This window comes from Ensifer sp. Root423 (assembly GCF_001426275.1).
In the GTDB taxonomy this organism is placed as follows: domain Bacteria; phylum Pseudomonadota; class Alphaproteobacteria; order Rhizobiales; family Rhizobiaceae; genus Ensifer; species Ensifer adhaerens.
Genome location: NZ_LMEG01000004.1, coordinates 2,994 through 118,336 on the forward strand (window position 1 = coordinate 2,994; position 115,343 = coordinate 118,336).

Annotated in this window: 104 protein-coding genes and 4 pseudogenes (1 of these 108 only partly in view); 57 read left to right on the plus strand and 51 right to left on the minus strand. The window is 58.6% G+C overall.

Annotated features, from left to right (window positions below; translation table 11 throughout):
- Positions 1-441: NTP transferase domain-containing protein (locus tag ASD01_RS36535; protein WP_244495203.1), on the minus strand; the 441-nt coding region annotated here is incomplete at its 3' end.
- A 717-nt stretch (positions 442-1,158) separates the two neighbouring features.
- On the opposite strand from ASD01_RS36535, the gene ASD01_RS06775 reads away from it, so the two are divergent.
- The 11 genes from ASD01_RS06775 to ASD01_RS35395 all read left to right on the plus strand — a co-directional run bounded on the left by ASD01_RS06775 (position 1,159) and on the right by ASD01_RS35395 (position 14,335).
- The gene (locus tag ASD01_RS06775; protein ID WP_060643698.1) at positions 1,159-2,880 is read left to right on the plus strand and encodes a glycosyltransferase family 2 protein; all 1,722 of its coding nucleotides are present in this window, start codon (positions 1,159-1,161) and stop codon (positions 2,878-2,880) included.
- Positions 2,881-2,991: 111 nt separating this feature from the next.
- On the plus strand, positions 2,992-3,855 hold the full coding sequence (locus ASD01_RS06780) for a CgeB family protein (protein WP_156623622.1): 864 nt from the start codon (positions 2,992-2,994) through the stop codon (positions 3,853-3,855).
- Between the two features lie 197 nt (positions 3,856-4,052).
- Positions 4,053-4,913, plus strand: a complete 861-nt coding sequence (locus ASD01_RS06785; RefSeq protein ID WP_244495204.1) for a hypothetical protein — start codon at positions 4,053-4,055, stop codon at positions 4,911-4,913.
- Between the two features lie 294 nt (positions 4,914-5,207).
- Positions 5,208-7,535, plus strand: a complete 2,328-nt coding sequence (locus tag ASD01_RS06790) for a glycosyltransferase (RefSeq protein WP_162250944.1) — start codon at positions 5,208-5,210, stop codon at positions 7,533-7,535.
- Positions 7,536-7,563: 28 nt separating this feature from the next.
- Entirely contained in the window at positions 7,564-8,154 is a 591-nt protein-coding gene (locus tag ASD01_RS34460) for an acyltransferase (RefSeq protein ID WP_082584578.1), read from the plus strand.
- 71 nt (positions 8,155-8,225) lie between these two features.
- Positions 8,226-9,002: an ABC transporter permease gene (locus ASD01_RS06795; protein ID WP_082584579.1), complete on the plus strand. Its 777-nt coding sequence runs from the start codon at positions 8,226-8,228 to the stop codon at positions 9,000-9,002.
- Positions 8,999-9,652, plus strand: coding sequence for an ABC transporter ATP-binding protein (locus tag ASD01_RS06800; RefSeq protein ID WP_060643702.1), 654 nt, complete (start codon positions 8,999-9,001; stop codon positions 9,650-9,652). The genes ASD01_RS06795 and ASD01_RS06800 overlap by 4 nt, the downstream gene beginning before the upstream one ends.
- A 5-nt stretch (positions 9,653-9,657) precedes the next feature.
- The gene (locus tag ASD01_RS06805) at positions 9,658-10,917 is read left to right on the plus strand and encodes a hypothetical protein (RefSeq protein ID WP_162250946.1); all 1,260 of its coding nucleotides are present in this window, start codon (positions 9,658-9,660) and stop codon (positions 10,915-10,917) included.
- A gap of 14 nt (positions 10,918-10,931) precedes the next feature.
- Entirely contained in the window at positions 10,932-11,999 is a 1,068-nt protein-coding gene (locus tag ASD01_RS06810; RefSeq protein ID WP_156623623.1) for a hypothetical protein, read from the plus strand.
- On the plus strand, positions 11,968-13,287 hold the full coding sequence (locus ASD01_RS06815; RefSeq protein WP_156623624.1) for a hypothetical protein: 1,320 nt from the start codon (positions 11,968-11,970) through the stop codon (positions 13,285-13,287). Before ASD01_RS06810 ends, ASD01_RS06815 begins: the two co-directional genes overlap by 32 nt.
- A gap of 229 nt (positions 13,288-13,516) precedes the next feature.
- Entirely contained in the window at positions 13,517-14,335 is an 819-nt protein-coding gene (locus tag ASD01_RS35395) for a class I SAM-dependent methyltransferase (protein WP_156623625.1), read from the plus strand.
- Positions 14,336-14,669: 334 nt separating this feature from the next.
- Here the strand turns inward: ASD01_RS35395 and ASD01_RS06825 are convergent, their stop codons facing one another.
- Complete coding sequence (locus ASD01_RS06825) at positions 14,670-15,380, minus strand: methyltransferase domain-containing protein (protein ID WP_060643707.1); 711 nt, start codon at positions 15,378-15,380, stop codon at positions 14,670-14,672.
- A 652-nt stretch (positions 15,381-16,032) separates the two neighbouring features.
- Here ASD01_RS06825 and ASD01_RS06830 point away from each other — a divergent pair.
- A complete protein-coding gene (locus tag ASD01_RS06830) occupies positions 16,033-16,893 on the plus strand; it encodes an SGNH/GDSL hydrolase family protein (RefSeq protein WP_162250948.1) in 861 nt (286 codons plus the stop codon).
- A 605-nt stretch (positions 16,894-17,498) separates the two neighbouring features.
- Here ASD01_RS06830 and ASD01_RS06835 read toward each other — a convergent pair.
- The 12 genes from ASD01_RS06835 to ASD01_RS06885 form a co-directional block, all read right to left on the minus strand.
- Complete coding sequence (locus tag ASD01_RS06835; RefSeq protein WP_244495208.1) at positions 17,499-18,401, minus strand: NAD-dependent epimerase/dehydratase family protein; 903 nt, start codon at positions 18,399-18,401, stop codon at positions 17,499-17,501.
- 144 nt (positions 18,402-18,545) lie between these two features.
- Positions 18,546-19,412 (minus strand): glucose-1-phosphate thymidylyltransferase RfbA, encoded by an 867-nt coding sequence (rfbA, locus tag ASD01_RS06840; RefSeq protein ID WP_060643709.1) that lies wholly within the window; start codon positions 19,410-19,412, stop codon positions 18,546-18,548.
- A gap of 113 nt (positions 19,413-19,525) precedes the next feature.
- The gene (rfbD, locus tag ASD01_RS34465) at positions 19,526-20,404 is read right to left on the minus strand and encodes a dTDP-4-dehydrorhamnose reductase (RefSeq protein ID WP_082584580.1); all 879 of its coding nucleotides are present in this window, start codon (positions 20,402-20,404) and stop codon (positions 19,526-19,528) included.
- Positions 20,401-21,456, minus strand: coding sequence for a dTDP-glucose 4,6-dehydratase (rfbB, locus tag ASD01_RS06845; protein WP_060643710.1), 1,056 nt, complete (start codon positions 21,454-21,456; stop codon positions 20,401-20,403). Before rfbB ends, rfbD begins: the two co-directional genes overlap by 4 nt.
- Positions 21,457-21,473: 17 nt before the next feature.
- Complete coding sequence (rfbC, locus tag ASD01_RS06850; protein WP_060643711.1) at positions 21,474-22,046, minus strand: dTDP-4-dehydrorhamnose 3,5-epimerase; 573 nt, start codon at positions 22,044-22,046, stop codon at positions 21,474-21,476.
- Between the two features lie 61 nt (positions 22,047-22,107).
- Positions 22,108-23,115 carry a glycosyltransferase family protein gene (locus ASD01_RS06855; protein ID WP_060643712.1) on the minus strand — a complete coding sequence of 336 codons (1,008 nt, stop codon included), beginning with the start codon at positions 23,113-23,115 and terminating at the stop codon, positions 22,108-22,110.
- A 92-nt stretch (positions 23,116-23,207) separates the two neighbouring features.
- Complete coding sequence (locus ASD01_RS06860) at positions 23,208-25,142, minus strand: glycosyltransferase family 2 protein (RefSeq protein WP_060643713.1); 1,935 nt, start codon at positions 25,140-25,142, stop codon at positions 23,208-23,210.
- A gap of 147 nt (positions 25,143-25,289) precedes the next feature.
- Positions 25,290-26,102 carry a sterol desaturase family protein gene (locus ASD01_RS06865; protein ID WP_060643714.1) on the minus strand — a complete coding sequence of 271 codons (813 nt, stop codon included), beginning with the start codon at positions 26,100-26,102 and terminating at the stop codon, positions 25,290-25,292.
- A gap of 81 nt (positions 26,103-26,183) precedes the next feature.
- Positions 26,184-26,981 (minus strand): 3-methyl-2-oxobutanoate hydroxymethyltransferase, encoded by a 798-nt coding sequence (locus ASD01_RS06870; protein ID WP_060643715.1) that lies wholly within the window; start codon positions 26,979-26,981, stop codon positions 26,184-26,186.
- A gap of 48 nt (positions 26,982-27,029) precedes the next feature.
- Positions 27,030-28,256, minus strand: a complete 1,227-nt coding sequence (locus ASD01_RS06875; protein ID WP_060643716.1) for an NAD(P)/FAD-dependent oxidoreductase — start codon at positions 28,254-28,256, stop codon at positions 27,030-27,032.
- 48 nt (positions 28,257-28,304) lie between these two features.
- Positions 28,305-28,622 carry a MocE family 2Fe-2S type ferredoxin gene (locus ASD01_RS06880; protein WP_060583797.1) on the minus strand — a complete coding sequence of 106 codons (318 nt, stop codon included), beginning with the start codon at positions 28,620-28,622 and terminating at the stop codon, positions 28,305-28,307.
- A 30-nt stretch (positions 28,623-28,652) separates the two neighbouring features.
- The gene (locus ASD01_RS06885) at positions 28,653-29,744 is read right to left on the minus strand and encodes a fatty acid desaturase family protein (RefSeq protein WP_060643717.1); all 1,092 of its coding nucleotides are present in this window, start codon (positions 29,742-29,744) and stop codon (positions 28,653-28,655) included.
- A 164-nt stretch (positions 29,745-29,908) separates the two neighbouring features.
- Between ASD01_RS06885 and ASD01_RS06890 the strand changes: the two genes are divergently transcribed.
- The 6 genes from ASD01_RS06890 to ASD01_RS37210 all read left to right on the plus strand — a co-directional run bounded on the left by ASD01_RS06890 (position 29,909) and on the right by ASD01_RS37210 (position 36,188).
- Positions 29,909-30,940: a LacI family DNA-binding transcriptional regulator gene (locus ASD01_RS06890; protein WP_060643718.1), complete on the plus strand. Its 1,032-nt coding sequence runs from the start codon at positions 29,909-29,911 to the stop codon at positions 30,938-30,940.
- 175 nt (positions 30,941-31,115) lie between these two features.
- Positions 31,116-31,928, plus strand: a complete 813-nt coding sequence (locus ASD01_RS06895; protein WP_060643719.1) for a TIM barrel protein — start codon at positions 31,116-31,118, stop codon at positions 31,926-31,928.
- A 230-nt stretch (positions 31,929-32,158) separates the two neighbouring features.
- Positions 32,159-33,088 carry a sugar ABC transporter substrate-binding protein gene (locus tag ASD01_RS06900; RefSeq protein ID WP_060521028.1) on the plus strand — a complete coding sequence of 310 codons (930 nt, stop codon included), beginning with the start codon at positions 32,159-32,161 and terminating at the stop codon, positions 33,086-33,088.
- A 165-nt stretch (positions 33,089-33,253) separates the two neighbouring features.
- The gene (locus ASD01_RS06905; protein ID WP_060643720.1) at positions 33,254-34,795 is read left to right on the plus strand and encodes a sugar ABC transporter ATP-binding protein; all 1,542 of its coding nucleotides are present in this window, start codon (positions 33,254-33,256) and stop codon (positions 34,793-34,795) included.
- 31 nt (positions 34,796-34,826) lie between these two features.
- Positions 34,827-35,852, plus strand: coding sequence for an ABC transporter permease (locus ASD01_RS06910; protein WP_034800589.1), 1,026 nt, complete (start codon positions 34,827-34,829; stop codon positions 35,850-35,852).
- A 213-nt stretch (positions 35,853-36,065) separates the two neighbouring features.
- A complete protein-coding gene (locus ASD01_RS37210) occupies positions 36,066-36,188 on the plus strand; it encodes a hypothetical protein (protein ID WP_255381084.1) in 123 nt (40 codons plus the stop codon).
- Between the two features lie 116 nt (positions 36,189-36,304).
- Here ASD01_RS37210 and ASD01_RS06920 read toward each other — a convergent pair whose 3' ends face one another.
- Positions 36,305-37,684, minus strand: a complete 1,380-nt coding sequence (locus ASD01_RS06920; protein WP_060643721.1) for a sensor histidine kinase — start codon at positions 37,682-37,684, stop codon at positions 36,305-36,307.
- A complete protein-coding gene (locus tag ASD01_RS06925; RefSeq protein WP_034800583.1) occupies positions 37,681-38,358 on the minus strand; it encodes a response regulator transcription factor in 678 nt (225 codons plus the stop codon). The genes ASD01_RS06920 and ASD01_RS06925 overlap by 4 nt, the downstream gene beginning before the upstream one ends.
- Positions 38,359-38,435: 77 nt before the next feature.
- Between ASD01_RS06925 and ASD01_RS06930 the strand changes: the two genes are divergently transcribed.
- Positions 38,436-39,503: an ABC transporter substrate-binding protein gene (locus tag ASD01_RS06930; RefSeq protein WP_060643722.1), complete on the plus strand. Its 1,068-nt coding sequence runs from the start codon at positions 38,436-38,438 to the stop codon at positions 39,501-39,503.
- A gap of 60 nt (positions 39,504-39,563) precedes the next feature.
- On the opposite strand, the gene ASD01_RS06935 is transcribed toward ASD01_RS06930, so the two are convergent.
- On the minus strand, positions 39,564-40,013 hold the full coding sequence (locus ASD01_RS06935) for a DUF1801 domain-containing protein (RefSeq protein ID WP_060643723.1): 450 nt from the start codon (positions 40,011-40,013) through the stop codon (positions 39,564-39,566).
- A gap of 476 nt (positions 40,014-40,489) precedes the next feature.
- Between ASD01_RS06935 and ASD01_RS06940 the strand changes: the two genes are divergently transcribed.
- From ASD01_RS06940 to ASD01_RS36125, 5 genes are all read left to right on the plus strand, one after another.
- On the plus strand, positions 40,490-41,434 hold the full coding sequence (locus tag ASD01_RS06940) for a Bug family tripartite tricarboxylate transporter substrate binding protein (RefSeq protein WP_060521022.1): 945 nt from the start codon (positions 40,490-40,492) through the stop codon (positions 41,432-41,434).
- On the plus strand, positions 41,431-41,922 hold the full coding sequence (locus tag ASD01_RS06945) for a tripartite tricarboxylate transporter TctB family protein (protein ID WP_060521021.1): 492 nt from the start codon (positions 41,431-41,433) through the stop codon (positions 41,920-41,922). The genes ASD01_RS06940 and ASD01_RS06945 overlap by 4 nt, the downstream gene beginning before the upstream one ends.
- A 14-nt stretch (positions 41,923-41,936) precedes the next feature.
- Positions 41,937-43,454, plus strand: coding sequence for a tripartite tricarboxylate transporter permease (locus tag ASD01_RS06950; protein ID WP_060643724.1), 1,518 nt, complete (start codon positions 41,937-41,939; stop codon positions 43,452-43,454).
- Between the two features lie 206 nt (positions 43,455-43,660).
- Complete coding sequence (locus tag ASD01_RS36120; protein WP_089045897.1) at positions 43,661-43,828, plus strand: hypothetical protein; 168 nt, start codon at positions 43,661-43,663, stop codon at positions 43,826-43,828.
- 277 nt (positions 43,829-44,105) lie between these two features.
- Positions 44,106-44,273 carry a hypothetical protein gene (locus tag ASD01_RS36125; protein WP_089045876.1) on the plus strand — a complete coding sequence of 56 codons (168 nt, stop codon included), beginning with the start codon at positions 44,106-44,108 and terminating at the stop codon, positions 44,271-44,273.
- A gap of 185 nt (positions 44,274-44,458) precedes the next feature.
- On the opposite strand, the gene ASD01_RS06965 is transcribed toward ASD01_RS36125, so the two are convergent.
- The 15 genes from ASD01_RS06965 to ASD01_RS36540 all read right to left on the minus strand — a co-directional run bounded on the left by ASD01_RS06965 (position 44,459) and on the right by ASD01_RS36540 (position 55,469).
- Entirely contained in the window at positions 44,459-44,905 is a 447-nt protein-coding gene (locus ASD01_RS06965; RefSeq protein ID WP_060643726.1) for a universal stress protein, read from the minus strand.
- Between the two features lie 101 nt (positions 44,906-45,006).
- The gene (locus ASD01_RS06970; RefSeq protein WP_060643727.1) at positions 45,007-45,282 is read right to left on the minus strand and encodes a hypothetical protein; all 276 of its coding nucleotides are present in this window, start codon (positions 45,280-45,282) and stop codon (positions 45,007-45,009) included.
- A 99-nt stretch (positions 45,283-45,381) separates the two neighbouring features.
- Positions 45,382-46,374, minus strand: coding sequence for a P-type DNA transfer ATPase VirB11 (gene virB11 / locus ASD01_RS06975; RefSeq protein WP_060643801.1), 993 nt, complete (start codon positions 46,372-46,374; stop codon positions 45,382-45,384).
- Between the two features lie 10 nt (positions 46,375-46,384).
- Positions 46,385-47,557, minus strand: coding sequence for a type IV secretion system protein VirB10 (gene virB10, locus ASD01_RS06980; RefSeq protein WP_060643728.1), 1,173 nt, complete (start codon positions 47,555-47,557; stop codon positions 46,385-46,387).
- Positions 47,558-47,566: 9 nt separating this feature from the next.
- Positions 47,567-48,421 carry a P-type conjugative transfer protein VirB9 gene (gene virB9, locus ASD01_RS06985; protein ID WP_060643729.1) on the minus strand — a complete coding sequence of 285 codons (855 nt, stop codon included), beginning with the start codon at positions 48,419-48,421 and terminating at the stop codon, positions 47,567-47,569.
- Positions 48,421-49,092, minus strand: coding sequence for a VirB8 family type IV secretion system protein (locus ASD01_RS06990; RefSeq protein ID WP_060643730.1), 672 nt, complete (start codon positions 49,090-49,092; stop codon positions 48,421-48,423). The genes virB9 and ASD01_RS06990 overlap by 1 nt, the downstream gene beginning before the upstream one ends.
- A gap of 4 nt (positions 49,093-49,096) precedes the next feature.
- Positions 49,097-49,372 carry a hypothetical protein gene (locus tag ASD01_RS06995; protein ID WP_060643731.1) on the minus strand — a complete coding sequence of 92 codons (276 nt, stop codon included), beginning with the start codon at positions 49,370-49,372 and terminating at the stop codon, positions 49,097-49,099.
- 36 nt (positions 49,373-49,408) lie between these two features.
- Positions 49,409-50,344, minus strand: a complete 936-nt coding sequence (locus ASD01_RS07000; RefSeq protein ID WP_060643732.1) for a TrbL/VirB6 family protein — start codon at positions 50,342-50,344, stop codon at positions 49,409-49,411.
- A gap of 3 nt (positions 50,345-50,347) precedes the next feature.
- On the minus strand, positions 50,348-50,578 hold the full coding sequence (locus ASD01_RS07005; RefSeq protein ID WP_060643733.1) for an EexN family lipoprotein: 231 nt from the start codon (positions 50,576-50,578) through the stop codon (positions 50,348-50,350).
- Positions 50,575-51,273: a P-type DNA transfer protein VirB5 gene (gene virB5, locus ASD01_RS07010; protein WP_060643734.1), complete on the minus strand. Its 699-nt coding sequence runs from the start codon at positions 51,271-51,273 to the stop codon at positions 50,575-50,577. The genes ASD01_RS07005 and virB5 overlap by 4 nt, the downstream gene beginning before the upstream one ends.
- Entirely contained in the window at positions 51,273-53,639 is a 2,367-nt protein-coding gene (locus ASD01_RS07015; protein ID WP_060643735.1) for a VirB4 family type IV secretion/conjugal transfer ATPase, read from the minus strand. Before ASD01_RS07015 ends, virB5 begins: the two co-directional genes overlap by 1 nt.
- Positions 53,632-53,973, minus strand: a complete 342-nt coding sequence (locus ASD01_RS07020) for a VirB3 family type IV secretion system protein (protein ID WP_060529680.1) — start codon at positions 53,971-53,973, stop codon at positions 53,632-53,634. Before ASD01_RS07020 ends, ASD01_RS07015 begins: the two co-directional genes overlap by 8 nt.
- Before the next feature lie 4 nt (positions 53,974-53,977).
- Positions 53,978-54,277, minus strand: a complete 300-nt coding sequence (locus ASD01_RS07025) for a TrbC/VirB2 family protein (protein WP_060643736.1) — start codon at positions 54,275-54,277, stop codon at positions 53,978-53,980.
- Positions 54,274-54,945 carry a lytic transglycosylase domain-containing protein gene (locus tag ASD01_RS07030; RefSeq protein ID WP_060529682.1) on the minus strand — a complete coding sequence of 224 codons (672 nt, stop codon included), beginning with the start codon at positions 54,943-54,945 and terminating at the stop codon, positions 54,274-54,276. The genes ASD01_RS07025 and ASD01_RS07030 overlap by 4 nt, the downstream gene beginning before the upstream one ends.
- Before the next feature lie 2 nt (positions 54,946-54,947).
- Positions 54,948-55,469, minus strand: coding sequence for a hypothetical protein (locus ASD01_RS36540; protein WP_082584581.1), 522 nt, complete (start codon positions 55,467-55,469; stop codon positions 54,948-54,950).
- 93 nt (positions 55,470-55,562) lie between these two features.
- On the opposite strand from ASD01_RS36540, the gene ASD01_RS07035 reads away from it, so the two are divergent.
- Entirely contained in the window at positions 55,563-55,925 is a 363-nt protein-coding gene (locus ASD01_RS07035; RefSeq protein WP_060582382.1) for a helix-turn-helix domain-containing protein, read from the plus strand.
- A gap of 186 nt (positions 55,926-56,111) precedes the next feature.
- On the opposite strand, the gene ASD01_RS07040 is transcribed toward ASD01_RS07035, so the two are convergent.
- From ASD01_RS07040 to ASD01_RS07050, 3 genes are all read right to left on the minus strand, one after another.
- The gene (locus ASD01_RS07040; RefSeq protein ID WP_060643737.1) at positions 56,112-57,644 is read right to left on the minus strand and encodes a hypothetical protein; all 1,533 of its coding nucleotides are present in this window, start codon (positions 57,642-57,644) and stop codon (positions 56,112-56,114) included.
- Between the two features lie 51 nt (positions 57,645-57,695).
- Positions 57,696-58,400, minus strand: a complete 705-nt coding sequence (locus ASD01_RS07045) for an autoinducer binding domain-containing protein (protein ID WP_063979496.1) — start codon at positions 58,398-58,400, stop codon at positions 57,696-57,698.
- A 148-nt stretch (positions 58,401-58,548) separates the two neighbouring features.
- Entirely contained in the window at positions 58,549-59,508 is a 960-nt protein-coding gene (locus ASD01_RS07050; protein WP_082584582.1) for a LysR family transcriptional regulator, read from the minus strand.
- A gap of 151 nt (positions 59,509-59,659) precedes the next feature.
- Between ASD01_RS07050 and ASD01_RS07055 the strand changes: the two genes are divergently transcribed.
- Positions 59,660-60,553, plus strand: coding sequence for a nucleotidyltransferase and HEPN domain-containing protein (locus ASD01_RS07055; RefSeq protein ID WP_060643738.1), 894 nt, complete (start codon positions 59,660-59,662; stop codon positions 60,551-60,553).
- A 217-nt stretch (positions 60,554-60,770) separates the two neighbouring features.
- Here ASD01_RS07055 and ASD01_RS07060 read toward each other — a convergent pair whose 3' ends face one another.
- Both ASD01_RS07060 and ASD01_RS07065 read right to left on the minus strand, forming a co-directional pair.
- Positions 60,771-61,052, minus strand: coding sequence for a hypothetical protein (locus ASD01_RS07060; RefSeq protein WP_063979503.1), 282 nt, complete (start codon positions 61,050-61,052; stop codon positions 60,771-60,773).
- A gap of 116 nt (positions 61,053-61,168) precedes the next feature.
- Positions 61,169-62,323 (minus strand): amidohydrolase, encoded by a 1,155-nt coding sequence (locus tag ASD01_RS07065; RefSeq protein ID WP_060643740.1) that lies wholly within the window; start codon positions 62,321-62,323, stop codon positions 61,169-61,171.
- 521 nt (positions 62,324-62,844) lie between these two features.
- Between ASD01_RS07065 and ASD01_RS07070 the strand changes: the two genes are divergently transcribed.
- The 17 genes and pseudogenes from ASD01_RS07070 to ASD01_RS36545 form a co-directional block, all read left to right on the plus strand.
- Entirely contained in the window at positions 62,845-63,870 is a 1,026-nt protein-coding gene (locus tag ASD01_RS07070) for a BMP family protein (protein WP_060643741.1), read from the plus strand.
- 18 nt (positions 63,871-63,888) lie between these two features.
- On the plus strand, positions 63,889-65,529 hold the full coding sequence (locus tag ASD01_RS07075) for an ABC transporter ATP-binding protein (protein ID WP_244495205.1): 1,641 nt from the start codon (positions 63,889-63,891) through the stop codon (positions 65,527-65,529).
- Positions 65,519-66,568, plus strand: a complete 1,050-nt coding sequence (locus ASD01_RS07080) for an ABC transporter permease (protein ID WP_060529687.1) — start codon at positions 65,519-65,521, stop codon at positions 66,566-66,568. Before ASD01_RS07075 ends, ASD01_RS07080 begins: the two co-directional genes overlap by 11 nt.
- A gap of 1 nt (position 66,569) precedes the next feature.
- A complete protein-coding gene (locus ASD01_RS07085) occupies positions 66,570-67,511 on the plus strand; it encodes an ABC transporter permease (RefSeq protein ID WP_060643743.1) in 942 nt (313 codons plus the stop codon).
- Positions 67,508-68,800, plus strand: a complete 1,293-nt coding sequence (locus ASD01_RS07090) for an amidohydrolase family protein (RefSeq protein WP_060643744.1) — start codon at positions 67,508-67,510, stop codon at positions 68,798-68,800. The genes ASD01_RS07085 and ASD01_RS07090 overlap by 4 nt, the downstream gene beginning before the upstream one ends.
- Before the next feature lie 380 nt (positions 68,801-69,180).
- A complete protein-coding gene (locus tag ASD01_RS07095; protein WP_034800189.1) occupies positions 69,181-69,447 on the plus strand; it encodes an AbrB/MazE/SpoVT family DNA-binding domain-containing protein in 267 nt (88 codons plus the stop codon).
- Positions 69,444-69,881: a type II toxin-antitoxin system VapC family toxin gene (locus tag ASD01_RS07100; RefSeq protein ID WP_034800191.1), complete on the plus strand. Its 438-nt coding sequence runs from the start codon at positions 69,444-69,446 to the stop codon at positions 69,879-69,881. Before ASD01_RS07095 ends, ASD01_RS07100 begins: the two co-directional genes overlap by 4 nt.
- A 276-nt stretch (positions 69,882-70,157) precedes the next feature.
- Positions 70,158-70,406, plus strand: a complete 249-nt coding sequence (locus tag ASD01_RS07105) for a hypothetical protein (protein ID WP_060643745.1) — start codon at positions 70,158-70,160, stop codon at positions 70,404-70,406.
- Between the two features lie 216 nt (positions 70,407-70,622).
- Positions 70,623-71,663: an ABC transporter substrate-binding protein gene (locus ASD01_RS07110; RefSeq protein ID WP_060643746.1), complete on the plus strand. Its 1,041-nt coding sequence runs from the start codon at positions 70,623-70,625 to the stop codon at positions 71,661-71,663.
- A gap of 80 nt (positions 71,664-71,743) precedes the next feature.
- A complete protein-coding gene (locus tag ASD01_RS07115) occupies positions 71,744-72,553 on the plus strand; it encodes an ABC transporter permease (protein WP_060643747.1) in 810 nt (269 codons plus the stop codon).
- Between the two features lie 15 nt (positions 72,554-72,568).
- Complete coding sequence (locus ASD01_RS07120) at positions 72,569-73,372, plus strand: ABC transporter permease (protein ID WP_060643748.1); 804 nt, start codon at positions 72,569-72,571, stop codon at positions 73,370-73,372.
- Positions 73,369-74,457 (plus strand): ABC transporter ATP-binding protein, encoded by a 1,089-nt coding sequence (locus tag ASD01_RS07125; protein WP_060643749.1) that lies wholly within the window; start codon positions 73,369-73,371, stop codon positions 74,455-74,457. The genes ASD01_RS07120 and ASD01_RS07125 overlap by 4 nt, the downstream gene beginning before the upstream one ends.
- 122 nt (positions 74,458-74,579) lie before the next feature.
- A complete protein-coding gene (locus ASD01_RS07130; RefSeq protein ID WP_060643750.1) occupies positions 74,580-75,440 on the plus strand; it encodes a TauD/TfdA dioxygenase family protein in 861 nt (286 codons plus the stop codon).
- Between the two features lie 33 nt (positions 75,441-75,473).
- Entirely contained in the window at positions 75,474-76,121 is a 648-nt protein-coding gene (locus ASD01_RS07135; RefSeq protein ID WP_060643751.1) for an RraA family protein, read from the plus strand.
- Positions 76,121-77,050: a carbon-nitrogen hydrolase family protein gene (locus ASD01_RS07140; RefSeq protein ID WP_082584583.1), complete on the plus strand. Its 930-nt coding sequence runs from the start codon at positions 76,121-76,123 to the stop codon at positions 77,048-77,050. The genes ASD01_RS07135 and ASD01_RS07140 overlap by 1 nt, the downstream gene beginning before the upstream one ends.
- Before the next feature lie 58 nt (positions 77,051-77,108).
- The gene (locus ASD01_RS07145; protein WP_060643752.1) at positions 77,109-78,479 is read left to right on the plus strand and encodes an MmgE/PrpD family protein; all 1,371 of its coding nucleotides are present in this window, start codon (positions 77,109-77,111) and stop codon (positions 78,477-78,479) included.
- Between the two features lie 89 nt (positions 78,480-78,568).
- Positions 78,569-78,714, plus strand: a pseudogene (locus tag ASD01_RS36545) (integrase); the annotation flags it as partial.
- Between the two features lie 41 nt (positions 78,715-78,755).
- Here ASD01_RS36545 and ASD01_RS36550 read toward each other — a convergent pair.
- Positions 78,756-78,902 (minus strand): annotated as a pseudogene (locus tag ASD01_RS36550) (type II toxin-antitoxin system RelE/ParE family toxin); the annotation flags it as partial.
- Positions 78,881-78,958: pseudogene (locus tag ASD01_RS36555) on the minus strand (type II toxin-antitoxin system ParD family antitoxin); the annotation flags it as partial. The pseudogenes ASD01_RS36550 and ASD01_RS36555, both read right to left, overlap by 22 nt.
- Positions 78,959-79,125: 167 nt before the next feature.
- On the opposite strand from ASD01_RS36555, the gene ASD01_RS07150 reads away from it, so the two are divergent.
- Complete coding sequence (locus tag ASD01_RS07150) at positions 79,126-80,202, plus strand: ornithine cyclodeaminase (protein ID WP_162250950.1); 1,077 nt, start codon at positions 79,126-79,128, stop codon at positions 80,200-80,202.
- Positions 80,203-80,235: 33 nt separating this feature from the next.
- Complete coding sequence (locus ASD01_RS07155; protein WP_060643754.1) at positions 80,236-81,585, plus strand: MmgE/PrpD family protein; 1,350 nt, start codon at positions 80,236-80,238, stop codon at positions 81,583-81,585.
- Between the two features lie 112 nt (positions 81,586-81,697).
- Here the strand turns inward: ASD01_RS07155 and ASD01_RS07160 are convergent, their stop codons facing one another.
- Genes ASD01_RS07160 through traI form a run of 3 tightly spaced genes read right to left on the minus strand, consistent with a single transcriptional unit; the run spans position 81,698 to position 84,533 of the window.
- Positions 81,698-83,053, minus strand: coding sequence for an amidohydrolase family protein (locus tag ASD01_RS07160; protein ID WP_060643755.1), 1,356 nt, complete (start codon positions 83,051-83,053; stop codon positions 81,698-81,700).
- 35 nt (positions 83,054-83,088) lie between these two features.
- Positions 83,089-83,850 carry a winged helix-turn-helix transcriptional regulator gene (locus ASD01_RS07165; RefSeq protein ID WP_063979498.1) on the minus strand — a complete coding sequence of 254 codons (762 nt, stop codon included), beginning with the start codon at positions 83,848-83,850 and terminating at the stop codon, positions 83,089-83,091.
- Positions 83,847-84,533 (minus strand): acyl-homoserine-lactone synthase, encoded by a 687-nt coding sequence (gene traI, locus ASD01_RS07170; protein WP_082584594.1) that lies wholly within the window; start codon positions 84,531-84,533, stop codon positions 83,847-83,849. Before traI ends, ASD01_RS07165 begins: the two co-directional genes overlap by 4 nt.
- A 217-nt stretch (positions 84,534-84,750) precedes the next feature.
- On the opposite strand from traI, the gene rctB reads away from it, so the two are divergent.
- Together rctB and ASD01_RS34485 are read left to right on the plus strand one after the other, a co-directional pair.
- Positions 84,751-85,095, plus strand: a complete 345-nt coding sequence (gene rctB, locus ASD01_RS07175) for an SMa0974 family conjugal transfer regulator (RefSeq protein WP_156623626.1) — start codon at positions 84,751-84,753, stop codon at positions 85,093-85,095.
- 376 nt (positions 85,096-85,471) lie between these two features.
- Positions 85,472-85,693, plus strand: a complete 222-nt coding sequence (locus tag ASD01_RS34485) for a type II toxin-antitoxin system Phd/YefM family antitoxin (RefSeq protein ID WP_244495209.1) — start codon at positions 85,472-85,474, stop codon at positions 85,691-85,693.
- A gap of 631 nt (positions 85,694-86,324) precedes the next feature.
- On the opposite strand, the gene traA is transcribed toward ASD01_RS34485, so the two are convergent.
- Positions 86,325-90,947 (minus strand): Ti-type conjugative transfer relaxase TraA, encoded by a 4,623-nt coding sequence (gene traA / locus ASD01_RS07185; protein WP_060643803.1) that lies wholly within the window; start codon positions 90,945-90,947, stop codon positions 86,325-86,327.
- Between the two features lie 221 nt (positions 90,948-91,168).
- Between traA and ASD01_RS07190 the strand changes: the two genes are divergently transcribed.
- The 4 genes from ASD01_RS07190 (at position 91,169) to ASD01_RS36130 (ending at position 94,489) form a co-directional block, all read left to right on the plus strand.
- The gene (locus ASD01_RS07190; protein WP_060643757.1) at positions 91,169-91,456 is read left to right on the plus strand and encodes a TraC family protein; all 288 of its coding nucleotides are present in this window, start codon (positions 91,169-91,171) and stop codon (positions 91,454-91,456) included.
- Complete coding sequence (locus ASD01_RS07195) at positions 91,446-91,685, plus strand: conjugal transfer protein TraD (RefSeq protein ID WP_060643758.1); 240 nt, start codon at positions 91,446-91,448, stop codon at positions 91,683-91,685. The genes ASD01_RS07190 and ASD01_RS07195 overlap by 11 nt, the downstream gene beginning before the upstream one ends.
- Positions 91,676-93,589: a Ti-type conjugative transfer system protein TraG gene (traG, locus tag ASD01_RS07200; protein WP_060643759.1), complete on the plus strand. Its 1,914-nt coding sequence runs from the start codon at positions 91,676-91,678 to the stop codon at positions 93,587-93,589. Before ASD01_RS07195 ends, traG begins: the two co-directional genes overlap by 10 nt.
- A gap of 609 nt (positions 93,590-94,198) precedes the next feature.
- Positions 94,199-94,489 (plus strand): RES domain-containing protein, encoded by a 291-nt coding sequence (locus tag ASD01_RS36130; RefSeq protein ID WP_280138774.1) that lies wholly within the window; start codon positions 94,199-94,201, stop codon positions 94,487-94,489.
- Between the two features lie 840 nt (positions 94,490-95,329).
- Here the strand turns inward: ASD01_RS36130 and ASD01_RS36135 are convergent.
- From ASD01_RS36135 to ASD01_RS07215, 4 genes are all read right to left on the minus strand, one after another.
- Positions 95,330-95,497 carry a hypothetical protein gene (locus ASD01_RS36135; protein WP_167550717.1) on the minus strand — a complete coding sequence of 56 codons (168 nt, stop codon included), beginning with the start codon at positions 95,495-95,497 and terminating at the stop codon, positions 95,330-95,332.
- Between the two features lie 342 nt (positions 95,498-95,839).
- Entirely contained in the window at positions 95,840-96,163 is a 324-nt protein-coding gene (locus ASD01_RS07205; RefSeq protein WP_034800240.1) for a DUF736 domain-containing protein, read from the minus strand.
- Positions 96,164-97,039: 876 nt separating this feature from the next.
- Positions 97,040-98,230, minus strand: a complete 1,191-nt coding sequence (locus tag ASD01_RS07210) for a DUF1173 domain-containing protein (protein ID WP_060643804.1) — start codon at positions 98,228-98,230, stop codon at positions 97,040-97,042.
- A 796-nt stretch (positions 98,231-99,026) separates the two neighbouring features.
- On the minus strand, positions 99,027-99,944 hold the full coding sequence (locus ASD01_RS07215; protein WP_060643760.1) for an ArdC family protein: 918 nt from the start codon (positions 99,942-99,944) through the stop codon (positions 99,027-99,029).
- Positions 99,945-101,033: 1,089 nt separating this feature from the next.
- On the opposite strand from ASD01_RS07215, the gene ASD01_RS35405 reads away from it, so the two are divergent.
- Positions 101,034-101,294 (plus strand): hypothetical protein, encoded by a 261-nt coding sequence (locus ASD01_RS35405; protein ID WP_156623627.1) that lies wholly within the window; start codon positions 101,034-101,036, stop codon positions 101,292-101,294.
- Here the strand turns inward: ASD01_RS35405 and ASD01_RS07225 are convergent.
- A complete protein-coding gene (locus ASD01_RS07225) occupies positions 101,279-102,376 on the minus strand; it encodes a DUF475 domain-containing protein (protein WP_060643762.1) in 1,098 nt (365 codons plus the stop codon). The genes ASD01_RS35405 and ASD01_RS07225 overlap by 16 nt on opposite strands.
- A gap of 454 nt (positions 102,377-102,830) precedes the next feature.
- Between ASD01_RS07225 and ASD01_RS07230 the strand changes: the two genes are divergently transcribed.
- The 3 genes from ASD01_RS07230 to ASD01_RS07240 all read left to right on the plus strand — a co-directional run bounded on the left by ASD01_RS07230 (position 102,831) and on the right by ASD01_RS07240 (position 105,109).
- Complete coding sequence (locus ASD01_RS07230) at positions 102,831-103,739, plus strand: DMT family transporter (RefSeq protein ID WP_060643763.1); 909 nt, start codon at positions 102,831-102,833, stop codon at positions 103,737-103,739.
- 75 nt (positions 103,740-103,814) lie between these two features.
- Complete coding sequence (locus ASD01_RS07235; protein WP_060643805.1) at positions 103,815-104,210, plus strand: VOC family protein; 396 nt, start codon at positions 103,815-103,817, stop codon at positions 104,208-104,210.
- Positions 104,211-104,329: 119 nt separating this feature from the next.
- Complete coding sequence (locus ASD01_RS07240; RefSeq protein ID WP_060643764.1) at positions 104,330-105,109, plus strand: ABC transporter substrate-binding protein; 780 nt, start codon at positions 104,330-104,332, stop codon at positions 105,107-105,109.
- 82 nt (positions 105,110-105,191) lie between these two features.
- Here ASD01_RS07240 and ASD01_RS37520 read toward each other — a convergent pair.
- A pseudogene (locus tag ASD01_RS37520) lies at positions 105,192-106,237 on the minus strand (GNAT family N-acetyltransferase).
- A 350-nt stretch (positions 106,238-106,587) separates the two neighbouring features.
- On the opposite strand from ASD01_RS37520, the gene ASD01_RS07255 reads away from it, so the two are divergent.
- Entirely contained in the window at positions 106,588-107,337 is a 750-nt protein-coding gene (locus ASD01_RS07255; protein ID WP_060643767.1) for an SDR family oxidoreductase, read from the plus strand.
- A gap of 114 nt (positions 107,338-107,451) precedes the next feature.
- Here the strand turns inward: ASD01_RS07255 and ASD01_RS07260 are convergent, their stop codons facing one another.
- Positions 107,452-108,315, minus strand: coding sequence for a LysR substrate-binding domain-containing protein (locus tag ASD01_RS07260; protein WP_060643768.1), 864 nt, complete (start codon positions 108,313-108,315; stop codon positions 107,452-107,454).
- Positions 108,316-108,425: 110 nt separating this feature from the next.
- Between ASD01_RS07260 and ASD01_RS07265 the strand changes: the two genes are divergently transcribed.
- On the plus strand, positions 108,426-108,836 hold the full coding sequence (locus tag ASD01_RS07265; protein ID WP_060643769.1) for a tautomerase family protein: 411 nt from the start codon (positions 108,426-108,428) through the stop codon (positions 108,834-108,836).
- A 232-nt stretch (positions 108,837-109,068) separates the two neighbouring features.
- On the opposite strand, the gene ASD01_RS07270 is transcribed toward ASD01_RS07265, so the two are convergent.
- Positions 109,069-115,343: the 3' portion of a putative Ig domain-containing protein gene (locus ASD01_RS07270; RefSeq protein ID WP_082584587.1), read on the minus strand. It continues 241 nt past the right edge of the window; only the last 6,275 of its 6,516 coding nucleotides appear in the window; the start codon falls outside the window, past its right edge; the stop codon is at positions 109,069-109,071.

Here is a 115,343-nt window from a genome sequence, read left to right on the forward strand (position 1 = left end):
GACGATCAGGCGGCCGTAGCCCGACGGGTCTGCCGCCTCGAAGCCGATCACCACCACATCGTTGCCGGCCGCAAGTCCCTCGCGAGCGGCCCGAAGTGGTTCAGGCTGGATCAGCGGCGTRTCGCCAAAAACGACGAGAATGTCGTCGAAACCCTTTGCGATGGCGTCGCGGGCAGCAAGCACCGCATGGCCGGTGCCGAGCCGTTCCTTCTGCAGATAGGACGAAACCGACACGCCGCCGATGTCGGCGGCAGCCGAGACCGCGTCGGCGTCGCGGCCGACGACGAGAGCGATATCCGAGATGGAAGCGTTTGAGAGCGCCTCGACGACGTGGGCGATCATCGGCCGGCCCGCCACCGGATGCAGCACCTTCGACATGGACGATTTCATCCGCGTGCTTTCACCCGCAGCCAAAACGATGGCCAGGCACGTCCGTTCCATATATCTCTCCTTGGTCTCTTCCAGGCTCACGCCCACTGCACAATTCCTTAGATCGGAATCGGCTCAAGTACAAAATCGCCTTYCGATTCGGCGCGGTGCTAGCAGCAACATATTGCGAGAAGCATAATTCTCACAGTTCCCTTTATGCCTCAGGGCNAGGCACGTCCGTTCCATATATCTCTCCTTGGTCTCTTCCAGGCTCACGCCCACTGCACAATTCCTTAGATCGGAATCGGCTCAAGTACAAAATCGCCTTCCGATTCGGCGCGGTGCTAGCAGCAACATATTGCGAGAAGCATAATTCTCACGGTTCCCTTTATGCCTCAGGGCCGGCCATCTCCCGAGATGCCCTCCCTTTCCCAAACACACTTTCATCGAGGGCATGCACCTGGAGGTTTGATTTGAAAGGACACCCGCAGACAACAGAAATCGTTGCTGATGGGCGCCCTCTGAGGCCCGGCGAGGGCATCGCGCCCGATTCTTCTACTGAGAGTAGGCGTCCCACCTCACGATCTGCAAACTAGAACTCGTGGAGCGTTGACAATGACGGAAGTTTCGTCCATCGCAATTCCAGATACCACTACGATTCCGCTTATCGCGCCTTGTGCGTTAGTAACTCCATGCATTTACGATAGACAAGTCTCTGATCTAAAAACCGACGACGGTGACACTCGAACGCATGAGTGTCAGCTTGAGCGAAAAACGATGAACAGACCAATGAACTATATCAACAAGATCAATCCCTTTTCACAATTAAGAAATAAGGCCCGCCTCATCGCCGAAAGCCACATTTTTTGGACATTTGAAGGCGTTGGCAAGGACAAACCGAGTGACGCGCGCATCGTTCTTGCGCGGCGCTACCTGAAAACCGAAGGGCGTGAGCCTTGGCGAAGCATTTTTTTTGATCGGGAATATTACATTAAGCAATTACGGCAATCGAACAGGAGAGTTCCTAGAAATTGCCTCTACCATTACATTACGAAAGGTTGGCGGATCGGCCTTAAGCCGTTCGAACACTTTGACGTCGCATTCTACCTGAGTGAAGGTCACAAAAAAAACATCGACATTCAAGAAGAACCCTTTCAGCACTATCAGCTGATCGGCTTCAAAGAGAACCTGTCGCCGTGGAAATTCTTCGATAACGACTGGTACAGGCGCCAGTACCGCTCAGATGATGCTCGAATGACGCCGTTCGAGCACTTCATGGAGATTGGAAACTTCGGAAAATATGATCCTTCTCCCTTTCTTTCGGTCGCACGCATCGAAAGCGAAACACGACAGCCTGTATCCACATCAACCGATGCGGCACAAATTTATCTATCTCGATCGAAGACAGATCACCCGGTCCGTCCACACCCGTTTTTTGACGACTATTTTTACCTTTCACAATATCCTGATGTGCGAAAGAGTAGTCTATCAGCTCTAGAACATTACACAGCCTTTGGCGTCGGTGAAGGGCGTGAGGCAATTCACCTACGCGAAAACAAGGCTGACCTCAACTCACCCCTCGACCTGAGACAGTTTGAATACTTAACTTGGGGCAACTTCTTTCAGGTAAAGAATTTTTTCTATTACTCCGGTGTTCTTGATAAAATTACTCAACTTGAAAAACAAAAGTTAGTAACTCGCCCTCCGCTGGCGATCATTACTACGTTCAATGACGCCGACTGCATCCGAGCAATTCTGGAAGCAAATCTGCGCGAGGGCCTACACGTATGGGTTATCGACAATTGGTCAACCGACGGGACTTGGGACTTACTGAACGAACTACGCGCCGCCCACCCAGCAAAAATAGAGTCTATTGAACGCTATCCAAGCGCGGGTGCCAGTGATCATTACGATTGGAGTGGGATGCTAATGCGCAAGGAGGAAATTGCGCTTCAGTTCCCTAGCCGATGGATCCTACATCAGGACAGTGACGAAATCACCGTTTCGCCCGTTTCGAACCTGACGTGCGCAGAATGCCTATTTCGCATAGGAACGCTCGGTTACAATACCGTCAATATGAGGATGTTCGACTTCAGACCGACAGACTCAAGTGAAGCGGATGGCTCGATTGAAGACCATCTTGATTATTTCGAATTTTCGAACAAACCCGGTTATAGTCGACAGATAAAAGCCTGGGTGCAACCCACAACGAGAGTCGACCTCGCCAGCGGTGGCGGGCACAAAGTGCACTTCGAAGAATCAAAAATTTTTCCGCTGAGGCTGCCAAGGAAACACTACGCAATACGATCGGCCAGCCACGGGAGACGAAAAGTTTTTGCAGAGAGAAAGCCACGTTTTCTGAAAGAAAGAACAGAAAAAGGCTGGCACACGCACTATGACGATAGCAATGACGATGCGGAGTTTATCTGGAAGAGAGACGAACTAAACCGTTACTCAATCAACGGACATTTGGCGAACTGGTTTGAAATGCTGTACAATGAGGATCTTTAAACCGCTATGAGCTCGAAATTAAACTCGACTAAGCGCGTCATATGCATTGGGCATGCACCGTATTTTGGCCTCCACATGCCAACCGGAGATGAACGAACCGAAGTTGAAATCGTGGATTTCTATCACGGTGACGATTCTGCAGTATTCAATTGCATCGAGCGTTTTAAACCGGATGCAATGTTAGCATTTCGCCCGGAACTTATTCCGCCAAGTGTCCTGTTATCTTTCAGCGGTCCGAAGATAGGGTTCTCGAGCGAAATATTCCCCAAGATCATCGAGAACAGAATAATTGGAGATAAAACGCATTACGATAAACAGAGCTTTTTTCTCGGAACAACCACGAGATATTTTGACTATATGTTTCACTATGACGTCGCCTCCAAATCGTATTTGGAGGGTATAGGCGTTTTTATGAGCGACTTTCCTCCTTATCCTCTTTCCGATCAGCTTTTTGTTGAGGAAAGTGCCGTAAGGGATATTGATATCTTGTTCATTGGGCGCATTTCTGAGCGCCGCGCAAGATTGTTGGATCGCATTAAAAAGCTCCGCTGCCGTGCCGTGGTGATTGATCACGGCCTTTATGGTCGAGACATTATCAACTTACTCAAGCGGTCCAAGGTTGTGCTTAACCTCCACGCAGAAGACCATATATCGTTCGAACCTCGTGTTCTAATCGGTGCCGCAGCCGGGGCCCAAGTAGTTACAGAAGCAATTCACACACCGACTTGGCTGGTAGATGATCCCTTTTTGCGGATCGACGCTAAGCAAGATGAATGGGTTGAAGCGACCATGGAATGCGTGGCATCGTTCTCACACCACCTACAATCAGAACGTCGGCGCCGTTTTGCGGCTGATCTTGCCCAAAAATGCTCAGCTAATAAGTTCCTTAACGGATACCTCGATCAAATTGCTGACGGAAGTTTGCCGAAATTCCGAGTCGCCACTGTTGGCGACGAAGCTGGTCAGAATAGGTAATCCAACGAACAAGTGAAAACCAGCAGACACTATCAATGCGATTCGTTTCGAGAGTTGGTCGCGCGCCAAGTTCGATACGTTGCAAGGCGGCATCTGCAAAAGCGAACATTATTTCGCAGCGTAATTTATTGGGGCAGACAGGAAGCGTGGTACGCCGTGGGTCTCGCTCCAACGGACTTTAGGAGTGGGAAATACTTATGAACCTGGCAAACCCGGCTATAGAAGCGGTACAGAGCAAAAGTGCTCCGCAGTTGGTCTCCTTTTGGCAAGGCCCGCTCGACGGCATAACATATGGTTGCTTAGCGACTTTTCCCTACAACGGTGCCCACCTCAGGCTTTACGCTTACGAGGAAATCGCGGTTCCTCCTGGAGTAGAACTTGCTGACGCACGTGAAATTTGCGCAGATGTGTCGTTGGTCAGGCGTTACATAGCGGATGGTAAGGTCGAGTTCTCGAAGTTCTCGAACCTCTTTCGTTACTTGCTGATAGAAAAGACAGGAAATTGTTGGGTCGATTGCGATTTCGTGTGTTTGGCCCACCCAAATTTTCATACCGAGCCCATGGTTTTCGGGTATCAGTTGCCGCATGAACACCCGGGGGCAATCAACGGCGCCGTGTTGAGGCTACCCTCAGAGCATGTCGTGCTGCAGCAATTGATCGAACACGCTCGTGGAGTCGTGGATTTAGATCAAAACTGGGGGATGATTGGTCCGCGGTTGATCACCCCTAAGCTTCGCGAAGCTGGCCTGGCGGAACTGGCTCGACCGTCAGCCGAGTTTTATCCTATCGAAGCGGATGAATTCTGGAAGCCCGTACTCCCGGAATTCCATGATACAGTCACCGCAGCTGTGAAAACTTCAAAGCTGCTCCACCTTTGGCACCATATGTTTGAACTAGCTGGCTACGACAAGGAACTTGCGCCTCCGAAGGGCTCATACCTGCATAGTTGGCTAGAGAGAGTTGGGGCGATTGACCGGTTTAAAGGTGTGTACGGTTCCGAGGAAATGAGCGAGCAACTAAAAAGTTGGATGCCCTCGTCACTGCAAACAGCTGGCTAGGATGAGGCGCCTCTTCCTTGCGCGGACTGCAAGCTCTGAGCAATCATAAGCATCGAGACTGGATCATCGTGCACCACCAGTGACGATGCCCTCTACTAAGGACAAACCAGCGGTTCAGCGGCTCCGGCAAAACGACGCCCAGCTTGCAATGGCAATTTAGGCGGGCTAAGCCCCTCTGCGAGGCGACATCAGCAGCCGCGCAATTCAGCCGGGGCTGCGACGTCAACGGCGATGTACAGAGTTTACGAACCCGCGCCATTAGGCGCCAAATTCAAAGATAGAGCGCACAACAAGATGTCTGCATTTGAGCGTAAAAGCATTATTTTGGCCTGCCCTCTTTACAGGCGCGCAGACTTGTTAGGTCCTCTCATCGCATCGATTGAAGCAATAACATCTGAACTTAATGAGCTTTCGGCCAAAGTGCTGTTTATTGTCGACTCTCCAGACGATCACGAACTCCTAGATGCACTGGAACGTCATGTATCCTCGTTGGCGCGTATTGCAGACGTTCAAGTACACATAAACGATAGAAATATCGGCTTTCTAAAGTCAGCGAACATTGCAATTAAGTGCGCTATCCAGGACCGGCACGATCTTATATTGCTCAACTCGGACGTTGAACTCTTTCCCGGCGCAGTTAGGGAGATGAAAGAAGTCGCTTACAGCGATCATATGATAGGTTTCGTAAGTCCTCGGTCAAACAATGCGACGATCTGCAGCCTTCCCGTCGCAGAGGCTTTTCGCCATATGGGCCCAAAGGAGTCTTATGCCAACTACACACAACTGAAGGGTCGTTTGACCCAACTTAGTTATGTACCCGTGGCTGTAGGTTTTTGTCTGTATATAAAACACTCGGTCCTCTCCGAATTCGGAGGATTCGATGAGGTTTATGGTCTCGGATACAACGAGGAGAACGATCTTATACTCCGCGCGAACCGGTCCGGGTATAGGGCCGCGATAGCGAACCATGCGTTTGTATATCATGTCGGTGAGAGTTCTTTTTCGCTGCTGAACAGCGGAAGGTCGCCTCGCGAAGCCAGGAACTCATCAATTTTCAACGATCGGTATCCCGAGTACAAGAGGAGCATTTCCCGCTACATGCTATCTGCTGACCATGTCGCAACGGCATTGTTGGATGGGCTTATACCAAACGAATCGGGGAAACTTCACGTCGGCTTTGATATGCGCTCTTTTGGATGCTATCACAATGGCACGTTTGAAGCGGCGTTCAAAATTCTGGAGTCTTTTTCCCGAAGGAATACTCAATTCGCGCTTCATATCATTTCGAAAAAGGAAGTTTACAATTTCCACGATTTCGATCGTCTGGCCGATGTTAAATGGTGCGACATTGATGATCAACGTCCCTTAGCAGCCATTGTTCGCATCGGCCAACCTTTCAAACACCGTGACATTCATTGGCTTCGCCGCCGGGCTCCAATTAGCCTCGTGTTCATGCTTGATACCATCGCTCTGGACGCAACATACCTCGACGAACATGGTCTGCAGCACATCTGGGATTTAACACTTCGCAGCTGTGATGCAGTCTTTTACAACAGTCGTTATACTGCAAACCAGTTTGATTCCAGATTTGACATCCCCTCCACAACGAAGCAAATTGTTGCACTGCACTCTACTTCAGCGCGAGAATACGTCGGTTCAAATGAAAATATCTCTTCTACTGCTCCCGAAGAGGATTATGTTCTTCTAGTCGGAAATGAATTTCATCACAAATTTGTGCGCGAAACGATAACTTCTCTGCTTGAGGGTACTAAACAGCGCTTTGTTGTGATGGGAATTGATGGAAACGACTCTCCGGTTTGCCGATATTTAAAATCGGGAAAATTGACAGGCAAACAGGTAGACGAGCTTTACGCCGGCGCTAAAGCCATTGTTTTTCCGTCCCACTATGAAGGGTTTGGATTTCCCATTCTAAATGCGCTTGCTGCCAGGAGACCAATCCTTGCCCGTAAGATGCCAGTCTACGAAGAAATCAAAGCGCATAGTGCATCGTCCTCGAATGTCCATCTCTATTCTGACACAAATGAACTCATCTCAATACTTCAAGAGCCTCCAAGTTGGTCTGACGCAATCAACGACGCTGTTGAAATAACGTGGAATCATACCTCAGACTTGCTCGCCAGCACGTTACAAGAGCTCGTTCAAACGCAAACGCACCGGGAGTTGAGGGCAAAACTATCATTGTTTGAAACTTGCGGTACTCCCGCTGACACCGACCGAGGCTTCCTTCGGGCGCTTGGCAAAATGACTTGTACAATCGGTCAAAAACTACGCCGCCGCAGTCGCCGGCTGCTTTCACCCATATTTAACGACGCGGCAGCAGTGCAGGCGTCCCCCTTTTTCGATCAGACGTACTACAGGGAAACATACAGCGACATGTTGTCCGTACAACACGGTCACGCCCGGCACTTTTGCCGTTATGGTTGGCGCGAAGGACGAAATCCAGGTCCCCTGTTTGACGTTGAATGGTATATCGAACAAAATACTGACGTAAAACGGCTGGATACAAATCCGCTAATGCACTATCTCCAACATGGCTTCTTTGAAGGAAGACCGATAAAATTCGTTGATTCTGGCCACTCAGTGGTCTTGGGGCAGCAGTAACGCCTTCTCGACTGGTAGATTTATCCTTATGCTTGAGATACTGGAGCAACATCACGGTTGCAATGAAATCCACATAGCGGAGGATTTCAAACAAAATGGTACCGGCCGCATTTGGATCGGCGGAGTTGGGAATTTGGTGAGGGTGGACTCACCAAAGTATTGTGGCAATATATACTTGGAGGTTATGGGCGGGGCAAACGTTGAAATCGGAGCTCATTGCGTCTTTCATGGACAATCCATCCACATCCTAGCGCCGGGACATCTGCGCATCGGCTTAGGGTGCGGATTTAATGGGCACTCAATCATTCAGATGCATGAAGCGGCTGTAATTGATATCGGCAAGAACTGCTTGTTTGGAGGCGATACTATGGTATCTACCAGCCACGTACACAAGATACTCGATCGCGAAACTGGGGAGCGTCTCAATCCGCCCGGTGACGTCCATATTGGTGAGCATGTTTGGGTTTCAGCGGGTGCCAGCGTATGGTGTGGCGCACGTATCGGTGCTGACTCAATTGTGGGCAAAGGGACCTACGTGTCGAGATCCTTTCCGCCAAACTCATTGATTGCAGGCAACCCCGCTCGCGTTATCCGAGAGGGAGTTACCTGGGAGTTCTAGTAATTAAGCAACTCATTTTGGCCACGTTCGCCGAGCAAATCGTTGCCAGAAAGGTTGCCTCGGAGCTTTGAATGCTAGCGTCTGATGTCCGTGTTCGCGTTGATGTAATTGCCGCATTGATCTTGCGTGACATGCGAACACGCTTCGGGAGATCACATTTAGGGTACATAGTCGCCATACTATGGCCACTAACTCATCTCGCTTCCATCGTCGTATTCGCCGCTTTCATCAATCGGGTCTTACCGATGGGTACGGATCCCGCGGTATTTGTCACTACCGGCGCCTTGCCATATATCCTCTGCCTTTACCCGGCTAGATTGATCGCAATATCGGTATCGATGAGTAAACCTCTGTTCCTTTTTCCTGTGGTGCAGGTATTCGATGTTATAGTTGCGCGGATTGTTATCGAGTTTGTTACCGCATTTTTGGTAATCATAATATTTTCCTCGATCTTGGCGGCCGCCGGTGTTGACTTGATCCCAACCGACCTATCCACCGTCACTGCCGCTATTCTGGCCACAATCTATCTTTCGATATCAATGGGGTATTTGAGTACAATTCTCGTTGCAATTTTTCCCTTTTGGCAAATCGGCTTCGTGATACTTATGGTGCTACTTTATGCTACCGCCGGAGTGTTCATAGTTCCCTCAAGCTTGCCGCAATACTTGAGAGATTGGATGTGGTTCAACCCATTGGTTCATTGCGTCGAGTGGATGCGCGCGGCGTATTACGAAGGCTATGGCGATGATATGTTGTCGCGTAGCTACCTGATTTGGGTTTCGAATACGTGCCTGCTGCTCGGCCTTCTTGGGGAGAGATTTATGCGGGGAAAGCTGTTGTCATCATGATCCAGCTGGACAATGTGCTAAAATTCTATCGAACCAAGGGGCAGAAAAAAGTCATCTTGAACCATGTTTCGTTAAAATTCAGTGCCGGAACTTCATATGCAATCCTGGGCATTAATGGTGCGGGTAAGAGCACGACGATGCGGCTTCTAGCAGGAACAGAGTTGCCAAATTCCGGCCGTATCAGGCGCTCGACGCGAGTTTCTTGGCCGCTTGGATTCGGCGCAGGATTGCATGGAGCCATGACGGGTCGTGAAAATGTTCAGTTTGTGGCACGCCTTTACGGTCAAGATCCCAAGAAAGCAGTCGATTTCGTCGAGGACTTTGCAGAAGTTGGGGCTTATATCGACGAACCCTACAAGACATATTCCTCGGGCATGGCCGCACGCTTGGCTTTTGGCCTCTCGATGGCAGTCGATTTCGACTGCTATCTTATCGATGAGGTAACAGCGGTGGGTGACGCGAGGTTTGCCGCCAGGTGCCACGAGGAGTTCGCGAAGCGCCGCGATCGTGCCGATGTAATAATGATCTCTCATTCGATGGAGACCGTTCGGGAGTATTGCAAGCGGGCCGTGGTACTTGCACACGGGCTCGCCTACGAATTCACCGATGTCGACGACGCAATCGAACTCTACAAGAAATTGAACCGATAATGGAAATGGAGAAGATCACAACGGATCGCGGTCTCGTTGGGGAGGCATCCGAGGTTGCAATTGCCTACGCTGAGCTCGTATCGAAGGAGCTTCGGCGGGTTGCACGGAAAGCACGGTTTTCGCGCCCTGTAGTGAGTGGCGGCTTCCGCGTCCGACGTTCCGACAAGATATTTCGATACTATCTAGTCGCATTGTTCATCGTCTTGGTTGCATTGCCGACCGTCGCCGCTGGAGCTTATTTTGCGTTCTTTTCTGCTGATCAATTTACTGCCGAAGCCCGATTCTCAGTTGCGTCAGGCGAAACATCAGCTTTGGATGCACTGGCCGGCATGTCCTCATTCATCCAGACCGGGCAGGCAAAGAACACCATTATTGTGTCGGAATATATTGAAAGTCGCCCAATGATTGATACTCTGGACAAAAAGCTAAATTTGAGACGCATATTTAGTCCGAACAACGGCGATTTTGTCGCGCGACTTAGTGAAACTGCCAGTGCCGAGAAGTTTTTAAAGTATTGGAAGAATCAAGTATCAATCACCGTAAACAGAACGTCCGGCCTAGCTAGCTTGTCGGTTAGCACCTTTTCTCCACAAGACAGTCTACGCATTATACAAGAAATTCTTCAGATTTCTGAAAACATTGTCAACGAACTCACTCAGAAAAGTGACATAGATGCTTACAGCCTAAGCAAATCGGAGCTTGGGAAGGCAAAGGCAGAGTTGGAAAACGCAACATCGAGGCTCCGGGACGCCCGAAATAACGCCGGGGTGTTAGACGTGAAGCTATCTGCCGAAGTGGCATCGCGGCTAATCTCACAGCTACGATTAGAACTCGCTAACGTGGAGGTTCAAATCTCATCGCTCCGCGCCAGCAACGCGGCGAGCGCACCGCAAATTGCGCCGCTCGAAAACCAAGCAGCGTCGATCAGACAGCAGATCACCGCATACCAAGATTCGATCGCATCCGCGCCGACTAGAGATTCAAACTCCTTGGCAACAAGGGCAACAGAAATCCAAGAGCGAGAGGTTGAGGCCGAGATTGCCCGCTCCATGTATGCTGACGCGGTCTTGGAGTACGAGCGCGCAAGAATAGCGTTGGAAAAAAAGCGCTCGTACCTTTTGACCTATGTTACCCCTCGTCTGCCGGAAGAAGCCTTGTATCCACGTCGGATCCTCTTTACCGCGATAGTATCGTTAGTTGGCTCCTTATTTTGGTGCATCTTTGGCGGGCTCGGCTGGATGATCCGCGATCATATGGCTTCCTAACGAAAGAGTTGCTCGTGTACTTCAACATCGACGCAGATACCGGCCTGACGGTGACGGGATGGCTTGTGATGGAAAACGTCACTTTGACCCCCGAATTCTTGGTGACATTCCCTGATCGCGAACCGGTTTCGCTCAGAGCGAATGTGTTCAGATCCGACTTGGTTCATCACGGCATACACGCAACGGGGATGGCAGGCTTTCAGTTCGATGCGCACATAATACCGGACATCGAGATGGCGGATTTCACGATCTGTGAGGCAAGCACGGGACACCCAATTTATCGCCGCCGAGACCCAAAGAAGCATTTTGCTAAAAAAGTTATGTTTCTCGAAGTGGCGGCCGTGCCTCAGATCGGCATGCTCAGAAACCTAATGGCAAATTTTGCGTTAAGATATCCATTCTTAGAGCGACAGACTCTCGACACAATTAATGCGACTATTACGCATAATTTCTCCGACTCGATATTCGTTTATGGACATCTCAATTGGCTTAGACATGGCGGCTATGCGAGAGAGCGCGACTTTACTACAATCGCGTTGCTACGGGATCCATACGAAGAATTGGCTGAACGGTTATTGCTTATACAAAACTTAAGTCGCCAAAATCATTCGAGTTCCCGACTACGCGATCAGCTGAATAGGTTCGGTGAACTTGCCGCGGCAGTCTCCGAGATGGATCTTCAGAGCCCAAAATCAATCCTCTCAGGCTTCCGACGACTCAATCCTATTCAACGCAGAATTCTACGTTCGCCCATGACCGCCGCGTTAGGATGCGCACCTGAGGAAGAAGTGAATCGGCGACATGTCAGCGTCGCTCTCGACAACCTTGCTGACATCAGCGTTGTCGGCTCACGTAGGCTATTTCCAACTTTTTCCAGGATTGTTGCGGGTTATCTCGGTGTAGCAGGCTTTGAGGAGGTCGGTCTCGACACTCTGCCGGGCACTCTCCAGCTTGCTAAAGACCTGTCGGACGTCGGCCTTGTTGGGGATTTACTTGACGAGGACATTGCGCTTTACAACTTCGTCAACGAAGCTTTAATTGAAACCAACAATGCCTATGAAAACCATGTCACCCGCAATTGAGTCGGAGTCGGCGAAAGTGCACGACTTGCATGGGAAAGCGCCAGTCGAAAAGTCGAAGAAGTTGCTCTCAACTCATCGGCTCCATAGTGTGTTAGTTCGAGCGCGTGCTGAGGCGGGTCGTATCGTCTCACGCAGCGGCGCCCCGCCAACTCTCATCAAAACCCAGCCGGAACAAGGTGGCAGGGGATCAGGTGGTCGGCTCGTTGGAAGCTTTAGCCTGTTCGTTCTTCTTCCGACGCTACTGGCTTTTATCTATTACGCTCTGTTCGCGTCCCCGGTGTATGTAGCAGAGGTGAAGCTCACGGTACGTGAAGCCTCGCGTACCGATAGCCGTTCTGTGGCTCAATCAATCTTGGGCAGCATCCGCCTTGGCTCGGCGTCGCAAGGCACGGGACAGGATACTATGATGGTGCTTGATTATCTTAAAAGCCGCGCGGCGATACATGACGTTGGTGGGGTGTCGATGTTAGAGCGTTGGTACGGGAACAAGGATGTTGATTGGCTGTCTCGGCTGCAATCGCATGCGAACCTGGAAGAGAGCTGGGACTACTGGAAGCAGCGCGTCACGGCATCTGTAGATACGGTTTCAAACATCTTGACCATGCGCGTGCGCGCGTATAGCCCGGAGGACTCTCTAGAAATATCACGCCGAATAGTTAGCAGCAGTGAGAAATTGGTCAACGATATCTCAGTCCGACGTCGCGCCGACGCCCTAACCCGCGCCGCATCGGAAGTTGAAAAGGCGGGAGCCGATTTAGCCGATGTGCGCGCGCTCATGCTCGATTTTCAAAAGCGTACCGGTAGCCTCGATCCACTGGAAACGGCGAAAGTAATCATCTCAAGTATCTCTGCACTAACCTCGGAAAAGATAGCGATTGAAACCAGGCTGGCCACTGCAACTAGTACGGGGGTGGGAGCACGCCCTGGGGCTAAGTATGATCAGGCGCGGCTTGCCGCAGTGGACGAACAACTCCGGCAGATGAATGACCGATTAACCGGAACCGAAATGTATTCGGTTTCCGCTCAACTGCGCGAATACGAACTTATCAAACTGAAAGAAGAATTTGCCGAGAAAATCTATACACTTTCAAGATCAAGCTACGAAGATGCCCGGCGGGAGATCGAAAAGAAACAGTTGTATGTCGCCCTTATCGTCCCAGGCGTGTTGCCCGAGTCAGCTTTGTACCCTCGAGTGCTAATCGATAGTAGTCTGGTTTCATTGGGGTGTCTCATTATTTGGGCAATCGTGAGCTTGATTCTGGCTACTCTGAGAGACAGCATGATATAGCAAGCCTTCGACCCTAAAGATGAATACGCGGTCCCCGGCCGCGGCTGGAAGATGTCTTTCAATCATATCGCCAAGCATTACGTAGCCTCAAATTGTGGCTAAAGAGGTCCGGTCTCTCATGTAGCGCGCGGGATGGGAACGGCCTCAACAGCCACTCTAATTTATCCTGAGGTACTAAAGGTTTTACATTGCCCAGCGATAAGCCTAAACCAAAAATGAAAGGGCTAGCATGAAACTGCTCGACCTGTTGCGACATTCCCGTCCACGTGAAAGAAGTGCTACTTCGTCGCAACTAACTAATTCGGCTATCGCCCCCGACCACTCCCCTCGCATCGTCGATGTATGCGAGTGCGATGAGGCCACTAGGCTTGCGAACCTGTACGGCTCCGATAAGGGTAACTCTCATCTCGGGAAACATTTTTATACCCGCGTCTATTCAGAATATTTCGAGCCTATCCGTCATCAACAACTCAAGGTGCTCGAAGTCGGTCTACTTCATATAAGTGATTCAGGATGGGACGACCCAAGTAAGAGGGATATTGGCCAGGCGATTGGTCGACGAGCGCCGTCGCTGGAAATGTGGTCTCAATACTTCCCAAACTCTCAGATTGTCGGATTCGACATCAATGAATTCCAGGACTTGCATATCGACCGTTGCACTGTGGTCCGGGGCGACATGGGAAATCGAAACGACTTGATGAAGCTCGCTGACTTTGGACCTTTCGATGTAATCGTGGAGGACGCGAGTCATGCTTCGCATCACCAACAGATCGCCCTTGGGTATTTGTTTTCTCACTTAGTGCGAGGCGGTACCTATTGGATTGAAGACTTGAACTATCAGCCGCCGAGCCTTGAAGTTCCCGGTGCCATCAAAACCAAGGACCTTTTGGTGGATCTTGAACAGGGTAGGCCTCTTTTCTCCGAATATATTCTTGCGGACGAAGCGCTGAACCTCGAAGCGACGGTCGCGTCGGTCGAATTCTACGATAGCCTCGAAACTGGCGCGCGACGCAACCGCGACAATCTTGCGGTTTTAACGAAGAAGTAGGCATCGAAGATCGCAGATCGGTAAGCCCGATGGCTTGCTATCAGCAGACGGGGGTCTATGCACCGCTTACTTAGCACGGCGACGGCTGCGCCGACCTCCATCACGAGCGTGCCGCATAGGAGAACGTGGACAGAAGGTGCCTTGCTCCTGGCTGATGCTCCCCGGACTACAACTGCGCCCCTAGGTTAGGGGCAACCGGCAGGTTGATGCCACCGGTCGTAACGACAGGCGTCTTTGAGACCGCGTTGATGAACTTTCGAATTCTGGAGTTCATCATCTGAAATCGTTATATCAATGGCCTGCCTTGTAGGCGGTTTCAATCTTGCGATAAAGATCAGGCTTTTTTCTTAATCAGAACGACGCCTTCGGTGACGGTCATATATTGGAATTTCGAAGTTCGGCGCGGGATCGCGGTCTTGATTGCCCCGTGGTGCGATTCATCGACCAGTTGCTTCACGAAACCCACCATGCCGGATTGATGGCTGTGGAAGGTCCGCGGGAGGAGCCCGGTCGCCTCGTCTTCGCGGTAGATGAATTTGGTCTCTTTTACATCCCTGTTTTCCATCTCGTGCGGGACAGGATCAGGACGGCTGCCGTCCGGCCAGTCGTCCCAGTAGCCAGTGCCCCAGTCTTCGATGATGTAGGTTCCGCCTGGCTTCAGGTGACCGTCAAACAGGTGCTCATAGGTGAGCTTCGAATAAAGGCCGAAATGCGCCGCATCGTCGATGATAATATCGAACTGCCCGCCCTCGATCTCATCCGTGATCATCTTCAGTAACTCGCCGTCTTCCTGCCTACCTTGGAAAAAATGGATCCGCTCGCCCTGAGCGGCGGCGGAACAGTCGTCGATATCGACGCCGAAGATCTGCGCCTTAGGGAAATAGTCCCGCCACATTTTCACCGATCCGCCGCCCTGGACACCAAGCTCGATGACGTTCTTGATTTGATGGCGGATGCCGTCGAATTGGCTGGCATAGAATGACAAATAGTTCGCGTCCTTCGCTGCGCTGTACTTCGCCGCCAGTTCTTGAATACTCAACTCCATCTGACTAGTTCCCCCCGCGCCTTCTGGCGCCTATACGTTCACTCCACTCTTTGTTATGCGAGCGCTGGTCTGTACTTGGCCTCGAAATCGAGGCGTCCAATCCGCACGCGCTTCCTCCCGACACCGTACTGGTCAACCGAGTGTGCCGGAGATGGCAAGTTTAGCAACTGGTAATGCTTTGTACATGCGGTTTTCATTCGTCATCATCAGCCTCCCTCTCATGTGGTCGCAAGCCGCGTGTTTCCACGTGGCGAGTTCATAAGAACTCTGAACCTGCCCCCTGCATCCCAGTTGCTGCACTCGATATCGACCGATGTCGTTTCCACTGCCCTCAAGAACGCTGACGTCGGTGACGCTTTGCTGATCAATGAATATCTGCTCACAGGAGGCGAATCCGACCGACGGGACCGCCAGCCGAACTGTAACGTCGTTCTGGCCTGTTCGACGAAAGCCCCCATCATGGATTGGTCGACAACGGCGCAAACACTAATGATGGCACAGTTTCCAGCCCTCACTGGTCAACGGTGACGAATGAAGACTATTAACATCTTATGGCGCCCACTGCGATTGACTATGTCTCGCCCCACTTGCGGCTTTGTCAAACGATGTAATAGAACCATGGCCCGCAATGGAAGCAAAACAGGGGAGGGGTATGGGGAACCGCGCAATTAGGCTCAAGGAGTTTGAGCCGCATTTGGACTTCTTGACGTCGCCGAGCGAAGAGTATCGTGCCCTTAGAGGGGGAAATCCTGTCGGCAGTGATTTCCGCGTTCGGACAGACAATGATGGTTTCATCATCTCAGGCGAAAGGACGGCACCAAAGAAAATCGTCGGGCTCGGCGACAGCGTGCTGGAATGCATCTACGTTCACGAGGGAAACAGAATTTGCGCTCAAATTGAGCAGGGTTTGGACAACGGAATTCAGGTACTGAATGGCGGTTACAGCGGTGCTACGTCGCTGCATCTTCTGAATACAATCCTGAATAAGATAATTCCACTCTGGCCGGCAGGTATATTCTTGATGACAGGCATCATGGATCTTGAGGCCACTTTCAAGGTACGAAGTTTCTGGAGCGATGACACCTATCTTCGTTCCGTATTTGAAATAGGGGGAGAACCGGGCGGCTGGGACCAGAATTTTCGTCCAAATATGGATGTGGAAAATCGCGCCCGACTGATCAACACTACTATCATGGCCTGCCGCAATTTTGGACTGCCAATCTGCTATATTAGCACCCCTCACCTTCAGATGTACGAAGGATACTATGTGAAAACTAGATTTTCGCGACCGGAATACGAGGAGCGGATATCAAATCGAAGGCGCGCGAACGCCACCGTCGGTTCAATATGTCTCGCCTCAGCGATACCATACTACGACATCGAGGGTGCATTTGCGCAGCGCCCAGAGTTGTTTCATGATGACATACATCTTAACGACGAGGGAACCGTAGTTCTCGCTGAAGCATTAGCGGATCAAGGTTTCTTTCGACTTTTGCGTCACTGGGCAGGCTGAGTGGCCAAGCTTCTACAAGTCTTGCGAAGGAGTGGTTGAGATGCTGGCTAGCTCTGCAACCAGATCATTCGCCCGCGGGTTGTTCAGGTGCATTGTCGCGTGCAAGTGCCATTCGCACGCAACACGGTGTCGCTGTAAGCCGGCGCGATCGCCGCCATAGCTCGCGGCCTGAAACCTGAAACTGCGCCGACGAAACTTCCGAGGCCAACGCGTTAGGCGCGTGGAGCCTTTCGTTCCGCGGAACGACGTCTGGATGTCGCGGGCATTGGAGGAGGAGAAAACGAAGAACGCCGGTGGTAAGCTCTAACGCGCAGATTGCCTGCCGAGTATACGACTATGTGTCGGAGCTGCGCAGCTCTTGCTGCAGGCGTCGGCCACGCCGGCCACAAAGCGATGAACAGGCATTCCCCTGCCGCGTTCCCGACTCCGCCAACGCGAAATCTGCTTGGTCCCCGCGGACAGCGATCCCTTAAATCGCGGACAGCGTTTTCGCTAAATCCAGCACCGTCCTTCGGCGACAAAAACTGCCTGGAATAATCCACGTCCAACGATCGCCTACACCACTCTCGTTCGCAGCGTTCGCGGAGACCATTTGGTTTCAATAGTTACGTAAGAAACGATCGCAACCCTTCTCTCAAACTGGTAGTCGCACCGCAACCCAATTGCGCCATCAGCCTACTCGGGTCACCGACAGAATGCCGGACTTCACCAACCATAGCTGCCGTATGTTCTACATTAGGATCAGTCTCGAATATCTCTGTTATTATGCGCGCAAGCTCATTGATCGAGACCTTTTCCCCTGTACAGACGTTTAGGACCTTTGCACCGGTTGTACCTTGCCTCAATGCAGCGACTAAGCAATCGACTATGTCGCCTACGAATACGAAGTCTCGTGTCTGCTCGCCATCCCCGAATATTGAAAGCTTCTCGCCTCGCTTTATCTTTTCGGCGAATTTAGTGATTACACCTGAATATGGGGACGATGAATCCTGGCCGGGCCCGTACACATTAAAAAAACGAAAGCCAAAGGTTGATATCCCGTAAACTTCATAGGCGGCGCGCGCGTGTAACTCGCAGCTCATTTTATCTACACCGTACGGTGATATCGGGTCGGTCTTTAGTTCCTCGTGCAATGGGCTGGATTCATTGGCGCCGTAAACCGCGGCAGACGACGCATACAACAGTGGCACATCCCGGTTAATGCGAGATATCGCCTCCACAACACGAAGAAAACCCGTCGCATTCACTTCATGGGAAGATACCAGCTCACCATTGCACCGGAGTACCGAGGCTATCGCGGCAAGATGGATGCAGGCATCGACGTTTTCGATGGTCGCGTCAACCAACTCTCTATCGAGAACACTTCCTTGGAGGAAGGTGGCCTGATTGGGGACCTTGGAAAGTTGCCCAGTACTCAAATCATCCAGAACCACGACCTCGTAACCGTCGAGGAGGAGCCGCTTCACCAAGTGCCCCCCGATAAAGCCAGCGCCGCCGGTTACTAGCACTCTTTTCAAATTTGTTCTCCATAGTGGCATGTTCGTCATACTTTTAACGGAAATCAGATAAATCAAAGACCGAAATGCTGCCGACTCTCAAGAATATGCAGCTCTAATACCCATCCGGCCTAAAACCATCTCGTAGAAACAAGGTTACTGGGCACCAATCTTCAATAAATATCTGCCATAGGCTGTTTTCTCATACTGCTTCCCGAACTCAATAAGCTGTTCCCTGGTAATGTATCCGTTAAGAAACGCTATCTCCTCGATACACGCAATGTTCGTCCCTTGCCTATGCTGAATAACACGCACGAATTCAGATGCCTCCAATAGGCTATCGTGAGTACCAGTATCCAACCAAGCGTAACCGCGGGACATAATTTCTACAAATAGCGCCCCTTTCTCCATGTATATTCTGTTGATGTCAGTGATCTCGTATTCACCTCTTTGGGACGGCGTTAGTCCCTTAGCATATTCAACTACGCGGTTATCATAAAAATACAAACCCGTTACAGCGAACCGAGACTTCGGTTTCTCGGGTTTTTCTTCCAGACTGATCGCGTGTCCATCAGTGGCTAGTTCTACGACCCCATAGCGCTCCGGGTCTTCCACCTCGTATGCAAAAACTGTAGCCCCCGACTTGCGATCCCGAGCCTTTTCGAGAAGCTCTGCAAGCCCCGCGCCAAAAAAAATGTTGTCCCCTAAGACCAAAGCAACATGGTCTGGCCCAATGAATTCTTCACCAATTGTAAACGCCTGCGCCAGTCCGTTTGGCTGCTCTTGCACTGCATACTGCATACGCAAGCCTAGCTGCGACCCTGTACCGAACAGTCGCCTGTAGCTCTCTAGGTGCTCAGGAGACGAGATAATCAGTATATCCCGAATATCGGCCTGCATTAGAACCGAGAGCGGATAATAGATCATCGGCTTATCGTATACCGGTATGAGCTGCTTATTAATCGTCAACGTTGCCGGATGAAGCCTTGTCCCGGACCCGCCTGCGAGAATGATGCCCTTCATGGAAGTTTTGCCTCTCAATATCCTAAGCGACGCCAATAAGAAGGGCGCCTGCACACTATTTGTCAGATTGCGCGGCCGAAAACGGGCGGCAGCGAAAATCCCCTAAGTATAGATCAAAGAGAACCAATGATTTGCCGCAATGCAGCGGTCCACTCGCGCGGCTGTGTTCCCAATTCGCGTCGTAATTTGTCAGTTGACAGCCGGGAGTTGCGCGGCCGGCGCGCGCGCGTAGGGTACTGATCTGAACTAATCGGCTCCAAAACAGGAGTTTTTTCACCACGGCGACGAAGCTCTTGAAAAACTTCCTGAGCAAATTCGTACCACGTCGCCGTCCCGGAGTTGACAAAATGAAACGTTCCGGTCTTGGGACTATTGTCATCAATCAACTGGCGGGTAACGTTGACCAAAGTTTCAGCGATGTCGGTTGCAGCAGTAGGCGATCCGAGTTGATCATCGACCACTCTTAAAGTTGGTTTCTCTCGCCCTAGGCGGATCATCGTCTTTACAAAGTTGCTTCCGGTAGCTCCAAAAACCCAAGCTGTTCGTAGAATGATGTGCTTAGGATTTCCTGTTCGGACTGCCTGTTCGCCAGCTTCCTTGGAAGCGCCGTATACACCGAGTGGTGCAACTGGATCGTTCTCGACATAAACGCCATCTTTGGCTCCATCAAATACATAGTCTGTCGAGACGTGTATTATCGGTATCCCGCATCTTTTGGTCGCAGCCGCGAGCGCGGCTGGGGCCAGTGCGTTGATCTTCCAAGCCATCAAAACATCGTCCTCCGCTCGATCCACTGCGGTATAGGCTCCCGAATTGACCACAGCTGCGAAATCACCCTCTGTGACGTAGCGTTCAAGGCGATCAAAGTCACAAAGGTCAAATTCTTGGCGAGTCGGTGCGACTATCTCAACATCGCTTGTCCATTCGTTACGAAGTAGTTCGGTTCCAACTTGACCCGATCCGCCTGTAACAAGGATGCGAAGCTTACTCATGCTCCCAGCCCTCGACGCATCGCGGCCTGGCTGCGTTCGATAATCTCTTTCCACCAATTACGGTTTCCCAAGAACCAAGCGACAGTCTTCTCGATGCCACTTTCAAAGCTTTCGGCCGGTTTCCAGCCGAGATCATCACTAATCTTGCGTGCATCAATCGCATAGCGTTGATCATGACCGGGCCTGTCAGCGACGTAACTGATTTGTTCACCGTAAGATCGCCCGTCTGCGCGCGGATGCTGCCGATCCAGAATTTCGCAGACGGTCTTCACCACATCGATGTTTCGTCGCTCGGAATTGCCACCGACGTTATATGTCTGGCCTGGAACCCCCTTCTCGAATACGTATTGCAACGCGCGGACATGGTCCTCTACATAAAGCCAGTCGCGCACGTTCGTACCGTTGCCGTAAACGGGAAGCGGCTCGCCTGCGAGTGCTTTGACGATCATCAGCGGAATGAGCTTTTCCGGAAAATGATAAGGCCCGTAGTTGTTCGAGCAGTTGGTGATCAGAACGGGCAGACCAAATGTGTGGCCCCAGGCGGAAACGAGATGGTCTGAGCCTGCCTTGGAAGCGGAATAGGGCGAGCGAGGATCATAGGGTGTGGTTTCGGTGAAGTAACCCGTCTCGCCGAGTGAGCCGAAAACTTCGTCCGTCGAGATGTGGTGAAAGCGGAAGCTCTGTGCACGATCTGTAGGGAGCTTGCGCCAGTAGTCCAAAGCCGCCGCCAGCATGGTGTAAGTGCCGACAATATTCGTTTGAACAAAGGCACCAGGACCATCGATCGATCGATCGACATGAGATTCGGCGGCAAGGTGGGTAATCACATCGGGTTGGAAGTCGCTGATCGCGGTCGCCACGACTCGCTCGTCGCAGACGTCGCCCTGCTTGAAGCTATATCTCGGCGAAGCGGCAACGGATGACAGAGAAGTTAGGGTGCCAGCATAAGTCAGCTTGTCGAAGTTCAGAACTTCATGTTCCGTGTTCTCTATGAGGTGCCGAACCAAGGCCGATCCAATGAAGCCAGCGCCGCCGGTGACGAATATACGCATGATCGATTCCTCTAAAATTACACTTCGACCAATTCGAGCGGAGTTCCGTCATAGTCGAACGGACTATCGAAATCGCTGAGCAGCTGCTGCTGCCCGTCCTTCGGACTCAACACCGGAACAACCCCTTGCGGCAGCGGCCAGTCGACACCGATCGCTGGGTCGTTCCATAAGATACCCCCATCGTTCTGCGGCGAATACAAATTCGAGACTTTGTATGTTACTTCCGTAGAGCGATCCAATGTGCAAAATCCATGAGCAAAGCCCACCGGTATATAGAGCTGATGGCCGTTTTCAGCGGAAAGTTCGGCGCCTACCCAGCGCCCGAAGGTGGGTGAATTCCGGCGGATATCTACGGCAACATCAAAAATCCGCCCGCGGATGCAGCGAACAAGCTTGGCCTGGGCAAAGGGGGGCGTCTGAAAGTGCAGGCCTCTCAAAGTCCCGGCGGGAACCGAAAGCGAATGGTTGTCCTGAACGAAGCGGTCGTCGATACCGTAGCGGGAAAAAGCCCTCTCGCTATAAACTTCGGTAAACCATCCGCGATCGTCGCCATATCGTTTGGGACGAAGCAACACAATCTTGGAAGTCATTGCAAATACCTTACGTAAAAAGGCGCGGGCTCCTAAACCCGACCAAACGCGCGACATTGACCTAGGCTTGCCGCCTTTCGAAAACCTCAAGACCCGTATCCGCTGCCGCCGTCATTTGCAATACCGCTTGGCGCATCGCGATCGCAACCCTGCGACGTATTTCGCCATCATCAACAAGTTGTAGAACGACCTCACGCCACGTTCCGGCATCGTAAGGCACGCGCAACTCCTCCGAACCTCGCGACGAGCCATATGCAATGCTCTCCGAAAACACTCCCGCCGCTCTGTATCGCGCCACGTCAATGCGCTTCGTCGGCGCGCGGCTCTCATTAACATGCGACGGAGCGAGTGGGACGAGCATGATATCGATGCGCCGAGTCTTCGCGTCGGCCAAGTATTCCTTCCAGGGCATGGGTTCGCAGATCGTCACCCGCTCCAGGCCCTGCCAGACTGCCTTGGCACGCCGATCGGCAAAGACTTCGAACCGGGCCTGTGGCCGTTCGCGCAGCACATCCACTATGATTGGCCGAAGGAATCGATGCTCTTCTAGATGCACCCCGGTCGCGTGGTAGGCGATCAAGACATCCCGCTTTGGTCGAGGAGTTCGATTATTATCATGTTCGCCCGTTTGCCAAGACGCCTTCGGAGGCGCTGGCGGCAACACCTTGGCTTTCGCCCCGGCCAGTCGTGCCGCGAGGTGCGGTGTCGAAGCCCAGACGAGATCGAGATGCCGACTCAATCGGCGAAGCGGCCAAAGAGCGCGGTACCAGAGGAATATGCGATAGAAGAAATCTGCGTCCCTGCCCGTTACAACCGCAGGAATGTCGTCGTCGAGGAACAGGCCCACGCCGGACAGGCGTTCCGCATTTCGTTCGATCCAGCGCAAAACCGATGGAGATGCATAGCGACACAAGATAATGAAGGCTCCATCCGCTTCCAGAGCCGGCGTTTCGCGGCCGCGGATATCGGCCACCTCATATGGTGGCATGTCCGGCGCCTCGAGGCGAGCCGCGAGATAATAGTCGAATGTCGGGTTCGGTATGCGACCGAAAACGATGATCCGCTTCACCGGCCGTCGCGGGCTACCGCTGGCACCCTGCCGAAGTCGCGGTTGAGGCAATCGCGGCTCGATCCAGCGGGCCAATCGTTCGCGCACGCTCGTCAAACGCTCGACCTCGGCGCCAGGTTTCTCGGATATGCCTCCAGAACATATTCTTCGGCGATGAGCGAGAGGTTCGGATTGTAGTATGGATCGGCGTTCAATGTGTCGCTCCAGCGCTCATGCATGGCTCGTTCTTCGCGCGCAAACCGCTGAAGTTTTAGTGGCGTGTCATCAGCCCCACGCGAAACGCTCTCTCTATGCAACATTGCCGCCGCCGGCGTCCAGACAATACGGAAGCCCGCTTCCCGAACTTTCAGACAATAGTCGACGTCGTTGAAGGCGACTGTCAGCTTTTGTTCGTCCATGCCGCCAACACGGTGCCAGAGCGCCTTGTGCGTCAGCAGACAGGCCGCAGTCACCGCCGACATGTCCCGGCGCTGATTGAGAAGTCCCTTGTCGCCCCGTCCCTTAGGGTCAAGAAAGTGAAAGCTGTGCCGGGCAACCGTACCGGCGCCAAGCGTAACCCCGCCGTGCTGAACGAAGCCGTCCGGGAACAGCAGCAAGTTACCGACGGCTCCGACGGCCGGATCATCAAGCTCCCCCGCCAACTGTTCCAGCCAGTGAGGGCCGATGGGTTCCACGTCATTGTTCAACAGGAGGATGAGGTCGTGCAGTGCTGCATCGACGCCGATATTGCATGCCCGAGAAAAGTTAAAGGTGCCCGGAAGCGGTATCCGACGGATGAGACCCGACTGCTCGTAGCGCGTAAACAGTGCCAGAGTAGCCGGCTCGACACTTTCATTGTCGACCACGAGTACATCCAGGTCCGCTGGCGCCGTGCGCTCAAGGAGCCCCTTCAGGCACGCCTCAAGCAAATCGGCTCTATCGCGCGTCGGTATAATCACGCTGACTGACGGGCCGACGCGCTTCGGTTCGACGGTCTTTGAGAAATCGCAGCTACGACGGCACGCCGGCCCTCTGTGCACCAGGATCTCGGGCAGATGCAGTATCTTCCCCCGCTTCGCCCGCGCCACGGCAACGGCAATTTCAGCAGCCGACGCATGTTCCAAGTCGATCCCTTCAGGTATATCGGACAGGCGAAAAAGCGCTCCTTCAAGCGGAAGCCATCCGGAGGCAGCCAGCGGTTCGTTCCAGGCCGGCTTGAAGAAGGGCCCCACGCGCCTTCCGCGTCCGTCGATAAGGTCTTCGTCGCAATAGACGACCGCAACATCGTCTGAGCGGGCAAAAGGCCGAGCCAGCCGCTCCAGGACATTCGCTGCAACGTGCATGCCCGCCGGCAGCCGCATCCAAAGGGGGTCGTCGAGCGCTTCACCGCTGTTCACCATCATCATCACGTCCGCTGCAGGCATCTCACGAAAATCGCGCCAGGTCTGCGCTGCAAGCGACATCCTGGTTTCGGCGGCGGCAGCGCTGTCCCTGCCATCTATCGAAACGAGGATATGTGGCCTTCGCGGCCAGTTTTGGGGATCGTCCCGGTCCGCGTGCAGCGCGGCCAGCGCCTGGGCCTCGATCCAGTCTTGATAGTCAGGAGCGGAAAGCGAATCGCATTGTCGCACGAAGCGAAACTCTGCCCCTTTCCTGTTACCCGCGAGAAAGAGTGAAATGATCTGCAGGAGGATCAACGTCCGCCGCAAGGCGATGAGAACGGCGACCTCGATCAACGACATCCGTCGCATCGTAATCTGCGGCTCAATCCCTGCCTTGTTGTTTGCCGTTGCGTCATCGACGAGCAAGGTCATCGCCTGCAACTGCACCGGCATCCAGCCGTAGAAGCGCCCACGGCCTCGCCCATCAATGAGGAACGAGCGGAACACCGTGTTGGGCGTCCGGTCTCGGCGCCTCAGCGCAAGCCGGGGCCGCCGCCCGAGGCGATGGTCGGGATCGCGCACCAGCAATGTCACCGGCCGGTCAGCGTAATGCCCCGCACCATGCTTCATCGCAACGCTGAATTCATCCTGCGATGGCTCGACCATCGGCTCCCATCCATCAGCCGCCTGGAGCGGCTTCAAATCTCATTCGAGCCACTCACTTCGCAGAAAAGTCGATTGAAAACAACGAAATCAAGCCGAACCAGTTCAGGTCAAGGCCTTTTGAAAGCGATCCGTCGACACAAAAACGCCTCAGTCGGCCGTCGACCCTTCAGCCACCCCCGCTGCCCCTGCTGCCTTTCGCAGCTTCACAGCCGGCGCCTCGCCTTCAAACGCCTCCACCCGCCGATCATAGTTCGGCGCGACCGTTCCCATCACGCGGTCCCAAAATGAGAAATAGTTCGCGTAGTTGTACTTGAATTCAGCGTGGTGCTGGTCGTGATAGGTCGTGCAAAGCATCGGCGAGGGATAGCGCGCAGTGCGTGAGGCGAAGTATTCGAAGCCGGCGTGGCCGAAGGTTCCGTTGATCTGGTCGAACAACCGGTGCACCAGGAGGATGATCGGCGGGAACGGCACGAAAAAGGTGATGGCGGCGTAATAGCCTTGGCTCATGGCGGTATCGACCAGGCCGATCGAATCGTTGCTCCAGGCCGTCGGCGCGACACTGCGGTGATGCAGGAGATGGTACTTGTAGAAGAGTTTGGTGTGCAGCAGCCGGTGGGCGAAATAGAACCAGGCATCGAAGAGCACCATGCAGAACACGAAGAGCGGAACGGCCGTCCACCAGCTGAACTCCCAGGGCGAGAACAGGGTCCATCCCTTGTACTGGACGAAAAGGCCTATCGCGACTGACGTGCAGGTGACGAGGATCGAGGCCATGCTCTGGCGGATCTCGATCGCCTTGCGCTTCTCGCCGCGCCGCCCCTTCTGGATGCGGCGCTCGGGATTGCGGTCGTTGAGCCAGGTGATGCCGTAACCCAGGATGAAGTACAGCGCCACCGTCGCTGCATAAATCGCAGCCAGCAAGCCGACAAAGGTGAGACTGTCCTGAAGAAGGGCGCTCAAATCGTGATCCGTCGCGGAAAGAAAAGTTGAATTGGCGCGTGGAATATACCAAGCCCCCTCTTCCGCGCAAGCCGTACGGCTTTAGCCGCGCTCGAGTTCGGCCAGAAACGCGCGCAATTCCGCGCCGTCAATGCCGGCGAGGTGTCCCTCTTGCGGGTAGCTGCCCGAGCGCACATCCTCGGCAAACTCCGAGAACGCGGTGATCCGTTCGCGCTGAAGCCGGTCGTATTCCGCGGCAAAATTGCGGTAGGTCTTGGCGTGACGCGGCACGTGGCCGCGATTGCTGCCGAGCACGTCGGCGGCAAACAGATATTGGGCGTCGCAGCCTGACCCCGCCCCCATCGAAAGCATCAGCATCGAGGTTCTGGCACTGATCGCCGCTGCAACTTCTCCCGGGACGACCTCGATTTCTGCAGCGAAGGCGCCGGCTTCCTCAAGCGCCTTGACCTGCCGCCAGATCTCGAGCGCGCTCGCCGCGGTCTTGCCGACGGCGCGAAAGCCGCCGGTCCAGGTGGCCTTGGAAGGGATGAGACCCACATGACCGCAGACGGGAATGCCCTCCTCGCGCATCCGCCGGACGGTGGAAAGCCCTGCCGCACAATAGACCGCATCGCCGCCGGCCTTCAGCGCCTTGAAGGCTGCACGCATATAGTCTTCCGCAGTGACGTAGTCGCCGTATTCGAGGCCCGGAAAGGCAAAACAGGTCGGCGCCACCTCACGAAACTCGGGCCCTAAGAGCTCCGGCGGGACGGAGACGAGATCGATGCCGGCGGCTTCCGCCGCTTCGGCCTCATCCAGCGTTTCGACACGCAGCATGGTGAGTTGGCGCTTGCCCTTCATCGACAGGAGATCGGCAACGGTCGGACGGTGGCTTTTCATGAGAAGGCTCCGGAAATCATGGAAACAGGACGAGATTTGCCGCTCACGCTAGGCGGCGAGGAGTGCTTTGAGCTTGGTTTCGGGCGAGATGAGCGCCTGCGGATCCGGCCGCTTTCCGGCTGCAATCAGCATTTCGGCAAGCCGAATGTCGCGTGCCACCGCATTGCCCGGGCCGATGCCGGAGGCCGCAAGCAGCCGACCGGTATCGTCGAGATGAAAAAGAATGAAGGCATCGTCGGTAAGTTCGCGCCTGACGGTCGTTGCAGCACCCTCGGCAAGCCCCGCGATCTGCAGCGTCAGATCATACTGGTCGGACCAGAACCACGGCACGCTGGTGATCGCCTCTCCTGCGCCGAGCAGATTGCCGGCAACGAGCGTTCCCTGATCCTGCGCATTGCGCCACGCCTCAAGGCGTATCCGGCGATCCCCATAGTGACAGAGCGGAAACGAGCAGCAATCGCCGGCGGCATAGATATCCGGGTCGCTGGTTTGAAGCGTTGCGTCGACCGCAATGCCGTTCTCGATTGCAAGGCCGGAGACGGCTGCAAGCTCCGTGTTCGGGACCGCGCCGATGCCAACGACGACGAGATCGGCCTCAATTGTCTCGCCGCCGGCGAGAACGACCCGCGCACGGCCTTCGTCCGCGTCGATACGTTCAATCTTCGCGTCGCATCGTATGTCGACGCCTTCTGCACGATGCCGCGCGGCAACGATTGCAGCGATCTTCTCCGGCACGCCGCGCGAAAGAATGCGCGGCAACCCTTCGATAAGCGATACGGCAGCACCGAGCCGGCGCGCCGTTGCTGCGAGCTCCAGACCGATGAAGCCACCGCCGATGATCGCAAGCTTGCGGCCGGGCGAAAGTTCGCGGCGGATCTCTTCAGCATCGGCATGGGTTCTGAGCGTGCAGATGCGGCGTGGCGCCTCATCCATACGGTCGATAGTTCGGGCTCGCGCACCGGTCGTCAACAACAGCCGGTCATAGGCGATGCTGCTTCCGTCTGCGAGCGTCACGCGCTTTTCGGCGCGATCGATGGCCATGACCCGGGTATCCGTCAGCACTTCGATCGCTGCCGCCGCGTAGCGCTCGGCATCGGCGACATATTTCGGCGGGACCTCTGCCTTGAGACCATCCTTCGAAAGAGGCGGCCGCTCATAGGGAAGATGCGGTTCCGCGCCGATCAGTGTGATCTTGCCGTCGTATCCCTTTTCCCTGAGGGCAAAGGCGGCCCTTGCGCCACATTCGCCGGCGCCCACGATGACGATGGAACCCATCTCAACCTCCCTGCCCGCCGCGGCGGCCCAATCTTATCGAGAACGGTTTCAGCCGAGCGCGATGAATACGCTTCCCGCCTCGACCTTCACGGGATAGGTCTTCAGGTTGACGCACACGGGAGCACCCTTGGCCTGACCGGTCTTGTAGTTGAAGCGGCCGTTGTGCTTCGGACATTCGATGATGTCGTCCATGACCAGCCCGTCGGCGAGATGGATGTGCTCGTGGGTGCAGAGCCCGTCGGTGGCAAAATACTCATCGTCGGGGCTGCGGTAGACCGCAAAGGTGCGTCCGTCGTGATCGAAGCGGATGACATCTTCCTCGTCGATTTCGTCCGCTGCGCAGACTTCAACCCAGTTTCCGCTCATGATTTCCTCCCATTTCCTGGCATTCGTTGGTTATTCGGCTGCGTGCACGATCGCATCGCTGTGAAATTCTTCCCGGTAGGGCTTTGCCGTCGCCGGCAGCTCGCGTTTCAGGTAATAGTCCTCGTTCCGCAACTGCCGCAGAAAGGCCGGGATCATTTCGCGGTAGCCGTGCAGCATCGACGGGTTCGGTTCCGGCAGATCATGCTTGATCATGGCGTGCAGCTTCGGCAGCGCGTGATAAGGCACCATCGGGAACATGTGGTGTTCCACATGGTAGTTCATGTTCCAATAGACGAAGCGGCTCACCGGGTTCATGTAGACCGTGCGGCTGTTCAGCCGATGGTCGGTCACGTTGTCGGCAAGACCACCATGCTGCAGCAGCCCGGTCAGCACATGATGCCAGGCGCCATAGAGCCTGGGCAGACCGATCAGCATCAGAGGCAGGATCGAACCGAGATAGAAACAGGCGGCAATCGTCGCGGCATAGATCGCAAACCAGATGCGCGCGACCAGGATCGCCTTCGGCTGCTCCATTTCAGGGATGAAAGTCGCTTCCTCGGCGCTGATTATACCGAACGTGTTGCGCACCATATCGATCATCGCGTGCCAGACATCGAGCACGCCGAAGAAATTGAGGACGAGGCGAATGAGATCCGGCGGCCGCATGACGGCAATTTCGGGATCCCGGCCGACGATCACGGTATCCGTGTGGTGGCGGGTGTGGCTCCAGCGCCAGGTGACCGGATTGCGCATGATCATGAAGCAGGCGATCTGGTAGACGGCATCGTTCATCCACATCGTCTTGAAGGCCGTGCCATGGCCGCATTCATGCCAGCGGCTATCGGAGGCCGAACCGTAGAGAACGCCATAGGCGAAGAAGAACGGGACGGCCCACCAGGTGCCCCAGAAGGTGATGCCGAGTGCGCCGAACAGAACGAGACAGCCGAGCCAGATCGCGGTGTCGCGGATGGCCGGACCATCCTCGCGCTTCATCAGTTCCTTCATCTGCTTGCGCGGAATGTCGGTGTGATACCACTCCGCGGCCGAGAGACCGTTGGCGACCGCCGCCTGGGCATCTCGGCCAAGCAGGCTGTAGTCTCGCTTCGTCGGCATCATCGTCATTTGCGCTCCTCCCCGAGGTCCGACCCGATCTGGCCGGCGACGTCTCATGTCGTGCAATGACGATAGGTTGACTTTTGCCAGGCCTCAATGCAGCAATGATATATTCTATCAAATGATAGCATCATTCGCATTTCATTCATGATGCAAACCTATCAGGAGACGCGATGAGCAACCGACCGACAATTGCCGACCTTGCGCGCACTGCCGGCGTCAGCGTCGCCACCGTCGACCGCGTACTCAACGGGCGCCATCCCGTGCGCGAGGAAACCGCGCGCCGGGTCTATGAGGCTGCTAAATCAATCGGCTATCACGCCGTGGGCTTGATCCGGCAGCGCGTCTTTGAGGACCTGCCGCAATACAGGCTTGGCTTTGTGCTGCAAAAGCCGGAGCAGGCTTTCTACCAAACAGTCGCGAAGGAAATCGAAAGCGCGGCGCTGTCGCTGTCGCATGCCCGCGTCTTCGCCCAGGTCGACTTCGTCGCAAATTCCACTCCATCGGCGATCACGGAAAAGCTCCGGGCCGCCGCAGCGCGCAACCAGGCCATTGCGCTCGTCGCGCCCGATTACCCGGCGGTGACTACCGCAATCGAGGAACTCAAGGAACGCGGTATTCCGGTCTTCTCCCTGCTTTCGGATTTTGCAGCCGGCGTCCGCGAAGGTTATGTCGGCCTCAACAATCACAAGGTCGGCCGCACAGCCGCGTGGATGATCACCAAGGCGGCCAAGCGCCCCGGCAAGGTCGCCGCCTTCGTCGGCAGCCACCGCTTTCTCGGCCACGAGCTTCGCGAGATTGGCTTTCGTTCCTATTTTCGCGAGCACGCACCTGATTTCGAAGTGCTGGATACGATGGTCAACCTCGACACCGCCGAGATCACCCATGAAGCGACACTCAATCTGCTGCAGCGCCACCCGGACCTGATCGGTTTCTATGTCTGCGGTGGCGGTATGGAAGGGGCGATCTCGGCAATCCGCGAGGAAAAGCTTGAGGGCAAACTGATCGCTGTCGTCAACGAGCTGACACCGGATTCCCGTGCGGCCCTTCTCGACGATGTCGTGACACTGGCGATATCGACCCCGACGGCAGCCCTCGCCCGCGAAACGATCAACCTGATGATCCAGGCGATCGACAAGGGCCCGACCGGGGCGCCGGGGCAAACCTTCCTTCCGTTCGATCTCTTCACGCCGGAAAACATCTAGCTCATCATGATAAAATTCCATCATTGACGAAAGGCAATCTTGCAGGGATGCAAGACCTTTGCGCGTTGCGCGCTTTGACTGCGCTCCAACAGTTGGTGAATTGTCCGCAAGGCTATAAATGGAATGAACGTTCTATTTATAGCCTTTGACCCATCCCACTGGAGGAGACATTCCCGTGATCGCCCTGCCCTTCGCCCTCAATCACATGACGACGCCGAACCTGCCGCTTGGTGCCTTTTTCGAACTCGCCAGATCGCTCGGCATGACTTCTGTCGAAATCCGCAACGATCTCGCCGGCAACGCGATCCTCGACGGTACCCCGGCGAAGGATGTCGCCGTACTCGCCGACCATCACGGCATCACGATCATCTCGATCAATGCCCTTCAACGTTTCAACGAATGGAACGAGACCCGTCAGGCCGAAGCCGAAGAACTGATCGCCTATGCGCGCGACTGCGGCGCCAAGGCCCTTGTCCTCGTTCCCGTCAATGATGGCACGGGCCAGGCCGATGGCGAGCGGCAGGAAAACCTTCGCAAAGCTTTGGCGGCACTGAAACCGATGCTCGAAACGGCCAGAATCATCGGCCTCGTCGAACCGCTCGGCTTCGAGATCTGCTCGCTGCGCTCGAAGACGGAAGCTGTTGACGCAATCAAGGCAGTCGACGGCGAAAAGACCTTCCGCCTGGTGCACGACACGTTCCACCACCACCTCGCCGGCGAACCTGCAATCTATCCTGAGATGACCGGCCTCATCCACATTTCCGGGGTCGCGGATGAACGTGTCGCGGTGGCGGATCTGCGTGATTCGCACCGCGTTCTCGTCGATCACAGCGACCTGCTCGACAATGTCGGACAGATTCGGCGCCTGCGCGCGGCGGGCTATGCAGGGCCACTTTCCTTTGAGCCATTTGCCGCCGAAGTCCACGGATTGGCGGATCCCGCCGCCGCGGTGGGACAGAGCGTGGAATACATCCGAAGCCATATCTAAGCGCCCCCAGGCGCGAGGCCGGCAAATCAACAGCGGGCGCCGCATCAGGCCTTGACGGCGTCCGTATAAAATGGAATACATATTCCGTAATCGCAATTTACTGGTTCGTTTATTCCGTTTTATTCGAAAGCGCAGCGGGAGTGCCGCTTTTGAAATGAATGAGCGCAATCCGGCATTGCGTCCCCGGCAGGAGAAGGTGTCGCCGGGCACCATTGTGGAGGAGAAAGACAATGAAGAAATTTGTGCTCAGCACAGCGCTGGCGATGATGATGTCGACGGCAGCCCATGCCGAGACCATCGGCGTGTCCATGGCCCTTTTCGACGACAACTTCCTGACGGTCTTGCGCAACGGCATGTCCGACTACGCCAAGACGCTCGATGGCGTCGAACTGCAGATCGAAGACGCGCAGAACGACGTCTCCAAGCAGCAGAGCCAGATCCAGAACTTCATCGCCGCCGGCGTGACCGCGATCATCGTCAACCCGGTTGATACCGATGCGACGGCTGCCATGTCGAAGATCGCTGCGGATGCCGGCATCCCGCTCGTCTACGTCAACCGCGAACCGGTCAATGTCGACACGCTGCCGGAAAAGCAGGCTTTCGTGGCATCGAACGAGCAGGAATCCGGCACGCTGCAGACGCAGGAAATCTGCAAGATGCTCGGCGGCAAGGGCAAGGCCGTCGTGATGATGGGAGAACTGTCCAACCAGGCGGCCCGCATGCGTACCAAGGACATCCACGACGTGCTTGCCACCGACCAGTGCAAGGGCATTGAGATCGTCGAGGAGCAGACCGCCAACTGGTCGCGTACGCAGGGCTCGGACCTCTTGACGAACTGGCTTTCGGCCGGTCTTGAGTTTGACGCCGTCATCTCCAACAACGACGAAATGGCGATCGGCGCGATCCAGGCGCTGAAGGCCGCGGGTCGTTCGATGGACAGCGTCGTCATCGGCGGCATCGACGCTACGCAGGATGCGCTCGCTGCGATGGCTGCCGGCGACCTTGACGTCACGGTGTTCCAGAACGCCGCCGGCCAGGGCAAGGGCTCGGTCGACGCCGCACTGAAGCTCGCAAAGGGCGAGCCGGTGGACAAGAAGGTCTACATTCCCTTCGAGCTCGTCACCAAGGACAACCTCGACAAGTACCAGGCGAAGAACTGATCGCCACAGTCGGGAGCGCGGCCAAACCCGCGCTCCCCCTTTAAAATGCAGGTCCGTCCGCAAATGCCTGCGTCCAATGGATGCCGCATGCGGTAAGATGGGCTGGTCACCCGCCAGCGACGAGGACTTTCCGCGACAGCCGGAAACGACGGGGAGGCAAGGAACATGACGCTCAGTCCGACAACGATGGCAGCCGTGCGCGCCAGCGGCGCGGTACCCAAAGCCGAATATCTTCTTTCTGCGGAAGGGATCCGCAAGGAATTCCCTGGTGTCGTCGCGCTCGACGATGTCGAGTTCAAGCTGAAGCGCGGCACGGTACATGCGCTGATGGGCGAAAACGGCGCCGGCAAATCGACGCTTATGAAGATCCTCGCCGGCATCTACACGCCCGACAAGGGCGACGTGAAGCTTAAAGGTGCCGAAATCCGGCTGAAGTCGCCGCTCGACGCCCTCGAAAACGGCATCGCCATGATCCATCAGGAGCTGAACCTGATGCCGTTCATGACGGTGGCGGAAAACATCTGGATCCGCCGGGAACCGAAGAACCGCTTTGGCTTCGTCGATCACGGCGAGATGAACCGCATCACCGCCCGCCTGTTCGATCGCCTGAAGATCAAGATCGATCCGGAGATCGAGGTCCGCCACCTCTCGGTCGCCAATCGCCAGATGGTCGAGATCGCCAAGGCGGTCTCCTACGAATCCGACGTCCTGATCATGGACGAGCCGACGTCTGCACTGACCGAGCGCGAAGTCGCGCACCTCTTCGAAATCATTCGCGACCTGCGCGAACAGGGCATCGGCATCGTCTACATCACCCACAAGATGAACGAGCTGTTCGAGATCGCCGACGAGTTCTCGGTTTTCCGCGACGGCAAGTTTATCGGCACCCACGCCTCAAGCGAAGTTACCCGCGACGACATCATCCGCATGATGGTTGGTCGCGAGATCACCCAGATGTTCCCGAAGGAGGAAGTGCCGATCGGCGACGTTGTCCTGTCGGTCAAGAACCTCGCGCTTGGCGGCGTCTTCCGCGACGTCTCCTTCGACGTGCGCGCCGGCGAAATCCTCGGCATTGCCGGCCTCGTCGGCTCCGGGCGCTCGAACGTCGCCGAAACCCTCTTCGGCGTCACGCCGGCAAGCTCCGGCACGATTTCGATCGACGGCAAGACCCTTTCGATCGACAGTCCGAACACGGCGATCAGGAACCGCATGGCGTTTCTCACCGAAGATCGCAAGGACACCGGCTGTCTCCTGATCCTCGATATTCTCGAAAACATGCAGATCGCCGTGCTTCAGGACCGCTTCGTCAAGGGCGGTTTCGTTACCGAAAAACAGGTCACGGCGGCCTGCGAAGAAATGAGCCGAAAGCTGCGTGTCAAGACGCCGAACCTGCAGGAGCGCATCGAGAACCTCTCGGGCGGCAACCAGCAGAAGGTGTTGATCGGCCGCTGGCTGCTCACAAATCCGCGCATCCTGATCCTCGACGAGCCGACACGCGGCATTGATGTCGGCGCCAAGGCGGAAATTCACCGTCTCGTCACCGAACTCGCGCGCAACGGCGTCGCCGTCATCATGATCTCTTCGGAGATGCCCGAGGTCCTCGGTATGAGCGACCGCATCATGGTCATGCACGAGGGCCGCGTCACCGGCTTCCTCGACAGGGCTGAAGCAACCCAGATCAAGGTCATGGAGCTCGCCGCGAGCTGAGCGGGAAACGACCCCAAAGGGAGGACTGAAAATGGATACCAATGTCGCCGCACAGGGCGCGAGCGCACCGCTCTCAGGGACAAGGCGCCGCTTGCCGCCTGAATTCAACATCTTCCTGGTCTTGATCGGCATCGCGCTGGTCTATGAGATCCTCGGTTGGATTTTCGTCGGCCAGAGCTTCCTCATGAACCCGCAGCGCCTGACGATCATGATCCTGCAAGTGTCCGTTATCGGCATCATCGCCGTCGGCGTCACCCAGGTCATCATCACCGGCGGCATCGACCTGTCCTCGGGCTCCGTCGTCGGCATGACGGCGATGATTTCGGCAAGCGTCGCCCAGGCCTCCACCTGGCCGCGCGCGCTCTATCCGTCACTCACCGATATGCCGGCGATCGTCCCGATCGGGCTTGGCATCGGCATCGGGCTACTCGCCGGCTTTATCAACGGCCAGCTGATTGCCCGCACCAAGATCCCGCCCTTCATCGCCACGCTCGGCATGATGGTTTCGGCACGCGGCATTTCCAAGTGGTACACCAAGGGCCAGCCGGTCTCAGGCCTCACCGATCAGTTCAACTTTATCGGAACCGGCATCTGGCCCGTCATCGTCTTCCTGGTCGTCGCGCTCATCTTCCACATCGCGCTGCGCTACACCCGCTACGGCAAGTTTACCTATGCGATCGGCGCCAATGTGCAGGCAGCCCGTGTCTCCGGCATCAATGTCGAGGCGCACCTGATCAAGGTCTATGCCATCGCCGGCATGCTGGCAGGCCTCGCCGGTGTCGTTACCGCGGCCCGTGCCCAGACCGCACAGGCCGGCATGGGCGTTATGTACGAACTGGACGCGATCGCCGCGACCGTTATCGGCGGAACCTCGCTGACGGGTGGCGTCGGCCGGGTCACCGGCACGGTCATCGGCACCATCATCCTTGGCGTCATGACCTCAGGCTTCACCTTCCTTCGGGTCGACGCCTACTACCAGGAAATCGTCAAGGGCCTGATCATCGTCGCGGCTGTCGTCATCGACGTCTATCGACAGAAGAACCGCAAGAAGGCCTGAGTCCTAAAAGCAATACTCTCCTCCCAGTGAAGCCAACTGGCCGGGATGACGAAAGTCATCCCGGCATTTTATTTTGTTCAGAAGGCTATATCGCCAGGCTCAAGCCGTTTTCCACATATGCTTGGCGCGCAGGGCTGCCCCGGCGCACGCGCTCTGGCAAAATCCTTGGCGATGCACTATAAGACAGGCGTTCAAAACTATTGGAGACTTCCCATGTTGTCGCAGCGCAAGCTTGCGAGCCAGTTTCAGCCGCGTTTCGTTCTTCAGCTTTGGAACGCGATGCTGCGGGTACAGACCCGCGAGACAGCTTCCTTCTTCGGCCACCGCGGCCGCTAAGCAAGACCCCAGAAACTAGAATTGCCCCAGCCGCGTGAGCGTGTCGCCTGACCGCTCGCAGATGGTTTCGCTCAACCGGCCCGTATTTGGCGGCGCCGGGCTGAGCCTATTCGTGCTTAGCCCTCTGGAAAGCGGATGGTCACCTTGAGGCCGCTGCCGTCAGCCCCCTCACTGAGGCTGGTTGTCGCGCCGTAAAGCTCGGCAATCTCTTCGACGATCGGCAGCCCGAGCCCTGAGCCGGGCGCGTCACTGCCGCCGCGCTCGAACCGCCTGAGCACCGTCTCGTGCAATTCCGGCCGAATGCCCGGTCCGTTATCCTCCACCTCCAGCGACACCGAACCGTCCCGCGCAAAGACACGGCTCGTCACTTCTGCACCGCGACCGGCATAAAGCAGCGCGTTGCCGATCAGGTTCTTGAGCAGTTCGCCAATCAACAACGGCTCGGCACGAATGAAAGCCTCGCCCTCGCCGTCAAAGCCGAGATCGATATCCGCGTCGCCGGCCGCCGGCACATGCTCTGCCGTTATCTCCCGCACCAGTTCGACCAAATCGATGCGCTCCAGCAAACCGGTTTCGTCCTTGCCGGCAGCGTCGATCTTCGCCATCAGCAGCAACTGCCCCAGAATGCGCTCGGCATTGGCGACCGCCTCGTCGGCCTTTTTCACAGCACTTCTCGTGTCCTCGATCGAGCCGGCGCGTTGCGCCAGGGCGAGCTGCGTGCGGATAATGGCGAGCGGCGTGCGCAGCTGGTGGCTGGCATTGCCGGTGAAATTGCGAAGCGCATCGAGCGCCGACTGCAAGCGCCCCATGAAGGAATTGACCGTATCGACGAGACCCTGGACTTCGTTCGGAACACGCTCGCCGATCGGATGCAGATCGTCCGGACTGCGCTCCGAGATCGCGTCACCCAGCCTGTAGAGCGGGCGCAAGGAAAAGGTAACCGCGATCCAGACGATCACCGCCGCACCGGCAATCATCATGCCGAGGCGGAGCGCCGAGCGCACCAGGATCGTCTGCGCCAGATGTCGGCGCGCGATCGTCGTTTCGGCAACCGTGACCACGAAGGGCACGGAATTGATGCCTGTTGACGCGGAGCGGCGAAGCGCCGCGATGCGGATCGGTTCGCCGCGGAAGATCGAGTCCGCAAAGGTGGTCGATGCGCCGGGCTCCTCCGCCAGCGAGGGCAACGTCTGGTAACCGGTGATGAACTGGCCGGGCGGCCCGTCGACCCGGTAGAACACCCGGTCCTGCGCGGCCGAAGTCAGCATTTCCAGCGCAACATAGGGAATGTCGACTTCGAGCGATCCGTCTTCCGCCACGACCACGCGCTCGGCGATTGCCAGCGCCGAGCCGGCAAGCACACGGTCGGAAACGACGTTGGCGGTCGTGACCGCCTCGCGATAGGTATCCATCAGTGCAATGACCCCGATCACCACCGTCGAGATCAAAAGCCAGCCAAGCAGGCGCCGGCGGAGGGAATAGACCGTCGTCCTCATTCCGGCCCGGCCGCCTTGTCGAGATAGTAGCCGATGCCGCGAGCGGTGCGCACGGTCAGCCCATGCGGTGCGAGCCGCTTGCGCAGCCGGCTGACATATTGCTCGATCGCGTTGGAGCTCAAGTCGTCGTCGAAACCTGTCAGCGACTGCATGATCGCATCCTTGGCGACCACCTTGCCGGCACGCATGAACAGAAGCTCAAGAAGTCCGAGCTCGCGCGCCGGGATCTCGATCGGCGCGCCGCCGGACGAGAAGCTGCGGGTGTTGAGATCGAGCGACACATTGCCGTAACTGACGGTCGAGGCCCTGAGGCCCGCCTGACGGCGCAAGAGCACGCGCACGCGCGCTTCGAGCTCGCCGACGTCGAAAGGTTTGATCATGTAGTCGTCGGCGCCGAGGTCGAGCCCCTTGATCCGCTCTTCGGGCGCGCCCCTTGCCGTCAGGATCAAGACCGCGGCGCGGTTCTGGCGAGCACGCATCGCCCTCAGCACATCGAGGCCATCCATTTCCGGCAGATTGAGATCGAGAATGACAAGATCGAACGTTTCGGTGGCGGCCACCGCATGCGCCGACGCACCGTCACTGACGACGTCAACGGCATAGCCACTGCCGCGCAAGATCGCCGACAGGCCCTCGGCCAGGTCCTGGTTGTCCTCAACAAGCAAGATACGCAATTATCATCACTCCCCCGACCACCTTATCCGCCGACGCCTTGCTTGTGAACGGTGCGACACTGAGGCATTGTGGATTCATGCGGTTCTTGATTTCTTTTCTTTTTTTCGCCCTTTGTCCCCAGCTGCTCCTTGCGGCCCCCATCATATTCCCAGCTCTTTCCGGCAAAGCGGACGTGCGCACGCTGGTCGTCTATTCATCGCTCGACGAGCCGCTCGCAAAGCCGATGATCATCGGTTTCCAGCGGGCCAATCCGGATGTTGCCGTGCGCTATGAGGACATGCTGACCGGAGAAATCTACGACCGCATCATCAAGGAGACCGACGCCGGAATGAAGACGGCGGACTTCGCCTTTTCTTCCGCCATGGACCTGCAAGTCAAGCTCAGCAACGACGGTTACGCCCAGCGCAGCGACCTGCCGATGAGCGACCGCTGGCCGGCCTGGGCCAACTGGCGCAACACGGCTTATGCGCTGACCTTCGAGCCTGCCGTCTTCGTCTATCACAAGCCGAGCTTCACCAAGGAGAAACCGCCGTCGACGCGCGCGGAATTTGTCGATTACCTGAAGCGCCAGGGCGCGGCCGTCTTTGGCAGGATCGGAACCTATGACATCGAGCGGTCCGGCGTCGGCTTCCTCTTCATGTCACGCGACCAGGAACAGTTCGGCGATATATGGGATGTCATCCAGGCCATGGGTGCGGCCGGCGTCAAGCTCTACTCGACCAGCGAAGCAATCCTCGAGCGTGTCGCCGACGGCCGCTTCGTGCTCGGCTACAACATCCTCGGCTCTTACGCCGCCGACTGGGCGGCACGGCATCCGGATGTCGGCATCGTTCTGCCGAAGGACTACACCGTGGTGATGTCGCGCATCGGCCTCGTCCCGCAAGCTGCCGCCTCCCCCGACCTCGGCCGGCGCTATCTTGAATTCTTCATGTCCAAGGAAGGCCAGACGATCATGGCGCGGGAATTGCAAATCCCGGCCGTCAGCCCAGAGGTCGCGGGCGAAAATACCGCCAACACCATGCAGGCGATGCTTGGCGGCCAGTTGCGCCCGGTCCCGGTGAGCCCGGGCCTGATGGTCTATCTCGATCAGGTGAAGCGCTCACGGCTGATTGCCAAATGGAACGAGGTTCTGAGGCTCCATTGAAGACGACCGACCGGAAGCGCGGCGCTCCCGGTCAGGCTGGAAACGCTCCAGGCTCCGGCCCTAAGCCTTCTTCCGCGAGCGCCCGGAACGTAGGGCCTGCGCGGAAAGGTTCAGTTCGACGGCAGCAAGCACCAATGCCTTCAACGCCTCTTCGTCGATCGCCTCGCCCTCATGGATATCGATGGCGCGTCGGGTATTGCCGTCCAGGCTGGCGTTGAAAAGTCCGGCCGCATCCTCGAGCGCCGCTCCCTTGGCAAAGGTCATTTTCACAACCGCTTTATAGGTCTCGCCGGTACAGATGATGCCGGCATGTTCCCAGACCGGGACGCCCCGCCATTTCCACTCCTCGACGACGTCAGGATCGGCTTCCTTGATCAGCTTGCGTATCTGCGCGAGCGTCGCACCGCGCCAGTCGCCAAGTTCCGCGATCCTCGCGTCGATCTGCCCGGAGGCAGAAGTGGCGTCTTCCGCCGCATCGTTGATTTTGGCCTTGGTCGTCGCTTTCGCCATCGAATTTACTCTCCCATCATCCTTGCCCGGAACTCGCCTTCAGGCGGGGCCGGCGCAAACCTGTCTTCGGCTTGTCGGCGTTGCTTCCTCATACCTAGGCTCGATACCTAGGCTCGGGCCGGCTGGCGGCAATATCCCAGTTGCGATTCGTGGTTCCGTCGCGAAATCCGGTCGGGAATTTCCTCAATTTGAACGCCGGGGACCGGCAACATCGCCTGTCAGCGCATGCGAGAACCTAAAATTCCGTAAACGGTGCGACAGGATTTTCGCATTCGGGGCTTGATGTCAGCTAAATGTCAGCTTTCTATGGTGCCTTAAGGTCACTGGCACCCGTGGAGGCGGGCCGCCGGTTGCGTACTGGGAGGAAGCCACCAATCCGGTCAAGCGATAAGGGTCGTAAAGAGCCCGTCGCCGTCTTCCCGTTCGCACACAGCAACAACGTGCGCGGTGAAAACGCGCCTCACGGAGGACTGACCTTGAAACATATTTTCCTCGCAACGATTCTCGCCGGTGCCATGTCGCTCCCGGCAGTTGCCGCTGATTACACGATCATTGCACCGGCAAACCCGGGCGGCGGCTGGGACCAGACGGCCCGCTCGCTGCAGACGGTCATGCAGCAGGAAGGCATCTCCGGCAACGTTCAGGTTCAGAACGTCCCGGGCGCTGGCGGCACCATCGGTCTCGCCCAGTTCGCAAGCCAGCAGAAGGGCAACCCGAACGCCCTGATCGTCGGCGGCTACGTCATGGTCGGTGCAATCCTCACCAACAAGTCCCCGGTCACCCTTAAGGACGTTACGCCAATCGCGCGCCTGACCGGCGAATACGAAGCTGTCGTCGTTCCGGCCTCGTCCGAGATCAAGACCATGGGCGACCTCGTCGAAGCCCTGAAGAAAGATCCGGGCGCCGTGTCCTGGGCTGGCGGCTCGGCCGGCGGTACCGACCACATCGCTGTTGGCCTGATCGCCAAGGCGGCCGGCGTCGACCCGACCAAGATCAACTACATCGCCTATTCCGGTGGCGGTGAAGCACTTGCCGCTATCCTCGGCAGCCAGGTTACGGCCGGTGTCTCGGGCTACGGCGAATTCGAATCGCAGGTCAAGGCCGGCACGCTTCGCCTGCTCGCCGTCTCGAGCGCCGAGCGCCTTGCCGGCGTCGATGCTCCGACGCTGAAGGAATCTGGTCTCGACGTGACTGTCGAAAACTGGCGCATGATCGCTGCTGCTCCGGGTCTCTCGGACGAGCAGAAGGCTGCCGTAACCGCCGATATCGAGAAGCTTGCGAAGTCCGCCGGTTGGCAGGAAGTCCTGAAGACCAAGGGCTGGCAGGACACCTATCTCGCCGGTGACGCCTTCAACACCCAGCTCGACAAGGATGTTGCGGCGACCGAAGGCGTTCTCAAGGACATTGGACTGGTGAAATGACCAAGGGGCATCACCCTTCAACTGCAACGCGTCGCCCGGATCGGGCGGCGCTCTTCATCGCGGTGGTTCTCGCCGCTATCGCTGGACTCATTTTCTGGGATGTGTCGCGCCTGACCGGCGCTGCCGGCTACTCCCAGGTCGGACCGACCACGGTCCCCTATGCGATCGCCTGCTGTCTTTTTGGCCTTGCGATCTGGACCGCGATCGAAGCGTTTCGCGGCGATTTTCCAGAGCGCGAGCGCCAGGAAATCGCTCCGGTTATCTGGATCGTCGGTGGTCTTGCCGCCCAGATGCTGCTTTTGAACATTGCAGGCTTCTCGATCGCCACCGGCATTCTGTTCGCGTTGACCGCACGTGGTTTCGGCAAGCGCAAGCTTTGGTTCTCGCTCCCCGTCGGCATTGCGATCTGCTTTGTCGTGTGGGTGATCTTCGCCAAGCTCCTGCTCCTGTCGCTGCCCGCGGGGCCGCTTGAACGCCTGTTCTTCTAAGAGGGCCGACGACCATGGCTACTTTTGAATTCCTGATGCAGGGATTGCTGGTTGCTGCGCAACCGATGAACCTGCTCTACGCGCTGATCGGCGTAACGCTCGGCACGGCGGTCGGCGTCCTGCCCGGCATCGGCCCGGCACTGACGGTGGCGCTCCTGCTGCCGGTCACCTACCGACTCGATCCCGGCGGCTCGCTGATCATGTTTGCCGGCATCTATTACGGCGGTATGTATGGCGGCTCGACCACGTCGATCCTGTTGAACACGCCCGGTGAAAGCGCCTCGATCGTGACTGCGCTCGAAGGCAACAAGATGGCGAGAGCGGGACGCGGTGGGCCAGCGCTGGCAACGGCGGCGATCGGCTCCTTCGTCGCCGGCCTGATCGCCACGCTCGGTCTCGCCTTCATCGCGCCCTACATCGTCAAGCTGGCCCTTGTTTTCGGTCCGCGCGAATATTTCGCGCTGATGGTTCTCGCCTTTGTCACCGTTTCCTCCGCCTTCGGCGACAGCACCCTTCGCGGTCTGACATCGCTGTTTGTCGGCCTGGCGCTTTCAGTCATCGGCATCGACCAACTGACCGGCCAGGCACGTCTTTCCTTTGGCGTTCCCGAATTGCTTGACGGCATCGAAATCACGACGCTCGCCGTTGCCATGTTCGCCATCGGCGAGACGCTCTACATCGCTGCACAGGGCGACAAGGGGCCCGACAAGGTCGAGGCCGTCCGTGGCTCTGTATGGATGAATGCGGCCGACTGGGCACGCTCCTGGAAGGCGTGGCTGCGCGGTACCCTCATCGGCTTCCCGATCGGCGCCATGCCGGCTGGCGGCGCTGAGATCGGCACCTTCCTGTCCTACGCCACCGAAAAGCGTCTGACGAAGCATCCGGAAGAATTCGGCAATGGCGCGATCGAAGGCGTCGCCGGTCCGGAAGCGGCCAACAACGCCTCGGCCGCTGGCACGCTCGTGCCGCTCCTGACGCTTGGCCTGCCGACCACGGCAACCGCGGCGATCATGCTTGCCGGCTTCCAGCAGTATGGCCTCCAGCCCGGACCGCTGCTGTTTGCGACCAATCCGCAGCTCGTCTGGGGCCTGATCGCCAGCCTTCTGATCGCCAACTTCATGTTGCTGGTTCTGAACCTGCCGCTCATCGGTCTTTGGGTGAAGCTGCTGACAGTTCCGAAGCCTTGGCTCTATGCCGGCATCCTGCTGTTTGCCACGCTCGGCACGATCGGGGCCAACCCGTCGGTCTACGAGCTCGGCATGTTGCTCGCCTTCGGCCTGCTCGGTTACGCGATGCGCATCTTCGGATATCCGATCGCGCCTGTCGTCGTCGGCCTGATCCTGGGCCCGCTCGCCGAACAGCAGCTGCGCCGCGCGCTCGCGATCAGCCAGGGGGACTACTCGGTCCTGTTCACCTCGCCGATTGCCGCAGGCCTCCTGATCATCGCAGCTGCAGCGCTGATCGTACCGCTCATCCTTCGGGCCCGTGGCCGCGGCGAAGTCCTTTCGCAGCTCGCCGCCAACGAAGACTAAGCCCCAATAACAATCGGGTCCGGAAACCCTTTCGGACCCGATCGACATAGCGCCTCCTCCCAAGGCCTATCCGCAGGCCCGGCCGGTTTGAAAACCGACCGGGCCTGCTTCCTTTGCATGGCTGGCCTGTCCGATTGTGCATTGCAATAAGACCGACCAAACCCCATCTTTTGCTCATCAAAGAGAAAACGAAAGCGAGCAAGAAGATGGCTACCACAACTTATCACAAGGGTTTCATCGGTCGTGCATTCGCAGTTCTCGGCGCTGCTAGCGCTGCCGCCGCCGCTGTCGAAGGTCACCGCCGCCCGAAGGCAAGCGACCTGCGTACGCTGGGCATCGATCCGGCGAACTTCCCGGACACGCGCCGCGGCTAACATTTCCAGCGCCCCGAGGGGCGCCTTATCCTCCCAAGGATATAACGGCTCGGGGTCGAGAGACCACCGAGCCGTTGTATTTTCCGGCAGCCGGCATCTTCAGCCCCCGGCACTTCATAGACCCGGCTCAAGAGGGCAGACGGTCCGACGCCCACTCGTCCCAAGTTGAAGCAGCGTGCTTTCGTTGCATGGCTGGGGTGCTTCATTGTGCATTGCAAAAAGACCGACCAGACCTCATCTTTATTTCATCGAAGAGAAAACGAAAGCGAGCAAGAAGATGACTACCACAACCTATCACAAAGGTTTCATCGGTCGTGCATTCGCAGTTCTCGGCGCTGCTAGCGCTGCCGCCGCCGCTGTCGAAGGTCACCGCCGCCCGAAGGCAAGCGACCTGCACACGCTGGGCATTGATCCGGCGAACTTCCCCGACACGCGCCGCGGCTAACAAATTCCAGCGCCCACGAGGGCGCCTTATCCTTCCAAGGATGATGAAGAACGGCTCGGGGTCGAGAGACCACCGGGCCGTTGCCATTATGGAAAAGCGCGTCCCTCCTCGTCGGGGTTCGTCGAACGCCGTCAACGCGTTGGCGGCGTATGTAGGACATCAACGAGGCGTCGCGCGACGTCGCCTCACTTCTTCGCGCGATAGATCAATACCGGTATCGTGGAGTGAGCCAGCACCTTGGCAGCTACGCTGCCGAGCATCAGGCTTCCGACGCCACTGCGACCATGGGACGCCATGATGATGAGATCGGCATCTTTGTATATCGCCTGGTCGCAGATTGCGCGGTAGACCTCGTGGCTGCGGACCTGCTCCGTCTGGCACTCCACGCCTTCCGCCGCAGCCTTGCGCGCTAAAGCCGCGAGCATTTCCGCGGCATGTTTGCTGGCCAGCGCCTCGTATTCGGTGCGCGTGCTCGCCAACTGCTCGGGATCGACCGAATAGAGGTGGAATGGTTCGGTAACGGCAAGGATGTTCACTCGTGCGCCGACGTCCTTTGCAAAGGTTATGCCTGCATCGACAGCGATTGTTGCTAAGGGCGAGCCGTCGGTGGGTATAAGAATATTGCGAAACATGGGGTCCTCCTCTTCCAAGCTCCAGAGGAAGCTTAGTGCGTGGAGAGGCCTATTCCTTTGATCCCGATCAACGTTCCGGATTTCAGCAGGGAGGCGAATACTTAGCGACCTTTGTCGAAGCGGAAAAAATGTCGCAGTCGCCGCCGCAGGATGACGGACCAAGGCACCTCGGCATTGATCGCCTGGTAGCCAGCTTGTGTCAGCGAGAATTCAACGCGACCGTCATCTACCTCTCTTCGCGTGATGTATTGCATGTTCAGGGCGCGAAAGACCGCCGGGTGCAGTTCCGGTGGCCAGTAGATTTCATCTCCCGGCACCCGATAGGCGCCCGCGTTATAGAGCTCCTCAAGCACGTTCCTTAAATCACTGGCCAGCATTCGATGTTTATCCCGCGCAGCGTGTGGTGTGGCAATGTGCGACACGACGACCTAACGAAATAGGTCGTCGCTCCAGCACCGTTCCTAAACATCTATTCGTCAATGGGCCCGGAAATAGACTTCCGTTACGCGAAACTGCCCATCGATGCGCTTGCATTGTACGATGACGTCAATGGCGATTTTCAAGAGTTCGCGAATGTCGGTGCGCTGCAGGTATTGTCCGCCCTCCGATTCCTTTACCAGAAGGGTCAACTGTTCAAACGCCAGTTTCGCGGAGTCAGCGTGCACCGTTGTGATTGAGCCGGGATGCCCAGAGTTCACGTTGCGGATGAAGTAGAAAGCCGACCCATCGCGCAGTTCCTGCAATAGGATTCGATCGGGCCGCATGCGCAGACAGGATTCCAGGAGCTCCTTCACGCCGACTTTGGCGAGCCCCTGACCTCCCTTGGAATAGAATAACCGCGCGTGGTTCGGCTGATGAATCACGAGTTCCGGCGTGTCTTCGATAGAGATGACCCGCTCATCATCCGGAATATGACGAATGAGTGCCTTGGAGAGCGTTGTCTTCCCCGACCCCGTCGCTCCTGAGATGACGATATTCTTCCGGGCCAGCACCGCCTGGCGAAGGAACTCGGCCCACGCGCCCGTCTGATGCAGATCGATGAGTTTCCGGTCCGTCGCACCGGCCATGTGACTGCCGGGCGCCATGTCAGTGAACAAGCCACCCTTCTCAAGGTCGCCAAGACTTAATGCGGCCGACGAGGGCTTTCGGATGGTGATGCTGACCGTGTTCCGAGTGGTCGCAGGCGGGATGACGATCTGGATTCGCTCATTCCCCGGCAGTGTTGCCGACAGGATCGGCCGCGTTTCATCGATGGATTGATGGGAAAGACTAGCCACGGCCCTGGCAAGGCGCATCAGCTTTTCAAAGGATAGCTCCGGCAGATTATGGGTCCGCCATCCACCAGAGCCTTCTGTCAGCACCTGGCCTGGCCTATTGACGATCACTTCGTAGAGCGAGGGGTCGTCAAGGTACGGCATGAACGGAGACAGCAGTTCACGAACGACCGTCGCATCAGGACCTTCGGTCATCGCCCGCACCCTACTTCGTCACGCGCGCCGACCGCGGGCGGACATCTCCCAGCAACGCGCGGTCAAGGATTTTGTTTTTCGGCCCGATCACGCGCAATCCGTAAACACCGGAAAAATCGAGATCACGCGCGACGAAGATCGAGACGAGCTCGCCTTGGTTCTTATTGAGCGTTGGCGGGATGTTGATCGATTGCTCGACGGCGATGGCTGCCGCCTGCTGGCCTGCGTTTGTGGTGGTCTCAGCGTCGACGTCGCTGTTACGCAGGCGACTGTTGGCGTAGCTCGTGGCATCGCCGACGATGGACAGGAGAAGCGCACTCCCGAACCGCTCCCACCAGTGAGTGTCGACATAGCCATTCACGCCCGCCCGGCCGAGCGCATCCGTTGCCGGCGAAGCCAAGGTGACGATGACGCCGTTCGGGGTTTTCGCGCGGTTCCAGAGCACGAATAGGCGCTTCTGTCCTCGCTGGAGGCCGCCCCGATATTCGCCAACAACTTGCGTACCTTTCTCCATCAGGACAACCCGGCCATTGTCCGATAGAACATCTCGGTTGATTACGCAGCTGGTGAAGCCGGGTTGATCGGATGCCATGGCAGTTTCCAATACGCACGGAATTGACGATCCCATTGCAACTACGAAGTTCCGATTGCCGAGCGTGCCGGCGCGCGAGCCCTCAAGCCTGGTCGGCCGTAGCAGCCCGTTGAACCGCTGCTCGTCGGCGTTGGCCGAGTTCTGACCCATCATGCTTCCATCAAGCGGCACGAAATGGCTGTCCGCGGGCACCGCCGGATCCGCGGTCTCATGGTGCGACGTTGAGTTCTTCTGTCCACCGCTGAAGGCCATGACCGGCGCCCGGCGCGCCGAGTCGAGCAGCGGATCTTCGGCCTGCACCTCCTCTGCCGCGCGCGGGGTCGGCAGCTTCACTTCCGGCACGGCTTGGACCGGCTCCATCTTCTCCTTGACGGGCTCGAAATTCGCCGTTTGCCGGATGACAACCCGCTCGGGTCTGGTTCTGTCCGTCGGAGTGTGCTCGCCGCTCATCGACCACAGGGCGAAAGCGACAAAGGTAACAACAGCCAGCGCAACCGCGCCGCGCTTCAAGACAGGATTGCTGTCGATCCTCCCCCCGGGAACCGTTTCGCCGCGCTCCCCCGGTATCCGGTTTTCATCTTCCTCAAGCATGACTGTCTCCTAGTGCGCCGCGCCGGCTTCAGTCCGAACGACCCGCTCGACCGACGGCGAGGTCGTGTTGGTGTCCGGGTTGATACCGACGCGGTCATAGGCCTCGTTGAAGACGCAGAGCACGTCCCGTCCCCTCCGCAGGATGAACTTCCGGCCAATCGCGTGGGCCAGGACAAGATTGCCGTCTACGGATTTCGGCACCAGGCTTTCACTACCGTCTGAGTTCTCGATGTAGATCGCGGGTATTTCCTGATTGCCGACGACGGCAAATGTCGTAACCTTGCCATTGTCGTAGACCGAGTGCGGCTCCAGCGCCTGGGAGCCCTGCGCCGAATAACGCCAATTCCGAGCACCATAGCCCTCATGAATGGCCAGGGCATTGTCGGCCTCCTTCGACTGAGCAGCGATCTCTCGCGCCGCCGCAGCTTGGCGGCGCCGCTGCGCTTCATCGGCCGGGTAGCGGTACTTGACGTAGAAGTAGGTGTTATGACCCACCTCCACTTTTCCGTCCCGCACCATCAGTTCCATTTGGTAGCTACGGGTCGAGCCGTCGCGCCGAGTGGAGACGACAGAGAGATTGGTGACCGGCTGATTTTCCCGCGGTTTGAGAAACAGGATGTTTCCTGCCGGCGCCACCTCCCAAGCTACACTGTTGCCCAGCGCAACATGGGCGATCTCCTCGTCGGCCGCGAACTCCACCTGCACCGAAGAACGCAAGGAGCCTATGATGCGAGTGATGTTGTAGGGCTGGTAATCGACAAAGCGGACACGACTGTCCTGCGCCGCGCCGCGCGGAATATCGAGTGCAGATGCCGTGCTGGCGGACGTCGTAAGGAGGAGAGTAGCAATGAAAATAGTCCGCATCAGTTGATGGCCTCCGGATCGGCGCGGTATTCGCTGACGGCAAAACCGAGAGGATTCACCAGCCGATCCGTCGACGACATCGGCGCGTTTGCATAGGAGAACGTCAGCGCTGCAACCCAATGGGTTGTCCGGACTTCTTCCCCGCGGGTGATGGTGCGCATGTAGCGGACGGAGACGACATGCGAATTGATCAGCGAGATCGATGCGATGCTGATGCGTGCGGTGGCGCCGCGCCCATAGGTGTTCTGCGGCGACGCCGGATTGCTGCCGCGATAGAGGGCCGAGAACCGAGCCTGCTCCGGCTGCGTCGAAAGAAGAGCGACTGTGCGGAAGTTGTCCTCTGCCTCGCTCCAGACGTAGCTTTCGCGAGCGCGGACGTATTTCGCGGCGAAGTATTTCGTCACGGCCTCGTCATAGGTGCCGGGCGTCGACGTCAGCGCCGAGACGACATCAACGATGCCTGTCGAATTGTCGACCCGCACGACAAACGGCTCGACCGATTTCAACGGCGTGAGGCCGGCAACGGCAAGGATCGAAGCGCCGGCGAGAATGCTTGCCGCGACGGCAATGGACCAGGCAACGCGTGAAGAGCGCTCGACCTGGATCATGCGTTCCTGGTCGAAGCGCCGCGCCTTGTCAAAGTATGTCTTGAGTTCGTCGCCGGAGACCATCGCGTCAGCCCCCGCATGGACGATAGGAGGCGTCGACGTCGAACTGGGCAAAGGCGAAAGATTCCCTACCCTCTTCGACATACGCGGTGGCGACGGACTGAGAGGTCGCCGGTCCCGCATAGGACTGTTTCTGTTTGACGTTGCTATTATCTTCCCACTGCCACATCGAGCGATTGAGGGGGCGGCGCGAATAGCCATCGCAATTCGGGACCGGATAGGTCAGCGATGCGCAGCCGCTTAAGGCAGCCGCCATGCAGAGCAGCGGAAATGTTCTGATCATTCCTGAAGAGCCTTTTTCTTGTTCGTGCGAAAAGCGTCACAATCCCGAGCCCTTCGGGCTCAAGGTTCGACCAATGGCCCGGACACCGCGTCCGGCCGCACGGGCGGTACGGGACGCCGCCCAAGCGAGCGTGCTTTCGTGGGCGTCGCGTGCAGCCCCGTAGCCGTAGGTCAACGACGCGCCGCCGGCGGCAAGCGCCGAAGCGATGTTCGGAAGCTGATAGAAGACATAGAGGGCAGCGAGGCAGATGGCGCAGAGCGCGGTGGGACGCATCAGCACGTCGGTATATCCTTGAATTGCCGTGAAGGTCGTATCGATGCAGGTGATCAGCAGTGAGCCGACGGCGACGACGAGCACCTGGAGGATCACGAAGTTTGCAAGCTGTCCCAGCCACGCCTCGGTGAAGCGCCGCGTCGCCTGAAACATTGCCAGGGCCACGAAGATCGGACCGATGGCGAGCACGATGGCGAGCGCCAGCCGGGCATAAAGCGATACAACGTAGCCGATCGCCGCTACTGTGAAGCTCGCGCCGATCACCATTGCGCCACCGATACCCATCACAATACTCGACGACCAAGTGGCACGGGACCAGATATCGATGGCTGAATCCTGTCCCTTGTCGAGCAGACTGTCGAACGTTGTAGCGCTCGGCGCCGCGCCGGTGTTCAGTGCCTGCGATATCTCACGCGGCAACACGTCGAAGAAAATGTCGGTGACGTAGGTCTGGTATTCGTCGGCGTCCGTCACCAGCGTCGCGATGATGGCTAGCTTGATCGTCCGAAATGCGAAGTCGAGGATGGGTTCCTGGACCGAGCCGCGGAGCACGAGATAGCCGTAAAGCACGACGTAGAGCGTGACCGCTGCCGTCAGGGGGCCCGAGATCCACTCGGAGACGTTCGAGGTTCCGTCGGAGATAAAGGTCTCCAGCGGAGCCTTGAACTGCTCGTCGACGAAGGCGAAGACCTGATACATGCCTCAGCCTCCAAGCGCTTTTCGCATGCGTCGAAAGCTAGCCTTGAAATCTGCAGCCGCTGCGTTTTGACAATTCGGGGTATTTCCTAATTCACCGGGGTTGGTGCCACACGCCGCCATGATTTCGGCCAGCAGAGCCTCGTCGGCGATGAGTTCGTCGACAGTGTAGGTCCGTTCGGCTCGCTCGGAGCAACTGACCAATAGGACAGCGAGAAGAACGATATGGCCCTTCATTGCAGTGCAGCTTTCATTGCATCCATGCGTCGGCGCCAGTCCTCCACCTCGCGCTGCTCGTCGACCTGTGCCTGTGCCTGCTGGACCATTCGGAGGGCCTCCATGCGCAGTACATCGGCCTGGAGGAAAGCTGTTTCCGCCTGAAGTCGCGCCTGAAGGTCGGCTATGTCCTTGGCGCCAGCCGCTGTCGAAATCTTCTCGCGCAGTTGGTCAATGCCATCGACTCGCTTGGCCGCGGCATCGTAGATATGCTGCGCTAGGCTCATCTGCCCGGCATTCTTGTTCTGAATGCGGGAAAGCTCCTGCGCGTAGAAGTCCTCTGCGCTGGTCCGATAGGTCGAATTACCCTCAAGGAATTTTGTGGCCGTATCGCCGAACACGCCCGTTGCGCTTCCCTTGAACAGTCCCTCGATGACGTTAAACTCCCCAGGCAGCGCCTTGCGAACGGCAGGATCGTTCAAGACGCCGGCAACATCCGCCATGTCGGTGATCTTGTTGAGCGAGCCGTAAAGCTGCTGCGCCTGCTCTATCTGCTGGTTGAGCGCATCAAGCTGAGCTTTCAGTTGGGCGATACTCTCGAGGTGCTTGGCGATCGCGGTTCGGTCGATCACCGGGATTCCCTGCCCGGCTGCCGTGCCGGCGCAGAGAATGAGCGCCGCGGCTATTGCCGCGCCGTGAATTCGATAGAAACCCATTAGCTCAATCTCCTTCTTTGCTGAAAAATCGGAAGCCAATCCGCGAGCCGGTCGCCGACTTCTGTGCGGATGGCATCGGCGAGTTCGACATTCGCGGTGCGGCCGGAGAGGATGGTAAGTTCGTCGTCGAAACCGCTGAGGTTCAGTTCGGCGACAACGCTATTGTGTCCTTGCTTCAATATGAATCGGCGGCTCTCGACGGAGAGCTCGCGTGCAATGAGTTCATACTCCCGCTCGGTGAGCTTGAAGCCGTCGACATAGTCGGCGTGGTTACTGCGGAAGTTCGGTAGGAAGATCTGCGTCGGGCATTGCTCGATGATCGTATGAGCGATCGGCGAGACGATCGCATCGCGCGGGCTCTGCGTAGCAAAGAGCATAAGCCCGTTCTGCTTGCGGATCGTCTTGAGCTTGTTCTGTGCGAGATCGCGAAACCCTTCATCCTGGAGCGCCTTCCAGAACTCATCGATAACGATGATGATGCGCCTGCCATCGATCAGTTGCTCGACCCGATGAAAGAGATAGGCCATCAGCGGCGTGCGGATTTCCTCGTTGTCGAGGAAATCGGTCATGTCATAGCCGACGAATTTGCCGTCAAAGCCGATGTCCTCAATGATGTTATCGAACACCCAACCGAGCGCCCCCCCTCTCTCCCACCGCCGCAGCCGCGCGGCAATGCCTTCGGGATCGGCGTTGTTGAGGAAGGTCCTGAGCGCGCCGATCGTCCGGCGCTCCACCGGCAAGTCGGCAAGGCCGTCGATCGCGGAGGCGATGTCGCGGAGTTCGGCCACCGTCAGTTCCCGTGTTGCCGAGCCGACAAGCCTGCCGACCCAGCGCGTGAGAAACACCTTGTTGTCCGGCGTCGGTTCCAGTGCCTTCAGGGGAGCGCACCCGGTCGGGGCACCATTCTTCAGCGGCAGATAGGTGCCGCCGGCGGCGCGCACGTAGAGATCAGATCCCCTGTCCTTATCGAAAAACACAACATGCGGGTCATGTTTCTCCAGCTGCGACAGCATGAAGTTCAAAAGCACGGTCTTGCCGGCACCGGACGGTCCGCACACGAAAGTGTTGCCGAGATCGCCATAATGGAAATTGAAGTAGTACGGTGACCCCGACGCCGTCTTGAGAAGAGCGACGGCAGGTCCCCATTCATTGCCGTGCTTCCGACCGATCGGGTAGGAGTGGAATGGTGCGAGCGCCGCGAAGTTGCGCGACGTGATCGCGCCGGACCGGGCGCGATAGCGGAAGTTTCCTGGTAGTTGCGCCCACCAGGCCGCCTCGAGGCCGAGATCCTCGCGCGCGACGACGGCGGCTCCACCGGTCAGGCTGGCGCGCGCCTTGGCGAGATTGTCGGTCAATTCCTTCACCGATGGGGCAAAGACGGAAAGCGTCAGGTGGTGCTCGCCTAGCACGAACCGATTGGACTCCAGATCGTCCATCGCCCCATCAAGTTCCTCGATCTGTGAGGCCGCCTTGTCCCCACTGCTGACCATCTGGTTTTGCTTGCGGCCCATGATCACGCGGGCGTCCGCCTTCGAGACGAAGGAGAAGGATTGCGTCAGGATCAGTTCGAAGGGACTAGTGAGCACACCGTCGAGCATGCCGGTCCGAGTTCTGGCCGGATATTCCTTAAAACTCAGCATGCCGGCAAAGCGGCTTTCGGCCTCGTGCCGGATCTCGACTGTCTCGCGGCCGACAATGACACGATCCGAGTAGATCGCCGAGGCGATACGCCCCTCCGTCAGCGGGACCGGCTCCCGACGGCCGCCGACGAACTGATGCAGCACTTCGCTCGGCTCCGAGAACAACAGGCCGTCACGTTCGTAGAGGCACAGCACGCGCGGTTCGAAGCGTTTCAACGCCGCTGTGACATCAATGACCTTGTCGCGGAGCTGCTTGAGGGCTTCCTCGTCGAGTTCGGCCCCGGCCTGACGTGCCCGACGCAAGCGCGCCAGCAGCCTTGCCGCCTTGTCGGACGGATCGCGGGCCGGAGACCACAGGATCGTCAGATAGAGGTCGTTGCGAAACAGGTCCTCCCCAACCATGCGCGCGCGATACTTATCATTGAGCGCCGCCGAGAAAGGTGTAGTGAACGTGCCTTCCGGATAGCTGTTGTCGCGACGGCGGATGAGATGAGTCCACAAGGCAAGCCGCTCGTCGGCGATGTTCCGATAGAGCGTGTTGAGGTCCCGATGCAGAGCATTCAGGTCGAGAACATCCGCGGTCTCGAAAGAGACGCCTTCAAGCGCGATCATTACCATCAGCGCCCGGGAATCGAGCGCGATCGTCGACACGTCGACATGGCGGACATAGGGGATGAAGGTCTCCGGACCGAGTTCGCGAGATCTGAGTGTGGTCAGGCTAGGCAAATCCGAGGTCCCTTTCATCGTATTTCCGGGCGAGCTTCAGGGGACTAAGCGTCGCTCCGCCCCAAAAGGCGCTGTTGCGCGACCGGCCGCGTGTGTCCACCCAAGCCAGTAAGATGCGGAACATGTTGTGGTCGTGTTTGACGAGCGCGCGGAAAATGAGGTGAAAGACGACGCCAACAGCCAAGTAGGCGATCGAGCCGGCGACGATGTAAAGAATGGTCGTCAGCATGATGTTCATGCCCATGGCTTCCATCGTCACGCCAGCGATCATCGCCGGCCGGGTGCAAGCGATGAACAGCGTGTCTTCCTCAAGGATTGGCCGAAAACTCGCCATGGCGTCAGCTTCCGACGATGGTGTTCACGAGTTCGGTAGCGCCGAAGATGCCGCCAATGCCGATGATCCAGAACCCTGCGCGCCTCAGATCCATGTAGCCGAACATCCAGGCTATGCAGATCACGATGATCGCGATGACGGCCAGAAGCTTGGCGATGTTGCCTGTCAGCATTTCGACGATGTTCTGCAGCACGGTCTCGATGCCGGCCGCCTGCGCGAAGGCAGGTTCGACCATGGATGCCAGGATGGCCATTGCCATTACGGCGGATGCGGCGATCGGGCGGATACGGGCGCTGAAAGTCATTCACTCTCCTCCATATGACTGTTCTGAAACACGAGGACGGAGGACCTCCGTCTCGATCTGAAAACGTCCCAGGACGGCACCGACGCCGTTTGATCGGCAAGGGCCTCGTCCTTGCGTGCATCGCCGATCGCCTCGACAAGAGGCGCTTCGTTGAGCTCCCTCTCCCGTCCATCATCTTCGATCATGAGCGTCGTGATGGTGCTGGCGAGCCGGCTTTCTTCCTGGCGGACCTGCTCATCGTACCTGACCATCGCGCCGACAGATGGATCGTTTCGTCCGTAGTAGGAGTGCAGCATCACCTGTTCGGCCCGGCTCGGGTCCGCGCCCGCTTTCACCGCCAGCCGGTAGTACCCATCGAGAATGGTCGCCGTGGCCCGAAGGTTGCGGCATGGGTCGAAGGCATCTGAAATCGAAAGATTGAGCTGGCGGAGTTCTTCCATGCCGATGCCGCCGAGGCCGAGCTGTATGTCGTGCCGCTCGGCTGCCAATGACGTGGCGATTGCGATCGCCTTGACCTTGGTTGTGGGCTGCACCGAGAGTGTCGCGCCGCTGTTGACCCGGATGGCGAAGGGTTCGAACCGGCTTTCAAGGCTGACGATGGCGGCGAGCGTCTCGCTTGCAATTGTGGGTGCGCACGTTTGCGCCAAATCGAGGAAAGCAACAGGCATGCTCAGTACCACACTCGTTGCTTGCCAACCCCGTCGATGATCACGTCGATGTAATGGGGTTGGGGGCGGATGTTTGGTCGAGTCGTCACATAGCGCTGACACTGAGTACGGCCGTCTCTCCGCCGCCACGCTGCCGATGAGTTCATCCGATCATCGTTGGAGTAGCATTCAGCGTTCGAGACGGTCTGTGGCGTGGCCGAGATACAACTCGCTTCGAGCCCATGGTCTCCATACCGCGTTGTCAGGCGATAACCGTCATTGCAATAATAGGGGTCGTATCGAGGACGCGAGGCCTGAAACCCAACGCTGCCGCAAGTGGGAAAGGAGCGCCCTCTTGCAAGCGCGCGCCAGAGCCTGTGGATTGGCGCCCGGCATTCCGCGTATTGCGTCGGACCGCTCGGATTGGAAAGGCACAGGATAACCTGGCACCCCCATTCGCCCGCCTGCGCTTTACTCTCGAAAACAAGATAGAATGGCGCTAAACTGGCTGCAGTGACAAATACCCGTGTAAGAGACTTGTTCATGGCCACCACCTTCACTAACGCGATTGTGCGCAATCCTAACAGCGGCGCAATTTCGCGACGCTTTTTACAATCATATATCTGACAGTATAAAAAATGACAAGCGCACTTAATGCCCATTGGCAGAGCCAGCTGTTTTCGGCTTACGCACTGCAGGAAGTTTTCGACAAACCGGTTGAGGGAGAGACGCCGCAATCGCGTTTGAAGCAGGTCGGAATGATGACGGTGCTCTATATGATGCATCAAAACCATGAAAAGCTAACGCTCTCGAATATAAGCCAAATTACCGGTTTGACGCGCAATGCTGTGGCGGAATCGATCGATCCTCTGATCGCGCGGGGGATATTGACCGAAACGATTGTGAAGAATTCGATGGGACGAGGAACTGCGAGGCAGTTTGAGTTCTGCCCGGACGTTTTCGATCGCCTGAGGTTAAGTCCCGAGCAGCAAAAACCTTGAACTTAGTGATTTTTTTGCGACACTAACAGCATCACGCGACGGCGGCGTTGAACCAGCACGCGCAGCATCGTGACCTTTCAGAAGGCGTAGGTTTGGGGCCGATAAATTCAACTCGGCCATCCAGGTCTGCTTTTCGGCGGCCGTCAGGCGAATGCCTGCATCGCGATATCCCAAGAGGTACTTTAATCACTTGGCCGTGCGCCGCAGCTCTTCCAGTAGCGGTCGCAGCTTGTGCTTGCGCCGGTGCTCCTCGATAAGCCCATCTAGGTACGCAAGCCACTGGCCGGACCGCCCGCAAGCCTTATACGCGCGGGCGGCAATCCCGAGCCACAATGCGGCCGTGTCATAGCGGCTTGATCTTCCTTCAGACATAATCGGGTCGGCCATGCGGCATGCAAGCACAATCACCCAATCGGGGTGATCCGCCAATGCCCGTTCAGCAAGTCGACCCAGCGTAGGGTCACGTGGACTGAAGAAACGCGTTTCCTGCAGGTCGATGCAAGCAACGGCGTCGGCGACCAAGTCCTCGTCGAGCAGGATTTCGATCCGCTCATAGGCGTAAGGTGCCGCCGTCAGCGCCGCAAGCAGCAATTCGCGCAACTTCGGCCAATCCGGCGGAGCAACGAGTTTCTTGGCCACGCGGAAATCTTCCCGTGCAAGGCTTTCTTCGAAGGCTACTTGCGTTGCCTTGAACGTCATATCCCGATTGCCTACCTCATGCGCCTTTTCGCGCAGCCAGCGTGCCAGCATTGCCCTGCCTGTTCTGTGATGCCAGTTTTCTTCGCCTTCGTCGCGCCCGTCTCGCGACAGCCCCCAGGCAGCAAGGTCGAACGCGGTTTCCACCCGGCCGACAGAAGCCACGACCTCGACAAGCCGCAAGAGATCACCATGGGTGGTTAGGCGCACATGGGCGAGCGCGACCGCCTCACCGACACGCCCCATCTGCGCCAGCTTCACAGCATGGTCGCAATGAAACCCAGCCGCACGGGAAAGGTTGAGGAAATGCTCACCACGCCCCATGGCTTCGAGCGCGGCAAGTCGGGCCCGCGTCAGATCGGCATCGAGCGGATCGCTACCTCCTCCAGGCGGCCAGCTCTGCCCAAGCCCTGCGAGCGTCGCCTGAAGGCCTGACTCGTCCCAGCCCTGCATGCAAGCTGCAATGGCAGTAGCAAAGGCATCGTCGGCGCCGAATTCTGCGAGTTCGCGCTGCCAGTCGGCCAATTCATCGGCGAGGTTATCGCGCGCCTCCTGTGAGACACCATCCATGAGGGCGGCTTGAGCGATCAATTGATCAAGCCGGGGAAAGAACTCGTGCAGGGTTTCATCCCAATCGGCGTTTTCCGGCCAATATGCGGCCAGCCCCGAGGCAACGGGCTTCAAGATCGTTAATGCATGGGCGCCGCGCCCGGTAGCAAGAAGGGGTTCAGCCTCGTCAATCAGTTGTTCGAGCGCCGCTTCATCGATACCCGCAGACCGTTCGCCCCAACTGTGCCGATGCCGCCCCGAACCGGTCGAAGCGAAAAGGGCTTCGGCGCGACGACGAAACGGCACCGGATCGAGCAGCGCGCTTGCCTCGTCAGCTACCGAAGCCGCGAACCTGGCATCGAGCCAAAGGGCAAAGCCCTCGTCTCTCTCGGCACGTTCCAGCACAAGCGCCTCAAGCCGTTCACGCGAAATCGCCCGTAAATGCTCCGCGCGCTCGTTCGCCGCCTGCTTCATCTGTACTCCTAGAAATTCGACTTCAGACGTTTGGCGGCGAAGCGCTTGGCTTCAAATCAGCTTTAGCTTCGTCGCCAGAGCCGTCGCCTGCGGAAGCGAGTAGGCATTTAGCTTCCTGCGCGCATTATTCATGTGGAAGTTGACGTTCCAGTAGGTCATGTTCTCGATGTCGGCGATTGCTCTCATGGATTTGCCCTCGGACGCCCACTTAAGCATAAGCGCCTGTCTAGTGGTCAAAGCGATGCTCGGTTTTGCTGTAGGCTCAATGTTCGTTTGCTCGATCCGCACATGAAGCTGGGCGACCGCCATGGCGGCCGCTACCGGATCGACATCACCTTTCAGCGAGAGGGAAGGCTTGTGTGAGGCCATGGTCAGCATTGCTATACGTCTGAACGCAGTCGCGACTGGAATGGTGATCCCCGACCGAATACCGAAACCGGCGGCATCCAGATAAAACTGCCGAACGCGCCTCGATCTGACGGTCCTTGAATTTTCGGAAGACCAGGTGAACGCCTTCATCGTCGCCCTTGCAATCTGGATCACGGGATCGATCTCGTTGAAGCTTTTGGCGAAGTACCAATCCTGCCATTCAGGATGATAATTCGAAACGGCGAATGTTCCGATTGGTTGAAGATTAAGGTAGGCGTAATACTCGAAGCCGAGCTCTTGCGCGAGCTCGGTGAGCGCTTCATTGAACATCTCCTTGGTGCGCGCCACGGTGGAAACATCGGTTAGCTTCTGAAACCAGCCCTTCACCTTCTCCTCCTTTTTTGCCCTCTCGTCTTACTCAAACAATACTCGGCCCAGCGACATTCTGGACCTTTTGGAGAGCCGCCGGCAAGTTGTGCTCCTGCCAAGGACCCCCATCGCCAACCTCTGACGGCTTACGTTGCCACTTACCTACCTATTCGCCATGGGCCGGAAGACCGCGCTTGGTGTTGCTTCTTCCGGTATCGTCACCCACAGCTTTAAGCGATCTCGATGCCGCGGCCAGCGTGCGGGCAACTTCTACGATCTCTTCACGGTTCGCGGTCGGGTCCTCTTTGTTCCACGCAAGCCCCATGCCGATCGTGAAATCCACCCCCTCCACTTCCCGAAGGCGGAACGACTGGTGGGGCAAATCTCTGGTCCATTCCGGCACGAAACCTACGCCCATCCCGGCCGCAACCAGCGAAACCAACGAGAGCGTGTCGTCGCAACTACAGGCAACCTGATCGAGAAGGCCAAATTTTCTGAACTGCTCGAAGAAGTACTTTTCCGTGTAAGATAGATTTGAGCGGGAAAAGGAGATGATCCGTTCCCGTTTCAGATCGCTCATTGTGACGGTCTCCGCCGTCTCAAGCCGGCTGCCAAGTGGCACCGCCAGAAGATATCGTTCGTTGGCGATGCTCTGCCAACGGAGCGATCCGATGTTTTCGACCGGCCGGATGAAGCCAAGGTTGATACGGCCCTTCTCCAGGTCGCGGATGATTGCATCGGTGGAACCACTGCTCACGTGGATCTGAATATCGGGAAATCGCTTGCCGAGCTTGTTCAGAAAAAGCGGCAAGACACCGAAGGTCGCGGGATATATGGTTCCGATGGTGATCCGATCGACATTCTTGCCCGCAACGGCCCGGACGATAGCGGAACTGTTTTCGATCTCCCGCAGAACATTGATGCACCGCTCGTAAAAAACTTCGCCGGCTTTTGTCAGTTGAACACGACGCGTAGAGCGGATGAGAAGCTGAACGCCGAGCTCCTTTTCCAGCGTTTGTATCTGCACGCTAAGGGCGGGCTGCGCCATGGAGAGCGTCGCCGCAGCGCGCCCGAAATGCAACTCCTCGGCCAGGGTTGCAAAACATCTCATTTGACGGAATTCCATTCGCCTGTCCTCTGCATCCACGCAAGCCAGTCTACAAGGACACATATCATCCATTAATCGCGGAGTTAGATCAATCTGTTATTTTTTAATAACACGAAACCCATAAATTGCTGCAGTAGACGGCGAATCGTCTTTATCCTATCGGTTGAGTATGAAAACGAGCCTGGAACATCTTCCCGAGAAGAAGCAGCGCGAGCTTGCGCGCGTCGTGGAGATCATCCACGAGGAGTTTGCCGATGCACTCGAGGGGGGCTCGGCCGACTTCAAGAAGCGCGGTCGGATCCTGAAAATCATCCTCTTCGGCTCCTACGCCCGCGGCACCTTTGTTGACGAACCGCATACGATGAAGGGCTATCGCTCCGATTACGATATCCTCGTCATTGTCAATTCGAAGAAGCTCGCAGAACCGCAATACTGGGATAAGGCTACCGACCGTCTGATGTGGGACAAGGGGGTCTCGACGCCGGTTGGGCTGATCGTCCATGGCGCCCGGGAGGTGAACAACTTCCTTGCGGACGGACAATATTTCTTCGTCGATATTCTGCGCGAGGGCATCGTGCTCTACGAACTCGACGACCGGCCGCTGGCCGAGCCGAAACGGCTCTCCCCAGCTGATGCGTTTCGATTTGCCAAGGAGTATTTCGATGACCGGATACCTCACGCGAGGGTCTTCTTAAAGACCGCAACGTTCTGCGTCAGGGAACACGACCTCAAAGAAGCGGCTTTTCTACTGCACCAAGCGATCGAACAATCGTACGCAGCGGTTCTCTTGGTCCTCACCAACTACAGCCCGCCGTCGCACAACCTCAAATTTCTCCGCGGTCTCGCCGAGGATCGCGACCAGCGGCTCGTCGAGGCTTGGCCGCGGGACCAGCATCGCTTTACCGCCTGGTACAACGTTCTCAACGAAGCCTATGTGAAAGCACGTTATTCGAAGCACTTCGAGATCACCGAGGAAGGGCTCGGCTGGCTTCTCGAGCGGACGGAGCATCTCCTCCGCCTCGTCGAGATGATCTGTCAGGAGCGGCTGGCGGAATTGGAATAGGGCTCAGCCCAGCTCCCACATACCTACAGCTCGGCACGGCATGCGTTGAAATGAGATCAGGGCGCGATCAACCTCGGGATCGTGCCGCCCGAAGGCGCCCTGACCATGCCCGAGACGTCCCTGCCGTCGGCGCCCCATCTTTGTGCAGTGTCTATGTTGCCGCGCTTCAAGGCTTCGCCCAACGAGGTCCTGATAGTCGTCCTGTTTGCAGGATGCATCAATTAGCGATCCGCCTGGTGCACTGGTTCTCTCCTTTGATGCAGGCAATCTCCGCCGTCGAGCATTCGGCAATGCCATTAACGATAACGCAGTGCGAGCATTGATCGGTGAATTCCAGGCAATCCGGATTGGCCTTGATGAAGTCTTGCAGGCTGGCATTCTCGGTCTGCTGCGGCTCAGGAACAGCGTCGGCAGCCGGCGTATCCGCCGCCTGAGCGGCGGTCATCCCCGCGATGGCAAGCGCCAGGCAAAGCGCGACACGAATGTTGAACTGCCTCATCCCCTGCTCCTTCTCAGCGTACATCCGGCGCGACGTGAAACGGCTCTCGGCCGAAACTGCGCACTGTCGGAGAGTGCCGTCACGGCGCCCGCCGTGCAAGCGACCGTCCGGCGCCCTCACCCCAGTTCGTTGCGGATCGCCCGCATGAACACCTTGGCGCCGATGCCGATCAGGTCATCGGGAAAATCGTAGTCCGGATTGTGGAGCCGCGCGTGGTTCTCGCCGGCGCCGAGAAAGAACATCGCCGAAGGCGCCACGCGCCCGAAAAGGCCGAAATCCTCCGAACCCTTCATCGGCAGCACGCCCTCGCCGCGGTCACGGCTGACGCCCTCCTCGTCCATGGCCCGCTCAAGCGCCGCCACGGCGCGTTCCGCATTGCTGCACTGGTGGAACACGTCCTCGTAGCCGATCGTGACCTTCAGCCCGGCAGCACGGGCCTCTTTCGCAACCAGCGCCTCGGCACGGGCCACAAGATCGGCCATGCGCTCGTCGGTCAGTGTGCGCAGCGTCGCCCAAATCTCGGCATAGCCGGGGCTGATGCCGAAGGCCGCCTCGCCGAGGCGGGCATGCGTCACCGTGACCAGCGTGTAATCCTCGTTAAGCGGCCCGTTGTTGCCAAGCGCCGTCAGGTCGGAAAGCAAGGCGGCCATCGCAAAGGTCGGCGCAATGCCGTCCTCCGGCGTCGAGGCATGCGCGGTCTTGCCGGAAAGCAAGATCCGCATCCCGCGCGAGGCGCAATTGACCGGTCCTGAGCGCAGCGCCGCATGGCCAAAGCGTAATCCCGGAAAATTGTGCAGCGAGAAGACCAGATCCGGCTTGATGTCAGCAAATTTCGGATCGGCAAGCACGGCCGCGGCACCCGCGCCGTTCTCCTCCGCCGGCTGGAACATCAGGATCGCGCGGCCTCTCGCCGGTCGCTCGCGTCCAAGCCCTTTGGCCAGCGCCATCAGGATCGTCATATGTCCGTCATGGCCGCAGAGATGCCCCTTGCCTTTGATCTTCGAGCGATGGCCGATCTCCGAGATCTCCTCGATCGGCAACCCGTCGAGCTCGGCACGCACCATCACCGTCGGCCCTGGTTCTCGGCCCTCATAGATCGCCGCCACTCCGTGCCCGCCAAGACCTGTGATCACCGCATCCGGTTTCGTCTCGGCCAGAGCCTTTACGATCGTATCCGCCGTCTCCCGCTCCTCGCCCGAGACTTCCGGCCGCCGGTGCAGCTCGCGCCGAAAAACGGTGAGCGCCTCAAGTTCACGGTCGATCAGAAACATTCACGCGCCTCCGCTTCTTTATCAGGATAGAAGCTCCAGTTTCCGGCTCCACTGCTCATGCCTCTGGACAACGCATGATCCTGGTGACCTGGCCCCTTCAAAAGTCTCCCAGCCACGACCTTAAACCATCTTCGCTATTGAAAGAGAAGCGCGAAAGACGTCGTTGGACACAGCTGCAGTGGATCGACTTCAGCCCGATCTCACACTTGCTTTGCCGGTCGCACTGGAACTTGTTCACCCAGGTCGCCACCAAGAAACCGGTTACTCGAAACTGCGCCCAAAGTACGCACGGCTCTCGGTCTTCAAGTGAGGCCTCCAACTTGTCGCGTTGAATGATCGGTTAGCGGCTTCAGACGCGACACGTCTTTGTTCAGACTGCACAGAGCTTGTCGCGCAAGCTGCGTCATATCCGGTTGAATGGCGTACCACACCCCAATTGCTGCAAACTCCAACTTCCCCTACATTGACCAAGTGGTAAAAAAGACGCGCGCCAAACGCGCAATCAATCAGAGGGGAACTTAATGCAAAGCGATTCCTTCAATTTTGCCATTTCCAGAAGAACCCTGATCAAAGCTGCTGGCGCTTCCGCCGTGGTGGCGGCGACGGGTCTGCCGGGCCGTCTGCTCGCTGCGGATCCGATAAAGGTGGCGGCCATCTACACCGTTCCGGTCGAGCAGCAGTGGGTCAGTCGTATCCACAAGGCAGCGAATGCAGCCAAGGAGCGCGGCGACATCGAATATGTCTATTCGGAAAACACCGCGAACAACGATTACGAGCGCGTCATGCGTGAGTATTGCGAGGCGGGTCACAAGTTGATCCTTGGCGAGGTCTTCGGCGTCGAGGATGCGGCCCGCACGGTTGCCAAAGACTACCCGGATGTCGCCTTTCTGATGGGCTCGAGCTTCAAGCCCGACGCCGCTGTTCCGAACTTCTCAGTTTTCGACAACTATATCCAGGACGCATCCTATCTGTCCGGCCTTGTCGCCGGCGCAATGACGAAGTCCAAGAACATCGGCATGGTGGGAGGCTATCCGATCCCAGAGGTTAACCGGCTGATGAATGCATTCATGGCCGGCGTGAAGGAAGTGGCCCCGGACACCAAATTCCAGGTCGCCTTCATCGGCTCATGGTTCGATCCGCCAAAGGCCAAAGAGACCGCTTTCGCCCAGATCGATGGGGGTGCGGACTTGCTATATGCCGAACGTTTTGGTGTGTCCGACGCCGCCAAGGAGAAGAAGGTCTTGGCCATCGGCAATGTCATCGATACCCAGGCGGACTATCCGGACACCGTTGTCGCATCCGCACTGTGGCATTTCGAACCGACGCTAGACAAGGCGATCAGCGAAGTGAAGGCCGGCGCGTTCAAGGCTGACGACTATGGCATCTATTCCTTCATGAAAAACGGCGGCTGTTCACTGGCGCCTTTCGGCACCTTTGAGAGCAAGGTTCCGGACGCCATCAAGGTCAAGGTCGCGGAAAAGGAAAAGATGATCAAGGACGGTTCGTTCGCCGTCGAGATCAACGACGCCGAGCCGAAGTCGACCTAGCCTTCCTTCCTCGCGTTCATGGGAGAAGTGGTCGGCTGTGGCGGACCAGGAATTACACTTCGCCAACAGCGACCATTCTCTCCTTGGACGGGAAAGGAAGTCCCCACAACTCCTCTTCCGGTCGCCGACGTGTCTAGCAAAACCGCCCTTCGTCTTTCCCGCATCAGCAAGCGCTTCGGCCCACTCAGGGCTAACGACGGCATTTCGTTTGAACTCAAGCAGGGCGAAGTCATAGCACTTCTCGGGGAGAACGGCGCCGGCAAGACGACTCTGATGAACATTCTGTTCGGCCACTACGTCGCCGACGAAGGAACCGTCGAGGCATTTGGCAAGCCGCTGCCGCCGGGAGATCCGCGCGCTGCCATAGATGCCGGCGTCGGCATGGTTCACCAGCACTTCACCCTCGCTGACAACATGACGGTGCAGGAAAACATTGCGCTTGGCACGCAGAGCATTTGGCGCCTGCGGCTCGACCGGGCCGCCGCGCGACGGCGCATCGAGCGATTGTCCGCCGATTTCGGCCTCGCCGTCGACCCCACAGCTACCGTCTCCAGCCTTTCAGTCGGCGAGCGACAGCGCGTCGAGATTCTAAAGGCTCTTTATCGCGAAGCCCGAATCCTAATCATGGACGAGCCGACGGCTGTCTTAACCCCCGCCGAGACTGAGGCACTGTTCCGGACGCTGAAGCTGCTCGTCGCCAAAGGCCTGTCGATCATCTTTATCTCTCATAAATTACACGAAGTGATGGCTGTGAGCGATCGTGTGCTGGTTCTGCGTTCCGGCCAGCTCGTAGGTGAGCGCGAAACAGGTTCGACCGATCGCAAAGAACTGGCAGCGCTCATGGTTGGAAAAGAGGTCAAGCCAGCCAACGTCAGTCCGCTGAAGCTCGGAGCACCGCTGCTGGCACTCGAACAGGTCTCCGCAACGGCCTACAACGGGGCGGGCCTCGACAAAGTATCGCTCACCCTCACAGCCGGTGAAATCACCGGAATTGCCGGCGTCGCCGGTAATGGTCAGGCTGTCCTTGCTGCCCTTATCGCCGGCATCCGGCGTCCCACCAGCGGCAGCATTTCCATCGCTGGACGGGACGTCGCCGACTGGTCGCCGCGCGCCGCGCTCGCACATGGCGTGGCCCGCATTCCGGAAGACCGCCACGCTATCGGCAGCATCGGCGACATGAGCGTGACGGAAAATGTCATCGCCGAACGCTACCGAAGCCCTCGGTTCAGCCGCATGGGCTTCCTGAATTGGAAAGCCGCCGGGCGTTTCGCAGAGAAACTCATTGCCGACTACGACGTCAAATGCCCTTCGCCCGAAGCACGCATACGCCTACTCTCAGGCGGCAACATGCAGAAGCTCATTCTCGGCCGGGCCCTTGATGCCGACCCCGCGGTCATTCTGGCAAGTCAGCCGACACGCGGCCTCGATGTCGGCGCCGTCGCCTATGTTCATCGCATGCTGCTCTTAGCGCGAGATCGGGGCGCCGCGATATTGCTCATTTCGGAAGATCTCGAAGAAGTCCTGGCATTGTCCGACCGCATCTTCGTTATGTTCAAGGGGCGCCTTTCCACACCCTCTGCAAGGGGCGAACGCAACATTCGGGAACTGGGGGAACTGATGGCGGGCCACAGCGGGGAGCGCGGCGATCATGCGGCTTGAACCGAAACCCGCGCTGTCCCTGGCGATCACCTTGCTGTTTCCGCTGGCTGCCATAGGCACCACACTGGTGCTGACGTCGGTACTGGTTCTCGCCGCCGGCGCTTCCCCACTGTCCGTCTTCTATCTTGTGGCGAAGGGGGCGGCCGGCTCACAGTTCGCATTCCTAGAGACCTTGACCCGGGCGACGCCACTGATCTTCACGGGTTTGGCGATCGCCGTCGCCTTTCGGGCAAAGCTCTGGAACATCGGCGCAGAAGCCCAACTCTACATCGGTGGCGTCGTCACCGTGGCGCTGGGAACGGGCGCACTGCCCCTGCCTTCGGTTGTTCTAATCCCGGTAATTATGGTCGCCGTCATGGCCGCAGGCGCGTTGCTTCTGCTCGGCCCAGCCGTGCTGAAGACGCGTTTCGGCGTCGACGAGGTGGTCACAACGTTGCTGCTTAACTTCATCGTCCTGCTGTTCGTGTCGATGCTGCTCGAAGGTGTGCTCAAGGATCCGATGGGGCTCGGCTGGCCGCAATCGCAGAAGGTCATTGCCGAAGCACAACTGCCGCGCCTTATCCAGGGCAAGCGCCTGCACTATGGCTTCATCATCGCCCTTGCTTCGGCCGTCCTCATCTGGATCGTCATGAAAAAGACGGTTCTCGGTTACGAAATGCGCGCCGTCGGCATCAATCCCGAGGGCGCACGTTTTGTCGGAATTCTGGTCGACCGCACTCTGATGAAGACGGCGTTGCTTTCGGGAGGACTGGCCGCTCTCGCGGGTTTTTCCGAAGTCTCCGGGCTCAAAGGCAACCTGACGCTCGACCTGTCGCCAGGCTACGGCTACGCGGGCATCGTCGTCGCTATGCTGGCCATGCTGAATCCGCTCGGCGTCATCGCCTCTGCCATCTTCGTCGCCGGCATCTTCGTCGGCGCAGATGCCATGAGCCGAGTGGCCAAGGTACCGAGTTACATAGCCGACGTCATGGTCGCCACCTCGTTACTGACGATGGTTGTCGCGATCCTTCTGACGCGATTCCGAATCAGGTGGAGGTGACATGGACGCGCTCGAAATCCTCTTCACCGCTTCTTTCTGGGTTGCCGCAATCCGCATAGCATCTCCGCTGATTTTCGCGACGATGGGCGAGTTGATCTGCGAGCGCGCGGGCGTTCTTAACCTCGGCATCGAGGGGATCATGACGGTAGGCGCTTTCGCCGGCTGGTTTACCGTATACTCCGGCGGCGATCTTTGGGCCGGCTTGCTGGTCGCTGCCCTTTTCGGTGCTATGTTCGGCCTGCTGCATGCGACGCTTACGGTACCACTCGGACTGTCGCAGCACGTCGTCGGCATCGGTGTTACGCTACTTGCCACAAGCCTTACCTATTTCATCTATCGCCTTGCGCTGCCCGAAGTGACGTCGCCGCCCAAAATCGAGCCGTTCCAGCCCCTGCCGATCCCGGGCTTATCCAGCATCCCGGTCGTTGGCGAGGCGCTGTTTACCCAGACGCCATTGACCTATCTCGCATTCATCTCGGTTGCAGCCGTTGCCTGGATCCTCTATCGCACGCCCATCGGTCTCGCCGTTCGCGCTGCCGGCGAAAATCCGTCAGCGGTCGAAGCGCAGGGCATTTCGGTCACGGGCATCCGCATGGGCGCCGTTGTCGTCGGTAGCGCGTTGATGGCGGTCGGCGGCGCCTTTCTCACCACCTCGGCTTTCAACTCGTTCTTCTTCCAGATGATCAATGGACGCGGCTGGATTTGCATCGCACTCGTCGTCTTTGGCTCATGGCGGCCAGGAAAGGCGCTGATCGGCGCCGTCCTCTTCGCCGCCTTCGATGCCTATCAGGTTCGTCTGCAGCAAATTTCGGGCGGCATCGTGCCCTATCAGGTTTTCCTGATGATGCCCTATGCGCTGTCGATCCTGGCGCTGATCCTGGTCGCACGTCGTGCCGCATACCCTAAAGCTTTGATGATCCCGTACCAGAAAGGCGAAAGATGAGTTTTGACCTGATCGTAAAAGGTGGCACGCTACCCGATGGCAACGTCGCCGACATCGGCATCAAGGGCGATAGGATCGCCGCGATCGAGCCACGCATCGATGCCGAGGCTGGTCGTGTCGTCGATGCCTCGGGCGACCTCGTCAGTCAGCCCTTTGTCGATCCGCATTTCCATATGGACGCAACGTTGTCCTACGGCCTGCCACGTATCAATGCCTCAGGTACGCTGCTCGAAGGCATCGCGCTGTGGGGCGAACTCAAGCCGCTCCTGACCCACGAGGCCGTCAAGCAGCGGGCGCTAGCTTATTGCGACTGGGCTGTCTCGATGGGTCTCCTCGCCATCCGCACCCATGTCGATACATGCGACGACCGCCTTCTTGCGGTGGAAGCACTGCTAGAGGTTAAGAAGGAGATCGCCCCCTATATCGACCTCCAGCTTGTCGCCTTCCCACAGGACGGGTTCTATCGCTCCCCGAATGCTCGCGAAAACACCATCCGCGCCCTCGACATGGGCGTCGACATCGTCGGTGGCATTCCGCATTTTGAGCGGACCATGTCCGACGGCACGCGTTCCGTTACCGAACTATGCGAGATCGCGGTAAAGCGCGGCCTGATGGTCGACCTGCATTGTGACGAGACGGACGACCCGTTATCGCGCCATATCGAGCAGCTTGCCTATGAGACCCAGAGGCTCGGCCTGCAAGGCCGGGTAGCTGCCTCGCACCTTACATCGATGCATTCGATGGATAACTACTACGTCTCGAAGCTACTGCCGCTGATTGCGGAAGCCGACATCTCAGTGATCCCCAATCCACTCATAAACATCATGCTTCAGGGGCGCCACGACACCTACCCTAAGCGCCGTGGCCTGACGCGAGTGCCCGAGATGCTGAAGGCCGGCATCCGCACCGGCTGGGGTCAGGATTGCGTGCTCGATCCCTGGTATTCCCTCGGTACAGCCGATATGCTCGACGTCGCCTTCATGGGAATGCACGTCGCCCAGATGTCCTCGCCCACCGACATGCGCACCTGCTTCGACATGGTCACCAAGATCAATGCCGAGATTATGGGCCTCGATCATCTCGGTCTAGCCGTGGGCAAATCCGCAAGCCTCATCGTACTCCATGCGGGCAACCCCATCGAGGCGGTGCGCCTGCGTGCCGAGCGGCTTTGTGTCGTCGCAAAGGGCAAGGTCGTGGCAGAACGCGAAAAGCGCGATACGACTCTGTCCATTAAGGGCCGTCCCGCGACCATCAACCGCCGTCACATTGTGCCACTGCAAGCGTTTTGATATGCATATGCACCCTCGCACCGAAGCGCCAACATCTTTGACTTCCCTAAACGTCGGCGGCCTGCGCCTCCAGATAGGGTAGATCACCATGCCAACACCACGACGTTCGGCCTGGTTGGCAATGTCGCCGAGCGTGGCTTTGCGCTGCCAGCAGTGCTTTCCGAAATCCCTCGATCGCGACCGGAAGACCGATCTGTTCCCGCACCAGAACGCCACAACACTTTGCCACCTTGCCCCGGTCGCATGAGATCGAGTTTGGCTGCTATCACGGCCTCGATCCTGTTTGCAGGAAACGTTCCTTTCACCGAGCAAGTCAAGCTCTCACTTGAAATCTCACTTGTCAGCGTGTATATGCAAATGTATATGCAATGGAGAGTTTTATGCCGCAGATTAGACACAACGAACCTCCTGCGAGGGAAGCTAAGCTCTTCCGGAATAACAAGAGCCAGGCTGTTCGCATCCCGGCTGACTTTGAGCTTCCTGGCGATCGAGTGATGATCCATCGCGACGGGGATCGGCTTATAATAGAGCCGCTGCGTCGCAAGAACCTGCTGGAAGTCTTGGCAGGTCTAGATCCTCTTGGGCCTGAAGATCAGTTCCCGGATATTGACGAGACTTTGTTGCCCGCCAAGGAAATCGACCTGTGAGCAACCTTTTCATGCTGGACACAAATATCGTGTCCGAGTTGGCTCGGAACCCGAGAGGGCAGGTCGCTGAACGTATTGCGGCGGTCGGGTCGGAGGCAATCTGCGTCAGCATCATAACGGCGGCAGAATTGCGTTATGGATGCGCCAAGAAGGGTTCCCCGAAGCTGCTGGCCCAAATCGAAGCCCTTCTAGAAAGCATTCTGGTGCTCGCGCTCGACGTGCCCGCCGATGCCAAGTACGGCAACATCCGCACTGAGTTGGAAGCTGCAGGCAAACCAATCGGCCCAAATGACCTATTGATCGCTGCTCATGCCTGTGCCGCAGGAGCAGTCCTCGTCACAGCCAATGCCCGTGAGTTCACGCGCATTCCCAACCTTCGGGTTGAAAACTGGCTGGACGCGACCTCAAAGCAACTTAGGGGTGCCTCCAACTGAGAGATGATCAAGTTAGGCAAGGCTCCAGCATCCGCAATGCCGGTGCCGCTTAACAGCTTGCACAGGAGCCAGATCATCTCGGGCGTCAGCCCGAAAACTTCAAAGAAGCTCGACCAAAGATTTCAGCGCAGAGTTTTGGACTTCTCCCAGGGCGGGAAGTAAGCTAAGATTCAACCTGTTCGATATGAGCGGCACCGTGTGCTTCCGGACGACGCGATCTTCGCTGTGAGACCGTCCGGCCACATTTCCTCGCCGGACTCTCACAGGAGAGTCGCCATGTCGAAGCCTTTGAAGAATGTACTGGAACCGTCAAACGAGGCGGGTGCGCAAAATGACGTCGCGGTGGCGGCGGCTGTGGAACTTGCGATGGAGTTTTACGGCTGCGACGCCGTGACCGCTGCGGCCAAGCGCGCATTCGAGGCCAGGGATCTCAATCGCGAAAGCCATTACCGGTTCTGGCTTCATATCTTCAAATCCCTGAAAGCCAATCCACGCCTAATCAACGAAATCTGCCAGCCGGGGTGACAGAGCGGCTGCCTGTGGCAGCGCGTATAAACCCAAGCGCGGATTCATAGAGCTTGAGGCCCTCAAGACCGAATCCGCTTCACGCCGTCCGCCAGCTCAGCGAATGCAACACGATTGATATGATTTCCGTATCAATACCGGGAAATCAATATTGGAGATCGCAAGACTGGCTGGCGCAATGTCACCGTACCGACAACACCAACAAAGGGGATCGTCATGAGGTACACTGCGCTGTGCGCGCCCGCGATCGTATCAATGGTTTTGGCTGCGAACGGCCACGCCGAAACGCTCATCGTCAACAGCTATGGCGGGCCGTACGAAACCATCATTCGGGAGCGGATCATTGAGCCTTTCGAGGCCAGGTTCGGGATAAAGGTAATCTACGACGCCGTCGGTTCCGCCTCCCAGGATTACGCCAAGATCAAGGCCACCAATGGCCGCCCTGGCTTCGACGTCGTCGTAATGACCGCTTCCCAATCGCTCGAAGGATGCAAGGAGGGCCTGCTTGAGGAATTTTCACCAGAGGAGGTTCCTAATCTTGAGCGTCTGTCGTCGGTGATTGCCGGCGTTGCTGGCCCCTGCGGCGCGGTTCACGAAGTACAGTATCTCTCGCTTCTTTATCGGACGGACAAGCTGGCAGAGCGTCCAAATTCCTGGAACGCGCTCTTGGATGATGGCCTCAAGGGCAAAATCATTCTGCCGACATTCCAAAACGTGATGGCCGCCTACCTGATGGAGATCTTCTCGGTCGCCCATGGTGGAGATCTGCTCGAGAACGTCGATCCCGGCTTTGCCGCCATGGCCAAGCTCGCCGGACAGTCGATCGGCTTTGAGCAGTCATCCTCAGTCATGGAAACGTACCTCAAAGGGGGCGACGTCTGGGCGATGCCATTCTGGAACGGGCGCGCGCAGCTGCTCGTCGATAGCGGTTTGCCGGTCGACTATGTTCTGCCGAAGGAAGGCTCTATCCCCTTGGTCGCAACCCTGAACGTCCCGAAGCACGCGGCGAACCGAGACGCAGCTCTCAAGTTCGTGAACTTCTTTCTCGAAAAGACCAGCCAGGAGGCATGGGTCACCGGCTACAAGGTCGGCAGCGGCAGAATCGACATCGAGGTGCCCGCCGATATCCGCGCCAAGCAGATCACCACCGAAGCCGATCTCAAGGCCCTTCTGTTGCCCGATCTCGCGGCGGTCGCAACACGGCTCTCCGCCTGGGGCGAACGATGGGAACGTGATGTCGTCGCGGCGGCCAAGTGAGGTAGATCATGGCCGTCATTGTTTGCTCCACTCCGACAAAGCCCCCGCCCGCCGGAGCCCCTGCCAAGGGACTTCTGCCGATGGTCGCGCCGTCGCTCGTCCTGGTGCTCTTCTTCGCGATACCGATGGGCATGATGATCGGGATCAGCTTTCAAAGTCAAACGGAGGGCGGCCCGACACTTGCGAGCTACAGCCGCTTCTTCAGCAACGACCTTGTCCTTGCTGGCCTGGCCCGCACCGTCGTGATGTCCAGCCTCGTTGCGCTCTGCGTGACCGTCTTAGCCTATCCCCTCGCCTACTATCTGGCTCGCGCCACGTCGCGCTGGCGAACGGTCATCTTCGCGCTTGCCATTGCGCCCGAATTGGCGGGGGTCGTGCTTCGCACCTATGGCTGGCTCATCATTCTTGAAGATCGCGGGTTTATCAATTCCGCGCTGATGTGGACCGGATTGATCACGGAACCCTTGCCTTTGTCGAAAAACCTTCTCGGCGTCGTGGTTGGGCTTACTCACGTCATCCTGCCATTTGGCGTGCTGTCGCTTCTGACGAGCCTCCAGGGTATCAACACCAGTCTGGAAAAATCTGCGCAAATTCTTGGCGCGTCACGTCTTGCTGTAATCCGGCACATCATCCTGCCGCTCTCCGTGCCAGGAATCGTAAGCTCCTTCTTGATTGGCTTCACCATGGCCGCAAGCGCCTATGCGACCCCGGCCCTCCTTGGCGGCGCTGGTTTCAAAGTCATGGCCACAATGGTCTACGAGCAGGTGCTGTTCTATCTCGATTGGCCCTTCGCGGCGGTCATGGCGAACGTTCTTCTCATCCTGATGCTGGCCGCCGGCTTCGTCGGATCCAAGCTGGAGTCGCGCCTCCACCAAAAACTTCACCTTTAATTTCGGGAGGCTCCGATGAACCGACTGCTCACATATCTGTTCAGGATGGCGCTTGTCGCCATCCTTGCCTTTATCACTCTTCCGCTGGTGGTCGTCGTTGCGGCCTCTTTCAGTCCAACTTCGGCTGTGACGTTCATCCCAAGCGAATGGACCTTTCAATGGTACGCGGCACTATGGACTAGCCGCTGGCTCGATCCGTTTCTACTCAGCGTCGAACTTGCCGTCATCGTATCGCTCGCTAGCGGACTGCTCGGCGTCCTTGGAGCTTACAGCGTCGCCTACGCAAAATGTCCGGGGCATACCGCCATCATGGCGTTCCTCTTGTCACCCATGTCGGTCCCGCAAATCGTCAAGGGCGTGGCCGTCGTCCTGTTCCTGTCCTCGGTTGGACTTTACGACCTGCTAGGGACACCCGGCCTTGTCATGGCTCACGTCATTCTGACGTTGCCCTACGTCGTGCGCATGGCGGCCACCGCGATGTTTGGTTTCGACAAGCGGCTGGACCGCGCGGCACGCGTATTGGGCGCTAGCGTCACGCAGAGGATCCGATACGTGCTGTTACCGCTGATCCGCTCCGGCCTCTTTTCGGGGATGACCTTCGCCTTCATCATTTCCTTCAACAACATCCCGCTCTCCGTCTTCCTGGTCAGACCCGGTCAGACGACACTTCCGATTACCGTCATCAATCATCTCGAATACAGCCTGGATCCGGTGCTTGCGGCCGTGAATGTCGCATCACTCCTCTTCATCCTTGGCGTAATCATCCTTTTCGAAAAGATCGGCGGCTTCTCCGCCCAATTCCACGGGGGTAGCAAATGACCACCATCGATATTGAACTCCTTTCCGTCAGCAAGCAGTTCGGTGCAAACCGCATCGTCGACGATATCAGCCTTGCCATCCCTAAGGGAAAATTCGTCAGCATTCTTGGTCCGTCCGGATGTGGTAAGACGACGACCCTCAATATGATCGCCGGATTTGAAGCGCCCTCGAGCGGACAAATCCGAATTCGCGGCCGCGATCAGCAAGGCGTCCCGCCGGAAGCCCGGAAAATCGGACTGGTCTTCCAGAACTACGCACTCTTCCCGCATATGACGGTCGCCCAGAATGTCGGCTTTGGCCTAAGGATGCAGGGCCGGCCCCGCGAGCAAATCGCCGACGGTGTCTCACGAGCCTTGAAAAGTGTCCATCTTGAGGGCTTTGAGGATCGCTATCCGAAGGAACTTTCAGGGGGGCAACAGCAACGGGTCGCAGTCGCCCGGGCGATTGCGCCCTCGCCGTCGGTGCTGCTTCTCGATGAGCCGCTCTCAAACCTTGACCTTAAACTCCGGGAAGCGATGCGCGTCGAGCTGAAAGAGATCCAGGAAGATCTCGGCATGACCTTCATCTATGTCACACACGACCAGGAAGAGGCGATGGCCATGTCCGATCGGATCATAGTCATGCATGGCGGAGTGGTCGCGCAGGAAGGAGCGCCCGCGGATATCTACGGCCGCCCGAGAACCTCCTTCGTGGCAGATTTCATAGGCAAGTCCAATATCCTCCCGGCATCCGCAGAGACCGGGGCCGATCGGAAGCTGAAGGTTTCCCTCGGCGCGGGAAAGGCGGTGCTCACCGCCGAGCCGGCAGAGGACGTTGATCCTGACGATGTGCGCTTCTGCTGTATCAGACCGGAGGCCGTTAGGCTCGCAGATGCGGCAGGGGCCCTCGACGAACCGGCAAACCGCCTGACCGGAACCGTCCAAAAGGTCGTCAATCTGGGCGCCTATCTCGAGGCCTGGATGCTCGTCGATGGCGGGATCACCTTGAAGTCCATGATCCGCTCGACCCGCCTCGAGAAGCTCTCGCCCGGCTGCCGCGTAGATCTCGCAATCGCCCATTCCGCTGTCCAACTGCTGCAGCAATAGTGACATTCATTGTATTCCAATATTAATGCAAACGAATTGATATTGGAATTCCGACTTATCACTCCGCTAAGCTCTATGTGATCCCGAGCCCGGGATCTTCCCACACAGAGGCGAAGACACACATGAAAACTAGAGTTTCGGCAATCCAGAATGACAGCAACGTCTGCGCAGATATCGTCGGGTTCGATTTCTCCGACTACAACGACGCGGACATTGCGGCAGTTCGATCCTACTGGCTGCAATACGGCGTCATTCGCTTTCGGGCGACCGATATCACAGACCAGCAGCAGGTCGACTTCTCCCGTCACTTCGGAGATTTCGTCATCCATCCCAAGCAATTGCAGGAAGGCGGACACCCGATCCATCGCGAAATCCTGGTGATCAGCAATGTGATGAAGGACGGCAAGCCGGGCGGCGCGCTCGGCAACAGCGAGGCGACGTGGCACACGGACACATGGTTCTACGAACGCCCGCCCGCCGGCGCCATCCTCAGGGCGATCGAGGTTCCCGCTTCCGGCGGAGACACGTATTTCCTGTCGACCTACCAGGCTTTTGAAACGCTCCCCGAGGAGCTACGCAGTGCTGTTGAGGGGCGGCAGATCTTCTTCCAGAACGTCTACGACAAAACGGGAAAATTGCGCCTCGGGAAAGGCGAACCGACGAGCGCGGATTTTCGCGAGTGGAGCGGCGTCGTTCATCCGCTGGTCAGGAGCCACGGCGAGACGGGCCGCAAAGCGCTTTATCTTGGCGGGACGTCGGAAGGGGCGTGGATCGTCGGCTTGCCGCTCGATGAAAGCAACGACCTGATCTCAAGGCTTTGGGAGCACACCACCAACACGCCGGAAGTCTTCGTCCAGAAATGGAGCGTGGGCGACATAGTGATGTGGGACAACCGTTGCACGATGCACCGGCGCGATTCATTCGACCCGAACACGATCCGGATTATGCATCGGACGACGACATCCGGCGAGCGCCCGGTCTGATTTGTGAACCACAGGGCAGATCGGAGTTCATCGATGTCCCAGCCTTACAAGATCGAAAAACAGCTGCAAGCGATTCCGGACGCATTGCGAACCCTGCTTGAGGGAGTCGAAACCGCAACCATCGGCCACTTCGAATATCTTGGATTTGTTGGGGCAGGAATTGCGCCGGTCTTTCCGGTCAAGGCAATTGGAACGGCAGTCACGGTCGCCGCGCCCGGCCGTGATGGAGCCGTCATCTACACGGCAATCGATCTGCTCCGCCCGGGAGATGTTCTCGTCATCTCCCGGGTCGACCGGGACGACGTCGCCTGCGTCGGCGGCGGTGTCGTTGCTGCTGCCCGAGCGCGTGGCGCTGTCGCCATTATCGTCGATGGTCCTTGCACCGACATCGAGGAGATCCGCGCCAGCCGCTTCCCGGTGTGGTGTCGCGGAGTCTCGTCCAAGACGACCAGCCGCCGGCACCAGATTGGTGGCGCGATCAACGTCCCGATCGCATGCGGCGGGGCGGCCGTGCTGCCCGGCTATGCGGTCTTAGCAGATACGGAGGGTGTCTTCGTTGCCGATCCGTCCGATATGCGCTGCATCGCGGACGTCGCCCTCGAGCGCCAACAGCGTTCCCTTAAGCTCCGGCCCTACCTTGAGGCCGGCCATTCCATCTTCGAACTGGATCGGATCGTATAATGAAGATTTCCCTCGTCCAGATGAACTCCCAACCCGACCGCGACAGCAATTTACGCGCGGCCGAGAGCCTGATGCTGCAGGCAATCACACGCGATACACCAGATCTCATCGTTCTCCCGGAACATTTCGACTGGTCCGGCGGCACGGTGGCGGAGAAACTGGCGGCGGCTGATCATATGCCGGGCGGCGACGCCTATCGCATGTTGCAGACGTTCGCCGCCCGGCAAAAGGTCTGGATCCACGGCGGCAGCTTGCTCGAAAGGGTCGATGGGAGTTCGAAGATCTACAACACAACGGTCGTCTTTAACCCAGAAGGTAACGAGGTCGGCCGCTACCGCAAAGTTCACCTGTTCGACATCGAGGCGCCAGATGGCAAGATGTATCGAGAATCCGCCACCGTTGCGCCCGGAGAAAGCCTGTTCGTCTACGAATCCGGCGGTTTCAGGATCGGCTGTGCGATTTGCTACGACCTTCGCTTCCCCCGGCTCTTTGATGCGCTTGCAGACGCCGGCGTCGATGTGGTCATTCTGCCCGCGGCCTTCACGTTACAGACGGGAAAGGACCACTGGGAAGTGCTCTGCCGTGCACGCGCGATCGAGCACCAAGTCTATTTCGTCGCCTGTGGTCAGTGGGGAGGCTACACTGCAGCGGACGGAGATCGCCGTTTCACCTACGGCAACTCTCTCGTCTGCGACCCCTGGGGACAGGTTGTAGCCCGCGCCGTCGATCAGGTCGGTGTGGTTTCCGCACACCTCGATCTCGACCGTGTGGGGGTAGTCCGCAAGCTCATTCCCGCCGCGTCACACAAGGTTTCGTTTGTCGATCAGGCACGCGTCGACCGAGGTTGCAGGCGCAGTGATCGTTGCAATTCCTCCTGCAGCTCCTCTGCGCAGACCTTCGGGGCACCAATTTCTTCTAGTAGCACGTAGACAACGCGCACCTGAAAATGGACCGCCAATCGCCATCGTCGGGTAATCGGACACAGATATGACCGCTTTCATCACGCAAACGTTCGGCAGCTACATCGCCGAGGAAGCACTCGCTCGTGTTCCGAGCGACGTTTTCGACAGGAGCAAGCTTTGCCTTCTGGACTCCCTTGGCTGCTTGTTCGGTGGGCGCCAGCTGCCCACGGCTGGAATGCTGAGAAACCTACGGGGGGACAGCCAGGTCGCACCCTCCTCCGGCGGACCTGTCAGTGGCTGTGCCGAACCGGCGGCGGCCGCCTTCGTCAAGGCCACTTTGATCAATGCGCTCGACTTCGACGACATCTACGAGAAGGGCCATCCCGGAGCCACGGTGATTGCGGCAGCCTTATCGGTCGCTGAGCACACGAAGTCTTCAGGCACAGAATTCCTCGCGGCCGTGATCATCGGCTATGAGGTGAGTTGCCGCGTTGGCATCTCACTGGCTCACGTCCAGCCCAGAAAGGCGATTCACGGCCATGGGACTTGGCAGATATTCGGTGCAGCAGCCGCGGCCGCGAGACTCATGCGTCTCGACGCCGGACGAGCGGCGCATGCCATCGCGATCGCTGCTGCGAATGCGCCAGTAGCGTCCGTCATGAAGACCGTCTACGGAGACGCGCCTTCGATGGCGAAGAACAACTTCGGCATGGCCGCGCAAATGGGAGTCTTGGCCGCACGCCTTGCCGCTGCCGGCTACGAGGGGCCTTTGGATGTCTTCGAGGGTGAGACAGGTTTCTGGCGGATGGCGGGCGCCGACGAGTGCCGTTTCGATAAACTGACCAAAGGTTTGGGGGACGCCTACGAAATTCTTCGGGTTGGCTTCAAGCCATTCAGTTGCTGCCGACTCATCCTAAGCAGTGCCCAGGCCAGCCGCGACGTCATCCGTATGGCCGGCATTGATCCTGCCGACGGCTTGCATGCCAAGCTGATCGTGACCGCGCCTCCGATCGTGTGCGAACCGCCATTTTGCAAAGTGCGTCCACGGGACATGTGGGCAGCACAGTTCAGCGCACCGCACGCCATAGCCATGGCCGTATTCGGCGTCGAGCCCGGTCCCGACTGGTTCGTGGATGATTGGCTTCATGACGAGATCGCCGGGCGGTTTCAAGACAGTATCGAGCTCAGGCCACATACCAGCCACGCCTCGCCTCGAGGCGCTCACGCCGCAAGCGCTTGGTTACAGTTGCGCGACGGACAAATCTTCGAAAGGCACGTGGACGTTGCGGAGGGAGAGGCAAGTAACCCCATGCCGAAATCAGCTCTCGAGGGTAAGTTCTTGCGACTTGCGAGCCCGGTCGTGGGAGACAGCGGTGCTTGCGAAGCCATTGATAAGGTGTACGCGCTGGATAAGGCGGGATCGCTCCGGACGCTCCTTCGCGTATTGGTCAGCTGATACCGGCATATACCGACATGACACATTTTGTTCGCAAGCTAAGCCTGCAACCGCAAATCAACGCCTTGGGGACGGGAGTCCCCACGGTCCTTCCCCCTGGCCTGCATAGCGACATCAGCGAAGAATGCGGGCAGCCAAATTCTCTAGTCATTCGCTGCGCGCCGGCTTGCCCTCCTCAGCCGAAGTCGACGAGCCCCACGTGCAGAACCGCAGCTACCACCGCCGACGCGACTGATTTAGGGTCAATCTGACGAGGGCCTCGGGGCTGTAAGAATCTTACCCCGCCAGCATACGTGCGAGCATATTTTCTGATGTGGTCCTGCGCGCCGTAGAAAATTGCCGCGACAACGATTCCGCGGCTATGTCCACCGGTAGAAACCAAATAGCCGCCTTGTCCCGCCGTAGAAACCGGATCCCGAAATGGAACGGGCAAACGAATCCTGCTGCTCGGTCAACGAGATCGACGATTTCACACTCATCGGCTTATCTTCTTTGAGCCTAAGTTGCTACTCAGTAGCGCCTCAGCGGCGGAAGTCGTTCATTTAAAGACGACAAAAATGTATCCGAACCTTTCCTTTAATCCCTCCGTTCCAGATGCGAAATTGCTCCCGGTCGCATGACGTCGGCAATTCCACGGAGAACGGTGATGGAGAGCACACCCAGATACATTTCACTTGCGGAAATGAAGCGCCTCGGCGTCCGTCTCGAGGCCTCCGCGCTCCACGATGCCGCCAGGGCAGCTTGGTCCGACATCCGCTTGGGCCAAGCCCATGGCCTGAAATCTGTTTTGTCCTTTCCCGAAGCCGCCTTATGGAACCAACCCCAGTTTGAAGCTTACCGCGATACGTTGCAAGGCGAGCGATTGGGCTGGAAGCTCTCTGCGCTTTCCAGCGTCGGGGCCAGATATGCGGCCGTGAAGGTGGTCGGTGCCAATGCGATAAACCGTCGACTGGGTCAGCCGCGTTCGACGTCGACGATCCTGCTGCTAGACAGCTTCACGCTGCGCCCGCTTTGCGTGATGGACGGAACCGATATCTCTGCTGCAAGAACGGCAACCTATGCCTCAATGGCGCTTGAACTTTTCTTCCCCAAATCAGAAGAACTCTCTGTTTTCCTCTTTGGAGCAGGCCCCATTGCCGAGCAGATCATCAGAGTGCTCGATCATTTCGGAGCCGGCATCGTCTCGAAGATATTCGTGCGCAGCCGCTCAGGTGCTTCCGCGCGCCAACTCGTTAAAAGGCACAGACAGTCACCTCGAATTCGGCTTGAGGCTGTCGCGGATAATAAGAGGCTGCGTGATTGCCGGTTCGTCATCACCGCTTCCAATGCCAGCGCACCGGTGTTTGAGAGCGCGGAAATTTGCCCAAATGCCGTTGTCCTGCATCTTGGGGGAGACGAGACGCCGTCCGGCCATATCCAAAACGTTCTTCGGTCCGGACTGGCGCTCTGTGATGACGTTTCGATGGTGTCGCGGCGAAACTCGCAAAGCCTGGCGCTCTATTTCTCACGCAAGGGATCGACATTGGAGCAGCTTGGCCCAGCGCTCGGTGTCATGAACTTAAAGGATTTCTGTGACGCGGGCGGCGGATCGGAATTCCCGATCCTCATCACATGCGTTGGCCTGCCTATGCTGGACCTTTACGTCGCCGCTCATGTTTACGAAACCTGGTTCTCGCCAGAGGGGGGCGCGGGGTCATCCGTCCACTCATCTAGCAGGAACTGACGCCAGGCAGCCGAAGCTTTACGGAGAAGGCTGATGTATGTCACCGAGATCCTTGCAGATTATCTGGCGAATTATCCTTCCGATGCTCTGCCGCCCGAACTGAGGCTAGGTGCCGCCTGCTGTATTGTGGATGCAGTCACCGCTTGCGTCGTCGGCTGCGATGTTCCGAGTGCCCGCGCAATGCGCGCGGTCGCCCGGCAAGATTTTGGAAGCGGCCGGGCTTCAGTCTGGTTTACGGGTGAATGTCTCGGGGTCACTGCTGCGGCAGTCTGTAACGCCGCGTCAGCCTCCGCACTCGATTTCGACGACGGCCATCGCGCCGCGCGCGGTCATCCCGGCGCGGCTGTGATACCCGTAGCACTCTCCGTGGCATCTGCGATTGGTTCATCCGCCGATGACCTCCTGACCGCAATCGCTCTAGGATACGAGATCGGAATTCGCATTGCCGTGGCGCAGAACCAGCAAGCAATCAAAAGCCGACAATCGGGACGTTGGACCGGCTATGCTGCTGCGGCCACCGCAGGCCGCCTCTACAGAACCGATCCCCCGGCGCTCGCGCACGCGCTCGCTGTGGCCGGAGTGCTCGCACCAAACCAGGAGGCGAACGGCAGCTCCGGCTATGCCAACCTCACCGGGAACGACGTCAAGGAGGGTATTCCCTGGAGTGTCGTGACGGGCCTGAGCGCATTGCGCCTCGCGGAGCGGGGATTTACCGGGCCGCAGGATTTGCTCGATCATGCGTCGCACTTCGACCGGCCGAGCATCATCGCCGACTTGGGTCATCCAGTTGAGATCTCGAGGGTCTATTTCAAACCCTATTCCTGCTGCCGCTACATCCATCCCGCTCTTGATGCCTTTGCGGCGCTCCCGGAAGTCGCGGACATCAGGACCGAACAAATCGCATCTATTGAAGTTCAGACCTTTCAATGGGCTCTCCGACTTTCAAACGCCCTGTCTCCCAGTACATTGACGGAGATCCAATACAGCCTGCCCTATTGCATGGCGATTGCTGTTGTGGATGGACCTGCGGCGCTGGCCCCGGTCGGTAATGCTCAGTTGGGCAGGCCGGACCTCCTCGAATTCGCCCGCAAGGTTCGTCTCTCGGTCAATCCTGAGATCGATGCCCGTTTTCCAACTGAGACCCTTTCGCAGGTATGCCTGCAAATGACCGATGGCAGAGTGATTACCTCCGAGGTGACCTCGCCCCGCGGCGACAAGGCGCGCCCCTTAACCTGGGACGATCTCATCGACAAGTTCTCGGTAGCGACGCGGGGCAAGTTTTCTCCCAAGGCACAAAATACCGTCCTCCAGGCTTTTGAGGCACTGAAAAAAGGAGATGCTGTTCCCCTCCTCCAACGCCTGAGCATGCGACTGATCGACTGAAACCTCGACCATTGTTGGCTGTGGTAGTCGTATCCGTCGACGATATCTCGCAATTACGGCCGCGGCTAAGCATTGTCGGCGTCGGCGCGATAGCCAAGCTCCGGCTGAAACGTCAAGTAAGCCGGCCATTCCTGACAACTATACGGCCTGCGATCACGACATGCCTGACGCGGCTCAGATTAACGTGGTCGACAACGATCAGGTCTGCACGCTTGCCTTTTTCAATCAGCCCGCGGTCGCCGGCCATTTGTATGAAGACGCGCGCGACATTCCCGGTCGCAAGGGCAACGGCCTCCGCCACAGACAATTGCTTCTTCTTGATCATACGCTGGATCGCTTCAAGAATTCCATCCCAATGCCCGCCGGCAAAATCGGTCGAAATGGTGTCGACACAGCCCGCATCGATCAGCGCGTCGAGGTTGGAGGGATCGTTGCGCCAGCGTGTCCCGATACAATCCAATGTCGAAACATCGATGATGGCCCCTTTTCTTCTCAGATTCTGGGCAAACGAGACTGCCTCGTCCGGGAGAAAGCTCGGGTGATTGCTATGACCGGCGACGAGACGTGCCTTGGGATATTTCTCGACCGCGGCCATCAGACGCTTTGCAGATGGTGCCGCGTTGTGGAAGATCGCGGGATATCCGACCCGCTCGGCTTCGCGGGCGATTTCATCGAATCCGGCCAGCGCAAGGGCAACCGAAGGCATCACCGATTGCGTAATGATGTCGCGAACGCGATCTGCTTCGGTGACCCCGGAAAGACCGCAATGCTCCAACTCGTCGGTCAGTTTCGAATTCGATAGGCCGTCTACCGGATCAAGATAGCGGCCAAGGACGGCGTTCTTCAAGCGCCGCGCGGCAGCGGGCGTCACCTCGACCCCGAACTCGTGCAGGAACGCTTGCGGGATGAACCTGTATTCTTGCGCGCCACCACCCAATGTCTGCCCGCCACCTGCCTCGCCAAGCGCGACTGCGCCGGAGGCCAACAGGTCATCTATGGTCGCGCTCAGGTGCCGTGTTGAAAGTCCCTTGCCGTCGACCACAAGTGCCGCCTCGATGCTTTTCGAAGTGTGAGCCGTGGAAATGCGGATATCCATGGCATGAGGTTCTGCCTCGTCGACATCTATTTCGTCCGCCATGGCCAGACCGCAGACGTTGAGAAGGGTCGTTGTTCCCTGAAGAACATGGCGGTTTCGGAAATAGGCAACATCTTCGCCTTCAAATGGCTTCGAGCCACTCGGCATCGAAGGCCCCCGAATACATCCATGCGCATGGGCATTGATGAGACCTGGCATAACGATGCCGCCAGCTGCATCGATGGTTTCTCGCGCCACGATTTCAGCGCCTGCGGCAGCCTCAGCGACTTCGATACCGGCGATCCTTCCCTTCCGGACATACACGGCAGCCCGCTTGTGAAACGTCTTGCCGTCGCCGGTGATGAGACCTCCATTTCGGATTACCAGATCCATGACAGCTGCTCCTTCTCGACAGCCCGAATGCTGTCCTAGCCGCCGGTCGCTTCGCTCGGCCGATGCTGCTTGTTCTGCGATTGCTCCTGACTGGAACCATCGAGCATGTAGCCGGACGATCGAACCGTTCGGATAAGATCTGCGCCATCGGCCGCGCTAAGCGCCTTGCGCAGTCGACCGATATGGACATTGACCGTCTTGGCGTCGACGAAACGACGCTCGGGCCAACCAGCTTCGATGAGTTGTACGCGACTGCACGCCTGCTCGCGGTTCTCCATCAGGAACTTAAGCAACCGGAATTCGATCGGTCCCAAGTGGACGTTGATGCCGAAACACTTGACGCTGTGCCTGTTGGTATTCAGTTCGATTCCTGCATAGGCGAGGATGCGACCGTCGCCCGCCATGGGACCCGACGCGTGTGGAAGGAGGATACGGTCGCGAAGGAAGCCGAGCAGCTTGGAGGGAGCGATCGGTCTTACAAAATTCTCGTCTATACCGGCCTTCAGCAGATCGATAAACCGACTTTCCGCACCAGGTCCAATCAATCCGACCGTCGTGATCCCGAATGTCCGCGGCTCCTGCTTTAGCTTTACACAGGCTGCGGGAGCCCAATCTTCTCCCGATCGACAATCAAGGAGGATGGCTCCGACATCGTACTCGCCTGCAAAATGGACGATCTCCTCGACCCCGGAACCAAGAATGACCTGATACCCCTCGGATTCCAGGATATGGACGAGTAGCAGATAGTAATCCGCATCGGTCGAACCGATCAGGATCTGCGGTCGCGCGGAATTCAAAGATTTCTCCTCTTTAGCGCAGCGTCAGTTGTGATCGGATCCCTCGTGAGGACCGCCTCAAGCAGCGGAGTTGTGGTGCAGGCGTGTCCCTGGCGACAGGCAGCAGCGCGAATCCGATGAAGGCTCGCGGCGTCGGCAGTAAGAACTCCAGCTACGGCCATCGTGCTGCCAATGGGACACGGCCGACCAAGGCGTTGCATTGGCCAGCCGGCGCGTTTCAAAATGCGCTCGAAACGCAGGTCAGTTGCTGTGACGATCTCATAATAGCCGTTCGCCATCGACCACTCGATGATGCCGGCGAACATCTTAAGCGTCGTCCTGTGGAGAACTCCCCGCGTCCTGCCCTCGTCGAGCGCCGTGTCGACGCAAAAGCGCGAGCTTTCGACCATCCCTGCATGAGCGTCGAGCCGTCGCGATGAGAGGAGCTGCGGAAATGTATTGGCGAGCATCGTCGGTCCGGTAGCCGGGAGAAGCCTCGCGCAGCCCGCCACTGCACCTGTTGTAGAAACAGCCAGGATATAGGTCGGATTGTATTGATCGTAAGCATCGGCCTCACGATCGTCCCTTATGTCTACATCCCAGTCCAGCCTGTCGCCAAAGACTCGCGCACGCAGCCGATGCATCGAATCGATCAAGTCAGCAAATTCTCCGCGCGCTGCGGCCGGCACAGCTAATATCTCCATCTCCATTCTCCGAATAATCCTGCTTCAGACCACTGGACACGAGTTTCGGCGCTCAGGCGACTAATAGAATTAGTAGTCGAGCGCTCGACCAAAGCGTGCATGAATATCGCACGCATGAGTTGTTCGATGCCGAGCGAACTATGTCGCAACCACCGGAATTGATGCTGTGCCACGAATGTGCAGCGGCGGAGCCGCCGAGGGAGAAATAGAAGCACCAATGACGCGGATTGGCAGCAAGGAGTTTCGATACAAGCATACCGCCGAGGCGTTCGTCCCGGTCCAACACGCACTCCAGGTCACCCAAAAGGTCTGCGCCCGGTATGGCGACTATTGCCGCTCGATCGGCACTACGGGCGTCGACCGATTGCTCGACTTCGGTGACGCACGCGCTGTCTTGAGGCCGACAGATCAGGGCCTGCATTTCCGGATCGACGCGCAGGACACCATCACCTTCTATGGTATCCGGACACTTCTGCTGGGAAGCCTGTGCGCCGTCGCGAAGTTTTCAGGTGAGCACGTTCAATGGCACCCGGCCGGCAGCGTGCAATTCGGCGTGATGTAAGGATGCCTCGGAAACGGTGGCCCCTGGATCTTTGAGTCGCTCCGCACCGGGTTCGCGGTTCTGGCAACGCGCTTCTCCGCATAGCCCCATTTTCGTTGCCCAACGGCAGACGATATCCACGCCATCATCAGACGTTTCCGCGGCATCGTCGAAATCGGGAAATGGCTCAAGATCATGACATTAGTGCCTCAAGCTAATGTAACGCGAACACGGCAATTGATGAGAAGGGGCTTTGCGACAGATAACGAGCACGTTATCGGGCTCTATTGCATTCGTAGCCCTCGCTCGCGCCCCCACGCGTTGAGACTGGATTCGCAGAGGGAAAGCAGTAAGTATAGCCAAGTTAGCTAAACGGGATTTTCCCATGTAGGTTACAATCCATAACGCCCAAACGAATCTGTCCAAACTCATCGAGGCAGCAAAGGCTGGCGAGGAAATTGTCATAGCGAAGGGCAAGACCCCTGTCGCTCGGATCGTTGCTATTCCACAAAGCAAGTTCACTGTCGGGCTGCTGAAGGGCAAGGTCACAGAGCAGGGACCGGATTTCTTTAAGCCTATGAGTGAAGATGAGCTCGCTCTTTGGGAAGGCGCGGTGTGACAGCTGTGCTTCTCGATACCCATACTTGGGCATGGTCACTAACGGGCGATATGCGCCTGTCCAAGGCAGAGTTGCGGCATTGGTGCCGGAAGTCTGTTTGAAAGGGGCAACCCTCGCCTGGGAGCATCATGACCCATTCGACCGATTGCCGGCGGCGACCACGCTCGCTCTTGGAATCCACTGATTTCAGCAGACGAAGTTTTCGACACGCTCCCAGATATTAGCCGTTTGTGGTGACTTCCGCCGGCGAGATTTCATGCTCCCAACTCAGTGGCAAGACATGTACATTCGGAATATCCCTCCCCGTGCTCGGACGGTGGTGCGGCCGAGATAGATCGTGTTCCAGTGCACAATGGCGCCGATGTGCGCGAGGATCGCAAGATGGCGGCCGCCGCACGAAAAGAAGGCGCGCACTAGGAGAGTTGAACCAAATATCGCCGGCCCCCTCTGCCGCAAGCTTTAGATCAAGCCACCGACGCCGTGCATGGCGGGCTCGGTCATATTTTCAGCGTTGCCGTAACGCTGGCCAAGGCGATCTGAGCCCTGACGACCTCTCGATGGGAATCTAGGTCCGGATGATCACGTCGTAAGCGGGTTCCTATTCAGCCTTGCCCTTCTCGCTGTGCTTTCTTCAATGCTCTGCGATAATACCGCGGACGGGTTCGATGACGCGCCGCTGACGCGCCGAAACGGTCTCCTGGCTGCGTTGCAGTCGCACAGTCTGCTGCAAGACCTGCAGCAGATCTCGCATCGCCTCGAAGGCGCTGCGCTGCGCCGGCGACACACGGTTGATGACGTCCTCCTCCCCGCGCAGGACGGCGTTGCGACCGAAGCGCTCGTCGAGCGCCCGACTAACGGCGATGAATTCTTGGGCGACGCGCTGATCGAGCAGACCCACGGCGGCTTCGAGCTTGCCCTCCTTCTTCTTCTCCGCCACCAACTGCCGCAGCGTATCCTCGGCCTTCCGCGATAGACCGGGAATGGCGATCGCCATATGCCGGCGCTCTGCGGCGATCGCCTTGGTCTCGGCCTCAAACGCCGCGGCATAGGACGCTCCGAGAGAACGGACACAGCTTGCAACTTCCGACACAGCCTGAACCGCGGCCTTCCGCTCCCGGCCGGCAGCAAGCAACTTGTCCACTATGCGACCGGAGCCGCGTAGTGCGCCATAAGCGGCCGGATCGTTGGTGACGGCTGCGGCAATCCGCTCGCCGGAAAAACCCTTTTCGACGAGCTCCTCGATCTTGGCGATCGCGCCGGCGGGATCGCGCCAGATGCGTGTCGCCGCATCCATGAGCGCGGCGCGATGATGATTGTAATGGGGAACGGCAAGCGCTCTTTCCCGCGCTTCATCGGCGACAGGTGTCTTGAACTCAGTGACGGCGGCAAGCATGGGCAACACGGGCACTGCTTCATTTCCGAACTCGATGCTTGCGCCGGCAACGATTTTCGAGCGATCCTGCTTTTCTGCGAGATGCTGCTCGTCGCTAAAACGCCTGATCACCTCGAACAGGCGCACCAGTTTTTGACGGTGCTCAGGGGCGAGATTTTCCGGCATCCGCTCTTCAACATTTCGCTCGGCGATCGGATCGGTCCTGGCGGTGAATGCAGACCAGCCGAAGCGCGAGGTCACCGCCTCGTTGACCGCCTTTACCTCCTGCACCAGCAAACGGTCCTCAGCGGCATAGGCGAAGGCCGTCTTGTAGGCATCAACCCCGCCGCGCTCCCGGACCGCCTCGACTTCGACGAGACGCGCCATCGCCTTTTTCGAAAGCGCGGGAATGGACAATGCCATATGGACGCGCCGCTGTTGCTCGCGGCTGGCGAAGCGCTCCGCCTGCCTGCGGAACGCGGTTGCTTGCGCGCGCGCCAAAGTCAGCAGCTCCGATAATGTGGCCACGGCTTCGTTGCGCTCGTTTCGAGCGGCGCGGCCATCGACCATGCGGTCAGAGCCACGCAATCGGCCAAGGCGTTCGGGTGCGAGGCCAAGATCTTCGGCAATCTTGCGCGGCTCGACGTCTGCGCCTGATACCAGAGCGTTGAGCGCCGACAGCGCGCCACTCGGGTCGCGATAGATTTTCTGCAGCACCGGCCGGAGTATTTCCTCGCGCTCCTTCCACGGTTGCGAGGCGAGCTGCGCGAGACGCGCATCCTCTTCAACGCTGTGGGCGAACTCGGTGGCCGGTGGAATCAAATAGTTTCCGCCCAACGGGATGCCGGCAACCAAGGACACTCTGCGCTCCTCGCTGTACGAGACGCTCCGCTCCCGATCGATCGCAAAATCGAGCGCTATGCTCGCTCGCTCCCAGAGCTTCGCCAACCGCGACCGCTTCTCCGCAAGCCACGCCAACCGCCGCGCCGCGCCCCCCTCCAATTCCGCAGCGGCCCGGGCGAGCGTGTCGATGCCACGCCGCTGGGCAAAATCAAGGACATGCTCCCGATAACCTTCCTTGCTTTCGAAATCGAGCGTCGTTGTCTTGGCGCCGGATCGTCCGAGGCGCTCAACAAGCTGTTTGAACACAGGCGGCCGCCGGCTTTCCCGTTCGATCCTCGCCTTGCGCGCATCGACAGTTTCGATTTGGGTTGCAGTCCAAACGTTGCGTTCTACCTGACGTTCCTCGAGACGCTTCTTGCCGGTCTTTTCATCAGTGACGGGCACCCTTACCGTGACCGTTTCGACGCCATCCTTGCGGAGCCTCACAGTATCGCCTGTCGAGATTCCACCCTCCTCAAGTGCCTTTGGCAGGCTCACGCCCCAAAGTCGATGAATGGTACCGTCGTCCGTCCTCACATCGGCGTAGGGGCTGTGTTTGGCATTTTCATCTTGCGGCCGGAACTTGGCCGACCCGGTCTCCACCAATTCACCGGTGACGCCGGCTGCATGATCGACACGTGCGCTACGCCCCCATTGCGGCTTCGGTTCAAAGTTCTCGCGCGCCACGTAGAGATCGGCGCGGTTACGATGCCTGGTCATCGCCACATAGGTCAGATGCTGGTCCATCATCCCGGTGGCGAGCACGAAGGTTCGGTCGATGGTCGAGCCTTGACATTTGTGGATGGTCGCGGCGTAGCCGTGATCGACATTGCTGTAGCTATCCTCACTGATCACGACGTCCCGGCCATTGTCGAGATGTACCGTCAACAGCGCGTCTGCGCGTTTGTCGCCGGATGAAACAACCGTGCCAAGCATGCCGTTCTTGACATATTGGGGAGCAAGCCGCTTTGCTCGTGGTTCAAGGAAGCGGGCGTTTTCGAGGAAGATGATCCGGTCGCCCGCGCCGAACTCACGAAGCCCACGTGCCGTCCGGAATTGGCGCGCATCTGTAAGCGCGCCCTCGTCGATCATGACCTTGCGCAAGGCCTCGTTCAGCTTCCGAACGTCATCGTTGGTGTGAGTAAGCACAAGCAGTTCGTCGCCGCGAAGACGTCCCGGATGCTGGCCCACGGCAAATTTCTGAAGCAGGTCCCGGCGGGCGTCGGCCCAATCGGCAACGATGCGGTCTATGACCTCGGCCCTGGTTTCGGTCTCGACAATGCAGCCCCTCTGCGCGTAGGCATCAAGGCCCTCTTCGACCTTGCCGCGCGCAAGGAGACGGGAAGCATCGCGCGCCCAGACATCACGCTGCCGCCGCACGCCGGCAAGTTCCGCGAAGCCGATCCGTTCGGTGATTGCCCGGAACGCCGCACCCGCCTGGATCGGCTGCAGTTGCATCGCGTCGCCGACCAGCACGGCTTTTGCGCCTGCGTCCTCCACAGCCCTGAGGATACGCGCCATCTGCTGCGATGACACCATGCCGGCCTCATCGATGACGAGCACATCGCCGCGCTCCATTGTTTCGCGCCCCCCGGCCCAGGCAAGCTCCCAGGACGCCAGCGTGCGCGACCGGATCCCGGAACTGTCCTCCAGCCCTTCCGCAGCCTTGCCGGCTAGGGCCGCGCCGATCACCCGTCGGCCGTCGCATTCCCATGCGACGCGGGCCGCCGAAAGCAGTGTCGACTTACCGGCGCCGGCAAGCCCCACGACCGCCGCAATGGCATTATCGCGCGTGACATGACGTACCGCATCGACCTGTTCCGCATCGAGCCTGAAGGATTTTTTCGGATCGGCCGTTTCGACGCTTCGGACGGCGGCGGCGGCCTTGGCACCGGAGACGCTGAAGCCCTTTCGCATCGACAGAACCTCGGCTGACTGCGCCATGTCATATTCGATGCGCAGGATCCCCCGCGTTGTGAACACCGCCGGCTCTGTTAGCTTGCCCGTTTGGGTGTCGATCTGCTGCGCCTTCAGCAGCACGAGGTCGTCCGAAGCCATGAGCCGCGCGCGGATATTGGCGAAATCCACTGGATCATCGACATAGCGGTGCAGCGTCTTGGCGATTTCACGCTCGTCAAAGGTGGAACGTTCGTTGCCGAGCTGCTTGAGGAGAAGCGCAGGATCCGCGAGTAGCCGGTCGGCCATCGCCTGCCGCCGCGCTAGATCGGCGGGCGCGAAATACATCTCGACACCCTTGCGCGCGAGCGCCGCCTTCTCCGGGCCGAGGTGTTTCTGCGCGATCCCATTGAGGCCTTGCTCAGCATAGGAGCGGCCGTCGAGACGGAGCTCATGGCCGGCTAGCGCCAGGTGGCGGTTGACCGTTTCCGCCCACGCGACCTTCCATGCCTTCATGGTTACTTTGTCGCCGGCCCAGAGCTTGTAAACGATTTTGCCGTTCGGCCTGTTCGGCGTAACGACACGCAACGGCTCTCCGTCATCGCCCAGGACTGGGACCTTCTTCGGCCCAAACCCCTCCTCCGTAATAGGCCTGAGCGTCGTCATCAGGTGGATATGCGGATTGCCGTCCTTGTCGTGATAGACCCAGTCAGCGACCATGCCCTTCGACGTCAAATTGTCTCGGACGAACTCGCGCACCAGCGCGATATTCTCCGCCCGCGTCAGCTCCTCGGGCAGCGCGATGATCAACTCCCGCGCAAGCTGCGCGTCCAACCGCGTCTCGAACGCATCTACCGCATTCCAGAACACCTCGCTGGCCTCCGCGACGGTCTTGTCGTCGACTTTTCTCTTCAGCCAGAGAGGTATCTGGTCCGGCAGCGCCAGCTCCTCATGCACCAGCTCCGACGCGCCGCCACGGTAGCTGAAGGACGTCCCGGCCTGCTCGTCCGTCATCCGGGCGCGGTGGCGGTAGGCGGCGGCCGAGACGATGCTGCGCCCCGCTGCCCTGCTGATCACCTGCGCTCTGACGAACATGATCGCCACGACTGTCTCCGAAGCTTTCAAGCACGTCGCGACAGCGACGTATATTGCGCCCTCAAACCGATCGGACCGGAGGGCCGATGCCGCTCTTCCGTAAAGACGGCCGATGCCGAAATTCCGGCTGCGCGGCTTTTTCAGGGTGATGCAACCTATCCTATTTTACTATCACGAAATAGATAGTATAACTATCGCCGTGAGATTGCTCCGACACGAGGGACGCTGGAATGGCCGTAAAATCATCGCTCTCTGATATCGATGCCCAGATCGAGAAGCTGCGCGAGCGCAGACGAACGCTAATCATAAAATCCGCCGAGCGGTTTGCGCGCGCCGCGACAAAAACGGGGTTGGCGGAAATGGAGATCACGGAGGAAGAACTCGACGCGGTCTTCGAACAGATTGCCGCGCGATTTCGCAAAGAGGAGAAGAAGGGGACTGCTGGCGCAACAGCTTCGTCGCGTCGACAGCCAGGTGGCGGGTCTGGAACGACGGCGGAGGTTTCTCATGACGAATGATCGCAAACGAGAGGCCCGCGAGAAATTCCTGCTCGGTGGCATCGTCGTCAGAGCGGGTCTCGCGGGGGCCGACCGAGCGTTTCTGCTTGGCGGCCTAACGGAACTGGCAAGCGTCGTGCCCGGCACCGACGAGCATCGGCGGCTGCGCGATATCGGTGAGCAAGCTTTCAAGGCGACTTCGCATGAGAGAGGATCATCTCACATCGAGGAGGCGGCGAAGTGGCACTAAAGGAAAGACTGCATCCCAGCCTGCTGCTCGTTCTGGTGCCAATTGCCGTCACCGCCTTTGCCGTCTACATCGTCGGCTGGCACTGGCCGAAGCTTGCCGGCGAGCTATCTGGAAAAACATCATACTGGTTCCTACGAGCCTCGCCCCTGCCCGCGTTGTTGCTTGGGCCGGTCGTCGGATTTTTGACCGTTTGTGCGTTGCCGCTGCACCGGCGAAGGTCGATCGCGATAGTGAACCTTGTCTGCTTTCTGTTCGTGGCCGGCTTCTATGTCCTGCGCGAGTTCGATCGGCTCGCGCCGTACGTGGCGAGCGGTGCGGTCTCGTGGGACCGGGCACTCTCCTATCTCGACATCGTCGCCGTCATTGGCTTGGTGGCCGGCTTCCTGGCGGTGGCGGTGGGCGCGCGCATCTCCACGGTTGTTCCAGAACCGGTGAAGCGAGCCAAGCGCGGGATCTTCGGGGACGCGAACTGGCTGTCGATGGCCGCGGCGGGAAAGCTGTTTCCGCCAGATGGCGAGATCGTCGTTGGCGAGCGTTACCGGGTCGACAAGGAAGTCGTTCATCAATTACCTTTCGATCCGAACGATCCAGCAACATGGGGCCAGGGCGGCAAGGCATCATTGCTGACCTACAAACAGGATTTCGATTCAACGCACGTGCTCTTCTTTGCCGGGTCAGGTGGATACAAGACCACCAGCAACGTCGTGCCCACGGCGCTGCGTTACACCGGGCCGCTGATTTGCCTCGATCCATCGACCGAGGTCGCGCCAATGGTGGTGGAGCATAGAACCCGCGCGCTCGGCCGCGAGGTGATGGTGCTCGATCCGACGAGCCCGATCATGGGCTTCAACGTACTCGACGGCATCGAGAAATCGAAGCACAAGGAAGAGGACATCGTCGGCATTGCTCACATGCTTTTGTCGGAGAGCGTGCGCTTTGAAAGTTCGACTGGCTCCTACTTTCAGAACCAGGCACACAATCTGCTGACCGGTCTGCTCGCCCATGTCATGCTGTCGCCCGAATATGATGGGCGACGGAACTTACGCAGTCTCCGGCAGATCGTATCCGAGCCAGAACCCTCTGTGCTCGCCATGCTGCGCGACATCCAGGACCATTCGGGATCGGCCTTCATCCGCGAAACGCTGGGCGTCTTTACCAACATGACTGAGCAGACCTTCAGCGGCGTCTATTCCACGGCCTCTAAGGACACGCAATGGCTGTCGCTCGACAGCTACGCGGCGCTTGTCTGCGGGAACGCGTTCAGGTCGAGCGACATCGTAGCGGGCAAGAATGACGTGTTCATCAATATTCCGGCATCGATCCTGCGCTCCTATCCGGGTATCGCCCGCGTGATCATCGGCTCGCTGATCAACGCAATGGTGCAGGCCGATGGCACCTTCAAGCGCCGTGCGCTGTTCATGCTCGATGAGGTCGATCTGCTCGGCTACATGCGGGTGCTGGAAGAGGCGCGTGATCGCGGCCGAAAGTACGGAATCTCCATGATGCTTATGTACCAATCGGTCGGACAACTGGAGCGGCATTTCGGGAGGGATGGCGCGACGTCGTGGATCGACGGCTGCGCCTTTGCCAGCTATGCCGCGATTAAAGCGCTCGACACGGCCCGCAGCGTCTCGGCCCAATGCGGCGAGATGACGGTCGAGGTGAAGAGAGGCTCACGCGTCATTGGCTGGAGCCCAAAAAACGCAGGATCGCGCCTATCCGAAAGCGTCAATCTCCAGCGCCGACCGCTGATCATGCCGCACGAGATCACGCAGTCGATGCGCAAAGACGAGCAGATCATTATCGTGCAAGGTCATAGCCCAATCCGCTGCGGGCGCGCGATATATTTTCGGCGGAAGGACATGGATCAGGCAGCCAAGGCAAACCGCTTTGTCCGGATTTAACCTTCCACGCCAAGCCAACCATTACCCGTGCTTATTGCCCCGTCCGACATCCGGCTTGAGTGACGTCAGCACCGCCGATACGAGCCGAAGTTGTCTTCCTGACGCGAGCGGTAGTGTCTTTGCCGACCCCGCGCCCTTGGCAAGGATCTTGAGGTCAACGCACAAGTTCCCCATCTGGCAATGGTCCAAATCGGGTTCGAGCGCGGTGGAAAAATCGAGCGGGATCTAGCTTAAAGCAATCGCAGTGAGGTGTGTGCTGCGCTTGAACGCGCTTGCTCTACCCGATGCTCTCGAAGCCGTTCACCAACCCGGAACGTCCGATCTTTCGGCAACTGGTGTTGCGGACCTGTTCAGGATCTCGCAGCGATCGCGGCGGAAGATCGTAACACGGTATCAGGATCCATCCGAGTTCCACCAAGCTACAGGCCGCGCTGCGCGACTTGATCCGCGTTCTGTTCGCGGCATCCGTAGTGCAGCCGACAAGGAGCGCGCACTGTTATCGAGAATGCTCCAATCCCGGCGTTTCGCTACAAGACGCAACTCGTTACAGAAGGCAGGACAAAGGATGCGATCGACTACCTGGAATTCCATCAGTTCGGGATATCTTGGGTGATCGTCGAACACCTTCCCGCGGGCGCATTGCTCTATCGGGCGCATATGCCAGAATGGGCGAGCTTGCCAAGGAGCAGGGCAGACGCGGCGCTCAAGGGCGGCCGGTTCAATCGAGAGGGCGTCGAAGCTCTATACCTGGCGTTGGACGAGGTCCGCCCTCCGGGAGTACCAGCAGACCTCGCCGTTTCTGCCGCCCTGCACCGTTTGCTCGTATACCGCGACATTGATGAACCTCGTCGACCTTGCGCAACTGAGCTGCGGCGACCCGTGGGACGACCCTTGGCATAGCTGGCGAGAGGACTGGCGCCACCTCAAATTCGACCTTCACGTCGAGCCGCCGACATGGGTACTGGGCGGCCTCCCGTGCTCGGCGCCGGCCTTACGGGCAATTTTTTCCCAGCATAGCGAATACAAGTGGCATCTATGTTGCTATCTTCAGCGAACGGCTCGAAGGCGAGAACCGGATCGAAGTCAATGATCCCGAGGCTAGACTCCCGCGTAATCGATCGAGTTGGGAGAATACGTGGAAATCCGTGGTCCCCTTATGCCACTGAGTCAGCGGAACACTTTGTCTTCAATACACGCCACGTGGCACGATGTTTGTTCTGTCAATGAGAACTGTCGCCGAAACCGGCATTTGGTGCATGCGATTTGATAACAGACGGACCGTCGGGATAGTAACGTGTGGCACTGCCTTGCACCAGCGAAGCTCGCTAATGGCAAACTAAGCCGAATCTCAGCGCGTAACCGACGTCCTGCCGCTTCCTGAAGAGCGAACCATCGGCAAGGTTGCGTTATTTGCCTGCGTCGAATTATTCAGGCAAGCGCTCGTCCTCGACCATAAAGACGTCGACGGCACTTACGAAGTCCGCAAAGAGGCTGTTGGAAATGGTTTCGATGGTTCCGACCGAGCGCGCTTCGGACGCGCATCAGGGCTCATATTCGTTAATGTTGAGGAGGACCAAGCGCGGCTTGTCGCCCTGGGTTGATCGTTACTGACCAGCACAGGGGGCGATGATGTCCCCGGATTTCCGGGAAAGATTGCTCGTCGCATAGGAACCCGAGTGGGGGTTGGCGATCTCCTATATTCTTGGATTTGCCGTAAATGCGAGCCTGGCGAAAGCCTCCCTAGAAGGGAGGCTCGCTGCTGACGCGGCCCTCGAGCTCGGCTACGATGACCTCAAGCTCCGCATAGGCCTGTTCCAGTTCGGCCTGGATCTGGGCGCGTTCGGCCGGGTCGCAGCAGTTCAGCTCGCGGCGCAATTCCTCGATGTGGGCTTCCAGTGCAACCGTCATTTTCGTCATCTCCTTGGCTGTTGGGAAAGATGACGCCGCCGGCCGCGAGAATTGGGCCGGGTCAAGGATCGCGAATGCGACCGGCGGAGCCGGCGAGTGGGGGAGCCGGAATGCGGAGCATTTCGGGGGGACCGCTCGTCCTTTTAGGCGGCGCGATTCCTCGCGGCAGACTTGGCGATCTAAGCAGATAGTTTTTCATCTCGTGTGGCAGGGTAAAAGAACAGGTGCGGGCTCGATGCCCGTACCTGTTTCTAGGTACAAACGTGGGCATCCCGCTCGGGACCGGTCGCATTCAGAACGAGTGGACGCCGGTCCCGATTGATCGGGACCGGCGTTGGTGGTTCAGTTTGGGTTATTCCAGATGATCACCTTGCGGTTCGGATCGCCGCCGGGAGCCTGTGCGAGGTTGCCGAAGATCACGCCGATCTCTGGAGCCTCCAGTTTCACGGAGAGGTACTCTTCTCCGGTCTGGCGGGCGATACGGTTCCACGCCGCGCCGATTTCGAACCCGGTCTTTCGGTGGATGACGCGATAGTCAGGGGCCTCTTCGCTCGTTTTGTTGGCGTTGGGGACGATAGCGATCGGGGCGTTCACTCGGATGGTGGCGAAAACGCCTTCGAGAGTGCCATCGGTCTTCTGCGTGAGAGCTGCGATCGTGGTGGCCATGGTATTGTCTCCTTCGGTTGCTCGGGACCATTCCCGATAGCGCGCGAGGAGACGGCCGATCTGCTGCGGTCATCTCGCTCAAATATTCTGCTAAATTCCATGTTCTGCTCAAAAAAACGCGTGCGCGTTTGTCACGCTTGCTGGAGGAAAGCACCCGGTGCCCAGCAGTGATCCAAAAATGGAATTTTGCAGAATATTCGGGCGAGACGTACCCCTTCAGGGGTTGACCGGAAAGGCAGGCGGTCGGCTAAAGGGCGATGTAGAAGAGGGAATGATCTAGTGCAACCGACGGCGGCGACAGACCGTTCAGGCCACCCGTCCGGCACCTCATAAGACCGCGGCACATTTCAACTGGGCACGCCGCCCTACGATACGCCCGTCCCGGTCTCTGCCCATTGCAAGCAGCGAGCAGCACGGACTGCCGCCAGATTTCTCGGATGCACATTGGCGCGGTCGCGGTGACCACATCGCCCGCAAACTGGATTGCCAAATCCCCGCCCCGGCCATCGCCGAGATCGACAAACGAACTTCAACGATGCTGCCCCTAGACGCGTTGCCGCGTCAGACGCGCGCCAATTGCCATCCACCGTCCTGAGCGACCGACGTCGTACCGCGCGGCCAGGAGTTACGGCTCGAGGTCACGCCCCTCGCGTTCGCCAGGCAGCCGATCGCTCCGGCGAAAAATTTTTCCTTGTTCTTTTGACACGTGAGGAAACCATCTTTGCGTCGAGGTTGCTCATCGACCCATGTTCGCTCGCAACCTCGAAATCAGCACGAAGCGGGATATCCCACATCGACTGAGCCAGACGGATTCGCTGCCGGCCGGGTGACATCGCCGATTTCCGAGCAAGGGCAACGCAGCCGGCATTCTGAGGATCACGGCAACTGCGGCATGTCTCCCTCGGCAATGTACCAAATCCAAGGCGTCATCTCCGGTCTTGCCTCGATCATTTCCGTCAATGCCCGCTGGTAGTCCCCACCTGCACCGGCCGACACGATAAACATCGCAACCGGGCAGGGTCGCTGTTCCGGCAAGGTGACCGACACGATTGGTTTCTCGTGTGAGAGGTTGAAGCGTAAGCCTTTGACGAACTTACGTCGCAGCCCTGCCAGTCTGTCCAGAAGATTGCGTTCGTGGACGTTTTCTAGTGGGATCCAGTTCTCGTTCACCACCATCATCGCGACTTCTTCGACGGCTGCGACCCCGGACGCCGAAATCCCAAACGTCGCGATCATGACGAGGTGCAATTCATCGTTCGAACGCCACAATTCAAGTTCCGTTTCGTATCTGGCGTTCAACCGCTTCCATGCTCGGTCTTCTAGCATGAAGGGGAAGGGCAGATGCCGAACCGCGATCCGGTGTCCGACGCGTGCGGGGATGAACTCCTTTACTTCCCCAACAGCGATCATCAGTTTGCGCGGCCCTGTCCCGGACGCTTGCGCACCGCAAAGCGCGGTTGCTCGGCGTGCGGCAATTGCTTCCTTGTCCTCCTGATGGAACGCCTCGGGCACAAACAGCATATCGCTGAGCTGTCCGCCACGGGTTGTCATCTGCGCCGCGGCATTCATGAGGCTCGTGCGAACCCGACCCCAACCGCGCTTTCCAGCCCAGGAGGACTGCCATTCGGTCAATTCTCCCATTTCCCACAGGTAGTGCAGCGTTGCGCGCAACGAGAGCTTCTGTGGCTCATTGCGGATGGCCGACTCTTGCGGACCTGCCGATCGAGATGCGGCCGCTCGTGGACCTTTCTTCGTCATCGAAAAATCGATCTTCAAGATTGCTCGCCCGTTCGCATCGACCTGGATCGCGCTGCCGATCAAAGGCCCGAGGCCGGATAATTCATAGGGAGGTTCAAAGGATGGGCAATCCGGGTCATGATTGCGCCCGGAAAGCGGCATGCGTTTGACGAGATGTTGCTCATCGAGCCGCGCGATGTACATCGCAACCGGCGGCTCCTTGCACTGGCAATATGGCCGAAGCCCCTGTTCATAAGCACGTGGAAGAAGAGCCCGAAATTCGCTCGATGCCTCCTTGAACAGCCTGTCGCCGATCAGAAACCGTCGCACATTGAGCCTCCGCTTCCCATTCAATAGGCCCTAAGGGTCAGTGACGATGTAGCATGGTTTTTTCGGTTATACTATCATAAAAACGATAGTATACAGTGGATGGGATAGCGCCATATGCTGTCGCCACGAAGATGAAGGCGGTGCCAAAAGTAAATTTCTCGCCGCAGCATTGGCAAGCGTCTTCACGGATGCGACGTCGATCTTCTTCACGTGGCGCTGGCTTTCATCCCAATCCCTGGAGCATGATAATTGGAAGGAAAGCAATCGTCGCTACTGAAAACACAACGATTCCTAGCGCTATCGTAGGTTCGGCGACTTGCCGGGTCGCCGAGGGCCCGTGCTGCTGGATCGCAGCAAGGCTTTCAAACGCGCTGCAATCGGAGCGCCATAGCGACCTTTGCGAATCGATGAGATTGGGCGGGGCCGAAGTCGCTCCAGCTCCGGGACATAATCGGGGAAGCAACCACAGAAATGGGCAACAAGGTGGCAAGCTGTTAGATAATGAAGGAAGCCGAAAAAGGCGCACTTCGCCGTGGGCCACAGCTCCCTCTGTTGTCGGCAACTTCTTATTCGGTAGAGCGTGCTGAGCGACAGAGATGCCGTCATGCGGCGAGCCAGCATAACTTGATTTGCCGAGCCCCTTCTTCAGAAAATTCAAATGACCGATTGCCGCGGCGTCGGCAACCGGCAATTTCAAACACCGCGCCCCTGCCACCGCCTTCGGCGCCCCCATTCATCACCTCGCATTTTCACTCGCGAGGTGATGATCCATGGCATTTTCTCTTGAAAGGGACGCCTAGTCGGCGCCCCTTGCCTCATCTTGCTTGTCCTGTTGTGCATGCATCCAGTCGGCAATCTCCTGCGCTTTGCTGGCAGCAGTGAAGATGGCGCGCTTGTCGGAATGCATCACGTCGACCCACGACCGAATGTAGCGAGCATGGTCCGGACGCGGCTCGACACTGAGGCCAAGGTCAGCGCAAATCATAGCACTCAGAAGCTCGACCGTGCATTCCTCCATCGCATAGGCGGCCGAGCCGAAGCGTCCAGACAGATCGCGGTCGAGGCGGTGGTTGGCGCCAGAAGCGTGGCCGCATTCGTGGAGCAGCACCGCATAGTAGGCGACCGCATCGCGGAAACACGCGAACCTTGGGATCTGCACCTGGTCCGTAGCCGGGCGATAATAGGCGTGCGAGCCGCCGTGGCAAATGTCAATGCCGAGAGCCGCACAGAACCGTTCGGCGCGATCGATCCGCTTCGCCTCTGGCAACACCGGGCTCTCGGGCGGTGTGTAGCCGTCAACCTGGGCGCAGTTAAAAACCGAGTAACCGCGAGCAAACATAGAGCGGGCGGGCTCGTCACGATTTCCATCGTCGGCTTGGTCATCCATTTTGTGGCGATCGTGGGCCTTCCAGAACACGACAAGGTGGCCGTGCTCGCCCTTACGAACCTGAGCGCCGCGCGCTTGCCACTGGTGGTAAGTGCCCCAGATCCCGGTGGGGTAGCCGGCCGCGTGCGCCGCGGCCCAGAGTGAGAGGATGTTGACGCCGCGATAAGTCCTGTTTGACGCGATATTGACGGGCGTGGTGATGGCCGATCCGTCGTGATGCCAGGGCATCCTGTAGTCACCGGCGCCGGCCTCGATGGCCGCGATGATCTGGTTGGTGACGCGCTCGTAGATATCGACTTGGGATTGGCGTCTGCGATCTGTGGTCATAGGTGCCTCCTTCAGCTCGCCCTCTCCGTCGAGGGCGAGGCGGCAGGGGCAGACGCGGGAGGCCGGCCCGTCACACCCTGTTCTCGGTGCTGGTGCGGAACAGGGTTGATGGGCTGGCAGCGTCTGCCACAACCGAGCCATGTCTCGACGGGTGTGCTGAAGGAGACACCGACCATCATCGGCACGCGGAGGGTCCGGGACCTTGCGCCACTCTCAACCGGCCCCGTTGGCGGAGAGCGCTAGAAGAGACGTCCCTGGCGACGAGATCGGGCCGGGCCTGTCGGAAGGCCTCGATGACGATAGCGCCCTACGGCGACCTCCAACGTCAGCACACGGATGTGATTACAAGCGTGCGGTGAGGCCACTTTTTCGATCGCCTTGGCACGTGCAGGGGCGGCCGTGGTTCGGCTTCGAAGGAACGGATGCACTCTTTGAGGGCTCTCCAAAAAGACCGTCGCGAATGCGCTAAGGGAGCGACGCGGCATTCCCCTTCACCGCACCGTTTGCCGTCACCTGGTTAACACCGCCTCGTCTGCATGACTGCGGCCAGCGCGCGCTTCGTTTTGACGGAACTCGGGGGGCGATGGCCACCCGCAACGCCGTGTCGCTCTCCGGCTAGAGCGCGCTTATCGCGGCCCATCAGCGGTCCTGAAGAACCGGTGTTTGCGCCGCTTGTCGCGCACAATGGCTTCGCGCATTCATTGGCGTCGGTCGATCGAACACGGACCTTCATCCTCAGCGACTGACCTTAGCTCACAGGGCGCTTGGTCAGGCCATCGGTGATCGGTTAGGACTTGTGGTTTCGGAAAGGGAATGAAAACGCTTAATGATCCCGCGGCTTCCGATATTCAGACGGCCGTCATTGTCGCCGGCGTGGTCACCATCGGAAAAGCATCGGCGGCATACAAAGGTATCCGGCGCGGGAAATGAGCTGCGCAAGGCTGACGGTGGAAGGACACAGCTCGCTGTTGTTACAAGGGCTCGAGCCGGCAGGTTGATCTGCGGCTTTTTCATTCAACGAACCCGCGCGCCCGTTCAGATGGCCTTCGCGGGAGGCGGCAGAACTGGGACGGCGATTAGGATTTCTGAATGGACGGCTATATTGAAAGCACAGGTCACATTGCCGTTGACCGTACTGGCATTGGCATGGTGCGACCACGAAAGATCGGGTTTAGCCCGGCCTTTTTGTTGCATGACGCTTTTCTTGGTCCTCTGTCCGCCGTTATTTGCCATTTCAAAGCAAAACCACCGTTCCTCGTCGAGAAGTTGCTCTCGATAAAGAACGAGCCCGGCGGACATGTCCGCCGGGCTCGTTATCACATCCAAAGACCTCATCAGGCTCGCAGCTGATGCGAATCGCGCGTTTCCATCTGTTCCATTTCGCGTTCACGCCTATTGTGGCGAATGGACGACCAGAGCGAGATACCGATGAGCGCAGCACCTCCAAGGCCGGTGATGACTTCCGGAATGTGAACCAGCGTCTGAAAGTACATGACCACCGACAGGACCAGGATCGCGTAGAACGCGCCGTGCTCGAGGTAACGATACTCGTTGAGCGTTCCCTTCTCAACCAGCATGATCGTCATCGAGCGCACATACATGGCGCCGATACCGAGGCCAATCGCGATCACGAAGAGGTTCTGCGTCAACGCAAAGGCGCCGATGACGCCGTCAAACGAGAAGCTGGCATCGAGAACTTCGAGGTAGAGGAAGGCGCCGAAACCGCCCTTTGCCGCCGCATTCATGGTCTGCTGCGAGGCATCGAGCAGACCGCCGACCACCTCAACCACGAGGAACGTCAAGAGGCCGTAGATCGCCGAATACACGAATGTGTGGACCTCAGCCGGTTCGAGCAGCGTCGAAAAGCTGAGAATGAGGGCGAGAACGAACGCAATCTCGATACCCTTGATGGTCGCAAAGCGCGCCATCTTGGTTTCGATCCACTTGATCCAGTGCACGTCCTTTTCATGGTCGAAGAAGTAGGTCAGGCCCACCATCATCAGGAAGGTGCCGCCGAAGGCTGCGATCGGCAGATGCGCGTCGTTCATGATGCGCGCATATTCCTCAGGCTTGCTTGCCGCCAGAACGATCGCTTCGATCGGGCCGATTTTCGCTGCGATGACGACGATCAAGAGCGGAAAGACAATACGCATGCCGAAGACGGCGATGATGATGCCCCAGGTCAAAAAGCGATGCTGCCACTCGGGCGTCATGTCCTTGAGCTTGTTGGCATTGACGATGGCGTTATCGAAGGACAGGGAGATTTCGAGCACCGCAAGAACGGTGCAGATGAAGAAGACGGACGCCATTCCACCGATGGTGCCGGCCGACTGCCAGCCGAGCCAGGCGCCGAGCACAAGGCCGACCACCGTGACGATGAAGGCCCAGGTGAAATAGCCGAGCGCGCTCGAATGCGATTGAGGCTGGTTCATCGACGTGCCTCCTTCGCGCGGACGACGCCGGATTCGGTGAAACGATGGGGTTTAAAAACAGAAATGCGCACGGCCGAAGGGGCACATGCGTGAGGCATGAGATCAGTTTTCATGAGAGCTAATCCGCCGGCTAATTTGCTGGCGGTACCGACATCACGAGAGCGCCGTAAAAACTCTCGCCAGAGGGGCCCGGCACCAGTGTTCGACCCGCGATCCGATGTCTGGACGGCGAGCACACTTGACTAATTAGCAGTGTCGGGCGGAACGTCAAGGGGCGGCCACTCGCTTTGATGGTGGATCGCCAAACGGTTGTTACCAAGGCCTGTCTTAGTTCGGCTGCCGCACCAAGCGTCGTCACCGATTCATTCGCAAAACTTATGGTTCCATATACAGACGGCAATGGATCGGCCGCGCTGAGTGTGGCATGCGTGCGCAACTTATTGAAGGCCCTGACATGACCGTGATCTCCGCCCCCATAACCGCCCCGAACGCCGCCCGTACCGGCGTCCTCATCATGCTCTTGGGCATGCTGATGTTTTCGCTAAACGACGTTATGGGCAAATGGCTGGTGGCGACCTACTCGGTCAGCCAGTTGATGGTGATCCGAAGCGTTGCGGCACTTCTGTTCCTGTCGCCCTTCATTTTCAGGCGCGGCCTGCGCTCTATGTTCCAGGTCGAACGGCCTGGCCTCCAGGCCCTTCGCTCGCTGCTCTTTGCCATCGACGCTTCCGCCTTTTATTTCGCGGTCGCCTACATGCCGCTCGCCGATACCATGACCTACTGGCTGGCGGCGCCGATCTATGTGGCAGCGGCCTCGCCGTTCCTGCTTGGCGAAAAGGTTGGCTGGCGGCGCTGGTCGGCGATCCTCATCGGCTTTGCCGGCGTCTTGATCGCGCTCGAGCCCTCCAAGGAGAGCCTCGGCCTTCCGGCCTTGATTGCGCTTGCCGGCAGCACCGCCTTCGCCTTTGCCCTCATGCTCGGTCGCACGCTCCGCTCCACGCCTGACACGACGCTGGTCTTCTGGCAGATCGTCGGCGCGCTCATCTTCTCGCTCGTCGGCGTTGCCGCCAATCCCTCCGGCTGGGCGCCGGTCGATGGCGAAGCGCTGTTGCAACTCGGCGCGCTCGGCATCGTCGCGATGCTCGCACATATCCTCGTCAATCGGTCGCTGAAGCTCGCCGATGCAGCCACCGTCGTCCCGCTGCAGTACACGCTGCTCTTCTGGGCCGTCGTCTTCGGCTGGTTCTTCTTCGGCGACACACCGCGTGCGACCGTGCTCGTCGGCGCGGCATTGATCGTCGCCTCGGGCCTCTTCATCTTCTTCCGCGAACAGCAGTTGAAGAAGCGAAACGCAAAAGCCTGATCTCCCGCCCGGCGGGGTTCCCTCATCGGCGACACTCTGCTACGCCGCCGAGGTCCAAGCTTGAAGGAGATGTCCGTGGCCAAAGCGATCCATTCGATGATCCGTGTTCTCGAAGAGAAGCGATCGATCGATTTCTATCGTGTGGCCTTCGGGCTCGAAATCGCTGAACGGCTGGAGTTCGAAACCTTCGTGCTGATCTATCTCAGCAACGGGGAAAGCGAATTCGAGCTGGAGCTGACGGTCAACAAGGACCGGACCGAGCCCTATGCGCTCGGTGATGGCTATGGTCATCTGGCGTTGTCGGTCGACGACCTCGACGCCGAACATCAGCGGCTCACGGAAGCCGGCCTCAACCCGGGAAAGATCGTCGACTTCAACCGAGACGGCTCGCTGCTTGCCCGGTTCTTCTTCGTGGTCGATCCCGACGGTTACAAGGTCGAAGTGCTGCAGCGCCACGGTGGCTACAAGTAGGACCTAGCCGCCAGACAATCAACCAAAACAATACCGATTATCGCGCCTATCTATTTCGCTTATAGACAAGCGCGACTTAGTCTTCCCCGGAAGCATCAAGAACAACAAGGGGAACGAGAATGAAGAAGCGGATTGCAGCAGCAGTGCTCGCCATCATGGCGGCAACGGCCGTTTCGGCCCAGGCCGCCGAAAAGATCAAGATCGGCACGGAGGGAGCCTACCCTCCCTTCAACTTCATCGACCCCGCCGGCAAGATCGGCGGCTTCGACGTCGACATCGGATTAGCACTTTGCGAGCGCATGAAGGTCGAATGCGAAGTCGTCGCCCAGGACTGGGACGGCATCATTCCCGGTTTGGTCGCCAAGAAATACGACCTGATCATCGCTTCGATGTTCATCACCGAGGAACGCAAGAAGCAGGTCGCCTTCACCAATCCCTACTACCTCGCAGCCATGACGCATGCGGCCCCGAAGGGTGCAGGCTTTACCGAGTTCACCAATGAGGCGCTCAAGGGCAAGGTGATCGGCGCACAGTCAGGCACGACCCAGGCCGAATACATCACCGCCACCTACCCCGATGCGGACATCAAGCTCTACCCGACACAGGACGAGGCGAACCTCGACATGGTCAACGGCCGCCTCGACCTTCAGGTTGGCGACATGCTGCCGCTGCTCGACTGGGTGACGAAGAATGCCGACGGAAAGGCATGCTGCGAACTGATCGGTGAACCGATCACCGACAAGAAGTTCGTCGGCGAAGGCGTCGGCATTGCCGTGCGCCAGGAGGACAACGACCTGCGCGAACGGCTGAACAAGGCGCTGGACGAAATCCGCGCCGACGGCACTTACAAAAAGATCAACGACAAGTACTTCACTATCGACGTCTATACGATGAAGTGACGCCTGAAGGCGGGCGGAACAGCCCATTTGAGATCCGGCCGCCGCCCCAGAAGCGCGGCCGGATCCTCTTCTTATTCTTCTCTTATCGCGCGCTGCCTTGCCACGATCGCCTTGAATTCGGGATCGTCGACGAGCGATTGAACGGCCCAGTAACCTTCGAGCCACGCGGCCTCGCCTTCCCAACCGCCATCGACAAGCTCGCGGAGATTGGCGAGCGCCCGGGTGCGGTCGCCGGCAAGCGTCCAGGCCCCGGTAGCGTGGAAGCGATACCAGCTGATGTGATCGCTTGCCCGCTCCAGATGAAGGCCCCATTCCCGGCAGGTGTCGAGATCGAGATCGCCGACGTTCTCTGCAGGTAGGTTACCGCTATAGGCAACGTGCCGGTCGCGTTCGTGAGGCCAATGCTCCTGGCAATCGCGATCGATCCCTTGTTCGAGGCGTGCGTATGCCACTCGATATCGGGACGTCCGCGCTTCATGCACTCGGTAATCGTCGCAGCCGCTGCCGCTTTGCCAAGCCCAAGGCGCCGATAGGCAGGTTCGGTCCCGACACCCACTTCGCAACGGGTACCGCTGACGCTGTCGGTTGCGCAATGGCTGACGACGGATCCGTCGTAAAGCACACAGAAGCCGATGGCGTTTTCCAGAAGAGTTCGGGAGAAGCCCACCCTTCCATGAGATCGGTTACCGTCTCGATATTGCCGGGTTCCAGATCGAGCAGGCGCTGGTCGATCGGCACGAGGCGGAAGCCGTCAGGCAACACCGTCGCCGCGAGACCATAACTTGCTCCCGGCAAACCCATCCTGACGCGCGGATGCGGCCGGGCGAAGCGATTAGACCAGATATCGCCGAGACGATCGGACCAGCGGTCTTCGACGAAGAAATAGGCCCAGTCAGGGATCAGTTCCTTCAGATTGGCGAAGCTATCGACCACCTCGTCGGGCAGACCCGCGAGATAATAGGCATCGCCATTGGCGAGCAGCGCGACGCGTGGTTCGACTGGACGATCGACCCAGACTTCACCGTCTATGATGCCGTCGAGTACGGCAGCGATGGCGACGTGCGTGGAGGAAAAGTCCTTCAGAAGGAACTGAGCAGCCGGATAGGCCGCTTGTTCGAGCAGAAGCATGGAAATGCAATCCTGTTGCGGCGGGATATCCCATCCCTGCCGCCAAAAGAAAGAGTTGAGACGAGAGGGTCGTCCCGTTTCAGACCGGCTTCAGCCGAACGGCGCACGGCGTTGGAGACTGTCATCTTGCACCCTCTCTCTTCCTGTGCGCCCCGGATCGGGCGCCATTGCATTCGACGAACTAGACAGCCGGGCCGGGCGGAACAAGCGCTTTACGGTAACCGCTTCAGGACGGCCCTGCGGTCCGTGCCCTTGCGCCATTGGCGGCTGCAATGACAGGCGCTAAAGCTCTCCTGCCGGGATTTGGTGTAGCGTCAGCCCGGAATCGGCGGAATGCATCGGAGACCGACATGTTCGACCTCAGCGGAATGACGGCATTGGTAACGGGTGGCGGCCGTGGTCTCGGCTTTGAAATGGCAAAGGCGCTCGCACGGGCAGGAGCAGCCGTCGCGATCAACGGCCGCAGTTCCGCCGCACTCGAAACGGCCCGTACCCAGGCTGCCTCGGAAGGCACCGCACTCGACATCGTTCCCGGCGACGTTTCGACGAATGCGGAAAAGATCGTCGCTGCCGCCGCCGGCAGGACCGGCCAACTCGACATCCTCATTCACGCCGTCGGCGAGCGCGACCGGCGCGGCACCGACGTCATGGATCCCGCCGCCTTTGCCACCCTCGTCAACACGGACCTGACGGCAGCCTATGCGATGGCGCGGGCAGCACTTCCCTATTTCCGGCGATCCTCGTGCGCCCGGCTGATCTTCGTCACCTCGATCGCCGCCTCCGTCGCGCGGCCCGGCGACCCCGCCTATACCGCGGCAAAGGGCGGCCTCGATGCCCTCACCCGTTCATTGGCGGTGGAACTTGGATCGGCGACGCTGACGGTCAACGCGATTGCGCCCGGCTGGTTTGCAACCGAGACCAATGCCGCACTCGCCTCCGATCCCGCACTGCAGGCCTTCGTCGACATCCGAATTCCCTTGAAACGCTGGGGCCGACCGGAGGAGATCGCACCGGCCGCCGTGTTCCTGGCCTCGCCTGCCGCCAGCTTCGTCAATGGCATAACCTTGACGGTGGACGGTGGCATGACCGCGCAGATGTGAGCGTCATCGTAGACCTTTTCCCGTGCAGCGGCTGCTTTCGGAATTCGCCTTGGCGCTGTTGGGAATGCCTGTAGATCGACGCGGCAGCGCCGCAGGCTTTCCGGTTGATCGTCTTCACCACCGCTCGGAACCGGCCGCCAAGCCTTCGGCAAGCAGTGTAGCGAGGCTCGACGCCGGCTTGTCGGCTTTGGCCTTCAATCGCAAACTGAATTCCGCATTCGGCAATGCCGGGAGAGAAAGTGCCGGGGGTGCGACCGCGATCCCTTCTCCGAGGAAGCGTGCTGTGCGCGCCGTAACGGCAATCCCGCTTCGCACGGCTGCGCGCAGACCGGAAAGGCTGGGGCTTGTCGCCGCGATGCGGTAGCGACGACCGGTCTCATCGAGGGCTGCCGTCGCGGCCGCGCGAAAACCGCAGGGCGGATCCAGCACCGCGATCGGCAACTCACTGTCAGCCGTGGGCGGAGCATCCGATGCCGATAGCCACAGCATCGGTTCGCGCAAAATGGCGATCTCGTCGGGCGTCGGCCCCTCCCGCATGACGATCAGCACTTTGATCAACCCCTGATCGTAGGCCGACGTCAGTTCGCGGGATCGGCCGACCCTCAAATCCAGCCGCACACGCGGGTGGGTGCGCCCGAAACGACGCAGGAGATCCGGCAGGTTGCTGTCGGCAAAATCCTGGGTGCACCCGAGCGCCAGACGGCCGTCGGTGCTCGCGCCCTTGAGGCTCAGCCATGCATCCCGGTGAACCTCGAGAATCCGGCGTGCATGAACGACCAATTCCTCTCCGGCCGGAGTCAAAATTCGCCCTCGGCCTGAGGGCGCGAGAAGTGGCTCGCCGATCATCGTTTCCAGGCGCTGCATCTGGGCGGTCACAGCCGAAGGCGTCCGCCCAACGGCCGTGGCCGCATTCGCAAGAGAGCCACTCTCGGCGAAAGCAAGAAAGGTACGAAGCAGATCGGGATCGAAGACTTGCATTACTTCAATGTAATCGAAGTGATGATCTTATACAATTCGATTTTTATGAAGATAGAGACGTGGCAGATTGGGCTCACACACGAAACAGGAAACCGGAAAGGAACCACCCAATGCCCATCATCAACGTCACCGTCAGCGGCAAGCCGGACACCGCACTCTCGTCACGGATCGCCGCTTCGGTCAGCGAATTGACGGCAGCGCACCTGCGCAAGGATCCGACGATCACGGCAATCGTCGTCACCTATGCGGATCCGGAACACTGGTTCGCTGGCGGAAAGTCGCTTGCCGAACAGGATATCAACAGCTTCTGGCTCGACATCAAGGTCGTCGACGGCACCAACACCAAGCAGGAAATGGCTGCTTATCTCGAAGCCATCTTCGGGCGCTTCGAACAATTGCTCGGACGGGTACACCACGAGAGCTATGTTCTCGTCCACGAGGTTTCGGCTGCCGCTTATGGCTATGGCGGCAAAACGCAGGAATTCCGCTACATCAGTGGCAAGCTCACATCCGGCATCTGAAGCATTTCACCAAGCATTCCGCAGCCTCCAACGTTCGCGAAGGCGGAGCCCTAAAGGTGCGGAAAGATGGCTGCCGGAAACGCTAGAAGCAAACCGGTGTCGCAGAGCCAATGATGGCCGGTGTACCGCCGGCAGCCTCGTGAACTGGAACGGAAGTATCGGTCCAGCGCCGTCTCATCTATCGGTATCGCGTCAATCGCAACGCGATACCTCCGTATAGACCTCGTGGGCGTCAGAACCGGACGCGCGCACCGACTTTCGCACCAGCCGCCTGCGAACCGTCGCCCTCGATGTTGAAGAGCAGCGAGAAGTCGAGGTCCCAGTTGTCGTTGTTGCTGAGCGCGAGCCCGGCCGAGACCCGGCCAAACAGGCCTTCGCCATCGAGCGACGCAAAGCCGACATCCGCTCCGACCGTCGGCGACAGGATCAGGCCGTTTTCCAGTTCCAGCGTCCGCTCGACATCAAGACCGATGCTGAAGCGGGCTTGCTCCTCGATGAACCCCTTGAGGTCGATCGTCTCTCCGAGCGCGTTCCTGGCGGTGTAATCGTCGACCTCTTCGTTGAAGTAGACGGCCCTGAGCTTCGGGGTTAGCACCGTGATCTCGTCGAGCTGCCACTCGCCGGTCAGCTTGACGTCCGCCATCCAGCGGGTCGTGTCGAAGGTGCCGGTGAAGATACCGGTATCGATGTCGTTCGAGGAGCCGCCATAGAGCAGGTTGGCATCGAGGAACACACCTTGCCCGATTTCGAACGACGCATAGGGACCGGCAAGCCAGCCATTGCCGGTCAGTTCGGCGTCCTCGTCAATCGGGTCGCTCGTGTAGTCGTAGTGGAACGACAGGCCGACCAGCGCCCGCTCGCTGATCAGGTAATCGGCGCCGATCGAAAACAGGGCGAAGTTGCCCCACTTGTCGCTATCGTCGTCCTTGTCCTTGTGGAACAGAAAGCTGCCATCAATCCAGACGTCGAAGGGCTGGTCGGTCTTCACGAAGGTTTGGCCGGCAGCCGCCGCGTCGGCTGCGTCGCGCGCCGCCTGGATCTGCGTGAGGCTGGTGGAAAACCCAAGGCGCGCGCCATTCTCCGATGGTGTGACCGCCGTCGTCACCGGATCGGTGCTCATCGCCGCCCGTCGCCGCTCGATCAGCCCCGGAACCTTGACCGTCGACGACAGCAGGCTCTGCCGGTTGCGCACGAAATCGCGTACCAGGCCGTCGATCTCTTCCCCGGCTGCGACACGGTCCAGTGAGATCTTGTAGGTGACAGTTCCAGCACCCGACGTACCGAGTGCGCTTCTCAAGGTGTAGCTAACCACCGCCGAACCGGAATAGGAAGGATTGGGCGTGAACTTCAGATAATAGCCGACCGGCGTAAAGCTGCCGGCGGCTGCAAGCTCGCCCTCGATGATCTCGGCTGTGCCAGCGATCGGCGGCGAGACCGAGGCGACGGCGGCACTGGTGAACGGACCGCCGGTGGCACCGGCGTTGAGATAGACGTTGTTCGGTGTCGTGCCGGCGGGCACGTCGACGACGATGCTGGGCGCCGTCACCGCACGCGGGTTGAGTTTGAGCGTATAGGCCGCCGAACCGCTGGCGCCACGGCTGTCGACGACGCCAATGGTGAAGCGGTAGGTGTCGGGCACCGCATCCGCGGCCAGCGGCCCGGTCAGTTCGCCGTTCGAGACATTGAGCACCATGCCCTTTGGCAAAGTGCCGCTCTTGACGCTGTAAATCAGGGCGCCGGTGCCGCCGCTTGCGGAAATCGGCGCAGAATAGGCCTCACCGACCATGGCATCCGGAAGGCTGCCGGCCGCCGGGCTGAAGACGATGTTGGCCGAGACGACGGCAATGCGATAGCTCGCCTGCCCCGTCGCCCCGTTGGCGTCCGTCGCCGTCACCGTGAAGGCGAAGTCGCCGTCGGCGCCCGGTCGCCCGGAGATCGCGCCGCTGACTGGATCGAGCGTCAGCCCGCCCGGCAATGCCCCGGATGTAACCTGATACAGATAGGGTGCCGTGCCGGCGCTGGCCGTCAGGCTCTGGCTATAGGAAACCCCGGCGACGGCGGCCGCAAGCGTGCCACCGGTCGGAGAAAAGACGAGCACCGGCGGCGAGATCGTCACCGTGACGGTTGCCGGCGTGGATGTGCCAGTCGCATTCGTCGCCGTGTAGGTGAAGCTGTCGGCGCCGGAATAGCCGGGTTGGGGTGTATAGACGATCTGCAAGCCGGACACCGACGCATTGCCGCGCGACGGCGGGCTTGCGATCGCGAGCGATGCGGCTGCACCGCCCGAAATGCTGGGCGAGATGACGTTTGCCGTCGAGTTTGCGGCAACCGTAAGCGCAACCGCACCGGCCGACGGCGCCTCAACCGCCACTGCCAGGCTATAGGTGACAGAGCCGGTCGCGCCGTTCGCGTCGGTCGCCTCGATCGTGAAGTTGAAGTTGCCGTCCACCGTCGGAGTGCCCGACAGGCGGCCGTTGGCTGCAAGCGTCAGGCCGGCCGGAAGCGCGCTACTGATGACCGTATAGCTGTAGGGCCCGGTTCCGTTCGCCGCTGTGATCGTCTGGTCGTAGGGCTCTGCAACCGTCGCCCCGGGAAACGATCCGGGAGCGGGCGTAAAGGCGAAGATCGGTGGAGACACCGTCACCGTGACCGTCGCCGGCGCCGATGTCCCTGTCGCGTTCGTTGCGCTGTAGCTGAAGCTGTCAGTACCGGAGAAACCCGCCGCGGGCGTATAGTGGAACGACGTGCCGGCCACCGTGGCTGTTCCGTGCGATGGCGCGGAGACGATGGCGAGAGAGGCTGCCGCACCGCCGGAGAGGTTCGGTGCAATCACATTCCCCGTCGAATTGGCCGCAACTGTTATCGTCGTTGTCCCGGCAATCGGCGCCTGCACCCGAACAATGAGGCCGTAGCTGCTGGTGCTTGACGCGCCGTACGTATCGGTGGCGCTCACTGTAAAGTTGAAGCTTCCATCCACCGTCGGCGTCCCGGACAGGGCGCCTGCAGAGGAGAGGACCAAACCATTCGGCAAGAAGCCGGCCACGACCGTATAACTATGGGGCCCCGTTCCGCCGCTGACGCTGAAGGTCTGGCTGTATGCCGTCGCTGCCGTTGCCGTCGGCAGGGCACCCGAAGCCGGGGTGAAAACGAAGTTCGGCGCGGAGACCTGGAACAGTTGACGAACGGAAGGGGCAGCGAGATAGGCGCCATTGCCAGCTTGCGAGACTTCGATCTCGCAATCCCCACCATTGCGGAAGGTTACCGCACCGCTTGAGGTGACGACGCAGACGCTTGGCGTCATGGATTGCCAGGCCACAGGGAGCCCGGAACTGGCGCTCGCGGTGAGGTTCACCGGCGTCGCATAGTCCTGAGGGCCGGGATTGGCGAAGCCGATCGTTTGCGACCCCTTCGGCGTGACCGCGTTGGAGACGCCGGACGCGATACCCGGACCGCTGCTGTTGGCAGCCGTCACCGTGAACGTGTAGCTGGCGCCATTCGTCAGGCCAACCACCGTGAGCGGGCTCGCCGGGCCCGTCTCGGTCAGGCCGCCGGGGCTGGCTGTGACGGTATAGCCGGTGATCGGCGCACCACCAGTATTGACCGGCGCGACAAAGGAGACCTCAGCCGAGGCATTGCCGGCCGTGGCTACAACACCGGAGGGCGCGCCCGGCACAACAGCGTTGACCACGAACGAGCGGCTAACCTGCGATGCCGGCAGATAGGTGCTGTCACCCGCCTGGTCGGCGTTGATGGTGCAGGTGCCGATCGATACGAAGATTAGAAGTCCAGCGGGACTGATCGTGCAGACCGCCGTCGTCGACGATGTGAAGCTGACCGTCAGGCCGGAGTCCGAACTCGCCGACAGGGTCGGCGTCGTGCCGAAGCTCTGCGCACCCGGATTGGCAAAGGTGATCGTCTGGATCGTGCGCGGCGTCACCGCGTTGGAGGCGGCCGACGCAGGGCCAGGACCGGCGTTGTTTTCAGCGACGACCGTGAACGTATAGCTCGTGCCGTTCGTCAGCCCGGTGATGACCACCGGACTGGAGGTGCCGTCTCCCGTCAAACCGTCCGGGCTCGATGTGACGACGTAGCGCGAGATCAGCGCCCCGCCGTTGCTCGAGGGCGCAACAAAGGCAACCATAGCCTGGCTGTCGCCAGCCGTCGCAACAACTCCCGTCGGTGCGGCCGGAGCAACCGCATTCACTATGAAGCTCTGGCTTACCCGTGGCGCAGCCTCAGTGGCCGCGTCACCGGTTTGATCTGCGTGAATTGTGCAAGTACCCATGGATTGGAAGGCCAATTTACCGCCAGGATCGATTGTGCACACACCTGCTGTCGCGGAGGTGAAGCTGACGGGCAAGCTGGAACTCGCAGTTGCCGTCAAGGTGGGCGTCGTACCAAAAGTTTGGGAACCGGGGTTGGCAAACGTTATCGTCTGCGGCGCTTTCGGCGTCACGGCGTTGGAAGCACCGGAAGCGACACCCGTCCCGGCAAGGTTGGTTGCTGCGACCGTAAACGTGTAACTCAGGCCGTTGGTCAAGCCAGTGACGTCGATCGGGCTTGACGGTCCCGTCGCGGTAACGCCGCCTGGGCTCGCTGTAACTGTGTAGCCTGTAATCGAGCTGCCACCGTTAAAGGCAGGCGCAGAGAAACTCACACGTGCGCTAGCATCATTCGCCATCGCCGCGGCCCCAGTCGGAGCATCAGGAGCGATGGCAACGACATTGATGCTGTAACTTTCGCTGGCCGTCCGGCTATGCATGTCGGTGGCCGTGATGGTGAAGCTGAAGGCTCCCGCAACCGTTGGCGTCCCGGTGATTGCGCCGCTTGCAGACGCAAGGCCGAGACCGGGCGGCAGTGTGCCCGATGCTAAGGAGTAGGTTACCGTCCCGAGCCCGTTTACGGCGGCAATCGACATGTCGGAGTAAGCCGTCCCCGCCGTCGCTGCCGTCAACGCGCCGCCCGCGGGCGTGAGCGTCATCGGCGGCGCGGAAATCGCGATGCTGTAGGCGGCCGACGCCGAACCGGCGGTCGAGCCTGTCGCTGTGATCGTGAAATTTTTGGTACCGTATCCGGCCGCCGTCGGCGTACCGGCAATCGCCCCAGCCGAACTCAGACTGAGGCCGTCTGGAAGCGCGCCCGCCGTCACCGTATAGGTGAACGTCCCCAATCCGCCGCTAGCAGAGATCGACGCACCCGGGTAGACGACGTTCACGTCGCCACCGACAAGGGCCCCACCCGCCGGCGTCAGCACCACCGGTGGGGCCGCGATGGTGATCGAATAGGCCTTGGAATCGGTGCCGACGTTCGCAGCCGTGGCCGTCACCGTGAAAGGCGCGGAACCATAGGCGTCAGGAAGCGGCGTTCCGGTGATCGCGCCCGTCGAGGGATTGATGGTGAGCCCTGCCGGTAAGGCACCTGCCGACACCGAATAGGTGATCGCACCGACACCCCCGGTCGCCGAAATCGAGCTGTTTGAGTAGGCAACGCCCACCGTTCCCCCTGACAAGGCGGTGTTGTTTGCCGGCGTCAGCACTACGGGGGGCGCACTGACGGCAATGGAGTAGTTCGCGGTGGCCGAGCCAGAGGTCGCCGCCGTCGCCGTGACGGTAAAGTTTGCAGTCCCGATCGCGGCAGCGGTGGGCGTCCCGCTGATTGCGCCCGTCGTCGTGTTTAAGGCGAGACCTGGGGGAAGCGAACCCGCGGTCACCGCGTAACTGATTGCCCCGGCCCCCCCGCTCGCCGAGATCCCTTGCGAATAGGCGCTGCCAACCGTTGCGGCAGGAAGCGCGCCGCTCGCCGGGCTGAGCGCCACTGGCGGGAAGGAATTGATGGTGGTGGTAAAATTCTGCGCCACGAAATGGACGCCACCGGTCGAGATCGTCGTGCTATCCTGGATTTTTATCTTGAAGTTGAAGCTTCCTGCCGTCGTTGGTGCGCCAGACAGTTGCCCGCTCGTTGAAAGGCTTAATCCGGTCGGCAAGGTGCCTACGTCCAGAGTATATGTATACGGCGGCGTGCCGCCGGACGCAGAAAAATGGACGCTGTAGGCGGCCCCTACTCCGCCGTCCGGTAGACTATCCGGGGTAACGTCAATCACGGGTGCCGCGATCGTCGGATTGTAGCTTTTGTCGTAGGTATGCGCCGTCGGCGTGGTGGAATCGGTCACTCGTACGATGAAGTTATAGGGGCCCGAGCCGGTCGGCGTTCCGGATATGACCCCGGCAGCCGAAAGCGTCAGGCCAGGTGGCAGCGTCGTCCCGCCGCTGAGCGCATAAGTATAGGGACCAGTGCCGCCGGTGGTGTTGAGTGTCTGAATGTAAGCCACACCAATGACAGGTGTCGGCAGATTTGCCGGCGTCACGGTCAACGGTGAGCTCGATGGCGCAACCGTCACGTTAAAAGTGACTGGCGATGAGGGGCTTTCATCATAGACGACGAAGCTGTCAGAGGTCGCCCCGTCTCCGTTGTTGGTGTAAATAAGGGCGTTCGTATTGGTGGGCATAC

Bases quoted from the DNA above. Each gene is read 5' to 3' on its own strand.
- ASD01_RS06775 (WP_060643698.1), top strand. From the start codon at position 1,159: ATGAACTATATCAACAAGATCAATCCCTTTTCACAATTAAGAAATAAG.
- ASD01_RS06785 (WP_244495204.1), top strand. From the start codon at position 4,053: ATGAACCTGGCAAACCCGGCTATAGAAGCGGTACAGAGCAAAAGTGCT.
- ASD01_RS06790 (WP_162250944.1), top strand. From the start codon at position 5,208: ATGTCTGCATTTGAGCGTAAAAGCATTATTTTGGCCTGCCCTCTTTAC.
- ASD01_RS34460 (WP_082584578.1), top strand. From the start codon at position 7,564: ATGCTTGAGATACTGGAGCAACATCACGGTTGCAATGAAATCCACATA.
- ASD01_RS06795 (WP_082584579.1), top strand. From the start codon at position 8,226: ATGCTAGCGTCTGATGTCCGTGTTCGCGTTGATGTAATTGCCGCATTG.
- ASD01_RS06800 (WP_060643702.1), top strand. From the start codon at position 8,999: ATGATCCAGCTGGACAATGTGCTAAAATTCTATCGAACCAAGGGGCAG.
- ASD01_RS06805 (WP_162250946.1), top strand. From the start codon at position 9,658: ATGGAGAAGATCACAACGGATCGCGGTCTCGTTGGGGAGGCATCCGAG.
- ASD01_RS06815 (WP_156623624.1), top strand. From the start codon at position 11,968: ATGCCTATGAAAACCATGTCACCCGCAATTGAGTCGGAGTCGGCGAAA.
- ASD01_RS35395 (WP_156623625.1), top strand. From the start codon at position 13,517: ATGAAACTGCTCGACCTGTTGCGACATTCCCGTCCACGTGAAAGAAGT.
- ASD01_RS06825 (WP_060643707.1), bottom strand. From the start codon at position 15,380: ATGGAGTTGAGTATTCAAGAACTGGCGGCGAAGTACAGCGCAGCGAAG.
- ASD01_RS06830 (WP_162250948.1), top strand. From the start codon at position 16,033: ATGGGGAACCGCGCAATTAGGCTCAAGGAGTTTGAGCCGCATTTGGAC.
- rfbA (WP_060643709.1), bottom strand. From the start codon at position 19,412: ATGAAGGGCATCATTCTCGCAGGCGGGTCCGGGACAAGGCTTCATCCG.
- rfbD (WP_082584580.1), bottom strand. From the start codon at position 20,404: ATGAGTAAGCTTCGCATCCTTGTTACAGGCGGATCGGGTCAAGTTGGA.
- rfbB (WP_060643710.1), bottom strand. From the start codon at position 21,456: ATGCGTATATTCGTCACCGGCGGCGCTGGCTTCATTGGATCGGCCTTG.
- rfbC (WP_060643711.1), bottom strand. From the start codon at position 22,046: ATGACTTCCAAGATTGTGTTGCTTCGTCCCAAACGATATGGCGACGAT.
- ASD01_RS06860 (WP_060643713.1), bottom strand. From the start codon at position 25,142: ATGGTCGAGCCATCGCAGGATGAATTCAGCGTTGCGATGAAGCATGGT.
- ASD01_RS06870 (WP_060643715.1), bottom strand. From the start codon at position 26,981: ATGAAAAGCCACCGTCCGACCGTTGCCGATCTCCTGTCGATGAAGGGC.
- ASD01_RS06875 (WP_060643716.1), bottom strand. From the start codon at position 28,256: ATGGGTTCCATCGTCATCGTGGGCGCCGGCGAATGTGGCGCAAGGGCC.
- ASD01_RS06880 (WP_060583797.1), bottom strand. From the start codon at position 28,622: ATGAGCGGAAACTGGGTTGAAGTCTGCGCAGCGGACGAAATCGACGAG.
- ASD01_RS06885 (WP_060643717.1), bottom strand. From the start codon at position 29,744: ATGACGATGATGCCGACGAAGCGAGACTACAGCCTGCTTGGCCGAGAT.
- ASD01_RS06890 (WP_060643718.1), top strand. From the start codon at position 29,909: ATGAGCAACCGACCGACAATTGCCGACCTTGCGCGCACTGCCGGCGTC.
- ASD01_RS06900 (WP_060521028.1), top strand. From the start codon at position 32,159: ATGAAGAAATTTGTGCTCAGCACAGCGCTGGCGATGATGATGTCGACG.
- ASD01_RS06905 (WP_060643720.1), top strand. From the start codon at position 33,254: ATGACGCTCAGTCCGACAACGATGGCAGCCGTGCGCGCCAGCGGCGCG.
- ASD01_RS06910 (WP_034800589.1), top strand. From the start codon at position 34,827: ATGGATACCAATGTCGCCGCACAGGGCGCGAGCGCACCGCTCTCAGGG.
- ASD01_RS37210 (WP_255381084.1), top strand. From the start codon at position 36,066: ATGTTGTCGCAGCGCAAGCTTGCGAGCCAGTTTCAGCCGCGTTTCGTT.
- ASD01_RS06920 (WP_060643721.1), bottom strand. From the start codon at position 37,684: ATGAGGACGACGGTCTATTCCCTCCGCCGGCGCCTGCTTGGCTGGCTT.
- ASD01_RS06930 (WP_060643722.1), top strand. From the start codon at position 38,436: ATGCGGTTCTTGATTTCTTTTCTTTTTTTCGCCCTTTGTCCCCAGCTG.
- ASD01_RS06935 (WP_060643723.1), bottom strand. From the start codon at position 40,013: ATGGCGAAAGCGACGACCAAGGCCAAAATCAACGATGCGGCGGAAGAC.
- ASD01_RS06945 (WP_060521021.1), top strand. From the start codon at position 41,431: ATGACCAAGGGGCATCACCCTTCAACTGCAACGCGTCGCCCGGATCGG.
- ASD01_RS06950 (WP_060643724.1), top strand. From the start codon at position 41,937: ATGGCTACTTTTGAATTCCTGATGCAGGGATTGCTGGTTGCTGCGCAA.
- ASD01_RS36120 (WP_089045897.1), top strand. From the start codon at position 43,661: ATGGCTACCACAACTTATCACAAGGGTTTCATCGGTCGTGCATTCGCA.
- ASD01_RS36125 (WP_089045876.1), top strand. From the start codon at position 44,106: ATGACTACCACAACCTATCACAAAGGTTTCATCGGTCGTGCATTCGCA.
- ASD01_RS06965 (WP_060643726.1), bottom strand. From the start codon at position 44,905: ATGTTTCGCAATATTCTTATACCCACCGACGGCTCGCCCTTAGCAACA.
- ASD01_RS06970 (WP_060643727.1), bottom strand. From the start codon at position 45,282: ATGCTGGCCAGTGATTTAAGGAACGTGCTTGAGGAGCTCTATAACGCG.
- virB11 (WP_060643801.1), bottom strand. From the start codon at position 46,374: ATGACCGAAGGTCCTGATGCGACGGTCGTTCGTGAACTGCTGTCTCCG.
- virB10 (WP_060643728.1), bottom strand. From the start codon at position 47,557: ATGCTTGAGGAAGATGAAAACCGGATACCGGGGGAGCGCGGCGAAACG.
- virB9 (WP_060643729.1), bottom strand. From the start codon at position 48,421: ATGCGGACTATTTTCATTGCTACTCTCCTCCTTACGACGTCCGCCAGC.
- ASD01_RS06990 (WP_060643730.1), bottom strand. From the start codon at position 49,092: ATGGTCTCCGGCGACGAACTCAAGACATACTTTGACAAGGCGCGGCGC.
- ASD01_RS06995 (WP_060643731.1), bottom strand. From the start codon at position 49,372: ATGATCAGAACATTTCCGCTGCTCTGCATGGCGGCTGCCTTAAGCGGC.
- ASD01_RS07000 (WP_060643732.1), bottom strand. From the start codon at position 50,344: ATGTATCAGGTCTTCGCCTTCGTCGACGAGCAGTTCAAGGCTCCGCTG.
- ASD01_RS07005 (WP_060643733.1), bottom strand. From the start codon at position 50,578: ATGAAGGGCCATATCGTTCTTCTCGCTGTCCTATTGGTCAGTTGCTCC.
- virB5 (WP_060643734.1), bottom strand. From the start codon at position 51,273: ATGGGTTTCTATCGAATTCACGGCGCGGCAATAGCCGCGGCGCTCATT.
- ASD01_RS07020 (WP_060529680.1), bottom strand. From the start codon at position 53,973: ATGGCGAGTTTTCGGCCAATCCTTGAGGAAGACACGCTGTTCATCGCT.
- ASD01_RS07025 (WP_060643736.1), bottom strand. From the start codon at position 54,277: ATGACTTTCAGCGCCCGTATCCGCCCGATCGCCGCATCCGCCGTAATG.
- ASD01_RS07030 (WP_060529682.1), bottom strand. From the start codon at position 54,945: ATGCCTGTTGCTTTCCTCGATTTGGCGCAAACGTGCGCACCCACAATT.
- ASD01_RS36540 (WP_082584581.1), bottom strand. From the start codon at position 55,469: ATGAACAAGTCTCTTACACGGGTATTTGTCACTGCAGCCAGTTTAGCG.
- ASD01_RS07035 (WP_060582382.1), top strand. From the start codon at position 55,563: ATGACAAGCGCACTTAATGCCCATTGGCAGAGCCAGCTGTTTTCGGCT.
- ASD01_RS07040 (WP_060643737.1), bottom strand. From the start codon at position 57,644: ATGAAGCAGGCGGCGAACGAGCGCGCGGAGCATTTACGGGCGATTTCG.
- ASD01_RS07050 (WP_082584582.1), bottom strand. From the start codon at position 59,508: ATGGAATTCCGTCAAATGAGATGTTTTGCAACCCTGGCCGAGGAGTTG.
- ASD01_RS07055 (WP_060643738.1), top strand. From the start codon at position 59,660: ATGAAAACGAGCCTGGAACATCTTCCCGAGAAGAAGCAGCGCGAGCTT.
- ASD01_RS07060 (WP_063979503.1), bottom strand. From the start codon at position 61,052: ATGAGGCAGTTCAACATTCGTGTCGCGCTTTGCCTGGCGCTTGCCATC.
- ASD01_RS07065 (WP_060643740.1), bottom strand. From the start codon at position 62,323: ATGTTTCTGATCGACCGTGAACTTGAGGCGCTCACCGTTTTTCGGCGC.
- ASD01_RS07070 (WP_060643741.1), top strand. From the start codon at position 62,845: ATGCAAAGCGATTCCTTCAATTTTGCCATTTCCAGAAGAACCCTGATC.
- ASD01_RS07075 (WP_244495205.1), top strand. From the start codon at position 63,889: ATGGGAGAAGTGGTCGGCTGTGGCGGACCAGGAATTACACTTCGCCAA.
- ASD01_RS07080 (WP_060529687.1), top strand. From the start codon at position 65,519: ATGCGGCTTGAACCGAAACCCGCGCTGTCCCTGGCGATCACCTTGCTG.
- ASD01_RS07085 (WP_060643743.1), top strand. From the start codon at position 66,570: ATGGACGCGCTCGAAATCCTCTTCACCGCTTCTTTCTGGGTTGCCGCA.
- ASD01_RS07090 (WP_060643744.1), top strand. From the start codon at position 67,508: ATGAGTTTTGACCTGATCGTAAAAGGTGGCACGCTACCCGATGGCAAC.
- ASD01_RS07095 (WP_034800189.1), top strand. From the start codon at position 69,181: ATGCCGCAGATTAGACACAACGAACCTCCTGCGAGGGAAGCTAAGCTC.
- ASD01_RS07105 (WP_060643745.1), top strand. From the start codon at position 70,158: ATGTCGAAGCCTTTGAAGAATGTACTGGAACCGTCAAACGAGGCGGGT.
- ASD01_RS07110 (WP_060643746.1), top strand. From the start codon at position 70,623: ATGAGGTACACTGCGCTGTGCGCGCCCGCGATCGTATCAATGGTTTTG.
- ASD01_RS07115 (WP_060643747.1), top strand. From the start codon at position 71,744: ATGGTCGCGCCGTCGCTCGTCCTGGTGCTCTTCTTCGCGATACCGATG.
- ASD01_RS07120 (WP_060643748.1), top strand. From the start codon at position 72,569: ATGAACCGACTGCTCACATATCTGTTCAGGATGGCGCTTGTCGCCATC.
- ASD01_RS07125 (WP_060643749.1), top strand. From the start codon at position 73,369: ATGACCACCATCGATATTGAACTCCTTTCCGTCAGCAAGCAGTTCGGT.
- ASD01_RS07130 (WP_060643750.1), top strand. From the start codon at position 74,580: ATGAAAACTAGAGTTTCGGCAATCCAGAATGACAGCAACGTCTGCGCA.
- ASD01_RS07135 (WP_060643751.1), top strand. From the start codon at position 75,474: ATGTCCCAGCCTTACAAGATCGAAAAACAGCTGCAAGCGATTCCGGAC.
- ASD01_RS07140 (WP_082584583.1), top strand. From the start codon at position 76,121: ATGAAGATTTCCCTCGTCCAGATGAACTCCCAACCCGACCGCGACAGC.
- ASD01_RS07145 (WP_060643752.1), top strand. From the start codon at position 77,109: ATGACCGCTTTCATCACGCAAACGTTCGGCAGCTACATCGCCGAGGAA.
- ASD01_RS07150 (WP_162250950.1), top strand. From the start codon at position 79,126: ATGGAGAGCACACCCAGATACATTTCACTTGCGGAAATGAAGCGCCTC.
- ASD01_RS07155 (WP_060643754.1), top strand. From the start codon at position 80,236: ATGTATGTCACCGAGATCCTTGCAGATTATCTGGCGAATTATCCTTCC.
- ASD01_RS07160 (WP_060643755.1), bottom strand. From the start codon at position 83,053: ATGGATCTGGTAATCCGAAATGGAGGTCTCATCACCGGCGACGGCAAG.
- traI (WP_082584594.1), bottom strand. From the start codon at position 84,533: ATGGAGATATTAGCTGTGCCGGCCGCAGCGCGCGGAGAATTTGCTGAC.
- rctB (WP_156623626.1), top strand. From the start codon at position 84,751: ATGACGCGGATTGGCAGCAAGGAGTTTCGATACAAGCATACCGCCGAG.
- ASD01_RS07190 (WP_060643757.1), top strand. From the start codon at position 91,169: ATGGCCGTAAAATCATCGCTCTCTGATATCGATGCCCAGATCGAGAAG.
- ASD01_RS07195 (WP_060643758.1), top strand. From the start codon at position 91,446: ATGACGAATGATCGCAAACGAGAGGCCCGCGAGAAATTCCTGCTCGGT.
- ASD01_RS36135 (WP_167550717.1), bottom strand. From the start codon at position 95,497: ATGACGGTTGCACTGGAAGCCCACATCGAGGAATTGCGCCGCGAGCTG.
- ASD01_RS07205 (WP_034800240.1), bottom strand. From the start codon at position 96,163: ATGGCCACCACGATCGCAGCTCTCACGCAGAAGACCGATGGCACTCTC.
- ASD01_RS07215 (WP_060643760.1), bottom strand. From the start codon at position 99,944: ATGACCACAGATCGCAGACGCCAATCCCAAGTCGATATCTACGAGCGC.
- ASD01_RS35405 (WP_156623627.1), top strand. From the start codon at position 101,034: ATGGACGGCTATATTGAAAGCACAGGTCACATTGCCGTTGACCGTACT.
- ASD01_RS07225 (WP_060643762.1), bottom strand. From the start codon at position 102,376: ATGAACCAGCCTCAATCGCATTCGAGCGCGCTCGGCTATTTCACCTGG.
- ASD01_RS07230 (WP_060643763.1), top strand. From the start codon at position 102,831: ATGACCGTGATCTCCGCCCCCATAACCGCCCCGAACGCCGCCCGTACC.
- ASD01_RS07240 (WP_060643764.1), top strand. From the start codon at position 104,330: ATGAAGAAGCGGATTGCAGCAGCAGTGCTCGCCATCATGGCGGCAACG.
- ASD01_RS07255 (WP_060643767.1), top strand. From the start codon at position 106,588: ATGTTCGACCTCAGCGGAATGACGGCATTGGTAACGGGTGGCGGCCGT.
- ASD01_RS07260 (WP_060643768.1), bottom strand. From the start codon at position 108,315: ATGCAAGTCTTCGATCCCGATCTGCTTCGTACCTTTCTTGCTTTCGCC.
- ASD01_RS07265 (WP_060643769.1), top strand. From the start codon at position 108,426: ATGCCCATCATCAACGTCACCGTCAGCGGCAAGCCGGACACCGCACTC.